Genomic DNA, 115,343 nt, shown 5'->3' with positions numbered 1-115,343 from the left:
TCGTCGCCTCCGACCGCGTGAGCGTCTACGACGTGGTCCTGCCGACTCCGATCCCGGGCAAGGGCGCGCTCCTGACCGCGCTGAGCCTGTGGTGGTTCGAGCAGCTCGAGGACATCGTCCCCAACCATGTGATCTCCGCCGAGGACGTGCCCGCCGAGTTCGCCGGGCGCGCGCTGCGCGTCAAGCGCCTGGAGATCCTCAAGGTCGAGGCGGTCGTGCGCGGCTACCTCACCGGCTCCGGCCTCGCCGAGTACGACAAGAGCGGCACCGTGTGCGGCAACCAACTGCCCGTGGGCCTCGTGGACGGCTCGCGCCTGCCCGAGCCGATCTACACGCCGACGACCAAGGCCGACATCGGCGACCACGACCTGCCCATGACCTACGAGGAGACCGCGGCGAAGCTCGGCCCCGACCTCGCCGCGCGCATCCGCGACCTGACCTTCGCGATCTACCGCCGCGGCGCCGAGATCGCCCTGGCCAAGGGCATCATCATCGCGGACACGAAGTTCGAGTTCGGGCTCGACGCCGACGGCACGCTGCGCCTCGCCGACGAGGTGCTCACCTCCGACTCCTCCCGCTTCTGGGAGGCCGCGGCCTGGAAGCCCGGCCAGACGCAGCCGTCCTTCGACAAGCAGTACGTGCGCGACTGGGCCCGGTCCACCGGCTGGAAGCCCGACGACGCCGAGGCCCCCGAGATCCCGCAGGACGTCGCCGACGCGACCCTCGCCCGCTACGTCGAGGCGTACGAGCTGCTCACCGGGCGCCGCTGGCAGTAGGGGCTCAGCGGCTCGCGGACACCCGCGGCACCCACACGCGCACCGCCCAGCCGCCTTCGGGCGTCGGTCCCGCATCGAGGCGTCCGCCGAGCAGTTCGGCGCGCTGCCGCAGCCCCAGCAGCCCGTGCCGCGATCCCGGCAGCTCCAGCACCGGCCGCGCCCCGGGCGCGTTCACGACGCTCACCTCCGCGCCGTCACCGGAGTTCACCACCGACACCGCCACCGCCGCCCCCGGGGCGTGCTTGCGGGCGTTCGTGAGCGCTTCCTGAACGGTCCGGTAGACCGCGCGCTGCCCGGCCGGGTCGAGGCCGGCGATCCGCTCGACGTGCAGCTCCACCTCGATCCCGGAGCCCGCGACGAGCGCGCCCAGCTCCTCGAGGGTCGGCTGCGGGGTCAGCTCCGTCGCCCGGCTCCCCGAGACCCGCAGCACCTGCACCATGTGCCGCAGCTCCTCCAGGGTCGTGACGCTGAGGCGCCGGATCGTCGAGGCGATCCGGCGCCCCTCCTCGTCCGCGGACAGCACCTGCAACGCCCCGGCCTGCACCGCGATCAGGCTGACCTGGTGGGAGACCACGTCGTGCATCTCCCGGGCCAGCTGGGCCCGCTCGGCCGCCAGCGCCTGCTGGGTGAGCAGCAGCTGCTCGTGCTCGCGCGCCTCCTGGATCTCGGCGAGCCGGTCGGCCATGGACTGCCGGGCCCGCTGGCTGTAGCCGAGGATCGCGGGCACCGCCGCCATCGCCGTGTAGTACAGGGCCGAGCGCAGATACGACTCGTACGGGGTGAGGAACCCGGGCAGCGCCTTCAGGGCCGCCGTGAACGGCGTGGTCCGCGCCGGACCGAAGAGCAGGTCGAAGACCTGGCTGCCCTGGAGGACGAAGCAGCACGCGAGCATCGCCGTCGCGGTGAGCGGCAGCCAGGGGCGGCGGGACTGGCGGGAGATCGTGTACAGCGCGATCATCGACGCGACCTTCTCGAACACGAGGAACGCCGCCGGCAGCGTCACCAGGAACACCGCGAACGGCCACCGCCTGCGCACCACCAGGGCCAGGACCCCGACGCACGCGAGCGTCGCGACCGGCTGGTTGGAGAGGTTGATGACGAACGCCAGGTGGGCGATCGCGACGCCCAAGATGGCCGTGTCCCACGCCCACTGGGGGAGGCGCTCGGGCAGGCCGAGCCTCGTCACCGGTCGGTGTCCTTGAGCAGGCCGGCGTCGTGGGCCGTCAGCGCCGCCTGCACCCGGTTGGCGACCTGCAGTTTCGTGAGGATCGAGCTGACGTGGTCCTTGACGGTGCCCAGGCCCAGGAACAGCTCTGCGGAGATCTCGCCGTTCGACTTCCCCTCGGCGAGGAGCAGCAGGATCTCGCGCTCCCGTTCGGTGAGCCGCTCGATCCGCGGGTTCGGCTTCGACCCGGCCGACCGGTCCAGGTACCCGGCGACGACGGCGCGCGTGACCTTCGCCGAGAGCACCGCGCCCTCGGTCGCCAGTGCCCGCACCTGGTAGGCCAGGTGCTCGGGCTCGGTGTCCTTGAGGAGGAAGCCCGCCGCGCCGAGCCGCAGCGCCTCGTACACGTACTCGTCGGTGTCGAAGGTGGTCAGCGCGGCGGTGACCGGCGGATGCGACAGCTCCCGCAGCCGTTTGAGGATCGTGAGGCCGTCCATGTCCGGCATCCGGATGTCGAGGAGCATGACATCCGGCCGCAGCGCCAGCACCTGGTCCAGGGCGTCGGCCCCTGACACGGCGCCGACGACCTCGATGTCTGCTGCGGCGCTGAGGATGTGGGTGAACCCCGATCGGATCAGCGCTTCGTCGTCGACGATCAGCACTCGGATCACGTGCGCCTCCCGGTGGCCTATTCGTTATGTGAGTCCTCATCATCCACAAGGCCGGCAACCCGTCGAAGGTCGGGTGCGATCCCCTCCACATGGCGGAGAGACGCGCCCGACCTGCGGCGGGTGCATTGCAGACCTTCGGCTGCATCCGGACGAGTCCATCGGACGGTTTCGCGGAGGGACCTTCACCGGGGCGGTTCCGGCACTTCGCCGGAGGCGGACGCCCCCGCGGCGGACGAGGCTGGAAGTCCACCCGACCCCCCGAACTGGAGGCACCATGTGCGGCTTCGCAGTCCGCGCCGGAGTGCGCACCGATCCCGAAGGCGACCGGTTCGCCGCGGCCCTGGCGAGCCTGGGCCACCGCGGCCCCGACGAGACCGCCGTCCTCGCCGCGGGCGACCAGGTCCTCATGGGCTTCAAACGGCTCGCGGTGATCGACGTCGAAGGCTCCCACCAGCCGATGCGCCGCGGAGACGGCGCCGATCCCGACCGCTACGCGATCGTCTTCAACGGCGAGGTCTACAACTTCCTCGAACTGCGCGACGAACTCGTGCGCGTCCACGGCGAGGTGTTCACCACCCGCGGCGACACCGAGGTCCTGCTCGCCGGCTACCGGCACTGGGGACCCGATCTCGTCCACCGCCTCCGCGGCATGTTCGCGTTCGTGATCCACGACCGCGTCGCGGACCTGCTCTTCGCCGCCCGCGACCCCTTCGGGATCAAACCCCTCTACTGGACGCAGTGGGACGGCGCCACCTGGCTCGCCAGCGAGAAGAAGGCCCTCCCCGGTCTCTCCCACCCCGACCTGGTCGACCCCGACCAGGTCGCCCACTACGCGACCTTCCAGTACGCGCCCGAGCCCGCCACCCTCCACCGGCACGTCCACCGCCTCGAAGCCGGGCACTTCGCGATGTTCCGGCCCGGCGCCGCGCCGCGCCCGCAGCGGTACTTCCAGCCGATGTTCCGGCCGAAGCCCGTGGCCGACGCCGACCGCCTCCACACCGAGATCCTTGCGGCCCTGCGTGATTCGGTGCGGATCCACATGCGCTCGGACGTGCCGGTCGGTGCGCTCCTGTCCAGCGGCATCGACTCGACCGCCGTCGTCGCCCTGGCCCGCGAGGTCAACCCCGGGCTCCTGACGTTCACCGCGCAGTTCACCGACCCGGGCCTGTACGACGAGCTGCCGGTCGCCGCCGCCTCCGCCGCGGCCCTCGGGGTGCGCTCGATCCCCGCGCCCGTCTCGGTCGAGGACGTCATCGCCGAACTGCCGAAGATCGTGTGGCACCTGGACGACCCTGTCGCCGACCCGGCCCTGGTCCCGCTCTACTTCGTGGCGAAGCAGGCCGCCGAGCACGTCACCGTCGCGCTCGGCGGCGAAGGCGCCGACGAGCTCTTCGGCGGCTACACGATCTACCGCGAACCGCATTCGCTCAAACGCCTCGAAGCCCTGCCCGACCCCGCGAAGGGCCTGCTGCGCAAGGCCTCTGCGGCCCTCCCCGAAGGCGTCAAAGGCAAGAGCTTCCTCGAGCGCGGCACCGCCGAACTGCGCGAGCGGTTCGTCGGCAACGCGAAGATCTTCACCGGCGACGACAAACGGCGGCTCCTGCGCCGCGAGGGCCCGCCGCACCGCGCCGTCACCGACCCGGTCTGGGACGAGTCGGCGCACCTCGACCCGACCACGCGCATGCAGCACCTGGACCTGCGCACCTGGATGAAGGGCGACATCCTCGTCAAGGCGGACCGGATGTCCATGGCGCACAGCCTGGAGCTGCGGGTGCCGTTCCTCGACCGCGTCGTGTGGGAGGCCGCCTCGCGGATCCCCGTCGAGCACCGGCTGCAGGGCCGCCAGACCAAGACCGCGCTGCGCCGGGCCGTCGGGAGCCTCGTGCCGCCCGCCATCGTCGAGCGGCCGAAGCTCGGCTTCCCGACCCCGCACCGGCAGTGGCTGGCCGGGCCCATGTTCGAGTGGGCCGACCACGTGATGGCCGCGAGCGGCTGCGGGCACCTGCTCAACCTCGACTACGCGCGCGGCCTGCTGCGCGCGCACCGCGCCGGGGAGGCCGACAACGCCCGCAAGGTCTGGGCGGTCATGGTCTTCTGCCTCTGGTACGCCCAGCTCGACCGGCCGCCGCTCGGCTGGGACCGGGTCCGCGCGCCGCGCCGGTCCGCGACCGGCGCCCCGGGCCTCGCGCCGGCCGTGTGATGCCGAAGTGCGGGCCGCCCTCGCGGACGGCCCGCACCGCCACCATCATCTTCAGGACTCGAACAGCCCCTGGCCGACGAAGCCGCCCTCGGGCGCGCCCGGCGGGAGCACGAAGACGCCGCTGCCTTCGGCGGTGATGAACTCGCTCAACCGGTCCGAGGCCGCCATCTTCTCCTGCGCGTCGATGAACGCCTGCGGATCGGCCTGGAACGACACGAACAGCAGCCCCGCGTCGTACGGGTGCTCGGCGTGCATGTGCCCGTCGAGGTGCCCGTCCTCGGCGGCGTCGGAGCTCACGTCCCCCTGCGTCAGGAACCCGTAGTCGTAGTTGTATCCGCGGCGCACCATCGGCGCGTCGTGGACGACCGCGACGTGCGAGTCGGCGGGAACCGCGGGCAGCCCCGAACGGTCGAGCGCCGTGAAGTCCGGGTGGTCGAACTCGCCGCCGCCGCTCAACGGCACCCCTGAGTCGCGGTCGCGCCCGAAGGTGAGGTTCTGGTCCTCCGCGGTGAGCATCGACCAGTCCGGCAGCCGCATCCGGATCTTGCGGAACACCAGGTAAGTGCCGCCCTCGAACCACGACGGCTCCGAGTCGACCGCCCACACGCGCGCGTCGAAGACCTCGGACCCGACCTTCGGGTTCGCGCTGCCGTCCTTGAACCCCATGAGGTTCCGCGGCGTCCCGCCCCCGGCCGGCGGCGACGAGAACCCCTGCTGCACCCAGCCGAGGGTCCCGTAGCCGACCGCCCGCTTGCGCAGCTCCAGGAACGCGTTGCTCACCACCTGCCGGTCGTCGGCGCAGATCTGCAGCAGCAGGTCGCCGCCCGACCAGGCCGGGTTCAGCTTGTCGCCGTCGAACTCGGGCAGCTCGGCCAGCTTCGAGGGCCGCACGGCCTCCAGTCCGGTCTTGGCGAACACGCCCGGGCCGATCCCGAACGTGACCGTGAGCCGCGCGGGGTCCAGGCCCGCCGCGACCGCCTCGGCGTCGAACTGGTCGTCACCGTCGATCCGCGCCTTCGGCGGCGCCTCACCGGCGGCCAGCGCCGCCGCGACCGCCGACCAGTCCTCCAGGAGCGCCCGCAGATTCGCCGCGACCATCGCGGTGTCGAACGCTTCGCCGGTCAACGCCTTGTCGGACAAGGTGAACGATGCGAACAGCGCATGCCGCTGCGCAGGCGTCTCGATGCCGCCCTGCCGGTCGCCGAAGAACGGCTCCACGCCCGGCTCCTCGGCCGCGGCCCCGCCGCCGCCGTCCTGAGAGGAGGCGACCGCCATGGCGACGCCCGCGCCCACCGCCGCCGAAAGCGTCGCCCCCGCCAGCGCCGCACGCCGCGAGACCTGCACCTCGCCGTCCCCGTTCACCTTGGGCGGCTTGCGGAACCGCTGGTACAGCCCGAGCAGGACGTCGACGACGACGAACACCGCCAGCGAGATCCCCAGCAGCGGGAAGAACCAGCCCACCCCGGCCGCGACCGCCGCGATCACGGCGACCGTCCACCACGGCAGCCCGCGCAGACCCCCGCGCGGATACGGGCGCCCGACGAGCCTGTCCTTGGGGCGGCGCTGCCACCACATCCGGTAGCCCCAGACGATCATGAGCACGAGCGCGAGCATCGCAGCGGCGAGGATCAGCTGGTTCGCCAGGCCGAACAGCAGGCCCATGTGCGCGGCGATGAGCACGTTCGTCGCCTGCGCCATGACCGGCCAGTCCGCGAACCGCAGCTCCTCGGTCACCTCGGGGGCGCCGGAGCCGGTGTCGACGATGAACTGGTCCTGCCCCAGCGGGATCGACCGCTGCTGCTCGTTGACCAGGTACTGGCTGCTGGAACCGCTCGGCAGCGTGATCTGCAGCGGGTCGCTCGCACCGGCGTCGAGCGCGGCCCGGTACACCGCGTCGAGCAGGGCCACCGCGAACGGCGAGGCGCCGGCGGCACCCGAGTGGTCGTGCGCCGCATGGTCGCCGCCGCTCGCTCCCGAATCCGCCTCCAGCGCCGGAGTGGTCCAGCTCAACGCCGCCCGCAGCTCGGTGACGTGCTCGCCCGCATACCGCGACCAGGTCACGCCGGTGACCGACAGGAACACGAGGACCGCGACCAGCCACAGCCCGACCGGGCCGTGCCACGCGAGCGTCCGCGACCGGCCCGAGCCGCTCGGCTTCGGCCGCCAGAAGCCGCCCGCCCGGCGCGGCTTGCGACCCGAAGACGGACTCGAGTCGCGCGGCCCGCGGGCCGCGCCCGAACGGCGCTTGCGGGCGATCCAGAGCACCAGCCCGCCGAGCGCGACGACCCACAGCCAGCTGGCCGCGAGTTCACTGTAGAGGCGCCCCGGCTCACCGAGGTGCAGGCTCCGGTGCAGCGTCGAGACCCACTCGCGCATCGGCCCGGCCTGCGAGGACCCGTACGAGGTCGAATCGCCGAGCACCGCACCGGTGTAAGGGTTGACGTAGACCACGGCGGACGCACCGGATTCGCGGACCACCCCGTCATCGACGACGACGACCGTGGCGGCGTCCTCCTCGGCGGCGGGCCGCACCGCCGTCACGGCCCAGTCCGGATGCGCCGCCGTGACGGCGTCGACCTGGTCGACGAGGCTCAGGTGCTCCCCGCCGGGCTCGACGGTCCGCAGATCCCGGTAGAGCACGTCCTCCACGGCGTAGGACAAGGCGTAGGTCAGGCCGGTCACCGCAGCGACCAGCAGGAACGGGGCGATGAGCAGCCCGGCGTAGAAATGGAGCCGCAGCAGCAGCCGCCTCAGGGCAGCCGAAATATCGGGTCGGTCTGGCATGATGTTCGCTTTCTGAGCAGCCCGGGGACACGTGGGGGTTCCGGGCAGGAGTCAGCGCCGAAAGACGCTGGGGGACAAAAGGACTCAGGAGAAAGCGAACCGCGGTGGACCGCGGTGGGAGATCTGCGTGCACACCGCCGGCACCGGGCGCGGCGTCTGCGTCCGCAGCACGAACCGGCGCGGCCGGATGACCACGAGCAGGCCCGCGCCGAACACCCGGATCACCCGCGCCAGGAACAATGTCAGCGCGTCGAGCAGCCTCGCGAACGCGGCCTCGCCGCGCGCCAGCCACGACGCCTGCGCCAGCGCCGCCGCGACGTGCACCAGCCACATGCTCAGGCCCGCGCCGTGCGCGTGGCCCGTGGCGGCGACCGCACCGAGCTCGAAGAACTCGTGCAGGCCGTACTGCGCTGCGAGGCACAGGGGCGCGAGGACGAGAAAGCCGCGCTGGCGTCCGCCGATGCCGTAGGCGGCGGCGAAGAGCAGGGCGACGGCGGCGGCGAACTGGAGCGGTCCGGGCGCGTGCCCGCCGCTCCACAGGTGCAGCAGGAGTGAGGCGGACGCCGAGACGGCGGCGAACACGGCGGCCCGCAGCAGTCGGAACGGAGTCTGTCTCACTTGCACTGGCGTATTGTGGCACGGCGCCGGGTACGCGAGCACCCCCGCGTCAGGCATCCGACACGGGGGTGTCCGGTGGTCTAGGCCCGCTTGGGGCCGTAGGTGAGGCGCCGCAGCAGGACCTCGAAGGGGCCGCGCTTGCCGGCCTTGTCGAGTGCGACCGCGACGGCCACGGTGACCAGCCAGGTGCCGAACGCGACGCCGAACGCCGTCAGGTAGCCGATGTCCTCACCGAGGCCGAAGCCCCACACGAGGAGCAGCGGCGCCATGATGATCGACTGCAGCAGATAGCAGGTGAGCGACCGCTCCCCGACGGCGGCGAGCGCCCCGGGAATGCCCCGGCGGCCGTAGCCGCGCAGCTTGTGGGCGAGGAGCGCGAAACCGCAGATGTAGCCGAGCCCGGCGTACATGCCGCCCAGCAGGGTCACGTAGTACGCGGCGATGAAGAGCCCGCTCGAGGGCTCCCAGGCGCCGAGCGCGGTGAGCGCCACGGGAAGCGAGCTGAGGACGTTCACGATCATGCCGGTGATGAAGACGGTCTTGAGCTGCGGCAGATGCTCCGCGGGGTGGTCGATCCAGCCCGAGCGCTGGAGCACCATGCCGGCGGCGATGAGCGGGATGAACATGGCCAGCAGGACGCTAACGACGTTGAGGGTGAGCGATATGGTCGCGCCCGTGATCATCTGCCCGACGTACGGCGGGACGCCGTCGAAGGCCAGCGGGTTGCCGCCTTCGCCGCTGCTGCTGCCGGCGCCGAAGAGGAAGCCGAGGATCGGGAGTCCGATGACGACGAGGTAGATCGAGGACCCGACGAGCCACTGCTTGAGCGCCCTGTCGGAGAGGTGGACGAAGAACAGGGCGATCAGGCCGGCAGCGCCGTACGGGGCGAGGATGTCGCCGAAGAACAGGAACATGGCGTGCAGGAGCCCGAAGACGATGAGCCACCAGGAGCGGCGGCGCAGGATCTTGCGCACGCCCTTGGCATCCATGCCGCGCGCGAACATGCGCGAGGCCATGATGGCGATGCCGAAGCCGTAGAGGATCGCGAACATCGGCCGGGAGCGCTCGGCGATCACGAGCTGCTCGATGAACAGCGCGAAGTGGTCGGCGCCCGACTGCCCGGTGTAGTGCCCGTACTTGTCGGAGGCCATGCCCCACATGTGGTTCGGGACGTTGGCGAGGGCGATGAACAGCAGCATCCCGCCGCGGGCGATGTCGGGCGCGAGGGAGCGCTCGGCCTTGGTGATCGAGCCGGCCGGTCCCGGTGGACTGGCGGTGGCGAGCGGGGTGGCGGTCACGACGGTCTCCTTTTGCGCAGGTGATGGGTGTTTTCGCGGGTTTCCGCTCTCGGTGCGGGGCATCGCGCGTTCCTCACGCTAACGCCGTTTCCGGGCGCGGGCCGCCGTCCGCGGTACCTGTTCCGTCCTCCCGGGGCACTATCGCCTCCCGGCGGTGTCATACCGGGGGAGGACGGCCGGGACCCGGCCCGTGCCCGGACACGGCACCGCCCCCGCACCGAACGGTGCGGGGGCGGTGCCGATGGTCAGGACTTCTTGGGGCCGTAGGTGAGCCGCCGCAGCAGGACCTCGAACGGGCCGCGCTTGCCGGCCTTGTCGAGCGCGACCGCGACGGCCACGGTGACCAGCCAGGTGCCGAACGCGACGCCGAACGCCCCGAGGTACCCCAGGTCCTCGCCGAGGCCGAAGCCCCACGCGGTGAGCAGCGGGGCCATGATGAACGACTGCAGCAGATAGGAGGTCAGCGACCGCTCGCCGACCGCCGCCAGCGCTCCGGGGACGCCCCGGCGGCCGAACCCGCGCAGCTTGTGGGCGAGGAGCGCGAACCCGCAGATGTAGCCGATGCCTGCGTAGAGGCCGCCCAGGAGCGTCAGGTAGACCGACCCGACCCACAGCGCCTTCGAGGGCTCCCAGGCGCCGAGTCCGATGAGCGCCACGGGAAGCGAGCTGAGGACGTTCACGACCATGCCGGTGATGAAGACCTTCTTCAGCTGCGGCAGGTGCGCTTGGGGCTGCTCGATCCAGCCGGAGCGGTGGAGCATCATGCCCGCGATGATCAGCGGGAAGAACGAGCCGGTGACCATGATGCCGAGGACGCCGGTGGGCGAGGCGATCGCGCCGAACAGCATCTGGTTGACGTACGGCGGCAGGTCGAACGACGGCGGTCTGCCGTTGCTGGTCAGGAAGTACGCCATGATCGCGTTGCCGATGAGGACGACGTATGCGACGGAGCCCCAGAGCCACTGCTTGAGCGCCTTGTCGGAGAGGTGCACGAAGAACAGGGCGATCAGGCCCATCGCGCCGTACGGGGCGAGGATGTCGCCGTAGAACAGGAAGACCGAGTGGAGGAGGCCGAAGGCCAGGAGCCACCAGGAGCGGCGGCGCAGGATCTTGCGGACGCCCTTGGCGTCCATGCCGCGCGCGAACATGCGCGAGGCCATGATGGCGATGCCGAAGCCGTAGAGGACTGCGAACATCGGCCGGGAGCGCTCGGCGATGAGGAGCTGCTCGATGAAGTAGGCGATGTGGTCGGCGGCCGACTGCCCGGTGTTGTGGTTGTACTTGTCGAGGCTCATGCCCCACAGGTGGACCGGGACGTTCGCGAGGGCGATGAACAGGAGCATGAAGCCGCGTGCGATATCGGGTGCGAGTGAGCGCTCGGCCTTGGTGATCGGTGTGGGCGGGCCGGGGGGCCCGGCGGTGGCGAGGGGGGCTGCTGTGGACACGGCGAGCTCCTTTGTGGTCGTGACGGGCTTGCGGTGGTCTCCTGCTCCCAGTCTAGGGAACTCGCGTGCACCCCACGGGTACGCAGACCCTGCTTCCCGCGGTAGTGCTGGCCCCCATGGAAAAGCTACCGCAAGCGGTACCGAGCCGCCTTATGCCGAGGAATCATCGTGTTAGCGGCGATGTCGTACCCCAGGAGTATTTTTGATCCAGGGGTCCCTCTTGTGTCCGTTTTGTACTAGACGCTCCAAGGCGCTCCCGAACACTCCCAAAGCCACGAAGACGCCGAAGGGCCCCGCCGCATCTGCGGCGGGGCCCTTCGATGTTCTTGTGTCGCTTAGGGCTTCGTGAACAAGAGCGCGGCGTTGTGGCCGCCGAATCCGAAGGCCGTGTTGAGCGCGGCGTTCAGCTCCACCTTGCGGGCCTCGTTCGCCGCGACGTCCAGGTCCAGGCCCGGGTCGGGGTTCTCGAGGTTGATCGTCGGGGGGATGACCCCTTCGACGATCGCCAGGATCGCCGCGATCGACTCCACCGCGCCCGCGCCGCCGAGCAGGTGCCCGGTCATCGACTTGGTCGCGGTCAGCACCACGTGGTCGCCCACGACGCGCTTGATGCCCTTGATCTCCGCCATGTCGCCGACCGGAGTGGAGGTCGCGTGGGCGTTGACGTGGCCGATCTCCTTCGGGTCGATGCCGGCCTGCTTGATCGCCGCCGCCATCGCCCGGCCCCCGCCCCGGCACTCCGGGTCGGGCTGGACGATGTCGAACCCGTCGGAGGTCAGGCCGGAGCCCGCCACGACGGCGTAGATCCTCGCCCCGCGCGCCTCGGCGTGGTCGCGGCGCTCCAGGATCAGCGCGCCGGAGCCTTCGCCCATGACGAACCCGTCGCGGTCGCGGTCCCAGGGCCGGGAGGCGTGCTGCGGGTCGTCGTTGCGGGTCGACATGGCCTTCATCGAGGAGAAGCCCGCCATCGGCAGGCCGCCGATGACCGCCTCCGCGCCGCCGGCCACGACCACGTCGGCTCGGCCGAGGCGGATCATGTCGGCGCCCGCGGAGATCGCCTCGGCTGAGGTCGCGCACGCACTGGTGGGGGCGTGCACGCCGGCCTGGGCGCCGAATTCCAGGCCGACCACGGCGGCGGGGCCGTTGGGCATGAGCATGGGCACGGTGAACGGAGAGACCTTGCGGGGGCCGCTCTGCTCCAGGATGTCGTCCTGCGCGAGCAGGGTCAGCGCCCCGCCGATGCCGGAACCGAAGACGACGCCCAGGCGTTCCTTGTCGAGGTCGTCGCTCAGCCCCGCGTCGTCCCACGCCTGCTGAGCCGCGACGAGCGCGATCTGCTCGGAGCGGTCGAGTCGGCGCAGCCGGACCCGAGGCAGGACCTCGGAGGGCTCCACTGCCAGCTCGGCGGCGATACGGCAGGGGAGTTCCTGTGCCCATTCGTGCTCGAGCAGGTGGACACCCGACCGTCCGGCCACGAGTGCTTCCCAGGTCGACGCCACATCGCCCCCGAGGGGGGTGGTCGCGCCGAGCCCGGTGACGACTACCTCAGTCACCTTTAGCCCTTTTCGATGTAGGAAACGGCGTCGCCGACGGTCTTGAGGTTGGCGACCTGGTCGTCGGGGATCTTCACACCGAACTTCTCTTCAGCGGCGACGACGACCTCGACCATGGCGAGCGAGTCGACGTCCAGGTCGTCGGTGAAGGACTTCTCGTCGGCGACGTCATCGGGGTTCACGCCCGCGACCTCTTCGAGAATGTCGGACATGCCTTCGCGGATCTCGTCACGAGACAGAGCCATGAGTTATTTCCTCTCGATAATTACGGGCAGCGGATGACTTGCCCGGCGTAGGTGAGTCCGCCGCCGAATCCGAACAGGAGGATCGGGGCGCCGGAGGCCACCTTGCCACTTTGTACCAACTTCGACAGCGCCAGCGGCACCGATGCCGCGGACGTGTTGCCGGAGTAGACGATGTCCTCGGCCACGACGCAGTCGTCGCTGAAGTCGAGGCGCTTGGCGATGCCCTGGATGATCCGCAGGTTCGCCTGGTGCGGCACGAAGGCCGCGAGCTCGTTGACCTTGAGGCCCGCCCGCTCCGCGACCTGCTCGATGAGCGGCGCGAGCTGGGTGGTGGCCCAGCGGAACACGGTCTGGCCGGCCTGCTTGATGTACGGCACGTCCTCCTCGATGCGGATGACGTCGCTCATCGACGGCTCGGAGCCCCACACCACCGGGCTGATGGCCAGCTCCGGGTCGTCGGTGCCCTCGACCACGACCGCGCCCGCGCCGTCGCCGAAGAGGACGCACGAGGAGCGGTCCTCCCAGTCGGTGACCGCGGTCAGCTTCTCGGCGCCGATCACGATGGCGCGCTTGGCGCTGCCGACGCGGATGGCCATGTCGGCCTGCGCCAGCGCGTACTCGAAGCCCGAGCAGGCGGTGTTGATGTCCATCGCCGCCGGCGTGCTGATGCCGAGCGCGTCGGCGACGCGGCAGGCGGTGTTGGGGCAGGTGTCCTTGGCGGAGACCGTCGCGACGAGGACCATGTCGATGTCGCCCGGCTGGAGCCCGGCGTTCTCGAGGGCCTGCCGGGCGGCGTGGATCGCCATGTCGGCGACCTTCTCGTCCTCGGCGGCGATGCGGCGCTCTTTGATGCCGACACGGGAGACGATCCACTCGTCGTTGGTGTCGACCATTTTGGCGAGGTCGTCGTTGGTGAGGATCTTCTCCGGCTGGTAGTGCCCGACGCTGACGACGCGTGATCCGTTGACGCTCACTCGACTCCTTCGATACTCGCGAGTCCGGCGGCGACCGCCAGGTCCTCGGGGGTGTTCACGTTGACACGCTCGACGCCCTTGAGGGCCCGCTTGGCCAGCCCGGTGAGCGTCCCTGCAGGCGGCAGCTCGATGACCGCCGTGACGCCCAGTTCTCCAAGCGTACTCATGCACGCGTCCCACCTGACCGGTGAGGTGACCTGCGCCACGATCTGCTGCAAAGCGGTCTTGCCCGAGGCCACGGCCTTGCCGTCCCGGTTCGACAGGAGCGTCCGGACGGGGTCGGCGGTCTCGATCTCGGCGGCCACGGCTTCCAGGGCCTCCTGCGCGGGGGCCATGTGCGGGGTGTGGAACGCCCCGGCGACCTTCAGCGCGATGACCCGCGCCTTCTCCGGCGGGCTCTGCGTGAGCTTCTCGATGGCGGCGACGGGGCCGGCGGCGACGATCTGACCGGCGCCGTTGCGGTTCGCGGGCCATGCCCCGGCGGCCTCGATCGCGGCGAGGACCTCGTCCTCGACCCCGCCGAGGACGGCGGCCATGGTGGTCGGCTCGATGTTGCAGGCGGCGGCCATCTCGCGGCCGCGCACGGCGGCGAGGCGCACGGCGGCCTCAGGGGTGAGGACGCCGGCGACGGCGAGTGCGGTGAGCTCCCCGACGGAGTGCCCGGCGACGACGAGGTCGGCGGTGGCGAGGTCCCCGGTGAGGAGCCGTTCGGCGGCCAGCAGCCCGGCGGCCACGAGCAGCGGCTGGGTGTTGGCGGTGTCGGTGATCTCGTCCTGCTCGGCGGTCGTGCCGAGGCGGACGAGGTCGAGGTCGATGATCTCCGACCACTCGCGGAGGCGTGCCTCGGCGGAGGGGTCTTCGATCCACGGCGTCAGGAACCCGGGCTTCTGCGAGCCCTGCCCGGGAGCGAGAATGGCAAGCACACTAAGACTTTCGCATCGACAACAGGGAATACGGGAGCAGTCGGAGGACTGAAAGCCCGTTCGGTTCTTGTAGGGAATCTACAACACTCGTTGTCAACTGCGAGAACGCCGGGTGCCCGAGGCGTTCTCCAGGCGTCCTATGGTCAACCCCACACGAAGGACGAACGCCTCATGCGGTTCGGTGGGGGAGAAACCGGTCACCTCCTGGATGCGGCGGAGGCGGTAGCGGACCGTGTTGGGGTGGACGTACAGCTCGCGCGCGGTGCCCTCGAGGACGCCGCCGGAGGAGATGAACGCGTCCATGGTCTCCAGCAGCTCGCCGCCCGCGCGGCGCAGCGTCAGGTAGACGCTCTCGCGCAGGACCCGGCGGGCCTCCTCGTCGCCCGCGATGGCCCGCTCCGGGAGGAGCTGGGTCGCGGTGACGGGCCGCGGCGCGTCCGGCCAGGCCGGTGCCGCCCGGTGCCCGGCCACGGCCGCCAGCGCGGACGTGGAGGCGTCCGCGAGGCCGGTCACGGTGGGGCCCACCACGATCGGACCGTCGCCGAACTGGCCGGTGAGCTTCTCGACGATCTCGACGGGTTCTTTGACGCCGCCGAGGAGGAGCACGAGGCGGGCGCCGTGGACGCCCGCCAGGATGTCGAGTCCGAGCCGCCTGGCGGCGCGCTGGACGGAGTGGAGCACCAGGGTGGCCTCGCCGCCGGGGGTGGCGCCGCAGACGACGGTGATCGTCTGCGTCTCGGACCAGCCCAGGGCCGCGGCGCGGCTGATGAGCTCGTCGGAGTTGTCGCCGCGCAGCAGCGCGTCGACGAGCATCGCCTGGAGGCGCGCGTCCCAGGCGCCGCGGGTCTCGGCGGCCCGGGCGTACACGCGGGCGGAGGCGAAGGCGATCTCGCGGCTGAAGCGCAGCACCGATTCGCGCAGCTGGTCCGTCTCGCCGTCGGCGGCGAGCGCGGGCACCTGCTCCTCGACCACGTCGATGACGACCTGGATGAGGGCGACGGTGTGCTGCAGGCTGATGGCGCGGGCGAGCTCGACGGGGGCGGCCTCGAAGACCATGTCCGAGGTGCCGAGGTCCTCGCCGCCGTTGCGCAGCCACTCCAGGAACTGCCGTACTCCGGCCTGGGCCACGAGGGTGACCATCGAGCGCTGCTCGGCGGGCAGGTCGCGGAACCAGGGCAGGCGTTCGTCCATCCGGGTGAGGGACTGCGTCGTCAGCGCCGATGAGGAGCGTTCGATGTTCTGAATGGTCGTGGCCAGATCCATGCCCTATAGCCTGCCAGACGTGGTGAGCGCCGCGCATGGCCGTCTGTCGGAATAGCGCAGACGCCACTACTGTTGCGCGGAAGAGGACCACAGAAGCCACGACAGAGAGGCGGCCCAATGGCCACGGTTGCACTGACCAAGGACAACTTCGAGGAGACCGTCACCGGCAACGGGATCGTGCTGGTGGACTGGTGGGCCGACTGGTGCGGCCCGTGCAAGATGTTCGCGCCCACCTTCGAGGCGTCGAGCGAGAAGCACCCTGACGTCGTCTTCGGGAAGATCGACACCGAGGACCAGCCGGAGCTCTCGGGCGAGGCCGGGATCCAGTCGATCCCCACGCTCATGGCGTTCCGCGACGGCATCCTCCTCTACAGCCAGCCGGGCGCTCTCCCGCCGGCCGCGCTCGAGGAGATCATCGAGAAGGTCAAGGAGCTCGACATGGACGCCGTGCGCGCCGAGGTCGAGAAGGAAGAGGCCGAGGGCCACGACCACCACGACCACGAGGGCCACCAGCACTAGGCGGGGCACGCGAAAGGGCGGGGCCGCGAGCATTGCGCTCGCGGCCCCGCCCTTTCGGCGTACTAGGAGTCGCCGCCCGCTTCGCCGGCTTCGGCGGCGGTCGGGTCGGTGATCTGGTACTTGGCGGCGGCCTGGGCCGCCAGCTCCGGCTTGACCTCGCCGCGGGCGGCAAGCTGCTGGAGGGCCGCCACGGTGATCGACTCCGCGTCCACGTTGAAGTGGCGGCGCAGGGCCCCGCGGGTGTCGGAGTGGCCGAAGCCGTCCGTGCCCAGCGAGGTGTAGTCGCCCGGCACCCAGCGGCTGATGAGGTCCGGCACGGCCCGCATGTAGTCGCTGACGGCCACGAACGGGCCCTCGGCGGCGGCGAGCTTCTGCGTCACGTACGGGACGCGCTTCTCGGCCTCCGGGTGGCGGAGGTTGTGGCGGTCGGCCTCGATGCCGTCGCGGCTCAGCTCGGTCCAGGAGGTGACCGACCAGACGTCGGCGGCCACGCCCCAGTCCGCGGCGAGCAGCTCGGCGGCCCTGGTGGCCCAGGACATGCCCGAGCCGGAGGTCAGCAGCTGTACTCGGGGGCCGGGGCCCTCCGCGGTCTGGACCTTGTGGATGCCCCTGAGGATGCCCTCGACGTCCACGTCGGCCGGCTCGGCCGGCTGCACGATCGGCTCGTTGTAGACGGTCATGTAGTAGAAGACGTGCTCGCCCTCGCCGTACATGCGGCGCAGGCCGTCCTGGACGATGTGCCCGATCTCGTACCCGTAGGCCGGGTCGTAGGAGACGACCGCCGGGTTGGTGTGCGCCAGGAGCAGCGAGTGGCCGTCCTCGTGCTGCAGGCCCTCGCCGTTGAGCGTGGTGCGGCCGGCGGTGGCGCCGATGAGGAAGCCGTTCGCGAGCTGGTCCGTGGCGGCCCAGATCGCGTCGGCGGTCCGCTGGAACCCGAACATCGAGTAGAAGATGTAGAACGGGATCATCGGCTCGCCGAGCGTGTCGCCCGAGGTGCCCGCGGCGGTGAACGCGGCCATCGAACCGGCCTCGTTGATGCCCACGTGCATGAGCTGGCCCTGCTCGGACTCCTTGTAGGAGAGGAACAGGTCGCGGTCCACCGACAGGTACTGCTGGCCGTGGGTCGACCAGATCTTCGCCGTCGGGAACATCGCGTCCATGCCGAACGTGCGCGCCTCGTCGGGGATGATCGGAACCCAGCGCTTGCCGGTCTCCTTGTCCCGCATGAGGTCCTTGAGCAGGCGGACGAGCGCCATCGTCGTGGCGGCCTTCTGCTTGCCCGAGCCGCGCTTGGCGGACTTGTACGTCTCCTCGCCCGGCAGGTTCAGCGGGATGACCGTGTTGCGGCGCTTGGGGATCGAGCCGCCCAGGGCGGCGCGGCGGGCCTGCAGGTACTCGTCCTCGGCCGAGCCGGCCTCGGGCTTGACGTACGGCGGCAGGTACGGGCTGGCCTCGAGCTGCGCGTCGGTGACGGGCATGTCGAGGGCGTCGCGGAAGCCCTTGAGGTCGTCGAGCGAGAGCTTCTTCATCTGGTGGGTCGCGTTGCGGCCCTCGAAGGTCGAGCCCAGCTTGTAGCCCTTGACGGTGTGCGCGAGGATCACCGTCGGCTGGCCCTCGTGGTCCATGGCGGCCTTGTACGCGGCGTAGATCTTGCGGTCGTCGTGGCCGCCGCGGCGCAGGTTCCAGATGTCGTCGTCCGAGAGCGGCTGCGCGAGCGCCTTCGTGCGGGTGTCGCGGCCGAAGAAGTGCTCGCGGATGAACGCGCCCGACTCGGCCTTGAACGTCTGGAAGTCGCCGTCGGGGGTGGTGTTCATGAGGTTCACCAGCGCGCCGTCGGCGTCGGCGGCGAGCAGCGGGTCCCACTCGCGGCCCCACATGACCTTGATGACGTTCCAGCCCGCGCCGCGGAAGTACGACTCGAGCTCCTGGACGATCTTGCCGTTGCCGCGCACCGGGCCGTCGAGGCGCTGGAGGTTGCAGTTGACGACGAAGGTGAGGTTGTCGAGCTCGGCGCCGGCCGCGAACTGGAGCGCGCCGCGCGATTCGACCTCGTCCATCTCGCCGTCGCCGAGGAAGGCCCAGATCTGCTGCTTCTTGGTGTCCTTGATGCCGCGGTCGTCCATGTAGCGGTTGAACAGCGCCTGGTAGATCGCGTTGATCGGGCCCAGGCCCATCGACACGGTGGGGAACTGCCAGTAGTCGGGCATCAGGCGGGGGTGGGGGTAGGACGGGAGGCCGCCCTGGGGGCGGGAGACCTCCTGGCGGAAGCCGTCGAGGTCGTCCTCGGTCAGCCGGCCTTCCACAAAGGAGCGGGCGTACATGCCGGGGGAGGCGTGGCCCTGGAAGAAGATCTGGTCGCCGCCGCCCTCGTGGTCGCGGCCGCGGAAGAAGTGGTTGTAGCCGACCTCGTACAGGTTCGCCGCGGAGGCGTACGTCGAGATGTGGCCGCCCACGCCGATGCCGGGTCGCTGCGCGCGGTGGACCGTCATCGCCGCGTTCCAGCGCACGTATGAGCGGATGCGGTGCTCGACGGCCTCGTCGCCGGGGTAGTGCGGCTCGGCCTCCACCGGAATGGTGTTCACATAGTCGGTGCTCGTGGACGCCGGTACGCCGATCTGGCGCTTGCGGGCGTGCTCGAGCAGCCGCTGCATGACGTAGCGGGCACGGGTGCGCCCGCCGCCGTCGAGGAGGCCGTCCAGGGATTCCAGCCACTCGCTGGTCTCCCCAGGGTCAGTGTCCGGTACTTGGGTCGGCAATCCGTCACTGATGGGCGGCCGGTTCTGTTCCGTGGTCACGGGCGATCCCTCGTTCTAAGACTGCGGCTTTGCAGGGTTGCTCTTCAGGCAGCAGATGTCATCGTTTTCTACCATCCTCCCTTGAATCTACCGCGAGCATGAGCCACCCACCCGCCTTGATGCGACCGCGCCCACACTCCCCGCGACTGTGAAACGCGCTCACCTGCTACGCCGCATCAGGCGTCCCGGAAAGCGAGATCACCGCCATGTGAACGTGTCCGCACGAAGCCCCTCGGCCGCTTTGCGAAAGCCGCGGCGGACCGCTTTTCCCGCGCCTGCGCGAGCGCTGGATATGCCACGGCTCATATGGTCTACTTCATATGCTGTGCAGAGCAGAGCGGGACGCTCTGGCAGACCGACCAATGGAGGGGACGAAGTGAACGCTCCGAGCAGCCCGGTGGACTCATCGAGCGTGGTGCAGCGACTCGGGCTCGAAGGCGTCGAGTCCGTCATGGAGATCGGCTTCGACACCGATGTCGACGCCACCTTGCGCAGCGCCGTCGTCGAGGCGGTCGGGGAACTCCTCGACGAGGACTCCGACGAGATCGTGGGCGCGGTCATCCTGTGGTGCCGTGAAGAGGACGGCGACCTGGTCGACCTCCTCCTCGACGCCCGCGATCCGCTCGCCGACGACGGCGTCGTCTGGCTCCTCACCCCCAAGGCGGGGCGGCCCGGCCACATCGAGCCGGCCGACATCGAGGAGTCCACGGCCCTCGCCGGCCTCAAGTCGACGAAGACCCTGAACGCCTCCCCGGACTGGGTCGCGTCCCGCATGGTCGTCGCCCGCCGCTGAGTCCCGGCCCTCGCGCGGGTCCGCTTCGGGCGGGCCCGGCGACCGGCCTGCGCGGGTGGCGCTAACGTTCAACGCGTCACCGACCACCGCCCTCTGCCGAGGGCCGCACCGCCAGGAGCGCGCATGCCGATCGAGACCGGAACCAAGGCCCCCGCCTTCACCCTGAAAGACCAGAACAACCAGGAAGTGAGCCTCGCCGACTTCCTCGGTGAGAAGCACGTCCTGCTCGTGTTCTACCCGTTCGCGTTCACCGGCGTGTGCGAGGGCGAGCTCTGCGGCATCCGCGACAACCTCGACGCCTACCAGAGCGACGAGGTCCAGGTCCTCAGCGTCTCCGTCGACTCCCCGTTCGCCCACAAGGTCTGGGCCCAGCAGCAGGGCTTCGAGTTCCCGCTGCTCAGCGACTTCTGGCCGCACGGCGCGGTCGCCCAGGCCTACGGCGTCTTCAACGACGAGAAGGGCATGGCGAACCGCGGCACCTTCGTCATCGACAAGCAGGGCGTCGTCCGCTTCGCCGAGATGAACATGCCCGGCGAGGCCCGCGACCAGGGCGCCTGGCAGAAGGCCCTGTCCGAACTGGCCGGCTAGTACGAACCGCGAAGGCCGCCGGGGAAGCCCCCGGCGGCCTTTTCGCGTCTCAACCCGCCGGGGTGCCCCCGCGCGGGTCCGCTTCGCCCCACGGGCTCAGGAACACGTACATCACCATCGGGAAGCGCTCGCGCAGCCGCGCCTCCAGCTCCCGGCAGGTCCGCTCGATCTGCTCGCCGCTCGCGCTGTCGCGGAAGTCGATCTTGGCCGCGATGATCACCGAGGTCGGGCCGAGCTGGAGCGTCAGCAGGTTCTGGACGGCCGTGATGTGCTCGCCCCCCTCGAGCTCGGCCCGCACCGCCCCGCGGAAGCGCGGCGGCAGGCTCTTGCCGATGAGCAGCGAGACGTTCGCGCGGCCGAGCGTCACCGCCACGACGAGCAGGAGCACGCCGATGAGGATCGAGGCCAGGCCGTCGTAGACCGGGCTGCCCGTGATCTCGGTGAGCGCCAGGCCCGCCGCCGCCAGGATCAGGCCGATGAGCGCGGCGAGGTCCTCCAGGAACACGGCCTTGAGGCTCGTGTCCGGAGTGTGCTGCAGGAAGGCCCTCGGCCGCACCGACCAGCGCTCCGATTCGTGGCGCAGCTGCACGATAGTCCGTCCGAATGAGACCGACTCGAGGACGAACGAGATCGCCAGAACGATGTAGGAGAGCAGGAAGTCGCCTTCGGCGCCGTCATGGAGCGAATGGAAGCCGTGCGTGATCGAGAACAGGCCGCCGGCCACGAAGGTGAGCGCCGCCGCGAGCGCGGCCCAGAGGTACGCGGTGCTGCCGTAGCCGAAGGGGTGCCGGTCGTCGGCGGGCTTGGCGCTGTTGCGCAGCGCGATGTAGAGCATGACCTGCGTGACGGTGTCGGCCGCCGAGTGCGCGGCCTCCGAGACCATCGCGGCCGAGCCGCCGAGGATGCCCGCGATGAGCTTCGCGAGGGCGATGCCGAGGTTCATGAGCGCGGCGACGAACACCGTCAGCACGCTCTCGGAGTTGACGGTCGCCGCTTGATCGCTCACGGCACCGAGCCTATGCGAGCGCGGCGCCCCGCGGCACCGGTTCGCCCGTGCGAAAACGGCGGGGCCGGACGCGGATCGCTCCACGTCCGGCCCCGCCGTTCCGGTCGGTCCTGGGCGCAGTGCCGGCCATTCGCTGCGGCACGGTGCCCTCGATTCGCCTTCAGCGCAGTGCCGGCTTTTCGCCTCCGGCACTGGGCCTCCTATTCGCTTTCAGCGAAGCCCCACTCGCCCACGTTGTAGAAGACCCGCATGGTGGTGGCCCAGTTGTCGCGCACGTTCACGACGTCCTTGTCCACCATGACCAGTTGCGGGGTCCACGCCAGCGGCAGCTGCACCGACTGGTCGAGCGAGATCTGCGCGGCCTCGTTGTTGAGCTCGGCGGCGCGGTCGCGGTCGAGCGTCGTCGCGAGCTCCGCCACGATCTCGTCCACCCGGTCGTCCTGGAACCCGGTGTGGTTGCCCTCGCCCCAGTAGTCGGCCGCAGAGGACGCGAACAGCGGGGTCTCGATCCAGGAGAACAGGATGAGGTCCCAGTCGCGGGCCTCCAGCACCGAGTTCAGCTCGCCGCCGGGGATCGGGTCGGTGGTGAGGTCGATGCCGAGGTCGCCCAGGTAGGTGATGACCAGGTCCTGGATGATCGGCGTGAAGGCCTCGCCCTCGATGCCGGTGCGGAAGCGCAGCGAGCACGGCTCGCCCTCGGGGGTGAGGAGCGCGTCGCCGTCCCAGGTGTACCCGGCCTCCTCGAGGATCGCGCGGGCCGCCTCCTGGTCGCCCGAGCCGAGACCGGAGTCCCCGATCTGGTCGGTGTGGTACTCCGAGCCGGGGCGGAAGAGCACGCTCGTCATCGTCTCGGTGCCCTCGAACGCGGTGCCGTAGGCGCGGGCGTTGATCTCGTCGGCGTTGATCGCCGTGAAGATCGCCCGGCGCAGCGGCTCGGCGGCGAGGAACGGGTTGTCGAAGTTCGCGTCGATGTGGGACCAGCCCGACTGCGGCGCGACGCTGTACTTGAGGTTGTCGTCGGCCGCGAGCTGGTCGAGGATCTCGGGGTCGAAGCTGGCCGGCGCGGCCCCGTGGATCGTGCCCTGCCGCAGCTCGGTCGCCATGGCGTCGGCGCCCTCGATGTACTTGAGCGTCAAGGAGTCGAGTGTGGACTGCTGCGAGCCCGTCCACTCGGGGTTCGGCACGTACTTCGCGTAGTCGCCCAGCACGCCCTCGGTCATCCGGAACGGCCCGGCGCTGTAGTCGAGGGGCGGGTTCTCCGAGAAGTCGGCGACGGAAGCGGCCATCACGGCCGGGTCGGTGCGCCAGTCGGCGTGCCCGCGGGCCTCGGCGATGTGCGCGGGGTGGGTGATGACCTGCGCCGCGTACCACTCGGCGTCGAGGTAGCCGTCCTCGTAGGTGACGACGACGGTGTCGGCCTCGCCCGCCTCGATGGAGGCCACATGGGACCCGTACTCGGTGGCGGGGGTGCACCCGGCGCACTGGGCCTCGTCGGTCGACGTGGCCTTCCAGTGCCACAGGAAGTCGTCGATGCCGATCGGGGTGCCCTCGCCCCAGGTCGCCTCCGGCTTGAGGTGGTAGGCCACCGTCAGCGGCTCCTCCGCGAGCAGTTCGGGCGCTTCGGAGTAGATCCCGTCGTTGTAGTGGATCTCGCCCGCCTGGTCGTACGTGAAGACCGTGGGGCGCAGCGGCTGGTTGATGATCGAGGTGGAGAGGCTGGAGCCGTAGATGTCGGCCTGGCCCCAGGCCTCCCACTTGCCGCCCACGGCCCAGACCAGGTCGCCGCCGTCGGCGCGCGGCCCGGAGTTGCAGGTGGTGGGTTCGGTCAGGCAGTCCTCGAAGCCGACGCCGGTCTGGGCGGTCTCGTCATCGCCGCCGCAGGCGCTGAGGCCCAGGGCCAGGACGGCGGTCGCGGCGGCGAGGCTGGTGGCCCGCAGGCCGCGGCGGGGTTCGTTCTCGGGCATAGCAGGCTCTTTCACGTCATTCCGGGGGAAGTGCTCACTGGCACGCATCACACCATAATGTCACCCGAAAAGAAAGTCAACTAAAACGATAGGAATACTAGTGTAAGTCACAGCGGACGGTCCCCCCGGGTTACGCCGCCCTGCCATAGGTCAAGCGCCGCAACAGGATCTCGGCCGGCCCCTGGTACGAGCGGCGCCGCATCGCCTCCGCGCACAGCAGCGACAGCACCCAGGTCCCGAACGCGACGAGCGCCGCCCCGGTGAATCCGGTGCGGCCCCCGAGACCGAGCGCGACCGGCGAGAGCACCGCGAGGAACACCACCGACTGGAACATGTAGAACGTCAGCGAGCGCTGGCCGACCGCGGCGATCGCGGTGGTGAGCGGGCCCCGCCGCTCGGCGGACCGGATCGAGGCGAGTCCGATCGCGGCGATGGCGCCCACGCCGCCGGCCAGGCCCGTCACCGCGTGCAGCGCACCGGCGAAGCCGCCGAGGAGTACGGAGGGCGCGGTCCAGTGGCCGGCCGTGATGAGCGCCCACGGCAGCCCGCCGGCCAGTGCCAGGCCGATGCCCCAGGCGGCGGTGCGGCGCAGGAGCGGCCGGTGGTCGCGCGGCGCTTCGAGGACGCGGCGACGGGCGGCCCAGATGCCGAGCGCCATGCCCGGCAGGACCTGCCAGCCGTAGGCGATCACGACGAAGAGCCAGCTGCCGAGGCGCGAGGCGGCCATCGCGCCGAACCCGGTGTCGTCGGCGGCGGGGTCGAACGCCATGAATGAGCCGGAGTTCGTCTCTCCCATGGCGATCAGGAGGAAGAACGCGCCCACGGCGAGCAGCGTCCAGGACGCGACGTGCAGGAGCGCGCGGTCGGAGCGGTAGAGGAGCCCGGCGAACAGGACCAGGGCGAACCCGTACACCGAGACGATGTCGACGCCGATGACCGCGGCGTGCGCGAATCCGATGAGGACGAGCCACCGGCCGCGGCGGCGCAGCAGCGGGCGGACCGTGCCCCGGTCCCCGCCGCGCGACTCCTGGCGCGAGGCCAGCTGCACGAGCCCGTAGCCGAAGAGGAAGAAGAACATGGGGCGGGCCCGGTCGTCGATGAGGAGCTCGCGCAGGAGCACCGTCGCCCGGTCGAGGTCCGAGGGCTCGTACGCGGGGGTGTAGAGCAGCAGGTGCGCGTGGGCGAGGGCGATCGCCAGGAGCATGAATCCGCGGCCGAGGTCGGGCGCGAGCGAGCGTTCTGACAGCGCGGCGGCCGGGGCCGGAGCGGCCCGCCCGGGGGCGTGGGTCTGCGACATCCCCCAACGCTATGAACGGTGCGGCGCAGGCGAATCGGTCCGCGGTACCTGATGCGCCGACCAAAGTATCGGGCCCGGAAACCGTGGTCACCGATCCCTTCATCCCATGTTCACCGCATCGAAATCGTTATCCTCGGCCTCTATCCAACCCTTTATCTATGGGTTAGATTTTGCCTTGTCTTAACTCGCGCCGGCGGCCCGCCGGCGTCCGAACCCCCGACCGCAAGGAGGCGGAAGACATGGTGGAAATGGCTCGATGGCGCAGAGGTGCCGGGCTCGCGGCGACGGCACTGCTCGCAGCGGCGGCCCTGGCGGCGTGCGGCGGCGGCGAAGCCGAGGACGACGGCACCCTCAAGATGGTCGTCTGGGGCGGCGACCTCGACAAGGAGACCTACCAGGCCCGCATCGACCTCTACGAGGCCGCGAACCCCGACACCAAGATCGAACTCCAGCTGATCCCCGCGGACAAGTACGCGCAGAAGGTGCAGACGATGATCGCGGGCGGCGACGGCCCCGACATCATGCAGGTGGCCGAGAACGTCAACTCCTACTCGTCCAAGAGCCAGCTCCTGCCGCTCGACGAGTACGCCGAGTCCGCGGGCCTGGACCTGGAGCAGCGCTTCGGTCCGGTCGGCGACCTCTACACCTACGAGGACCAGACGTACGCGATCCCGGACCGCTCCGGCGCGATGATCCTCTACTACAACAAGGACCTGTTCGACGCCGCCGGCGTCGAGTACCCCACCGCCGCCTGGACCCAGGAAGACGCCCAGGCCGCCATGGAGAAGCTGACCATCCCCGGTGAGCAGTGGGGCTTCTCCGGCGCGGGCTGGTGGGCCCAGTGGTGGAGCTTCGCCTACCAGAACGGCGGGCAGATCATCGACGACAGCGGCCAGCCCACGGTCAACTCCCCTGAGGTCGTCGAAGCGCTCCAGTGGGCCAACGACCTGCAGTACAAGTACCACTACGCGCCGACCGCCACCGAGTACGCTGACATGGGCCCGGACATGGGCGGCGACCCCGCCTTCGCCGCGGGCACCGTCGCGATGAACGCCACCGGCTTCTGGGGCATCGGCGGGCTCATCGAGTCCGACATCAACTGGGGCATCGCCCCGATGTGGGGCGGCAAGGAGCAGGCGGTCTCCGCCTTCGGCTCCGGCCTCTCCATCACCCGCGACTCGGACAACCCCGAGAAGGCCTTCGAGGCCATCGACTTCCTCACCGACGTCGAAGCGCAGACCGTCATCATCGACAAGGCCCAGGACGTCCCGGCCAACCTCGAAGTGCAGCAGTCCGACGCCTTCCTCAGCCCCGCCTGGGCCCCCGAGGGCCTGAACATGGGCGCCTTCGGCGAGTCCTCCGAGTTCATCTTCCGCGCCCCGTTCATCCCGGAGTGGAACGAGATGCAGGCGGCCTTCGACGACAACCTCGGCACCTTCTGGAACGAGGGCGGCGACGCCAAGACCGAACTGGACAAGGTCCAGACGCAGCTCGAATCGATCATCGAGTAGCGGACCCCGATGTCGAACCTCGTCGTCGACGAAGCCCCCGGCGCCGCGCGCGAGCCGCGCGGCGCCGGGAGGCGTCGCCCCAAGATGTCCAAGCGGCGCAAGAAGGAAGCCTTCTACTTCTGGCTCTTCATCTCGCCGTGGCTGATCGGATTCGTCGGGTTCCTGCTCGGCCCCATGATCGCCTCCGTCTACATCTCGCTGACGGAATGGGACTCCTTCACGCCGCCCGAATGGGTCGGCCTGAACAACTACACCAAGGCGCTCACCGAGGACCCCATCTTCTGGAAGGCCCTCTGGAACACCTTCTTCTACGCGGCGATCTCCGTCCCGCTCGGCCTCATCATCGGCGTGTGGCTGGCGAACCTGCTCAACAAGCGCGTTCGCGGCCGCAAGCTCTTCCGCACCTTCATCTACCTGCCCACGCTCGTCCCGCTCGTCGCGACCGCGATGGTCTTCAAGATGGTGCTCGCCCCGTCGGGCCCGCTCAACGACCTGCTCGGCTGGTTCGGCGTCGACGGCCCCGACTGGCTGCTCAGCACCACCTGGATCAAACCGGCGCTGATCATCCTGTCCGTGTGGGGCGCGGGCGGCGCCACGGTGCTCCTGCTCTCGGCCATGAACGGCATCCCGCGCGAGCTGTACGAGGCCGCCGAGATCGACGGCGCCAGCTCCTGGCGCCAGTTCTGGTCGGTCACGTTCCCGCAGATCACCCCGGTGATCTTCTTCAACCTCATCATGGGGCTGATCGGGGCGTTCCAGATCTTCTCGCAGGTCTACATCCTCGCCCCCGGCGGCAACGTCGGCGGCCCGGACAACGCCAGCCAGATGGTCGTCACGCTCCTGTTCCAGGAGGCGTTCTCCTTCTACCACTTCGGTTACGCCTCAGCCGTCGCCTGGCTGCTCTTCATCGTGATCCTGCTGCTCACGCTGATCGCGTTCCGGACCGCCGGCAAGTGGGTCTTCTACGAGACGGAGGTGAAGTGATGGCCGCCGTCACGCCGACCACCACACCCGAGCACACGGCCGCGAACGGCCGCAAGAGGAAAGACCAGGGCGACAACGCCCAGAAGCGGCTCTCGGTCTTCAAGGCCTCACCCGCCACCTACGCGGTGCTGCTCGTCGTCTCCGCGATCTTCTTCGTGCCGTTCGTCCTCATGGTCTCGATCTCGCTGGCGAGTGACCTGACCAGTTCGCAGAACGCGTTCACGGTCATCCCGAGCGAGTTCGAGTGGCGGAACTTCACCGGCGTCTTCACCGCGACCGGACTGCCCGTGGGGCGGTTCATCACCAACTCGGTCGTCATCGCGACCCTGTCCGCGGTGGGCCAGGTCGTCTCGTCCTCGCTCGTCGGCTACGCCTTCGCGCGCCTGCGCGCCCCCGGCAAGAACTTCATGTTCATCCTCGTGCTCGCCACCATGATGATCCCCGCGCAGATCACGATGATCCCGCAGTTCCTGCTGTTCAAGGAGCTCGGCTGGGTCAACACGTACCTGCCGCTCATCATCCCGAACTTCTTCACCAACGCGTTCAACGTGTTCCTGGTGCGGCAGTTCGTCTCCCGCATCTCCAACCAGCTCGACGAGGCGGCGCAGGTCGACGGCCTCGGCTACTTCGGCGTCTACCGCCGGATCATCCTGCCGATGATGTGGCCGATCCTCACCGCGATCGCGATCTTCACGCTCACGCACGCGTGGGGCGACTTCATGGGCCCGCTCATCTACCTCAACTCCGAGGAGTCCATGCCGCTCGCGCTCGGACTGCAGTACATGACGAGCACGAGCAACGCGATGCAGCTGCCGCCGTGGAACCTCATCATGGTCGGGTCGATCATCCTGACCCTGCCGATGATCGTCATCTACTACCTCGGCCAGAAGTACCTGTACGAAATGAACCTCCAAGGTGGAAGTGCTGGTGTGAAGTGACTGACCCGTCCACCGCGACCGTCCGGCTCGGACGCTCTGGGCTCGTCCTCGACGACCGCGAGGAAACCCTGCTCTGCGCCTCCCTGTTCTACTTCCGGCTCCCCCGCGAAGTCTGGGAGGCCCGGCTCGCGCAGGTGCGCGCCACCGGCTACCGCGCCGTCGACGTCTACCTGCCGTGGAACTTCCACGAGACCGCCCCGGGCGTGTGGGACTTCGAGGGCCGCCGCGACGTCGGCGCGTTCCTCGACCTCGCGCACGAGGCCGGCCTCGCGGTCATCGCCCGGCCCGGACCGTACATCTGCTCCGAATGGGACGGCGGCGCGCTGCCCGCATGGCTCGCGCTCGAAGACGGACTCAGGCTGCGCCAGGCCGAACCGAGGTTCCTCGCGCAGGTGCAGGGCTGGTTCGACCGGGCACTGCCGCTCCTCGCCGAGCGCCAGTGGGGCCGCGGCGGCAGCGTCGTGGCCGTGCAGCTGGAGAACGAGCTCGACTTCTTCGACACGCACGACCGCCACGCCTACCTGACCGCCCTGCGGGACATGGCGACCGGCCACGGCATCGACGTGCCGCTCATCGCCTGCGCCGGCCAGGGCGAGCTCATCGGCGCCACGGGCGGCGTCGAGGGCGTCGCCCCGGCGTTCAACTTCTACCCCGACGACCGCTCGCCGTTCGTCGAGGCCGAAGTGCGCCGCTACGCCGACCTGGTGGGCGCCAAGGGGCTCCCGCTGCTCGTCACCGAGACCAACCGGGCCCACACCACCCTGCGGCGGCTCATGGCGAGCGGCGCGACACTGCTCGCCCCGTACCTCCAGGCCTCCGGCTACGACTTCGGGTACACGCCCTCGGTCGGCAACTGGGGCGACCCCGGCGGGTTCATGACCCACGACTACGACTTCGGCGGGTTCCTCTCCCCGGTCGGCGAAGCGCGGCCCGAGACCGCCGACGCCCGATCGCTCGCGGCCCTCGCCCGCACCCTCGGCCCGGCGCTCGCCCGCGCGACCACCACTGCGGCGCAGGGCATCCGCGTCGACGTCGCCACCAGCGACTCCCCGTCCCAGCTGATCCTCGACGGCGGCGGCACCCTCACCGGGGTCCCGAACCTCTCCGAGGAAGCCGGGCTCGCGCGGGTCCCGACCGGGCTCGGTGAACTCCCGATCGCGCTCGCACCGCTCTCCTGCGCGCTCGTCCTGCAGGACCTGCCGCTCGCGGGCTTCGGCCTGCCCGGCGTGCTGCGGTTCGCGAACGCCGACCTCGTCGGCGCGGACGAGCACGGACTCCGATTCGCCTCGCGACTGCCGAGCACCGTCGCCTTCTCCGCTGAAGGCGAGACGCCCACCGTCGTCGACCTGGAGGCCCCGACAGCGGGCGAGCCGAAGCGGTACACGATTCGGACCGGTGCCACCGCATGGGAAGTCGAAGTCCTCCACCCCGAGGACGTGGCGACCCCGGACGGCACCGCGGGAGTCCTCTCGGCGCCGCCGCCCGAACCGGAGCCCCTCACCGAGGCGACCCGCATCGACCTCGAGACCCGCACCGGCGAGACCGAGGCCCACGAGCTCGCACCGAGCTCCGAGGCCGTCGGCGTCTACCGCGGCCGCACGCACTACACCGCCGCGGTCGCAGGCCTCGGCGAACTGCTCGTCGAAGGCGCTGGCGACATCGTCGACCTCGCCCTGGACGGCACCGCGCTGCCGAGCTTCGCGACGTTCGGCGCCACCGTCCGCGTCCCGCTCGCGGAGGCCTCGCGGCTCGACGCCACCGTGGAGACCTGGGGCCACGCGAACTTCGACGACTCGCGCCTGCCCGGCCTCGCGATCGGGTCGCTGCGCGGCCTCGGCCGCGTCTGGGCGATCGGGTCGAGCGAGGACGTCACCGCCCTGTGGACCGTCGACGGCGGCGAGCAGTGGGCGGGCGACCCCGCCCCCGTGCGGACCCTCGCGGGCTGGAGCAGCACCCGGATCGGACGCCCCGTCACCTACCGGCGCGCCCTGCCAGTGGACGGCACCGGTCACTACGCGCTGCACCTGGACGGCCTCCAGACCCCATGCGAGATCACTGTGGACGGCGCCTCCCGCATCGTGAGCCCGAACGACCCGTGGGTGCACCTCGCCCCCGGCGAGGGCCGCGAGGTCGCGATCACCATGGCGCACTGGCCGGTCGACAGCGGCGGTGCGACCCTGCTCCGCCTGGAGCCTGTGCGAGACTGGCAGGTCGAGGCGCAGCCCGACCACGCGCTGCTCGCGCTGTCCCAGAAGGACGGTGCCGGCACGGCGATCGCGCTCCCGCTCGAACTCGCTCCGGGAGAGGAAGCCTGGCTCGACCTGCCCGTCCCGTCCGGCGGGTGCTCCCTGCGGTTCGAGGGCGAGCAGGTGCGCGTCAGCGCGTTCGCGCGCGGCGAGCTGCTCGGGCGCGTGTGGCTCGACGACGCGGCCCGGCCGAAGTTCACCGGCGGGGACCCTGGTCGACTGTGGATTCCGGGATCATGGAACACCGGCGCAGTGCGCCTGCTGGTCCACGGCACCGCCGGCGGCGACCGGCCGCGCCTCGTGCGCGTCACCGCCGCCGCCTCGCCGGAATGACCTCAGGGGGCGCCCGGTGATCCCGACACCGCTCGGGATCACCGGACACCCCAGTAGCGAACCAGGAGCCCACATGGCCGTCACCAGGCGCACCTCGCGCGACATCCGCAGCGAGTCGCGGCTCGACGTGCTGCACGCGCTGCTGGCGGCGGGCGAGGCGAGCCGGGGCGACCTGGCCGCCTCCACCGGACTGAGCAACGCGACGGTGGCGACGGTGGTCAGCGACCTCCTCGAAGGCGGCATCGCCACCGAGGCCCGCCGCACCGGCGGGCGCATCGGGCGGCCCACGACCAGGCTGCGGCTCAACGGGAGCCGCGGACGCATCGTGGGCGTCGACGTCGCCGAGACGTACGTGCGCGCGACCGTGTTCGACTCCGCGCTCGACGAGCTCGCCTCCGCCGAGGTCGCCACCGACGAGCACCTGGACGAGCACGACTACGTCGCCGACTCCATCGTGCAGGCCATCGACCGGGCACTGGAGCAGAGCGCGGCCGAGGGCGCGCCCGCCACGCGCGACGACGTCCTCGGGGTGGGCATCTCGCTCCCCGGCGGCATGCAGCGCCGGGCCGAGGTCGCCGTCGTCGTGCCGAACGCGCCCTGGCTCCACGTGGACCTCCTGCGCGAGCGCATCGGGCTGCCGATGGTGGTCGACAACCCGCTCAAGGCGATCGCCACCGCCGAGCTCTGGTTCGGCGAGGGCCGGCGCCACAAGAGCATGATCACCGTCAACCTCGGCACCGGCGTGGGCGCCGGGATCGTCCTGGAGGGCACGATCCTGCGCGGCGCGCAGAACGGCGCGGGGGAGTGGGGCCACAGCCTCCTCGCCCTCGACGGCCGCCGGTGCCGCTGCGGCCGTTCGGGTTGCGTCGAGGCCTATGTGGGCGCGGCGGGCATCCAGCAGACGCTCGCCGCGATCGCGCCGGACCACCCGCTCGCCGCCGTCCCCCTGCAGCGGGACTTCATCGCGGCCTTCGCCGCCGCGCTCGAGTCCCCGGCGCACCCGGCGCTGACCGAGACCCTGGAGCTCACCGCCCGCTACCTCGGTTCGGCGATCGCGGACCTGTGCGCGATCGTCAACCCCGAGATGATCACCCTGACCGGGTGGACCGCCTGGGCCCTCGGCGACCACCTCGTGCCGGCCGTGCGCCGCCGGGTGCTCGAGGAGGCGCCCGGCGACTCGGCCGCCGACCTCGCGATCGAGGTCTCCACCGTGCGCGGCAACTCGGTCGCCACGGGCATAGCGACCATCGCGTTGGAGCGCTTCCTCGGCGACGTCGGGCTCGTGACCACCCGCGTGCCGACCGCCATCTGACCCCGCTCCCGTGTCGGTGGGGGATGGGAGACTGCGGGCATGGAGAAGTACGACGTCAAGAAGGCCCACAAGCAGCTGTACTCGCCGCCGAAGGGCGCCTTCGCCGTCGTCGAGGTGCCCGAGTTCCGGTACCTGGCGGTGGACGGCAAGGGCGACCCGAACACCGCGGACGCGTACGCGGAGGCCGTCGCGGCCCTGTACGGCACGGCCTACACGCTGAAGTTCGCCAGCAAGCGGACCCTCGGCCGCGACTTCGTGGTCGCCCCCATGGAAGGGCTGTGGCGGGCCGACGACCCGGCCGTGTTCCTCACCCGCGAGAAGAGCGCGTGGGAGTGGACCATGATGATCGGCCAGCCGGAGTGGATCACCGAGGAGATGGTCGTGGCCGCCGCGGGCGAGGCCGCCGCGAAGCACCCGAACCCCGCGTTCGAGCACCTGCGGCTGGTCGCCTTCACCGAGGGCCTCTGCGTCCAGACCCTGCACATCGGCTCCTACGACGCCGAGACGCCCGTCCTGCAGCGCCTGCACGAGCACTACCTGCCGTACAACAAGCTCACGTTCAACGGCGACCACCACGAGATCTACCTCAGCGACGCCCGCCGCACCGCGCCCGCCAAGCTCAGGACGATCCTGCGCCAGCCCGTCAAACCCGTGGAATGAGCCGCCGCCCCCGGGGTACCCCGGGGGCATGAAACCTCCGCTGGTCCTCCCCGAGTCCTACTGGATCGCCTCCACCGAGGCCACGACCTACCCGGCCGCCGAAGGCCCGGTGACCACCGAGGTCGCCGTCATCGGCGGCGGCATCGCGGGGCTGTGCACCGCCTGGGAGCTGGCCCGCGCGGGCCGCTCGGTGGCGGTGCTCGAGGCCGGCCGGATCGCCGCCGCCGTCACCGGCAACACCACGGCCAAGCTCAGCGCGCAGCACGCCTCCGTGTACGCGCACCTGCGCGACGCCTTCGGCAGCGCGGCGGCCCGCGACTACGCCGAGGCGCAGACCGCCGCGATCGCGCACGTGGCCGAGATCGCCGATGCGCTCGGGATCGAATGCGACCTCGAGCGGGCGCCCTCGTTCGTGTACACCGAGTCGGAGGACGGCGTCGCGGCGCTGCGCGACGAGGCCGAGGCCGCGCGCGAAGCGGGCCTCGACGCCTCGTTCACCACCGAGACCGGGCTGCCGTTCCCCGTCGCGGGCGCCGTGCGCGTGGAGGACCAGGCGCAGTTCCACCCGCGCCGCTTCCTGCTCGCGCTCGCGGCGGACTTCATCGCGCAGGGCGGCAGGATCTTCGAGGAGTCGCGCGTGACCGGCCTCGACTCCACCGGCTCCAAGACCGAGGGCGGCGCGCACGTGCTCGCCCTCGAAGGCGGCGGCGAGGTCCGCTGCGACCAGGTCGTGATCGCCACGCAGTTCCCGGTGATCGACCGGATCAAGCTGTTCGCGCGGCTCACGCCCCGCCGCGAGCTGGTGGTCGCCGGCCCGATCCCCGAGTCGGCGGACCCCGGCGGCATGTACCTCACGAGCGAGGGCGGCACCCGCTCGGTCCGCACCGCCCCCTACGGCGAAGGGCGGCGCCTGCTCATCGTCACCGGCGAGGCGTTCACGCCCGGCGACGACGGCACCACTGAGCGGCTCGACCGCCTGACCGCGTGGGCGACCGAGCGGTTCGGGGTCGAGTCGATCGAGTACCGGTGGGCCGCACAGGACTACACGACCACCGACCGGGTCCCGTTCGTCGGCGAGCTGTCCGGAGAGGACGGCGTGTACGTCGCCTGCGGCTTCGGCGGCTGGGGGATGAGCAACGGCGTGGCGGCCGCGCGGACCATCGCCGAGACCATGGCGGGCAAGCCGCCGCAGTGGGCCGAGCTGTTCGGCCCCGGCCGGTTCCACCTGCTGCGCGAAGGCGGCAGACTGGCCGCGGCCCAGTCGAAGGTCGTGCAGCACTTCATCGGCGACCGCCTGCCGCACGCCGCCCCGTCCAAACCCGAGGACCTCGCGCCCGGCGCGGGCGCGGTGATGCGCGTCGAAGGGGCGCTCCGGGCCGTCTACCGCGACGAGGACGGCGGCCTGCACACCTTGTCCGCCAAGTGCACCCACCTCGGCTGCGTCGTCGGATTCAACGACGCCGAGCGCAACTGGGAGTGCCCGTGCCACGGCTCGCGCTTCTCCACCAGGGGCGCCGTCCTCCAGGGGCCCGCGACCTCCCCGCTGGAGGCGCACCCGCACGAGTGACCCGTGACCGGCCTCATGGTGCCGGCGGCGCTCCGCCGAGCTATGTTTCGATAATTAGCGAAATAGCGAAGGAGGCGAGCGTGATCGACGAGTGCAAGGCCCTCTCCAACGAGACGCGCCTGCGCATCCTCAACTGGCTCAAGGACCCCGAAGCCCACTTCCCGTGCGGGGACACGGCGGAGCTGGGCGTCTGCGCGGGCCTGATCCAGCAGAAGTCGGGCGCCTCCGCCTCCACGGTCTCCGCGCACCTCGCGGTCCTCCAGCGGGCCGGGTTCCTCCAGGCCACCAGGCGCGGGCAGTGGATCTACTACCGCCGCGACGAGGCGCGCATCCGCGCGTTCACCGAAGACCTCCACCACACGCTCTGAGAAAGGCCCCCGACCATGCCCGCACTGTCGATCCTCGATCTGGCGCCGATCGCGCCGGGGCGCTCCGCGCGCGAAAGCCTCGCGGCGAGCGTCGAACTGGCCCGCGCCGCCGAACGCAGCGGCTACCGGCGGGTCTGGTACGCCGAGCACCACAACATGCCGACCATCGCCTCCAGCGCCACGAGCGTCGTCATCGGCCACGTCGCCGAGCACACCGACTCCATCCGCATCGGCGCCGGCGGCATCATGCTGCCCAACCACTCCCCGCTGGTCATCGCCGAGCAGTTCGGCACCCTCGAGACGCTCTTCCCCGGCCGCATCGACCTCGGCCTGGGCCGCGCGCCCGGCACCGACCGCCAGACCATGCGCGCCATCCGCCGCGACGCGACCTCATCGGACACGTTCCCGCAGGACGTGCTCGAACTCCAGGGCTACCTCAGCGGGCAGTCGCGGGTGCCGGGCGTCCAGTCCGTGCCCGTCCCCGCCACCGAGGTGCCGCTGTACCTCCTCGGCTCCTCGCTCTTCGGCGCGAAGCTGGCCGCGCAGCTCGGCCTGCCGTACGCGTTCGCCTCGCACTTCTCGCCGGACGCGCTGTTCGAGGCGGTCGCCGCCTACCGCGAGGAGTTCCAGCCCTCCGAGCAGCTCGACCGGCCCTACGTGATCGCCGGCGTGAACGTCTTCGCCGCCGAGGACCGCGCCGAGGCCGAGGCCCAGCGCGAGATCTCCTACCGCAACCGGGCCCGCGCCTTCATCAAGCGCGGCCAGGGCGGCCAGGAGTTCAGCGACGCCGAGGTGGACGCGTTCCTCGCCTCCGCAGGCGGGCAGCAGCTCGCGTCGATGACCAAGTACACCGCCACCGGCTCCCCTGAGGACGTGCGCACCTACCTCGAGGCGTTCGCCCAGTCCGTGCGCGCCGACGAGCTCATCACCGCCCACCACGCCCAAGAGGTCCCCGACCGCGTCCGCTCGGTCGAGCTCACCGCGAAGGCCATGGGCCGCAACTAGGAAGCCCGTCGCCGCCGTCCGTCCCACCCGCTGCGAACGGCCTCGGACATCGCAAGCGAACCTTGCGCCGAAAGCGCCGGGCCTCAGCCGCAATGCGGCCGGGGCCCGGCGCTTTCGGCGCTCAGGCGTACTGCTCCGCGGCGACGTGCAGCGCCGCGATGAACGCCGTGGTCGCCGGCGGGTCGGGCGGTTCGCCGTAGGTGACGAGGTGGATCCTGCGGTGCCGGTCGATCGGAGTCGCCTCGACGTCCTCCCTGCGGTGGGTCCGCAGGGCCAGGCCCGGCGCGGTCGTCACGCCCAGCCCGGTCGCGACCAGCGCCTGCTGGACGATGATCTCGTCACTGGTGTAAGCGATCTCGGGGGTGAACCCGGCCGCCTCGCACAGTTCGAGGAGCTCCTGACGGCAGCGCGCGCACCCGCCGATCCACGCGGAGCCGCGGTGGTCGAGCAGCGTCTCGCCCGCCCGCGAGCTGAGCAGGTACATCGGGTCGTCGAAGAGGTGCACGCCGCGGATGTCGCCGGGCAGGTCCTCCTCGTACCGGAACACGACGGCGGCGTCGACCGCTCCCGTGCGCAGCATCTCGATCGCCGCCACGGGGTGGGCGTCCACCAACTGCAATTGGACGCCCGGGTGGTCGCGGCGCAGCGCGGCCGCCGCCTCCGGCACGAGCGTGCTCAGCGCCGACTGGAACCCGGCGACCCGCACCCGCCCGGTCCGCAGGCCCACCATGGCCTCGAGCTCGGCTTCGGCCGCGTCGACGCGGCCGATGATCTCGGTGGCGCGCCGCGCCAGCATCTCGCCCTCGGGGGTGAGCCGGATGCCGCGGCCGACGCGCTGGACCAGGCGGGCGCCGGTCTCGGCCTCGAGCCGGGCCAGGTGGTGGCTGACCGACGGCTGCGCATAGTGGAGGTGCTTGGCGGCCTTGGTGACCGACCCGTGCGCGGCGACCGCCGCGAGGACCCGGAGCCGCACGATATCGAGCATGTATCAATGGTATCTATAGGTTTCCACAGGACCTGGCATTGGACTGATGGATCGATCCGGGGCAGGCTGAACCCATGACAGCCACCATCACCGCGACACCCGCACTGACCGGTGTCACCGCCGCGGTCCGCACCGCGCTCCGCACGGCCGCCGACTGGAACGAGGCCGCGCACGTCGTCGCCGACGCGCTCCGACCGATCCTCCCCGGCCCCGAAATCCTCACCCCCGAACAGCGCCTCGGCGACCCGAGCGGGCCGACCGGCCACCTCCTGCACGCCGAACCCGACGGGAGCTTCTCCGTGACCGCAGTGATCTGGCGGCCGGGCCAGGCCACCGGGATCCACGACCACATCACCTGGTGCGTCGTCGGCGTGCTCCAAGGCGTCGAACACGAGGAGCTCTTCGACGAGCACCTCAACCGGACCGGCGTGAGCGACAACCGCCCCGGCGAGGTCAGCGGCTTCGCCCCGCCCGGCGACATCCACCGAATCGTCAACACCGGCACCGAGACCGCGATATCCATGCACGTCTACGGCACCGACCTCTCCAGGGTGGGCAGCAGCGCCCGCCGCTACTACGAGTCCGCGAACGCGGAGAAGTGAGACCTCCCATGGCACTGAAGCGAATGGACCACGTCGGCATCGTCGTCGAGGACCTGCCGGCCGCGATCGAGTTCTTCGTCGCGCTCGGCATGGAGCTGGTCGGCCAGGCGCCCGTGAGCGGCGAGTGGGCGGACAGACTCACCGCCCTGGAGGGCCTGAGCGCCGACATCGCCATGCTCCGGACCCCGGACGGCCACGGCCAGGTCGAGCTCTCGACGATCCACCACCCGAAGGCCGTGAACCCCGCGCCCTGGGAACCGGTGAGCACCCCGGGCATCCCGCGCCTCACGTTCGTCGTCGACGACCTCGACGACACCGTCGCCCGGCTGCGCCCCCACGGCGCCGAACTCGTCGGCGAGGTGGCGCAGTACGAGGAGATCCTGCGGTACGCCTACGTCCGCGGCCCCGCCGGCGTCATCGTCGGCCTGGTCGAAGAACTCGGCTGAGCCGACCCCCGCGATCCGGCGGCGCCCTGCAACGCCGCCGGATTGCCCTCGTGCGGGACGCCGACACCGCACCGTCCCACCCCAGTAGACGATCGCCGCTTCGATTGCATGCCAATGCCATCGCGGCACGGCCGATCGGGCATGAAAGGGACACGCACGCGCCCTCCCTGTCCAGTCCCCAAATTGCATGTGCAGAAAGGGCGCCCGGGGACGACGATGGTCGGTGCCGTGAGCGAGAATGCTCTTCATGACAGAGCGGAAGCACGCCGAGTGGCGGCGCTGGCGGCGTTGGATCGCATGCGCCGCAGCGATCGTGGCCGGCGGCGGCCTGATCGCGTTCGTGGTGATCGTCCCCCAGGCCGGGGATGACCCGGCCGCACGCGTGGCCGCGATCTGGACCGCGTCGAGGGTCACCTCGGAACTCGCCGGACTGGTGATCATCGCTCTCCTCATTCGGAACGCGTGGAGCCAGAAGCAGACGCTGCTGCTCCAGCGCGACCTGTACCGACTGCAGTCCGAGACGCTCGAGCTCAGTCGCAAGGAGCACGAACTCCAGGTCAGAAAGGACGACCTCGACCGCGCCGAAGCCCGCAGCCAGTACCTCGACGAGCAGTTCGACCAGGCCGTGGCGAAACTCGGGTCCGACACCGTCGCCGCCAAGATCGCCGGAGTCAAGGCGCTGAACCGGCTCGGCCACGAACACCCCGAACTGCGCGACGAGATCGCCGAAGTCTGGTGCGCGCTCCTGCGCACCCGCGTAGCGGACCCGACCGAGCAGGACGACGTCCGCGCACTCGTGCAGCGCCTGCTCCTGGAGCACCTGCGAGCCCCTTACGAAGGCACGCCCACCTCCACGGCCGACGAAGCGCACACGGACTACTGGACGCTGCGGCGCATCGACCTCGGCGGCGCCGACCTGATCGACGCCGACTTCAGCGACTGCCTGCTGCCGAACTGGTTCGCCCGCCAAGCGCGCTTCCACGGCACCACCCGCTTCGCGAGGGCGCGCTTCATCGGTCCCGCGACCTTCACCAACGCGCAGTGCACGGGGCCGGTCGACTTCACGTCGGCCTGCTTCACCGACGAGTGCACCATGGACTCGATGCGGTTCGCCGACAGCGCCGACTTCACCGACGCGGTCTTCCGCGGCCTGCTGGAATGCTCCTCGACGACCTTCGCCGGACCCGCCGTCTTCACGAGAGCCCAGTTCCCGCACACCGCCCGCTTCGTCAAGAGCAGGTTCCTCCGCGCGGCCCACTTCGGAAGCTCGGCCTGGGTGTTCCGGGCGGAGTTCACGCTGGCCGAGTTCGAGGACTACGCGGGATTCGACAACGCGAGGTTCGTCGACCGGGCGGTGTTCGGACGCGCGGTGTTCGGCGCCGCAGTCTCCTTCGAGCGCGCCAAGTTCGGCCGCAACGCCACCTTCACCGGCATCGAATGCCGCGACACCGCCTCGTTCAACAACGCCCACTTCGACGAGGACGTGGCCTTCGACGACGCGCAGTTCGCCGACACCGCCGGCTTCCGCCGCACCAGGTTCCGCGGCCAGGTGTCCTACTGCGGCGTGCGGTTCGACGCGCTGGCGGCGTTCGGCAGTGCGAGATTCGACGGCCGGGTCGACTTCTCCTCGACCCGGTTCGGCGAGGGCGCTGGCGTCGACTGCACCAGTGCGTCCGCCGCCCCCGGCGACTTCCTGCCCTCGGACCGGATCTGGCCTCCAGGATGGACCACCATCGACAAGGTGACCGTCCTGCTGCTCATCCCGATCCCGGACCCGAGGACCGACCTTGCCCCTGTCTTTCAGACCCCGACGACCCGCACCAGGTGAGGGCGCCCGGTCAGGACATCCAGAACTCGGCGGCGAGACGCGCGAGGGCATCGCGCCGGGCCCAGCTCATACGCCGCTCGTACTTGAAGTTCAGGTAGAGCCCGGGCGGTTCGGCGTCGACGCGGAAGCCGGTGCCCATCCACTGGACCGGATGGCCGTCCTCCAGCTCCCACAGAGCCACGGTGTCCTCCCCGGGGGTGATCGTCATCCTGACGGGGAGGGCGTCGAACTCGATGTCCTTGCAGCGGAACCGGCCGACCTCCTCGAGGTCGGGGTACCGGTCGGGCAACGGGCGCGTGGTGCCGGTCATCGCGCGGGCCAGCCGTTCTGTTCGGTCGCCTACTGGTACACCGAGGACTCGGCGGCGGGACCCACCGCGGCCCGCTCCCGTTCGATGAACTGCGCCATTTCAGCCGCGAAGACCTCGGCGTCGCCGGCGATGAACCCGCTGGTGCCGCCGGTCGCCCCGACCGCCGCCGAGACCTCGCCGGTTTCGGTGGAGGTCATCTCGGCGACCACGTCGCAGCTCGCGATGCAGAAGAGCGAAAGGGTGTACCCCTGTCCGCGGAACGCGTCCCGCAGGAGCCGCGCGCGCGAAGGCACGATGTCGCCGAGGCCGGGCCAGACGATGACGTTCGGAGTCAACATGGATTCCTATCTATTCAGTCGGGCAATGCAAGGTGACATTGCGTGCGCACTTGCTCGAACATGCATACCCAACAGTCCGTTACCGCAGCTCAAACGCAGTGTTCCTACTCATCATCCTATCTCGTGAACCCGACCTCCCGGGCGCTGAAGTCGATGCCGCTCCCTACCAGGCGGTTCAATGCGCCCCGGTCGCCCCCGTCACAGCCTGCAACCGACCGCGAACCGCGGCAAGACCCCACCCGAAACCCGAGGTGGAACGCCGCACGGCGGGCACATGGTGCTTACCCGAGCGGCAGATACGGCTCGACGGTCGCCAATCCCACGGAGCCCTCTCTCGCCGCGCGTCATCTGCGACCGTCTTGATCTCGACGACTACCAGCGGCTGTTGACTGCTGAGGGCTGGAGCCCGCAAGGAGGCGCTGGCCGTCGAGTACGGATCAGCCGCCGGATCCTGACAGGCTGACTAGCGACACGGCACGATCGTTTCCCTAACCGGTCAAATTATCTGTTCACCTCAGTTCTTGCCGGTACATTCCGGACGGGGCGGGTGCCGCGTACCGGCAGGGCGCCTATGGAACGGGGGACCCGATGGGCGAGGTCGACAAGGCGCTGCACGCACGTATCGATGAGCTGAGCGCACAGGTGAATGAGCAGGTGATCGCGTGGCGGCACGATCTTCACCGGCATCCTGAGCTGTCCAACCGGGAGGTGATGACCGCGGAGAAGATCACGAAGCACCTCCAGTCGCTCGGGCTGGACGAGGTCAGAACCAGGATCGCCGGGCATGGCGTCGTCGGCGTACTCAAAGGCGGCAAGGCGGGTGACAAGGTCATGGGCTTGCGGGCCGACTTCGACGCCCTTCCGGTCAAGGAGACCAGCGTGGTCGACTTCGCCTCCACCGTCGTCGACGCGGACTATCCGGGCGGGCCGTTCCCCGTTTCCCACGTCTGCGGGCACGACACCCACACCGCGATGCTCATGGGCGCCGCGACCGTCCTGTCCCAGCTGCGCGCGGACCTGCCGGGCACCGTGGTGTTCATCTTCCAGCCCGCCGAGGAGGGCCCGCCTTTGGGTGAGAAGGGCGGTGCCGCGCAAATGGAGGCCGAGGGCGCGCTCCAGAACATTGAGCCGACGATGGTCTACGGCCACCACATCGGGCCGCTGCCCATCGGGTACGTCGGCTACCGCAAGGGCAATCAGTACGCGGCCTCGTGCACCGTCAAGATCGACATCACCGGCAAGCAGGTCCATGGCTCCACGCCCTGGCAGGGCATCGACCCGCTCCCGGTTGCCGCGTCGATCGTCACCGAGACTGGGCAGCTCTATCGCAAGTTTCCTGCGTTCAACCCGTTCACGATCTCGATCGGGCATGTCGAGGACATGGGCCGGTTCAACATCATCGGCGAGTCCGTGACTCTCCTGGGCACCGTCCGCTGCTCGGTCGAAGCGGACATGACCGGCATCCAGGAGGCCTTGAAGCGCCTGGTCGAGCACACCGCCCTCGCCCACGGGTGCACTGCCGAGACCGCCTATATCGACGATGTCCCGGCCGTCCGCAACGAACCGGGCTGGGTCGACGCCGCGATGCCGACGCTGCAGCGCGTCGTCGGACAGGACAAGACGTTCACCATGCCGCCGACCCTCGGCTACGACGACGTCTCGGTGTTCGTCAACAAATACGGAGGCCTCTACATCATGCTCGGCGGCCAGGACGGCGAACTCGTCGACGGACACGTCAAGCCCATTCCGGGCGGACGGGGTCTGGTCATGAACCACAATCCCGCCTTCTACGCCGATGACACCGCGCTCGCTGTCGGCGTGCGGCTCCACGCGGCCATCGCGGTGGACCACCTGAACGGACTCATCGAGCCCAAAGTGCAGTGGGCGAAGAGCGAAGCGATAAGCGAACGTTTTCGCTGCTAGGAGCCATTCAGAACGGTGGTTGTTGGCTGTTATTGGCTGCTGTTGTCCGCTGCGAACGGCTCTGGATTCGGCTCTGCGGACCCAACGGGCAAGCCCTGAACCTGCATGCAAGCCGGCCGGGTGGCACCATGGTCTCCATGTCTGACCTTCGAAAGGCCAATGCCGCGTAGACGGCCAAGCGCCTTGCGCGCTGAACAGGTGATCACCCGCCGCTGCGAGTGTGGCCCACCAGACCAGATTCACGGAATCTCGACTCGGACCGCCTACGCCATTCATCTGGTGGAGGTCTCAAGCCGGGACTACTACCTCTACCCTGGCGCGACCAAGAGCGCACTGCGACGCTACCGCGCTTTCGTCTCGCCGCCGGGCAAGCGTTCCCGCTACCCGAAACCTGCCGAATGCTCTTGCCGCGGTTGCTCACTCGACGACGTGCGACATGCCCGTGACGTCCTCGACTCGGTTCTCGAACAGCTCCAGGGGCGTGCTCGTTCAGAGCTGGGCCACCAGGTCGCACGGCTCGATGCCTGGTACCTCGCTCGCACGTTGCCCGATCCGTCCGCATCGCACTACGACAGCAACGGGCCACGTCCGTGGTGGTGGCGCCGCCTCTCGCTAGGGCTTGAGGGAGGCCAACCTTGGTGAGTCATCTTCGGTCTTCAGGGCTGTACTCGAGCGGGCGATCGGCTCTTGATCTGGCTCTTTTCGGCCCCTGGCGGATGCTCCGTCGGGGGCCTTCGTGCTGGTGGGTGCTACAGGGATCGAACCTGTGACCACCTCCTTGTAAGGGAGGTGCTCTACCGCTGAGCTAAGCACCCGGAGGGCGCGCGGAAGCGCGCCGAGCCTGAGACAGGGTACCTGAACGGGGACTTGGGCGCGAGTGGCGGGTGTCGTGGGCGTTCCGCATCGTGGGCGGGCGGGGAGGCCTGGGGCACAGGCCGGAATTTCGTGGAAGCTTCAAGTGTTGGGGGAGTCGTGGAAAAGCTACGCGTGGACATCTGGTCCGACATCGCCTGCCCCTGGTGCTACGTCGGGAAGGCCCGGTTCGACAAGGCCGTGCAGCAGCTCGACGGGAAGGTCGACGTCGAGATCCGGCACCGCTCCTTCGAACTCGACCCGCACCGCGAACCGGGCGACACCGCCCCGGTCGTCGACATGCTCGTCAAGAAGTACGGCATGAGCCAGGCCCAGGCGCAGGCCGGGGAGTACCGGCTCGGCGACCTCGCCAAGGCCGAGGGCCTCGACTACCGCACCGAAGGCCGGGATCACGGCAACACCTTCGACCTGCACCGCCTCCTGCACCTCGCCTCTGAGCGGGGCCTCGAGGCCGAGGTCTGGCAGGCGTTCTACGTCGCGAACTTCGCCGACGAGGCCTCGATCTTCGAGCGCGAGCGCGTGATCGAGGTGTCCGTCGCCGCCGGCCTCGACAAGGACGAGGTCGTCGCCGTGCTCGACGACCCCGCCGCCTACCGCGAGGCGGTCCGCGCCGACGAGGCCGAGGCCGCCGCGCTCGGCGCCACCGGCGTGCCCTTCTTCGTCGTCGACGAGAAGTACGGCGTCTCCGGCGCCCAGCCCACCGAGCTGTTCGCCGAGGTCCTCGAGAAGGCTTGGGGTGAAAAGCGACCGGCGATCACCACGATCTCCGGCGCCGAGAACGCGGAGGCGTGCGGCCCCGACGGGTGCCCCGTCTGACGGCACTTCAGGCGTAACTGGCGAAACCTTCACGAACGGGCACCTCCGGGAATATCCTGAGGCGAATTCCGCTCGATCGAGGAGGCGATTAGCCATGCCGATGGACCGCGAGACGCAACTCAGGCTGGTGAAACTGCGCGACGACACCGGCGTGCTCTCGCTCTACGTCAACGCCGACCCCCGGCAGGAAGGTTCCACTCCGCCCTGGAAGACCCGGCTCGACCAGGGCTTGAAGCAACTGCTCGAAGCCGTCGACAACGGCACGCGCTCCGCGCTCGGCCGCCGCATCGAGGAGATGAAGCTCGACATCGAGCAGCTCGTCCGACCCGGCGCGCCCGGGATCGGCCGCGCGCTGTTCATCGGCCTCGCCAGCGGCCAGACCTACAGCGTCGAGATGCAGACGCCCCTGACCGACAGGATCGCCCTCGCCCCCCGCTCCCACATCGCCCCGATGCTCGGGGCCTGGGCCGAGGGCTCGCCGACCGGCATCGCCGTGGTCGACGGGAAGGGCATGCGCATCCTCGACACCCGGTTCGGCAGGTGCGAGGAGGTCTCCGGGCTGCACTTCGAGCTCGACACCGCCGAGTGGCGGGTCATGAAGGGCCCCAGCGCCACCCGCAGCTCCTGGGGCGGGCGCGACGGCATCAGCGCGAACAACCAGCACGACCTGTTCGACTACCGCATCGCCGAGCACCTCCAGAAGTTCCTCGCCGCCGCCCACTCCACACTGGAGGAGCACGTGGTGACGTTCGGCTGGGAGCTGCTCGTCGTCACCGGCGAACCGGAACTCGTCGAAGCGGCCACCAAGTCGCTGAGCAACGGGTTCAAGGCCGATGTCGTGCCCTCGCAGCTCGTCCTCAGCCAGTCCACGGCCGCGCAGGTCCAGCAGGCTCTCGCGCCCGAGATCGCGGCGGCCAGGGCGGCCCGGGACGCGCGCCTCATGGCGGACTTCGCCGAGTCGCCGCGCAAGACCGTCGCGGGCTCCGAAGCCGTGCTCGACGCGCTCCAGGGTGGCCGGGTCGACCGGCTCGTCATCGAGCGCGACTCGGTGTGGAGCGGCCGCCGCATCCCGGACGGCTCGGTCCTGGCCGATGCGATCGCGCCCGGGCAGCCCGAGCTGGCCTCGGCGATCGCGGACGCGCAGCTCGGCGAGGCGATGATCGAGATGGCGCTGGCCTCCGACGCGAGGGTCTCGATCCTCTGCGACGGTGTGGGGCTCGACGAGAAGGCGGGCGGCGTCGGCGCGTTCCTGCGCTGGTGAACGCCGCTTGAGCCGACTAGTTAGGTTATGCTAACCTATCTTCGGCAGTACGATCCAGGGCCGCGGGTCTCTCACCTCCCGCGGCCCTGAGCCGTCTCCGGCTACGCGAACGTGGTCGCCAGGAACGCGTCCACCAGCAGGTCGTACTCGTCATCGGCCGACTGCGGCAGGTACGCCCCGGCCACGAGCGCGTTCACCCCGTCCACGTCGACCAGCAGGATCACGACCCGCTCGTACTCGTCATCGGTGAACGCCGAGGCGTCCCACGAGGCGGTGGACTCGGCGAGCACGCCGGCCCGGCCGTCCACGGTGACCTCGGTGAGCACCGGCTCGGAGGCGCTGCCGTTCTCCCCGCCCGACGCGGCGCTCTCGGCCCAGACCCGGGCGACGGTGGAGGCGGTCTCGTTCATGGTCTCCGGGCTGAACGGCAGCTCCGGAATCGCATAGCGCCCTGCGGAGAAGGCCGCGTACCAGTTCTCGGCGAGCTCGACGTTGTAGAGCGACGCGTCGCGGGCGTAGTCGAAGTCGGCCGGCCCCTCGTCGAGCTGCCACCGGTCGTTCGGGATCGGCACGCTGGCGCCCAGCGACTCCACCACCAGGAACTCGCCGGAGAACGCCGGGGCCTCGGGGGACGGCGACTCGCTCGGTGCCGCCGCGCTGGACTCCTCGGCGGACACCGAGGCGGACTCCTCTGCGGCGGAACCGGAGTCGTCGCCCGAGACGAGGTAGCCGACCGCGCCGCCCGCGAGCATCAAGACGACCACGAGTGCGATCACGAGCGCGCGTCCACCCTTGCGCTTCGGTTGCGGCGGCAGCGGGGCGGCGCTGTACACCGGCTGCTGCGCGAGGAGGTGCGCCGGCGGGGGCGTCGGTTCGGGGCGGGCCTCCAGGCTGGGGCGCGTCGGTTCGGGCTCCGGCGGTTCATCGGAGAGGTAGCCGGGCTGGGGCTCGTGTTCGGGGCTGGGCATGCGAAGCATCCTAAATGAACTGGATCCGCCGGGCGTCCCGCAGTTCCGCGCGTGCCGGTGCGGGGTTCGCCGCGGCTTGTGGCTCAGCTCATGGGAAAGGCGCTCTCCCAACGCTTCCCGGCGCGAGATCCGGAGTGCTACCGTTAATTCATCAAGCGATGAATTAAGTTGTCGCGAGACACCCCAAGGAGCGCGCCATGTCAACCCAAGCGGACGTCATCGTCGTCGGAGCCGGCCCCACCGGCCTGCTGCTCGCGGGCGACCTCGCCGAAGCCGGCGTCAGCGTCCTCGTCCTCGAGAGCCGCGGCGCGGACCTCTCGAACCTCTCCCGGGCCTTCGGCGTCCACGCCCGCACCCTCGAGGAGTTCGACGCCCGCGGCCTCGCCGAGGAGCTCATCGCCTACGGCGGCGCCCAGCTGCCGGGCATCCGCCTGTTCAACCGCGTCACCCTCCACCTCGCCGAACTCGAGACCCGCTTCCCCTACCTCCTCATGACCCCGCAGTACAACGTCGAGGAGGTCCTGCGCCGCCGGGCCCTCGCGGCGGGCGCCGCGATCCTCTACGACCACAAGGTGACCGGAGTCGACCAGGCCGACGGCCGGGTCACCCTCCGCACCGTCAAGGGCGACTACACCGCCACCTACGCGGTCGGCGCCGACGGCGTCAAATCCGCCGTCCGCAAGGCCATCGGCATGCCCTACCCCGGCGAGGCCGTTCTGAAGTCGATCATGCTCGCGGACGTCAAACTCACCGATCCGCCCGCCGAGAGCCCCGCCATCCAGGGCATCAACGGCGCCTTCTGCTTCGTCGCCACCTTCGGCGACGAGTACTGGCGGGTCTTCGCCTGGAACGCGGCCGACCAGAAGGCCGACGACGAGCCGATCGAACTCGACGAGGTCAAGGAGGCCGCGCGCCTGGCCTTCGGCACCGACTTCGGCATGCACTCCCCGCGCTGGATCTCCCGCTTCCACTCCGACGAGCGCCAGGTCCCGAACTACCGCGACGGCGGCGTCTTCCTCGCCGGCGACGCCGCGCACTGCCACTCCCCGGCGGGCGGCCAGGGCATGAACACCGGCCTCCAGGACGCCGCGAACCTCTCGTGGAAGCTCGCCGCCGTCCTCAGAGGAGCGGACCCGGCCCTGCTCGACACCTACAACGCCGAGCGCCACCCCGTCGGCAAGGCCGTCCTGCGCTCCAGCGGCGCCATCATCCGCCTCGCCGCCGAGCGCTCGAAGGTCAAGGCGGCCATCGGCGGCCTCGCCGCCGCCACGGCGCTCCACATCAAGCCGATCGAGGCCAAGGCCATGGGCATGATCTCCGGCGTCGGCATCCACTACGGACACGAGAAGGGCGAGGACCAGCTGGTGGGCCACCGCGCCAACGACATCGCGCTCGCGGACGGCACCCGCCTCTACGAGGCGCTGCGCGGCGGCAGGTTCGTGGTCCTCGACAGCGCCGAGTCGTACGCGGCGGGCTTCGTCGCCGACGCCGCCTCGGCCGCCCCCGACGACACCGTCAAGATCGTCCGCCCCGACGCCTACATCGGCTGGGCGGGAGGGGACGACCCCGCCGCGATCCGGGCCTATCTGGAGGCCCACGCGGGCAGGAGCTGAACACCGAGCACCGAGCGGCGGTGGGCCCGGCCCGCCGCCGTCGGCGTGCCGGGTTAGGGCGTTTCGCATGGGGCCGAGGTGCATTCATGCCGTGTTCACCGGTTGCAGGTAGTTCGGTACGCGGCATTTGTCGTTCACTGACCCTCCACCCGGTTTCATCCTGAGATTCAGAGGTTCCATGACCACCATCCTCAGTAGACGGCATGTCCTCGGCGCGGGCCTCGCGGTCGGCGCCACCGCGGCCTCCTCCGGCGCCCTCGCCGGCGCCGCCCAGGCCGAAGAGAGCTTCGGCGGCTCCCTCATCGGCGCACCCCGGGGCGACCAGCTCCACCTCATCACCTTCAACCTCCGCTACGAGGGCGGCGACCCCTCGCCGCGCACCTGGGACGAGCGCCGCCCGCTCGTCAGGACCGTCCTCAAGCGCGAGAAGCCCACCGTCCTGTTCACACAGGAGGGGCTGTACGGCCAGAACCAGGACGTCCTCGAAGACCTCAAGGACCACGACTGGATCCACCTCGGCCGCCTCGGCGGCTCCAAGAGCGAGGCCACCGCGGTCTTCTGGGACCGGAAGCGCCTCAAGGTCCTCGAGTACGACCACCTGTGGCTCTCGGACACGCCGCTGCTCATCGGCTCCAAGAACTGGGGCAACAACGTCGTCCGGATGCTCACCTGGGTCCGCTTCCAGGACCTGCGCACCGGCGGCGACTTCTACGTGATCAACAACCACTTCGACCACCAATCCGAGGACTCGCGCCAGAAGGGCGCGCAGATGAACCTCGACGTCCTCAGCGCGTGGACCTCCCCGGTGATCGTCGCCGGGGACTTCAACAACACCCCCGACACCCCGATCCACCAGATCCTCACCGACGGCGGCCTCGTCGACACCATGCTCGCCGCCGAGGAGCCGGTCACGCCCGTCTACGGCACCTGGAACGGCTGGAACCCGGTCCCCACCGAGGAGGAGCGGCGCATCGACTGGATCCTCACCACCCCCGAGGTGCGCATTCTCAAAGCCGGCGTGAACACCTACGCCAAGGACGGGCGCACACCCTCCGACCACTGGGCCGTGCAGGCACTCGTCGAGCTCCCGTAAAGGACTCCGGGGCGGCGGCGGCGCGAATACCCTTGAAAAGGTGAACGACGCGCTGATCGCCGCCCCGGAGGGCTCGCGGAAAGACTGGGGACGCCCGCTGCTGGGCCCTGTCGATCCACCGTTCCTGCACGTCATGACTTACAACCTCAAGTCGGCCTCCGGCCGCGCCCCGCACTCGTGGTGGAAGCGCCGCCCGCTCGTCAAGGCCGTGCTCGAGAACGAGCTGCCCTCGATCATCTGCACCCAGGAGGGCCGCTTCCGCCAGCTCCTCGAACTCCGCGAGGACCTGGACGGCTACGACTGGGTCCACCTCGGCCGCGGCGGCGGCTCCCGCAGCGAGGCCACCGCGATCTTCTGGGACTCCTCCCGGCTCTTCCCGCTCGAATACGACCACCTCTGGCTCTCCAGGCGCCCCAACGTGATCGGCTCGCGCAACTGGGGGAGCGGCACCGTCCGGATGCTCACCTGGGTGCACTTGGAGGACCGCGCGACCGGACGCCGGCTCTACGTGGTCGACAACCACTTCGACCACCGCTCCGAGAAGGCCCGCCGCAAGGGCGCGCGCATACTCCTGGACACCATCGAGCGCTTCCTCGACCCGGTGGTCGTGGCCGGGGACTTCAACTGCGGCCCCGACTCCGCGACCTACCGGGCCCTGACCGGCGGCGGCCTCGAGGACGCCTGGGAGACCGCGGCCGAGCGCCTGACCCCGGACTGGGCCACGTTCAACCGCTGGCGCGCCCAGCCCACCGAGGGCCCCACCCGCATGGACTGGATCCTCGCCCGACCGAGCGCGGACTGCGCCGTCGAGGTCCACCAGGTCGGCGTCAACGCCTACACCGAAGGCGACGTGGCCCCCTCCGACCACTGGCCGGTGCAGGCGCTGCTCAGACTCGAGCCGCGGCGGGAGCGGACCTCGCACCGAGGAGCGCTCGGATCTCGCTGACCGCTGCTCTTCCGGCCCGGTTCGCGCCGACGGTGCTGGCCGACGGGCCGTAACCCACCAGGTGAACGCGCGGATCGGCCGCCACCCGCGTGCCTTCCATGACGATCCCGCCGCCGGAGCCGCGCAGCTTCAGCGGCGCGAGGTGGTCGAGCGCCGCCCGGAACCCGGTCGCCCACAGGATCGTGTCGACCGCGATGAAGCGGCCGCCGTTCCAGCGCAGACCGTCAGGCGTGATCTGGTCGAACATCGGGAGCCGGGCCAGGACGCCCGCCTCGCGCGCGGCCCGGATCGCGGGCGTCAGCGGCACCCCGGTGACGCTGATGACCGACTGCGGACGCAGGCCGCGCCGCACCCGCTCCTCGACCATCGCGACGGCCTCGCGACCCCGGTCCGGGTTGAAATCCCCTGAGCGCCAGTGCGGTTCGCGCCGCGTGATCCAGTGCGTGGACGCGGCGAGCGGGTCGATCTCGAGCAGGTGCTGAATCCCGGAGATCCCGCCGCCGACCACGGCGACGCGCTTCCCCGCGAACTCCTCGGGGCCGCGGTACTGCGCGGTGTGCAGCTGCCTGCCGCCGAACCGGTCCTGCCCGGCGTAGCGGGGCCAGAACGGGCGCTCCCAGGTGCCGGTGGCGTTGATGAGCGCGCGGGCGATCCAGGTGCCCCGGTCGGTGACGACCTCGAGCCGCTCGTCGGGGAGCGGCCGCACCGCGCTCACCGACACCGGGCGCTGCACGCGCAGGTCGAACTCGCGCTCGTAGTCGGTGAAGTACCGGGAGATCACGCCGGAGACGGGCGTGGCCGGATCGGGCTCGGGCACGTCCATGCCCGGCAGCCGGTACACGCCGTTGACGGTCGCGAACGTGAGGGTCGGCCAGCGGAACTGCCACGCGCCGCCCGCGTGCGGGGCGTGGTCGAGGACCGCGAACCCGGTCCCGGGCTCGAGGTGGCGGCGCAGGAAGTAGGCGGCCGAGAGCCCGGCCTGCCCGGCCCCGATGACGACGACCTCGACCTCGCGAATCACCTCTAGTGGAACGACCGCGCCGAGTGGGCGATTCCGCGAGGTGAGCCCCTTCACTCGCCGGGGGCCGGGAACCGCTGCTTCATCGTGAAGGCCTCGGCGGTCGGGCCCTTCTCGCGCAGGATCGTCAGCCGCTTCTCGGCCTCGGGCAGGGTCGGCCGGTGCCCGGCCGGGACCCACCACATCGCCGAGTACGCCTCGGCGAGGTGGGCGAACCACTCGCGCCGCCCCTTGAGCATCGCGCGGTGCGCGGGCCCGAAGACGTAGGCGTGCAAGGCCTCCGGCGAGGTCCACACCGAGAGGTTCACCGCGAGCCACTCGTCGCCGAACACCCGGAAGTCGGTCGCGTCGGCCCCGCCCTCGTCGACCAGGCGCCACACGAACCCCTCGGCCGCATCGGCGACGGCGTTCACCTCCTCCAGTCTGGAGGTGAACCCGTGCATCACCTCGCTGTCGAAGGGCGCCAGAATCCGCCCGATGTTCACCTGCGCCAGTTCGAATCCCGCACTCATGCCGAAAAGCCTGCCAGCGCCCCGACACCGCCGTCAACGGCCGGGACCGAAACCCAGTCGCACCCCAGTCGACCGGGTTCTGCGGCCCGGCCTCAATCGGCGAGCGGCGTCAGGAACTCGAGCCGGTTGCCGAACGGGTCGCGGGCGTAGCAGCGCCGGTAGCCGATGAAGTCCGCGTCCCATGCGACCGGGCACCCGGCGGCTTCGAGGCGGGCGGCGAGCGCGTCGAGGTCGGCGACGAGGATGCCGGGGTGGGCCTTCGCGGAGGGCACGTGGCCCGCTTCGACGCCGAGGTGGAGTTCGAGGGCGTCGGTGCGCAGCCACAGGCCGCCGCGTTTGGCGAGCTCCGGCGGCTTCCCGACCTCGGTCATGCCGAGGACCCCGATGTAGAACGCACGGGCGGCGTCCTCGCCCGCGGGGCGTATGGCCAGTTGCACGTGGTGGACGCCGTAGCCGAACGGCGAGGTGCCGCGCTGGTCGTTCATGGTGCGCTCCTTTGCGAACGGTGCGGGCACGCCGGGGAGGGCGGGCGCCGGGCCCCGGCCGAGTTCCGGTGGGGGACGAGTGAGGGGCGGACCGTCGCCGGTCCGCCCCTCACCCGTTCACAGCGCTAGCTCGCCAGCAGTCCGCGGAGGACGTACTGGAGGATGCCGCCGTTGCGGTAGTACTCGGCCTCGCCCGGGGTGTCCAGGCGGACCACGGCCTCGAAGGTGGTCTCGGTGCCTTCGGGGCTCACGGCGGTCACGGTGACCGTGGCGGGGATGCCGTCGTTGATCGCGGTGACGCCCGCGATCGAGACGGTCTCCTCGCCGGTGAGGCCGAGGCTCTGGTGCGACTCGCCTTCGGGGAACTGGAGCGGGAGGACGCCCATGCCGATGAGGTTCGAGCGGTGGATGCGCTCGTACGACTCGGCGATGACGGCCTTGACGCCCAGCAGGCGGGTGCCCTTCGCGGCCCAGTCGCGGCTGGAGCCGGTGCCGTACTCCTTGCCGGCGAAGACGACCAGCGGGGTCCCTTCGGCGGCGTAGTTCTGGCAGGCGTCGTAGATGGTCGAGACGGGGCCGCCGGCCTGGGTGAAGTCGCGGGTCCAGCCGCCTTCGGTGCCCGGCGCGAGCTGGTTGCGCAGGCGGATGTTCGCGAAGGTGCCGCGGACCATGACCTCGTGGTTGCCGCGCCGCGAGCCGTACGAGTTGAAGTCGGCCGGGGAGACGCCCTGGTCCTTCAGGTACGAGCCGGCGGGCGAGTCGGCCTTGATGGAGCCGGCGGGGGAGATGTGGTCGGTCGTGACCGAGTCCCCGAGCTTCGCCATGACGCGGGCGCCCGTGATGTCCTCGACGGCGGCCGGGGTGGCCGGCATGCCCTCGAAGTAGGGGGCCTTGCGCACGTAGGTCGAGTCGTCGTCCCACTCGAAGGTGTTGCCGGTCGGGATCGGCAGGGACTGCCAGGTCTCGTCGCCGTCGAAGACGGAGGCGTACTCCTTGAGGAACATGTCGCGGCCGATGTTGCCGTCGACGACCTCGCGGATGTCCTCGGCGGTGGGCCAGATGTCGCGCAGGAACACGTCCTGGCCGTCCTTGCCCTTGCCGATCGGGTCGGTCGTGAGGTTCACGTCCATGGTGCCGGCGAGCGCGTAGGCGACGACCAGCGGCGGGGACGCGAGGTAGTTCATCTTGATGTCGGGGTTGATGCGGCCCTCGAAGTTGCGGTTGCCCGAGAGGACCGCCGCGACGGCGAGGTCGCCGGCCTGGACCGCGGCCGAGGTCTCCTCGGGGAGCGGGCCGGAGTTGCCGATGCAGGTGGTGCAGCCGTAGCCGACGAGGTTGAACCCGAGCTTGTCGAGGTACGGGGAGAGACCGGCGCGGTTCAGGTAGCCGGTGACGACCTGCGAGCCCGGCGCGAGGGAGGTCTTGACCCACGGCTTGGAGAGCAGGCCGGCCTCGACGGCGTTCTTGGCGAGCAGGCCCGCGCCGACCATGACGTACGGGTTCGAGGTGTTGGTGCACGAGGTGATCGCGGCGATCACGACGGCGCCGTGGTCGAGCTCGAACTCGCCGGTCTCGGACTTGACGGTCTGCGGGTTGTGCGGGCGGGAGCCGTTCGCCTTCTCGGCCGGGGCGTCCGAGCCCGGGAAGGACTCTTCGCCGGCTTCGTCGTGGACGTAGTTGGCGACGTCGCGGCGCCACTGGTGCCCGGCGTGGTCGAGCTGGATGCGGTCCTGCGGGCGCTTCGGGCCGGCGATGGAGGGCACGACGGTGGAGAGGTCGAGTTCGAGGTACTCGGAGTACGCGGCCTCCTTCGACGGGTCGTGCCACATGCCCTGGGCCTTGGCGTAGGCCTCGACGAGGGCGATCTGCTCGTCGCTGCGGCCGGTGAGGCGCAGGTAGTCGACGGTGCGCTCGTCGATGGGGAAGATGCCGCAGGTGGAGCCGAACTCGGGGGCCATGTTGCCGAGGGTGGAGCGGTCGGCGACGGGCACCGCGGTGACGCCTTCGCCGTAGAACTCGACGAACTTGCCGACGACGCCGTGGTCGCGGAGGATCTCGGTGATGGTGAGCACGAGGTCGGTGGCGGTGGTGCCGGCCGGGAGGTCGCCGGAGAGCTTGAAGCCGACGACGCGCGGGATGAGCATGGAGATCGGCTGGCCGAGCATCGCGGCTTCGGCCTCGATGCCGCCGACGCCCCAGCCGAGGACGCCGATGCCGTTCTCCATGGTGGTGTGGGAGTCGGTGCCGACGCAGGTGTCGGGGTAGGCGACGCCGTCGCGGGTCATGACGACGCGCGCGAGGTGCTCGATGTTGACCTGGTGGACGATGCCGGTGCCGGGCGGGACGACCTTGAACTCGTCGAAGGCGGTCTGGCCCCAGCGCAGGAACTGGTAGCGCTCGCGGTTGCGCTCGTACTCGCGCTCGACGTTGCGCTTGAAGGAGTCGGGGTGCCCGAAGAAGTCGACGATCACGGAGTGGTCGATGACCATCTCGGCGGGCGCGAGGGGGTTGACCTTGGCCGGGTCGCCGCCGAGGTCGCGGACGGCCTCGCGCATGGTGGCGAGGTCGACGACGCAGGGGACGCCGGTGAAGTCCTGCATGATCACGCGGGCGGGCGTGAACTGGATCTCGGTGCTGGGCTTGGCGGCGGGGTCCCAGGAGCCGAGCGCCCGGATGTGGTCGGCGGTGATGTCGGCGCCGTCCTCGTTGCGCAGCAGGTTCTCGAGGAGGACCTTGAGGCTGTACGGCAGCCGGTCGTGTCCCTCGACCTTCGCGATGTTGAAGATGTCGTATTCGTGTTCGCCGACCCGCAGCGTCTCGCGGGCGCCGAAGGAGTCCGTACTCACCATGAGAGCTCCTCGATTCAGGATTTGAAGGTCGGCTTCAGTCTGCCCCAACCTGAAGGGCCGGGAACCGGGGTCGGGCAGAGCCGCCGACTCTAAAACAGTACGTCCGTCTTATTTAACGGACCCAACTGTAGCACCCGGCGTTTCAAAGGGGTTGCTTAGCCGAGCCTAACGAGGGGCTGCGAGGCGGTGCCCCGCTGCGGGGCAACGCGTCCGGGTCGCCGGGAACGTTGAAGGCCGACGGCGGCAGGCGATTTGGTGTGCGGTGCGCCTGCCACCGTCGGCCCGGTGCGGTGGATATAAGTCTTAATTCGGACTATACGCTTCGGACTCACGGGCCTGACACGGGCCCTGTGACGTCCGTCGCCACCAGCGGTTACACGGTCGGGCTCTGCGAGGTCTACGCCTTCGGAAGCGTCGGCAGGCGGGGTCCCGCCTGGCGCTGCTCGCCGAGCCAGGACTCCACCTCGTCCGAGGTGCGGGGCAGCCCTGCCGAGAGGTTCTCGCAGCCCTCGGCGGTGACCCGCACGTCGTCCTCGATGCGGATGCCGACGCCGCGCAGCTCCTCGGGCACCAGCTCGTCGTTGGCCTGGAAGTACAGTCCCGGCTCCACGGTGAGCACGAAGTCCTCCTGCACGGCGCCCTTGTAGTAGTGCTCGGGGCGCGAGTTCGCACAGTCGTGCACGTCGAGGCCGAGCATGTGGCCGAAGCCGTGCAGGGTCCAGCGGCGGTAGATCAGCGAGTCCTTGTCCAGCGCCTCGTCGACCGAGCCGGGCAGGACCCCGAGGCCCTTGAGGCCCTCGGCCAGCACCCGCATGCAGGTCTGGTGGATCTCCTGGAACTCGGTGCCGGGCTTGATGACGTCCATGCCCGCCTGCTGCGAGGCGTGCACGATGTCGTACACCTCCCGCTGCAGCGGAGTGAACCGGCCGCTCACCGGCAGGGTCCGCGTGACGTCCGCGGTGTACAGGTGGTTGTTCTCCACGCCCATGTCCATGAGGATCAGCTCGCCCGGCGTGGTGCGGCCGTCGTTGGTGATCCAGTGCAGGGTCGTCGCGTGCGATCCGGCGCCCACGATCGAGTCGTACCCGAGGCCGTTGCCCTCCAGGCGCGACCGCAGCCCGAACACGCCTTCCAGGGCGCGCTCGGGGATCGAGCCGCTCGAGGGCAGCACGCGCGCCACGTCCTCGAAGCCGCGCACGGTGATGTCGATCGCGTCCTGCAGCTGCTCCAGCTCCCACGCGTCCTTGACCAGGCGCAGCTCCGAGAGCACCGCGGCGAGTTCGCCGTCGCGGGTCATCAGCGGGTGGCCTTCGGCGCCCAGGGCCGGCTCCTCGGCCGCGAAGTGCGCGTCCACGCCGGCGTCGAAGCCGCGCAGCACGCGCACCTTGCCGCGCTCCAGGCCGTGCAGCTCGCTCTCCAGGCGCTCCACGTCGCGGACCTCGATGCCCAGCTCGACACTGGTCTCCTGCAGGGAGCGCTTGCGGCCGATCCACAGCTCGCCGTATTTCGCGGAGCGGAAGAACTCGTCCGAGTCGTAGCCCTTGCGCGGGCGCCGGTACAGCACCGCGTCGTGGCCGGACCCGTTCGAGTGCAGCACCAGCACGCCCTCGGGGTCGAGGTCGCCGGTGAGCCACGCGAAGTCCGAGCCCGCGCGGAAGCGGAAGAAGGTGTCGTTCGAGCGGGTCTTCTCGGCCCCCGTGGGGACGATGACCGTCTCGCCCGGGAAGGCCGCCGAGACCGCCTCGCGGCGGCGGGCCGTGTAGGGCGCCTGGGCCGACTCGGCCACGTCGAGCTCCGTCGCGCCCCAGCCCGTGCGCATGAAGTTCAGGAACTTCTCGGGGAACTTGGGGTCGTGGGGCCGCTCGCCGGACTTCTTCTCAGCCATGACAGGTCCTTCCCAACCGTGTGCACTGCGCCAATGTTCGGCTCGCAAGCTTCGCCGAAGTGAGGTGGATGTGCCTCAACACGACCGTACTACTGACGTGAGACCGCGATGGCGGCTAGTGCGAACGGCCGAGCCACCGCTACCCTGGAAATCGTGACCGATCGCGCCAATTCGTCGCTCAATCCTCCCGCCGGCGCGGGTGCCGGGCCCACGAGGCCGAGCGTCACGCTCTCCGGCTCCCAGCTCGAGCAGATCCGCCGCCTCGTCGCGGTCGGGCGGGCCTCCTCGGTCGACGAGTACGTCGCCGCCGCCGTCGCCGAGCGCCTCGAGCGCGACCGCTCGCTCAGCGAGCTCCAGGACCTCTTCGAGCGCAAGGGCAGCGCCCCCAGCGCCGAGCACCTGGCGTGGGCCCGCGAGAAGCTCGGCGTCGACGACAAAGAAGGAGAGGCCGATACGTGATCGGCGGCCGCATCCTGGACGTGTCCGCCATCGTCGGTTTCGCCACCTCCATGCCGTACCCGCAGGCCGTCGTCTTCACCGCGCTCGAGCAGAACGTGGTCCTCGCGATCCCCTCCGGGGCCCTCGCCGAGGCCTGGTCGCAGGCCCGCCGCCGCGACCGCGACGCCCTGCTCGTGCTCCTCGGCCTCCCCGTCACCGTCGTGATGGACCTCGACCAGAAGTCCGCCCGCGACGTCGGCCTCATGCTCTCGCGCTCGCGCCAGCACGGCAACATCGCCGCCGGACACGTCGCGTGGTGTGGCCTGAACCGCCCCGGCTGGCCCATCGTGACGGGCGAGCCGAAGACGCTGCTTGCATTCGACTCGAGCCTCGAGATCGACCAATTGCCTTGAGCCGTGAACCGAAGGACAATGGAGGAGCGCGCGTGACCGCCGTACAGGAGCAGACCATGAGCGATCTCGGTCGACTTGACTACCGACCCCGCAAGTCCCGCATCGGCGCCTGGATCGGGGCGGCCGTCGCGTTCGGCGGCTTCACCGCCCTCTCCTTCACCCTCGGCGAGCAGACCTACGAGGGCGGCGCGATCACCTGGGTCGACCAGATCGCCATGATCGGCCTCGGCGTCATCGGGGCCGGCATCGCCCTCAGCTTCCTGCGCCTGCGCGTGCGCGCCGACGAGAAGGGCATCGAGGTGACCAACGTCGCCTCCAAGCGCTACTTCCCGTGGCAGGTCGTCACCGCGATCAACTTCACGGACAAGATGACTTGGGCCACCGTGGAACTCGCGGACGACGACGAGATGTCGATCATGGCCGTACAGGTCAGCGACAAGGAACGGGCTGTGGCGGCGATCAAACACCTGCGAGCGCTCTTGGAGCAGTCCCGCAGCTAGGTGCTAGTATTGCGTGTCGATCGCACCGTGCCATCCAGTATGGCGAGCGGTGCCGCAAGCGGAGTCCAGCTCCCACCCGCAGCCGGGACCCCCTCACGGGGGATCCGACAGGTGAACGGGTCACGTACGGCGACATGATCGCCGTGCCCTTGGAGTGGACCCTGGCTGACGCCGGGGTCTTTTCTTTTGGGGACCTCACTCGCGTGAGGCCTGTGCTGGGTCACGCTTGCACCGACAAGCCGCCGGGGCTCCCGCCCCGACGACCGGAACAGCCACAGGGGCGCCGATGTTGACATCGGCGAGAATCGCGAACCAAGGAGGCCCCATCAGCGATCTGCGTATTAACGACCAGATTCGGACCAAGGAAGTGCGCCTGGTCGGCCCGGCAGGAGAGCAGGTCGGCATCGTGTCGATCGACAAGGCTCTGCAGCTGGCCGCCGACGTCGACCTGGACCTGGTCGAAGTCGCACCCACCGCCCGCCCGCCGGTCTGCAAGCTCATGGACTACGGCAAGTACAAGTACGAGTCCGCCCAGAAGGCCCGCGCCTCGCGCCGGAACCAGCAGCAGACCGTCATCAAAGAGATGAAGCTCCGGCCGAAGATCGACAAGCACGACTACGAGACCAAAAAGGGTCACATCGTGCGGTTCCTCACGGCCGGGGACAAGGTCAAGATCACCATCATGTTCCGCGGTCGCGAGCAGTCGCGCCCTGAGCTCGGCCGGCGCCTGCTGGACAAGCTCGCGGAAGAGCTGTCCGACCTCGCGATCATCGAATCGGCCGCGAAGCAGGACGGCCGCAACATGATCATGGTCGTGGCTCCGATCCGCCCCAAGGGCGAGATCATCAAGGCCAGCGGCGGCAGCGGTGGCGGCGGACGCAAGAGCCGCGGCGGCGACGCCGAGGCGGCCCCGGCCGCGGCCCCTGAGGAGACTCCGGCGGAGGCTCCCGAGGAGGTCGCCGCGGAGGCTCCTGCGGAAGCCCCGGACGAGGCGCCTGCAGAGGCACCCGCCACGGAGCCCGCCGAGAAGCAGCCCGAGGCCTGACCCCGAGCACCTGACTCACCGGCCGGACGCGGGCGCCGTAGCGCGCCCGCCCCGACCGGCATTGAACACAGAGGAGAAGCACGATGCCGAAGATGAAGACCCACAGCGGTGCCAAGAAGCGGTTCAAGGTGACCGGCTCCGGCAAGCTGATGCGCCGCAAGGCCGGCAAGAACCACCTCATGGAGCACAAGAGCGGTCGGTTCAAGCGCGAGCAGCAGGGCCGCGGCGAAGTCGCCCCCGCCGACCAGAAGCAGGTCCGGAAGCTGCTGGGCCTCTAGCCCGCTCCGTTTGACCACCCATCCGCTTTAAACGCAAGGAGACTGAACTGTGGCACGCGTCAAGCGTTCGGTGAACGCCAAGAAGAAGCGCCGCGTCGTACTCGAAGAGGCCAAGGGTTACCGCGGGCAGCGCTCGCGCCTGTACCGCAAGGCCAAGGAGCAGCTGCTCCACTCGTACACGTACTCGTACCGCGACCGCAAGAACCGCAAGCGCGAGTTCCGCAAGCTGTGGATCACCCGCATCAACGCGGCCGCCCGCGCGAACGGCATCACCTACAACCGCTTCATGCAGGGCCTGTCCCTCGCCGAGGTCGAGGTGGACCGCAAGATCCTCGCCGAGCTGGCCGTCAACGACGCGGCGGCGTTCACCGCCCTCGTCGAGGTCGCCCGCAAGGCCCTCCCCGCGGACGTCAACGCTCCCGCCGAGCAGTAGATGCAACTTGACCCACCCGGGACGGACGCGCTCACCGCGCGGTCGTCCCGGGTCGTCAATGCCCGCAAGCTCCAGCGCCGCCGCGCCCGCGACAAGGCCGAGCGCTTCCTCGCCGAAGGGCCCCAGGCCGTCCGCGAGGCCATCGGCGCCGGAGTGGTGGAAGACCTCTTCTACGACCTCGACGCCGACACGCGCCACTCGGACCTGATCGATGCCGCCGTCACCGCGGGCGCCCACGTGCACGCGTGCACCGACGACGGCCTGGCCGCGCTGGCCGAGACCGTGACCCCGCAGGGGCTCGTCGCGGTCTGCAGGTTCCTCGATCAGTCGCTTCCCGAGGAGCCGGCCCTGGTCGCGGTCCTCCACGGCATCACCGACCCGGGCAACGCCGGCACGGTGCTGCGCGCCGCCGATGCGGCCGGCGCCGACTGCGTGGTCTTCGCCACCGACTCGGTCGACCCGTACAACGGCAAGTGCGTGCGCTCCTCCGCCGGGAGCCTGTTCCACCTGCCGGTGGTCCGGGCGGCGGACACGGCCGACGCGCTCGACCTCTTCCCGCACGCCCAGATCCTCGCCGCTGCGGCCGACGGGGACGACCTGTACGCCCTGGACAGTGCCGGAGACCTGGCCGCGCCCACGGTGTGGCTGTTCGGCTCCGAGGCCCACGGCCTCGACGAGGCCACCGCTGCTTTGGCGCACCGCAAGGTGGGCGTCCCGATCTGGGGCAAGGCCGAGAGCCTGAACCTGGCCGTCGCGGCCGGGGTTTGCCTTTACGCGAGTGCGGCCGCCCAGCGCCGGAAGTTAGACTCGTGGCATGTCGATCGGCTCTCGCGAATTTATCCAGCCCGCCGGGTGCGGGCTGTGGCGTTAGTCGTCCACGTCTCCCTAGCGGGCTGCGGCCGAGCCGCCTGCCTTTTCTAGACTCCTTTAGGTCCCGCCAGGAGAAAGACGTTATGAGCACAGACATTGAGGCTGGCCTGCTCCAGCCCGAGGCCCTCGCCGGGGCCGTCAAGGACGCCGCCGCGATCATCGCGGCCGCCTCCAACCTTGAGGAACTCGCCGCCGCCAAGTCCGCCACGCTTGGCGACAAGGCACCGGTTTCCTTGGCCCGCAGGGCGATCGGTTCGATCCCGGGCAAGGAGCGCGGTGAGGCCGGCCGCAACGTGAACGCCGCCCGCACCGAGATCACCGGCCTGTACGAGGCCCGCGAGGAGATCCTCAAGGCCGCCGAGGCCGCGCGCATCCTCCGCGAGGAGACCGTCGACGTCACGGCCCGCACGGCCCGCCGCCGCGAAGGCGCGCGCCACCCGATCAACGTCCAGATGGACCGCATCGCCGACCTGTTCGTCGCCATGGGCTACGAGATCGGCGAAGGCCCCGAGGTCGAGCTCGAGTGGTTCAACTTCGACGCGCTCAACATCCACCCCGACCACCCGGCCCGGACCATGATGGACACGTTCCACATCGCCGACGGCAAGGGCGAGTACGGCTCGAACATGGTGCTGCGCACGCACACCTCCACCGTGCAGATCCACACGATGCTCACGCAGGAGCCGCCGATCTACACGGTCGCGCCCGGCCGCGTGTACCGCACCGACGAGGTCGACGCGACGCACTCGCCGGTGTTCCACCAGACCGAGGGCCTCGTGGTCGACAAGGGCATCACCATGGCCGACCTCAAGGGCACGCTCGACCACTTCGCGAAGTCGGTCTTCGGGGACGAGGCCGTCACGCGCCTGCGCCCCTCGTACTTCCCGTTCACCGAGCCGAGCGCCGAGGTCGACGTCTGGTTCGCCGCGCACAAGGACGGGCCGCGCTGGATCGAGTGGGGCGGCTGCGGCATGGTCAACCCGCGCGTGCTGCGCGCCTGCGGGATCGACCCCGACGTGTACTCGGGCTTCGCGTTCGGGATGGGCGTGGAGCGCGCGCTCATGCTGCGCCACGGCATCACCGACCTGCGCGACATCATCGACGGCGACGTCCGGTTCCCCGCCGGGCTGAAGGTGGAGGAGTAGACGATGAGGATTCCCGTTTCCTGGCTCGCCGAGTACGCCGCCCTGCCCGCGGACCTGAGCACTGAGGCGCTCGACGCCGCCCTGGTGGAGGCCGGGCTCGAGGTCGAAGAGGTCGACGACCTGCGCGGCCGCGTGACCGGCCCGCTCGTGGTCGGCCGCGTCGCCTCCATCGAGGAGCTGACCGAGTTCAAGAAGCCGATCCGCCACTGCTGGGTCGAGGTCGGCGAGGCCGAGCCGCGCTCGGTCATCTGCGGCGCGCGGAACTTCAACGAGGGCGACCTCGTCGTCGTGGCGCTGCCCGGCGCCGAACTGCCGGGCGGCTTCAAGATCGGTTCGCGCAAGACCTACGGCCGCCTCTCGGACGGCATGATCTGCTCGGCCCGCGAACTCGGCGTCTCCGACGACCACGAGGGCATCATCGTCCTCGAGAGCGGCACCGTCGGCGAGGACGCGCGCCCGGTCGTCGGCCTCGACGACGTCGTGTTCGAGCTGGCGATCACCCCGGACATGGGCTACTGCTTCTCCGTGCGCGGCATCGCCCGCGAGGTCGCGCACCGCCTCGGCGTCGCGTTCACCGACCCGGCCGCGAAAGCCGTGGAGCCCGCCGCGACCGAGCACCCGCCCTACCCGGTGCGGGTCGAGACCGACGGCTGCACGCGCTTCACGCTGCGCGAGGTGCGCGACGTGGACGCCAACGCCGAGTCGCCGGAGTGGATGGCCAAGCGGCTCACCCAGGCCGGGATGCGCCCGCTGGGCCTGGCCGTGGACGTCACGAACTACCTCATGCTCGAACTGGGGCACCCGCTGCACGCCTTCGACCGCGACGCGCTCGAGGACGTCATGGTCGTGCGCCGGGCGAAGCCGGGGGAGACCCTGAAGACGCTCGACGACGTGGTGCGCAAGCTCGACCCCGAGGACATGGTCATCACCGACGGGACCGGCCCGCTCTCGCTCGCCGGCGTCATGGGCGGCCAGACCTCCGAGGTCGGGCCGACCACGCGCAACGTGCTCATCGAAGCGGCGCACTGGAACCCGACCTCGATCGCCCGCACCTCGCGGCGGCACAGGCTCACCTCCGAGGCGTCCAAGCGCTACGAGCGCGGCGCGGACGCGGCGATCTCGCTGCTCGCCGCCCAGCGCGCGGCCGACCTCCTGGTCGAGTACGGCGGCGGGACCCTCGTGGACGCCGTGGCCGACATCGACAACCGGGAGCCGATCACGCCGATCGTCATGCCCGTCGACCTGCCCTCCCGCACCGTGGGCGTGGACTACGGCCGCGACCTGATCGTGGCGATGCTCGAAGCGGCCGGATGCGAGGTCGTCGGCGGGATCGTCAAGGAAGGCACTGTGGAGGGCGGCGACGTCCTCACGGTGGTGCCCGCCTCGTGGCGCCCCGACCTGACCGACCCGGTCGACCTCGTGGAGGAGGTGGCCCGCCTCCACGGCTACGGCCACATCCCGTCGAGCATCCCGCGCGCGATCGCCGGGACCGGCCTGACCTCCTCGCAGCGGCGCCGCCGCCGCGTGGCGCGGGCCTTGGCGGACAACGGGTTCACGGAGACCTACACGTTCCCGTTCGTCTCGCGCGACCGCGCCGACGAGCTGGGCCTGGACGAGAAGGACCCGCAGCGCGAGGCCGTCGCGGTGCTCAACCCGCTCGACGACGCGGCGCCGCTGCTGCGCACCACCGTGCTCGCCAGCCTGGTGAACGCGGTGCGCATCAACCTGGCGCGCGGCGCGAAGGACCTCGCGGTCTTCGAGGAGGGCCTGGTCTTCCAGCCCGCCGAGGGCTGGAGCGACCTCGCGGTGGTCGAGCTGCCCGTCTCCAAGCGGCCCGAGGACGAGGCCATCGCGGCCGCGATCCGGCGGCTGCCGGTGCAGCCGCGGCATGTCGCGGCCGTGCTGTGCGGCCAGGCCGTGCCCGCCGGCGTCGACGCGCCCGGACGCGCGGTCGACTGGGCCGACGCGGTCGAGGCCGCCGAGGTCGTGGCCGCGGCATCGGGCGTGCGTCTCGAAGTGACCCAAGGGGAGGCCGCGCCGTGGCACCCGGGCCGGTGCGCGGAGCTGCGGGTGGGCGGCATTCCCGTCGGCCACGCCGGCGAACTGCACCCGGAGGTCTGCGAGCGCCTGGGCCTGCCCCGGCGCACCGCCGCGATGGAGCTGGACCTGACGGCCCTGCCGCTGCCCGACCTGGCGCCCGCGCCGGTGATCTCGCACTTCCCGGCCACGCTCATCGACGTGGCGATCGTCGTCGCCGAGCCGGTCCCGGCCGGCGACGTCGAGGCGGCGCTTCGCGAAGGCGCGGGCGAACTGCTCGACTCGCTGCGGCTCTTCGACGTCTACCGCGACGCGAAGCTCGGTGAGGGCAAGAAGTCCCTCGCGTTCAAACTGGAGCTGCGCGCCGCCGACCGGACCCTCACGAACGAGGAGGGCGTGGCCGTGCGCGACGCCGCAGTAGCGGTCGCGGCCGAGCGGTTCGGTGCGGCCATTCGGGATTGACCTCCGAAAAAGCCTTGGGGCGCGTCATCGCAGGTGCGATGGGGCGCCCCATTTGCATGTCCAAATCGGATGGTTACGCGCAGTTAACGCTGAGCCGGGGGTTAGCGCATGGTCCGCGCCTTTTAAGGTACGTGGTGTGAATAACGGGAACCCCTCTCGCGTCGGCGGGCGGCGGAGGCGGACCGGCTCGGAGCAGGGCGGTTCGTCCGGGCACCGCCGAGCCGCGCCCCGCGGCGCCGGCTACAGCGGCAAACGCCGCGCCGCCGGCGCATCGGCCGTCGCGATCCCCTTGCCCGGCGACCGCGACGACCTCGAACTCAACCGGCTGCACCTGGCCGTCGCGGGCGCCGTCGGCCTCGTGATCGCCATCGGCGTGACCATCGTGCTCGGCAACCTCCCCGACGGCGGCCAGGGCGGCGCCGACCAGGAGGACGCCGCCTACCTCTACGCGGGCGGCCAGGCCCTCCCCGACGACTTCGCCGACCGGCACCCCTCACTGGTCGAGCAGATCAACGCCGAACTCGAAGCGCGCTACGGCCTCACCCCCGAGCAGCTCTACGACGAGGCCGTCCGGCCCGACGGCCTCCGCGTCGTCCTCACCCTCGACCAGGCCCTCCAAGAGGCCGCCGAGCAGACCTCCGGCGAGGCCGGCGTCGTCGCCGTCGAACCCGGCACGGGCGCGGTGCGCTGCTACTACGGCGCGGAGCGCAGCACCGGCACCGACCAGGTCGGCGCCGCCGCACCCCACCCCCCGTCCTCGGTGTTCGACATGATCACCGCCGCCACCGCACTCGAAGGCGGCGCCTCCATCGACTCCTGGTGGAGCGACGAGGACAACGACGTGAGGCTCGCCGAGGCCGTCCAGGAGTCGCGGACCGGGGCGATGGACGCCGTCGCCGAGAAGTACGGCGTCCAAGCCGTGCTCGACACCGCGCACCGCATGGGGCTCAACACCATCGCCGACGGGAAAGGCACGGTCTACGACTTGGGCACGGGCGAGTACGGCGGGCTCAGCGCCGCCGACTTCGGCACCTACCCCGTGAGCGTCGTCGACATGGCGGGCGTCTACGCCACCATCGCCGCAGGCGGCCTCCAGGCCGACACCCACTTCATCGAGCGCGTCATCGACACGGGCGACGAGGAGGTCCCGCCCGGGCAGGAGGTCGCCACGAACCAGGCGATCGCCGAGACCACCGCCCAAGACCTGCAGTTCCTGGGCCTCGGCGAAGCCGAGGCCATCGAGGACCGCGACTTCTTCGGCGTGGGCGCCGACTACTACGGCGAGACCACCCAGTCCTGGTTCGTCGGCGCGATACCGCAGCTGAGCGTCGCCGCCTGGGCCAACGGCGAAGCCGCCGCCGCCGGCGGGGTGTCGCTGTGGCGCACCGTGATCGACACCGCCATCGAGACGAACGACTACGAGGCCGAGCAGCTGCCCGGAGCCTCCGGCGAAGGCGAGGACCTCACCGAGGACATCGTCGGCGACGACGGCCAGATCGACCCCGACAGCGCGTACTGCGAGGCCAACCCCGACGCCGAAGGCTGCGGCGGGGAGACCTCCGCCTCGCCGAGCGCCTCCGACTCGCCCTCGCCCGACGACACCAGCGAAGCGCCCGACCCCGACCCCGACCCCACTTCCTCCGAACCCGAGCCCGAACCCTCGACCTCGGACGAGCCCGAACCGGAGCCCTCGACCTCCGAGTCGTGCGACTGGCCCTGGTGCTGAGCTCCTCGGATACGATGCCGCGCATGACTCCCAACGGCTTCCCGCGATCGCGGCTGCTCCTGGTCCTCTCGATCGCCGTGCCGCTGGCCGTGCTCGGCGACGCGATCTGGGTGCGCACCGACCCGACCGGGCCGCCGTGGCAGGGCCTCGACGACTGGTGGAACGGCCTCGTCGGCAGCCCTGCCGACAGCCCGCTCTGGCAAGTCGCGGAGTGCTTCAACCACCTCGGCGGCGGGCTCGGCCTGGTCCTCGGCGCGGTCGGCATCGTCGCGCTGCTCCTGGTGCGGCGCTGGCGCTCGGCCGTCTACGCCTGCGCGACGCTCGCGGCGACCAAACTCGTCACCGACGTGGGCAAGGCCGTGGGGGAGCGGCCCCGCCCGGCCGACATCACTGTGGACACCGACTCGTGGGCGTTCCCCTCGGGACACAGCTCCCGGATGGCCGCGATCGTCGTCGTCATCGCCGTGCTGGTGGTCCCGGCCCGGCACCTGCGGCGCTGGTGGCCGGTCGCGGTCGTGCTGACCTGCGCCATGATGCTCGCCCGGAACTGGCAGCACGCCCACTGGCTCACCGACACGGTCGCGGGCTCGGCCACCGGCGCGGCCGTGGCCGTCTTCACCTGGTGGGCGCTCGCGCCCCTGCTCGACCGCGAACGCGAGCTGCGCGAGGGCACCGCGCTCGAGACGGCGGACGCGGGGGCCCGAGGGCCTGGCTCGGAGCGCTTAAGCTGATGGCAGTTCATTCTGAGAGGTGCCCCCGATGACCATGCCCGACCCGTACTCCCAGCCCCAGGACCCGCAGCAGCCGTACCAGCAGCCCGCCCAGCCGCCGTACGTCCCCTACGCGCCGTATGCGCCGCCGCCCTACGGGTACCCGCCGTACGTGCCGCCGCGCCCCACGAACGGCATGGCGATCGCGGCGATGATCTGCGGCATCGTCGGCGTGTGCAGCCCGATCGGCATCCTCGCGCTCATCTTCGGCAACATTGCGAAGCGCCAGATCCGCGAGACGGGGGAGCAGGGCGACGGCATGGCCACCGCGGGCGTCGTGCTCGGCTGGATCGGCGTCGCCGCGACCATCGTCTGGATCGCGTACTACATCATCTGGATCGCGATCATCGGCTCCGCAGTGAACGAGCTGGAGAACGGCGACTGGTACAGCGACTTCCCTACTGACGACCCGACCTGGGCCTTCAGGCTGCTGGTCGGTGCCGTTTAAGAGCGCCGCCTGACGTACGTGATCACCGCCGTGTTCGCGGCCGCGAGGACCGCGAACGCGGCGGCCGCGGCCGGATGGCCCACGCCCCACAGGGCCAGCGCGCTGGCGCCGTACGCGGCCAGTTTGAACACGACGGTCCCCGCCGTCGGCAAAGGGTAGCGGGCCTTGGGCGAGACCAGCAGCCCCCAGAGGGCCGCGAACACGCCGAAGACCACGATCGCGAGGGGAAGGCGCGCCGGCATCGGCAGGTCGAGTGCGAGGACCCACCACACGACGAAGCCGAACATGGCCAGTTCCAGGGCGAGGGCCAGGAGCGAGTTGAGGAGCACGAGGGTGCGGACGGGGCCGGTGTAGCGGGCCCATTCGACGTCGGCCGGGGCCGCGCCGTTCATTGAGGGGCTTTCCTGTTCGGACACGGGTTCATCATCGCCGCACGAACGTGGTGCCCCCGAGGCGGGTGCGACCAAAGTCGGAGGCGCGGTTAGGCATCCAGACTGAGGCCGCGACTTCCCGGACATGATGGGATGGATCCATGACCAGTCCGCCGCGCCGCTCCCTCGCCGACCGCTTCCGCGGCGTGCAGCGCCCCTCCGTGATCGCCGCCGTCCTGCTGTTCACCGTGGGCTCGGCCCTCCTCGCCCTCGGCAGCTACGAGCGGTTCGGCTTCGAAGTGCCGCAGGCGGTGCGGTTCGTCCCGCTGGCCCTGGTCTGCGCGGGCGTCGTGCTGCGCCGCACCTGGCCCGGGATGACCCTCGCCCTCGGCCTGATCGGCTTCGGCGCCGAGATCGTGATCGGGTTCTCCCTCGCGGTCGTGTTCGTGTTCAGCGAGAACCTGTACGCGTACGCCCGGTACGGCTCGCGGCGCGGGGTGCGGATCATGGTGCCGATCGCGGTCGCCGCGGTGCTGGCCACCGGGGTGTACATCGCGGCGACGGACGGCCGGGCCGCCGCGACGATCAGCATGCTGGCGATCGCCGCGCTGGTCCTCATCTCGCCGATCTCCTCGGCGATCATCGTGCGCCAGGCCCATGAGCGGGCGGCGCTGGAGTCCGAGCGGGCCGAGCAGACCGCGCGGCTCGCGGACGTGCGCCGCCGCGAGGCGGTGCTGCGCGAGCGCACCCTCATGGCGCGGGAGCTGCACGACACCGTCGCCAACTACCTCTCGGCGATCGCCTTGCAGTCAACGGCGCTCCAGGCCCGCAAGGACCTGGACGCCGAGACGGTGCGGACCTCGGTGGCCGCGATCCGCTCCTCGAGTGTGGAGGGCCTGGCGGAACTGCGGCGCATCATCGGCCTGCTGCGGGCCGCCGACGGCGCCGCGGGCGAGGAGCTGGCGTCGTTCCGGCTCGACCAGGTGCCCGAGCTGGTCGAGCGGATGCGCAAGGCCGGCCTCGACGTGGACTTCGCCGTGGAGGGGACCGCGCGGCCGCTGCCGGGCGAGGTGGAGCTCACCGCCTACCGGGTGGTGCAGGAGGCGCTGACGAACGTGCTGAAGTACGGCTCGGACGCCTCGGTCGCGATCCGCTACGAGGAGGCGTGGATCGAGGTCGAGGTCGAGAACGCGGTGCGCCCCGGGTCCGGCGACCTGCTCAGCGGGGGTTCGGGCCTGGTCGGTATGACCGAGCGGGTGCGCCTCCTCGGCGGCGAGGTCCGGGCCGGGCCCGAGGGCCGCCGCTGGCGGGTGCGCGCCGAGATCCCCACCGGGGGACTCGAGGAGCCCGTGTCACAACCTGCTGGAGCAAGCCGATTCCCGAAACGGAGCCAACACCGATGATCAAGGTCCTGCTCGCCGACGACCACGCGGCGGTCCGCGCCGGGCTGCGGATGCTCCTGGACAGCGCCGAGGAGATCGAGGTGGTCGGCGAGGCCGCCGACGGCGTCGAGGCCGTGGCGCTCGCGAGGGAACTCCACCCCGATGTGGTCGTCATGGACATCCGGATGCCACGCAAGGACGGGATCGCCGCCGCGGCCGAACTGCGCGGCGTCGCGGACGTGCTCGTGCTGACCAGTTACGGCGAGGACGAGAACGTGTTCGACGCGCTCCGGGCCGGGGCCAGCGGGTACCTGCTCAAAGACGCGGACGCCGAGACCCTGGTCGAGGCGGTGCGCACGATCGCGCGCGGTGACGGGCTCATCTCCCCGGCGGTCACGCGCGGCCTCATCACCGAGTTCGCGCGCTCGCGCCCGGCTTACGCGCCGATCGCGGTCGACGGCGCGGGCCTGGCGAACCTCACGCCGCGCGAGACCGAGGTGCTCGCGCTCATCGGCGAGGGCATGTCGAACGCGGAGATCGCGGGGGAGCTCGGCATGGCCGAGGCGACGGTGAAGTCGCACGTCACGCGCGTGCTCGCGAAGCTCGGCCTGGCCAGTCGCGTGCAGGCGGCCATCTTTGCCCGCGAGCAGGCGCGCTGAAAGCAGGGCGGGGCCTTGGCGGCCGACGGTCGGATGTCGCCCGCGAGCAGGCGCGCTGAAGGCAGGGCGGGGCCTTGGCGGCCGACGGTCGGATGTCGCCCGCGAGCAGGCGCGCTGAAGGCAGGGCGGGGCCTTGGCGGCCGACGGTCGGATGTCGCCCGCGAGCAGGGACGCTGAGGGCGGGGCCGACGCGGCCACCGGGCGGTTGTCGCTCGCGAGCAGACTCGCTGAGAGAATGAGTGGGGGTCCTGGCAGCCGGAAATCGCCCGTGAGCAGGGGCGCTGAGGCCGGGGCGGAGCCTTGGCGGCGGGTCGGCGGTCGTCGCGTGGGGACAGGGCGATGATCACGTCCCAGTGTCCGGAATATGACCGTGCCGTCACGCCTGAATGCTGATACAGTACTCTGCATAGTCATTCAGCATGGAGGTTTCCAGTGACTTTTCAGGTCGCCGTGGCGGGTGCCAGCGGTTACGCCGGGGGCGAGGTGCTCCGGCTGCTCGCCGACCACCCGCAGCTCGACGTCGTCGCAGCAGGCGCGCACAGCAACGCCGGTGAGTACATCACCGCAGTCCACCCCCACCTCACCGCGTACGGCGACCGACGCTTCACCCCGACCACCCCGGAGGCCTTCGCCGAGGCCGACCTGGTCGTCATGACCCTCCCGCACGGGCAGTCGGCCGCGCTCGCCGCCCAGCTCCCGGCCGACCAGAAGATCGTGGACCTCGGGGCCGACCACCGGCTCGAGGACGCCGCGGCCTGGGAAGCCTACTACCCGGGCCCGCACGCCGGGACCTGGACGTACGGCCTCCCCGAGCTGCCCGGCCAGCGTGAGGCCATCGCCGCTTCGACACGGGTCGCCGCGACCGGCTGCTACGCCGTCGCCACCATCCTCGCCCTGCGGCCGCTCCTCGACGCGGGGATCGCCTCACCCGAGGACGTCGTGGTCGTCGCCGCCTCCGGCACCTCCGGCGCGGGCAACGCCCCCAAGAAGAACCTCCTCGCCAGCGAGGTCATGGGCGCGATGAGCCCGTACAAAGTGGGCGCGCACCAGCACGTGCCCGAGATCAAGCAGGCCTCCGGGGCCGCCTCGATCTCGATGACGCCGCTGCTGGCGCCGATGCCGCGCGGCATCATCTCCACGGTGACCGCCAAGGCCGCGGGCGACGTGCTCGCCGCCGACGTGCACGCGGCACTGGTGAAGGCCTACGACGGCGAGCACTTCGTGCGCGTCCTGCGCGAAGGCCAGTGGCCCTCGACGGCCTCCACATTCGGCACGAACGCCGTGCAGCTCCAGGGCACTGTGGACAAGGACTCGGGCCGGATCATCGTGACCGCGGCGATCGACAACCTCGGCAAGGGCGCGGCCGGCCAGGTCGTGCAGTGCGTCAACCTCATGCTCGGCCTCCCCGAGGCCGCGGGCCTCACCGTGAACGGAGTGGCACCGTGACCATCACGACCCCCAAGGGCTTCAAGGCCTCCGGCGTCACCGCCGGGCTCAAGGCCTCCGGCAGGCCGGACATGGCGCTCGTCGTGAACGAGGGCCCGCTGCAGGTCGCCGCGGGCCGCTTCACCGGCAACCGCGTGAAGGCCGCCCCGGTCAAGTGGACCCAGCAGGTGCTCACCACCGGTCAACTCAAGGCCGTCGTCCTCAACTCGGGCGGCGCGAACGCCTGCACCGGCGCGCAGGGCTTCCAGAACACGCACACCACGGCCGAGAAGACCGCCGAGCTCCTCGGCTGCGGCGCCGTCGAGATCGCCGTCTGCTCCACCGGCCTCATCGGCGAGCAGCTGCCGATGGACAAGCTCCTGCCCGGCGTCGAGGCCGCGGCCGCCGCGCTCACCGCCGACGGCGGCGAGCAGGCCGCGACCGCGATCATGACCACGGACACCGTCGCGAAGAACGCCGTCGTCCACAGCCCTGCGGGCTGGTCGGTCGGCGGCATCGCCAAGGGCGCGGGCATGCTCGCGCCCGGGCTCGCCACGATGCTCGTCGTCCTCACCACGGACGCGGTGGTCGACCAGCCGCTCGCCGACGCCGCGCTGGGCACCGCCTGCCGCTACTCGTTCGACCGGCTCGACTCGGACGGCTCGATGTCGACCAACGACACCGTGCTCCTCCTCGCCTCGGGCGCCTCCGGCGTCGAGGCCGAAGCGGACGCGTTCATCACCGCGCTCACCGAGCTGTGCCAAGACCTCGCGCACCAGCTCCTCTCGGACGCCGAGGGCTCCACCAAGGACGTCACGATCACCGTCTCGGGCGCCGCGACCGAGGACGACGCCGTCGAGGTGGCCCGCTGCGTCGCCCGCGACAACCTCGTCAAGACCGCCCTGTTCGGCTCCGACCCGAACTGGGGCCGCATCCTCGCCGCCGTCGGCGTCTCGAAGGCGCCCTTCGACGCCGACGCGGTCGACGTCGCCGTGAACGGCGTGTGGATCTGCAAGGCCGGCGCCGCCGGGGAGCCGCGCGACCTCGTCGACCTCAAGGGCCGCGAGGTGGCGATCGACATCGAGCTCCACAACGGCCCCGCCTCGGCCACGATCTGGACCAACGACCTGTCCCACGACTACGTTCACGAGAATTCGGCGTACAGCACATGAGCGCGATCGACGATCTGGCCCCGCACCTCCAGAAGGCCCTCGGCAAGGCCGAGACCCTCATCGAGGCCCTGCCGTGGCTCCAGCGATTCACCGGCTCCATCGTGGTGGTCAAGTACGGCGGCAACGCCATGATCAACCCCGAGCTGCAGGCCGCGTTCGCCGCCGACATGGTGTTCCTGCACTACGTGGGCATCAAGCCCGTCGTCGTGCACGGCGGCGGCCCGCAGATCTCCTCGATGCTCGCGAGGCTCGACATCGCCTCCGAGTTCAAGGGCGGCCTGCGCGTCACCACCCCCGAGGCCGCAGACGTGGTCCGGATGGTCCTGGTCGGCCAGGTCGGTCGGGAGCTGGTGGGGCTCATCAACAACCACGGGCCGTTCGCCGTCGGCATGTCCGGCGAGGACGCCCAGCTCTTCACCGCGAAGCGCCGCTGGGCGGACGTGGACGGCGAGCAGGTCGACGTCGGCCGCGTCGGCGACGTGGCCTCGGTCAACACCGCGGCCGTGGACGACCTCATCGACGCCGGGCGCATCCCCGTGGTCTCCACGGTGGCCCTCGACCACGACGGCGTCCTCTACAACCTCAACGCCGACACCGCCGCCGCCGCGCTCGCCGAGGCCCTCGGCGCGCAGAAGCTCATCGTCCTCACCGACGTCGAAGGCCTCTACGAGAACTGGCCGGATCGGACCAGCCTTCTCCGGCAGGTCACCACCGACCGGCTCGCGGCGATGCTGCCCTCCCTCCAGGCGGGCATGGTCCCCAAGATGGAGGCCTGCCTGCGCGCCGTCAAGGGCGGCGTCCCCCAGGCGCACGTCATCGACGGGCGCGTCCCCCACTCCACCCTGCTGGAGATCTTCACGACCGACGGCGTCGGCACCATGGTCCAGGAGTCGAAATGACCTATTCGGAGCAGATCAAGGCCCGGTACACCGCGGCCCTCATGGGCAACTACGGCCTCCCGCCCGTCGCCCTCCGCGAGGGCGAGGGCCGCTACGTGACCGATGTGGACGGCAACGCCTACCTGGACATGATCGGCGGCATCGCCGTCTCCAGCCTCGGCCACAACCACCCCGCGCTGGTCGAGGCGATCAGCCAGCAGGCCGCCCGCCTCGCCCACACCTCGAACCTCTTCCTGCACGAGAAGGAGGTCGAGCTCGCCGAGAAGCTGCTCGAACTGTGGGGCAACCCCGGCAAGGCCTTCCTCTGCAACTCGGGCACCGAGGCGAACGAGGCCGCGCTCAAGCTCGCGATCCTCCACGGCGCCGCCACCGGCAAGACCCGGATCGTGGCCACCGAGAACGGCTTCCACGGCCGGTCCCTCGGCGCGCTGTCGATCACCGGCAAGGCCGCCATCCGCGAACCCTTCGCGCCCTTCGGCCGCGACGTCGTGTTCGTGCCCTACGGCGACGCCGACGCGCTCAAGGCCGCCGTGGACGACACGGTGTCCGCGGTGTTCCTCGAACCCACCCAGGGCGAGACCGGCGTCATCCCCGCACCGGCCGGATACCTCAAGGCCGCAAGGGAACTGACCACCGAGCACAACGCGCTCCTGGTCCTGGACGAGATCCAGTCCGGCTTCGGGCGCACCGGCGCCTGGTTCGCCCACCACGCCGAAGGGATCGTCCCCGACGTCGTGACCCTCGCGAAGGGCCTCGGCGGCGGCGTCCCGATCGGCGCGGTCCTCGCCACCGACGAGGCGGCCGCGCTCTTCACCAAGGGCGTGCACGGCTCCACCTTCGGCGGCAACCCGATCGCGTGCGCCGCCTCCCTCGCGGTGATCGACACGATCGAGCGGGACCACCTGTTCGAGAACGTGCTTGCACTCGGGCGGCGCCTCGGCGACCGGCTCCTCGCCGACCCCCGGGTCTCCGAGGTCCGCGGCCAGGCGCTGTGGCGCGGCGTCAACCTCACCGAGCCCGTCGCGGCCGCAGTGGTCGAGCACCTCGTCGGCCTCGGCGTGCTCGCCAACGCCCCCCGCCCCGACACGGTCCGGATCGCGCCCCCGCTCACCATCACCGCCGCGGAGCTGGACGCGTTCTGCGACAAGCTCATCGAAGCCCTCGACACCGTGCACCCGCACCCGTCGCCCCACCCGCCGGCGCCGCTTCACGACGCCGCTCCCCAAACCGGAGGGGCTTCGCCCCGCGAGCCTCATGCCCCTGGAGGCCGACCGTGACCGCCAAGCACTCGGCGCCGCCGAAACCGAAGCACTTCCTGAAAGACGACGACCTCACCGTCGCGCAGCAGGCCGAGATCCTCGACCTCGCCGCGAAGATGAAGGCCGACCGCTACGGCTTCCGCGCGCTGGCGGGCCCCAAGTCCGTCGCGGTCGTCTTCGAGAAGCCCTCGACCCGCACCCGGCTCTCCTTCGACATCGGCATCGGTGAACTCGGCGGGCACTCGGTCGTGATCGACGCCCAGTCCACGCAGCTCGGCCGCGGCGAGACCGTCGCCGACACCGCCCGGGTCCTCTCGCGGTACACGAGCGCGATCGTGATCCGCACCTTCGGCGACGACCGCATCGAGGAGCTCGCCGCGAACGCGAGCGTCCCGGTCGTCAACGCGCTCACCGACGGCTGGCACCCCTGCCAGCTCCTCGCCGACCTCCAGACCATCGCCGAGCACAGGCCGCTCAAGGGCACGAGCATCGCCTACCTCGGCGACGCCGCGTTCAACATGGGCAACTCCACGGTGATCGCCTGCTCGATGGCCGGCATGCACGTCCGCATCGGCGCGCCCGAGGGCTTCCAGCCCGCGGACGAGGTCCTGGCCCGCGCGGCCGAGATCAACGCCGAGACCGGCGGCTCCGTGGTCGTCACCACGGACCCGGTCGAAGCCGTCACCGGCGCGGACGTCGTCTCCACCGACGCCTGGGTCTCCATGGGCATGGGCGACAGTGAGAACCGCATCCAGACCCTCACCGCGTACCAGCTCAACGGCGAACTCCTCGCGCACGCCGCCGACGACGCGATCGTCCTCCACTGCCTCCCCGCCCACCGCGGCGAGGAGATCACCGACGAGGTGATGGACGGCCCGCACTCGCGCGTGTTCGACCAGGCCGAGAACCGGCTCCACGCCCAGAAGGCCCTCCTCGCCTGGCTCCTGAAGGAGCAGCGATGAACCGGAGCGAGCGACGATGAACCAGCCGACCACGAAGGCCGCCCGCCAGGCCCGCATCGTCGAGCTCATCTCGGGCAGCCCGATCCGCTCGCAGACCGAGCTCGCGAGCCTCCTCGCCGCCGACGGCATCGAGGCCACCCAGGCCACGCTCTCGCGCGACCTCGAAGAGCTCGGCGCGGTCAAGGTGCGCGGCACCGACGGCGGCTCGGCCGTCTACTCGATCTTCGCGGAAGGCGAACGGCCCCTTCGGGACACCGAGGTCGCCTCGGACCGCCTCCAGCGGCTCCTGCGCGAACTCCTCGTCGGTGCCGACCACTCCGGCAACATGGCCGTCCTGCGCTGCCCGCCCGGCGCCGCCCAGTACCTCGCCAGCGCCATCGACCGCTCGGGCCTGCACGACGTCATCGGCACGATCGCCGGCGACGACACGATCGCCGTGATCGCCCGCGACGGCGTCACGGGCGCCCACGTGGCCGACCAGATGCTGCACTGGGCCGGCAAGGGCCCCGACCCCTACGCCACCGAGACCGAGCCGGCGACCAACGCCAAGGAGCACCAGCAATGACCGTCAAGCACACCAAGGGAGACGCGGCGTAATGGCGAAACTGTGGGGAGGCCGCTTCTCCGGCGGCCCAGCCGCCGCCCTCGAGGCCCTGAACGCCTCGATCGGCTTCGACTGGCGCCTCGCGCCGTACGACCTCAAGGCCTCCAAAGCCCATGCGCGCGTGCTCAACCGGGCCGGGCTGCTCACCGCGGACGAGCTCACGACGATGCTCACCGCCCTCGACGAACTCGGCGAGGACGTCGCCTCCGGCGCCTTCACCGGCACCGTGGCGGACGAGGACGTGCACACCGCGCTCGAACGCGGCCTCGTCGAGCGCCTCGGCGACCTCGGCGGCAAGCTCCGCGCCGGCCGCTCGCGCAACGACCAGATCGCCACGGACCTGCGCCTGTACTGCCGCGACCACGCCAAGGGCCTCGCCGCCGACCTCACCGACCTCGTCAGCGCCCTGACCGAGCAGGCCGCCGGCCTCGTGGACGCGCCCGCGCCGGGCATGACCCACCTCCAGCACGCCCAGCCGATCACCCTCGGCCACCAGCTCCTGGCGCACGCGCAGGGCCTCCTGCGCGACCTGGACCGCCTGCGGGACTGGGACAAGCGCGCCGCGCTGTCCCCGCTCGGCTCGGGCGCCCTGTCGGGCTCGTCGCTGCCGCTCGACCCGGTCGCCGTGGCCGAGGAGCTCGGCTTCGACGGCCCCGTCGCGAACTCGCTCGACGGCGTCTCCGACCGCGACTTCGCGGCCGAGCTCTTGTTCGTGTGCTCGATGGTCGGCATCCACCTCTCCCGCCTGGGGGAGGAGGTCATCCTCTGGTCGAGCCAGGAGTTCGGCTGGGTCAAGCTCGACGACGCGTTCTCCACGGGCTCCTCGATCATGCCGCAGAAGAAGAACCCCGACGTGGCCGAGCTCGCGCGCGGCAAGTCGGGCCGCCTCGTCGGCAACCTCACGGGCCTCCTGGTCACCCTCAAGGGCCTGCCGTTCACGTACAACAAGGACCTCCAAGAGGACAAGGAGCCGGTCTTCGACTCGCTCGACAACCTGGCGCTCCTGCTCCCGGCCGTCACGGGCATGGTCGCGACCATGACGTTCAACGTCGAAGTCCCGCGCGCCTCGGCCCCGACCGGGTTCAGCCTCGCCACGGAGATCGCGGACTGGCTGGTGCGCAAGGGCGTCCCGTTCCGCAGCGCCCACGAGATCGCCGGCTCCTGCGTGGCCCACTGCGAGGCGCGCGGCATCGAGCTGCACGAGATCGCCGACGCCGACCTGGCGGGCATCTCCGAGCACCTCGACCCCACCGTGAAGGCGGTGCTCGATGTGGACGGCGCGCTGGCCGGCCGCACGACGCCCGGTTCGACGGGCCCGAAGCCGGTGGCCGACCAGCTGGCGCAGGTGCGCGAGCAGATCGACGCGTGGCGGGCCTGGGCCCAGTAGCGGCCCACTGCCTTCCAGCGAAAGCGGCCCGTGCGAGGCGCGGGCCGCTTTCGCTTGCGTCCGTTACGCGGGCGGCGTGATGACGAACTTCCCGGTGCAGTGCTGGGAGGGGTTCCCGATGACCGGTGCAGTGCGGCAGAGGGCCACGGTCAGGTAGTCGATCGAGGCGGTCTCGTCCACGGTGAGCGCGAACGAGTAGTCGAACGCCTTGCCGCGGTCGGGCATCTCGATGCGCTCGACGTCCACGGGGGCGTCCTTGTCGTAGGCGATGAATTCGAGGTGTCGGTCGAACGGCTCGACGCCCAGGCAGACGCGGCCGTCCCGGTAGAACGTGGTCCAGGCCTTGCCGGTGACGTTCACCGTCGGCTCGACGGCGATGTCGGCCCATTCGGCTTCACCGGCGGTCGCGAAGAGGGTGCAGTAGTCCTCCCCGAGTGCTTCGGTCGCGAACCCGACCGGTGCGCCGGCCGATGCCGGGTTGGCGGCGGCGAGGACGGCGAACAGCGACGTGAGGGCCACCAAGGCGGCCCTCACGGCATTGCGGACGGGGTGTTGCGGCGGGTGCATGGCGGCTCCGTGTCGTCTGAGGAGTGCGCGCCCAACCTCGCGCTCCGTGCTCTTATATGTACATTCCTAAATATCCGTGAAGTCCTGGCGGGCGTCAAGCTCCACGGCCAGGCGCCGCAGCCGCACGGCCGTGAACACCGTGAAGAAGCCCCAGATGATCGCGAAGAACCCGATGGTCACGACCAGCGCGACCGCGCCCTCCTCCGGGTTGATCAGCAGCAGGATGCCCAGGACGACCCCGGCGAGGCCGGAGATGACGAACAGCCAGCGCCCGCCCGCGTCGCGCGAGAGGCCGAAGCCGCTCACGATCGAGCCGATGCCTGAGATGATCGCCCAGAACGCGATCACATAGAGCAGCGCGAGAGCGCTGAGCCCGGGCCACAGCAGGGCGATCAGCCCGGCGATGATGCCCACGATGCCCAAGGTGATGAGGAAGCCGCGGCCGTAGGAACGCTTGGCGCCCATGGCGATCGAGGTGACGCCGTCCACGATGGCGTAGGCGCCGAAGAGGATGACCAGCACGTACAGCGTGATCCCGGGCCAGAACACCGCCATGGCCCCGAAGATGATCGTGAAGATACCGCGAACCAGCACCCACGCCCAGTTCCTGGCGAGCAATTCGATCATCGCATCCACCCCGTTCCACCTGCGATAACGCTTCCCACCCCGAGGCTAGACCCAACCGGGGCGGACAGTGCGTCTTCCCCCGAAAACGCGACACGGCGGACCCCTCCGACCGCAGACCGTGCGATCGCCGGAATCTCGTCACAGGTTCATCCGCTTCCGCTCCAATGCCGACGACGAGCGCCTCATCCGGACCCTCGCGCAGGAGGGCGAGAGCGACGCCGACGTGCTCCGCCGCGCACTGCACCGTCTCGAGCGGTGCTCCCGCGAGGGGCAAGCGCGGGCGGACACAGTGAAAGCCGCGTTGCCGCACCGGTGCGAAAAGACGTTTCGTCTCCCCGGGGGCGCTGCGTAGGCTGCGGGCGTGAGTGATGCGCTGCGAGGCTTTCTGTCCGATCCGGCCGCTCTGGCGGAGTTGAACCACCGGGAGGTGGCCGCATGGCTGCTGGCCGACGGGTGGAACGTGTGCGGGGTCGGGGACTGGGCGACGGTGTGGCGCTCGCCGGACGGCGAGCTGGCCGCGAGGGTGTGCCCGTTCGAGCCGGCCTATGCGGTGTTCGTGCGGCTGTGCCGCATGCTGGCCGGCAATCCGCTGCTGCCCCGGATCGAGCTCGACGCCCCGCTCGAGGGCGGCGGGCGGCTCACGGTGATGGAGTGCCTGGTCCCGGCCGACAAGGACCAGGCCGCCGCAGTGTGGCGGCGCTGGGACGCCGAGGGCGATGATCCGATCGCGGCGGTCAGGGCCGAGGCCGAGCGGCTGAGCGCCGAAGCGGCGGCGGCGATCCCCTACTGGGGCGGCCTCGACCGCAACCCGGGCAACGTGATGGCGACACCCGCGGGCGAGCCCCGCCTGGTCGACCTCTTCTACGCGGATGGACTCGTGATCTACACGGAACTCCTGGCGGACCCGGCCACGGTGCTCGCGCGCTTCCCCGCCGAGCAGCGCCGGTACATGGCCGAGATCGGCGCGGTCATGCGGCTCTCGAAGCCGCATGAGATCGCGAAGATCCGGACCGCCGCCGCCCAGCCCGGGTGAACCCGAGCGCACCGCGGCCCCGGCGAAGCGCCGGGACCGCGGTGTTCCTGTTCCCTTGCGGTACTAGCGGATCGCGGCCGTCTCGCGTTCGATCGGCCGCGGCTCGGTCTCGGGCTCGACCGTGACGTGCGGCATCGCCTTGTCGAGCCACTTCGGCATCCACCAGGCGCCCCTGCCCATGACCTTCATGATCGCCGGGACCAGGAGGCAGCGGATCACGAAGGCGTCGATGAAGATCGCGACCGCCATGCTGATGCCGAACTGCTGGAGCAGGCGGGCGTCGTCGAGGACGAACGATCCGAAGACCGCCATCATGATCGCCGCCGCGGCGGTCACCACGCCGCCCGTCGACGCCAGGCCCCTGCGGACCGCCTCGACCGGGTCCCCGGTGCGCTGCCACTCCTCGCGCATCCGCGACATGAGGAACACCTCGTAGTCCATCGAGAGCCCGAAGATGATCGCGAACGACATCACGGGCACGAACGCCTCGACCGGTCCGGCCGGGATGCCGAACACGCCCTCCTGGAAGATCCACGCGACCACGCCGAGGCTCGCGCCGATCGTCATCAGGTTGAGGATCGCGGCCTTGATCGGGATGAGGATGGACCGGAACACGACCATCAGCAGCAGGAGCGAGAGTCCGACCACGAACAGCAGGAACAGCGGGGCCTTCTCGATCATGATGTCGCTGAAGTCGATCGCGGCGGCGGTGGAGCCGCCCACGAGCTGCGTGCCCTCGACTTTGTTCAGCACCTCGTCGCGCAGTTCGTGCACGAGGTCCACCGTGGCCTGGTCGGCCGGTCCGGCGGTGCCGACCACCGTGGACATCCACAGGTCGTCCCCGATCGCGAACGGCGGCGAGGCCATCTCGACCGTGTCGAGCCCGTTCATGGTCTCGAAGGCGGCGTTCGCCTCGGCCTCGGTGCCGTCGGTGACGACCATGAGCGGGCCGTTGAAGCCCTCCCCGAACCCCTCGGAGAGCAGGTCGTACGCCTCGCGGCTGGTCGTGCCCTCCGTGTCGGTCCCGGCGTCGGCGAAGCCGAGCCGCAGGTCCAGCAGCGGGGTGGCGAGGAAGGCGAGCCCGGCGGTGACCAGGACGATCGCGAGCCACGCCCGCTGCTCCACGAACCGCGACCAGCCCACCCAGCGCGAGCCCGGGGCGCGCTTGGCCTTCGCGGCCTTCTTGCGCACCGACTGCTCGATCCGCTTGCCGAACAGCGCCAGCAGCGCGGGCAGCAGCGTCACCGAGGCGAGCATCGTCACGAGTACGGTGAGCGCCACCGCGATCGCGACCGCCTGCAGTGAGCCGAGGCCGAGCGCGAACAGGCCCATGAGCGCCACGATCACCACGGAGCCGGCGAACAGCACCGAGCGTCCGGCCGTGTCGAGCGCCGTTGCGGCGGCGGCCTTGCGGCTCGCGCCGTGCTGGATCTCGGCGCGGAAGCGGGCGAAAATCAGGAGCGCGTAGTCCACGCCCACACCGAAGCCGACGAGGAACATGATGGGCGTCAGGAACGTCGGCAGCGTGACCGCATGGGACACGAGCATCGACAGGCAGAACGCGGTGCCCACCGCGAACAGCGCGGTGATGAGCGGGAGGCTCGCGGCCAGCAGGGACCCGAACATGAACACGAGGATCACGAGCGCCGCGAGCATGCCGATGCCTTCAGCCGCACCGCCGCCGCCTTCGCTCGCTTCACGGATGACGTCGCCGCCCAGCGCGAACCGGAGGCCGTCACCTGAGGCCTCCTCGGCCTCGGGGATCAGTTCCGCCGCCTCAGCGGTGGTGCCGTCCCAGGTCAGCGTGGCGTAGCCGACCGTGCCGTCCTCGCTGACGGCGCCGTACTCCGTGAACGGGTCGCTCACGCCGGTCACGCCCGGTTCATCGGCCAGGTCGGCGAGGAAGGCCGCGACGCGGTCCTGCTCGGCGGCCACGTCGTCGGCGCCGAAGACCACCTGCACGGTGAGCTCGTTCGCCTCCGGGGCGCGCTCGTCGAGCAGGTCGGAGAGCTCCTGCGACTCGGTGCCGGGCATCGAGTTGTCGTCTTCGAAGGCCGAGCCGACCGCACCGGAGACGCCGATCGCCGCGGCGAACACGAGGACCCAGAGGAGGAGTGCGATCAGCGGGCGGCGCTGCGTCCATTCGGACAGCCGCGCGAGCGCCGACGGCTTCGAGGCAAGGTGTGGTTCCATGCCGACAACCCTCGCCGTCAGTCCAGCTCCACCGCATCGCCTCAGCAGCGGTGATCGCCATACCACTCCTGGGTCAGGCCCGTCCCGGGAAGTACATCCCCGGTCGTATCGGAAACCCGACAGACCTTCGCCGGGCCAAAAGTATGAATTTGTCACTCCATAGTGTGATTGGGTGGTCACTGCGTGCTGTTGCACGTTTCGCCCAAGTCAAACGCCCTTCTGACGCCGAATTCGGTGCGAGGCGGCAGACAAGGAGATTCCAATGACTACAAGGCAGCGGAAATTGCGTAGGCGGGGACTCGCTTCTCTACTCGCCGTAACTACGGCCGTAGGCCTTTTCGCTGCGTGGATGATGTGGAATCCGCAGGACGCCCAAGCCCAAGCCACCCCGGTAGTCTGGGGACGGCCGGGAACTTCTCGGTGCTTGCGGGCTCGACCGCCACCAACACCGGCGCGAGCACGCTGGAGCAGAAGCTCGGAGTCCACCCGGGCAGTACCGCTCCGGGTTTCACGGCGGCCATGGTCCCGGCAGGGATCCACCTGGCGGACGACGTCGCCCTCCAAGCGAAGAGCGATCTCACCACCGCCTACAACGACGCGGCCGGACGGACCCCGTTCACCATCGAGGACAACGAGTTGGGCGGTGAAGTGCTGACCGCCGGCATCTACCGGGTCGCCGCGGCGGAGGTCACCGGCACGTTGACGCTCGATCTCCAAGCGAATCCGGACGCGGTCTTCATTTTCCAGATCGAATCCACACTCATCACCGCTCCGAACAGCAGCGTCATCTTCGTCAACGGCGCCTCCCCGTGCAATGTCTACTGGCAGGTCGGCAGTTCGGCGACCCTGGGGACCGGCAGCGACTTCGTCGGAAACATCATGGCCTCCGCATCGATCTCCATGAACACCGGTGCAGATCTGGAAGGGCGCGCCCTCGCGCAGACCGGTGCGGTCACCATGGACACCAACGACATCACTGCGCCGGAATGCGCACCGGACGTGCCTCCGACCACGACCGGTGGTCCGACCACGGATCAGCCGACGACGGATCAGCCGACGACGGATCAGCCGACGACGGATCAGCCGACGACGGACCAGCCCACCACGGACCAACCCACCACGGACCAACCGACGACGGATCAGCCCACGACGGACCAGCCGACGACTGACCAGCCCACCACGGACCAGCCCACCACGGACCAGCCCACCACGGACCAACCGACCACTGGCGGCCCGTCCACAGGTGATGCGACGAGCGCTCGTCCGAGTGCGGGAGCGACGACGTTGGATGACGACAACGGGACCGGCACTGGCCTGATCCAAACTGGCAACGGAGCCTTGATGTTCATCATTGCCGCAGGCCTGACGCTCGCCATCGGAGGCGCCATGCTCGCGGTCTTCGCCTGGCGACGCTCACAAGAGGAGCGATCGCACCGGCCGGTCCGCCTTCGGGCGGACCGGCCGAGCCGTGTGCTGCCTGGACGGTGCCGCATAGACTGACTCCTGCCCCCGCCGCCCCATGACAGGAACCCCTCGTGAACGTGCCCTACGTCGAAGGCATCGCCTGGATCGTGCGCGGCGTGCGCACCAAGAAGGCGATCATCACCGCCCCCGACCGCTCCGCGGGCCTGGACGAGGCCGCCACGCGGCTGGACCGGGCCCTCGACGGGTTCGCCGGCCCCGTACCGCCCTGGTACGACTTCATGCGCCGGTCCGAGAGCATGCTGGTGTACGCGCTCGTCTCGGCGATCGGTGCGACGGCCGCGGTCCTGCTGACCCCGCTCGAGGTCGGTTCCGCGATCTTCCTCGGGCTCATCGCCGCAGCGATCGTGTTGGCGGGTGCGGTCAAGGTCGCCGACGTCCTCGCGCACCGCCGCTCCGGCGGCAAGGCCGCCCCCGAGGACGTGATCCGCGAGGTCGCACCGCTGGCCCGCCCGGCGAACTACGTCGTGGACCTCGCCGAGACCCTGGTCGACTTCGACCCCGGCAGCGAAAGCGAGATCCACCGCCTCTCCTGGCAGGCCGCCTCGCCCGATGCGGCCGAGAGCCGCTCGGCCGAGGCCGAGCTCCTCAGGCGGCTCGCCGGATTCGATCCCGACGAAGCCGCCGACTACGAGGACTTCCTCAAGAAGCCCCGCGACCGCTAAGCCTCGCCGTCCGTCCAGGTAGGACGTACGAGCCCCGATTCGTACGCGGTGACGACCAGTTGCGCCCGGTCTCGCGCGGAGAGCTTCGACATGATGCGGCTGACGTGCGTCTTCGCCGTCGCGGGGGAGAGGAACAGGGACCTGGCGATCTCGTCGTTGCTCATGCCCGTGGCCACCAGCTTGAGCACCTCGGTCTCGCGCTCGGTGAGCGCGTTCAGCTTCGAGCTCGGCTCCGGCCGGGCCACGCGCCCGGCGAACTCCGCGATGAGCCGCCGCGTCACCCTCGGCGCGATGAGCGCCTCGCCCGCCGCCACCACCCGGATCGCGTGGATCAGCTCGTCGGGGTCGGTGTCCTTCACGAGGAACCCGCTCGCGCCCGCGCGCAGCGCCCGGTACACGTAGTCGTCCTCGTCGAAGGTCGTCAGGATCACCACTTTGACGCCGTCGAGCTTGGGGTCCCGGCCGATCCGCTCGGTCGCCTCCAGGCCATCCACATTGGGCATGCGGATGTCCATGAGGACCACGTCCGGGCGGTGCCGCCGCGCCAGCTCCAGGGCCTCCGCCCCATCGCCCGCCTCGCCGACCAGCTCGATGTCCTCCTCGTCGCCGAGGATCGAGGCGAACCCCGCCCGCACCAGCCGCTGGTCGTCCACCAGCATCACCCGGATCACCTGTCAACCTCCAGCGGCCACGTGGCCTCGACCGAGAAGCCGCCGTCATCGCGCGGCCCCGCGTCGAAGGTACCGCCGAGGCTCTCGGCCCGCTCGCGCATACCCGTCAACCCGTTTCCCGCGCCCTTGGCGCCCTTGGCATCGCCCGCGCCGTCGTCGATCACCGCGACGGCCAGCGTCGACGTCCCCGTGACCACCTTGATCTGCACCCGCTGCGCCTTCGCGTGCCGCAGCACGTTCGTCAGCGACTCCTGCACCACCCGGTACGCCGCCGCGTCCACCGCCACCGGCAGCGCCGCCCGGCCGTCCACGCGCAGGTCCACCTCGAGTCCCGACGCCCGCGCCGCGTCGACCAGCAGCGGCAGCTGCTCCAGGCTCGGCCCCGGCCCGGTCGGCGAATCCTCCCCGGGCTCGCGCAGCACCCCCACCATCGCCCGCAGCTCCCGCAGCGACGAGTGGCTCGTCTCCGCGATCACCTGGAGCGTCTCCTCGGTCCGGTACAGCGGGTCCTTGCGCAGCTTCCGCAGTGCCGCCGAGGTCTGCACGTTGATGAGCGACAAGTGGTGCCCGACCGCGTCGTGCAGCTCCCGCGCGATCCGCAGCCGCTCCTCGGCGACACTGCGCTTCTGCGTCTCCGCAAGGGCCACTTCGGTCTCCGCACGGTACCGCCGGTAGTGCGCCACGACCGCGCCGATCGCCGGGACCGCGATGATCCACCCGCTGAGCATGAGCGTCTCGGACGCGGTCATGTGCGCGAAGTCCGCCAGGTACTCCGAGACCACCACGATTAGGAACACCAGCCCGGCGATCACCCCCGCGGCGCAGATCCGACCCAGCGCCGCCAGCGTGTACAGGGCGATCACGAACGCCATGAGCATCGGCCCGTCCGTCGACGACGCCGGGTAGTACACGATCGTGCACACCATCGTCACCAGCGCCACCGTGAACGGGAAGGCACTGCGGAAGAACAGGGCCACGACGGAGACGAACATCATCACCCACGCCAGTTCCTCGTTGAGGCCGGGCGTGTCGCGCACGTGGAGCACCCACTGCGCGAGCGTCCAGGTCAGCACGATCACAGCGTTGACGGCCCCGACGAGCAGGTCCATCCGGGAGATCGAGAAGCGGTGCAGCACGCCTCCAAGCGTAAGAGGAGCGCCCGGCCGCGGCCGGGCGCTCCTGGAACCGATCGGTCAGCGGCTACTTCGTCAGCCCGGCGCGTCGCAGCGCCTCGGCCATCGCGCTCTCCGGCGCGGCCTGACGCCCCTGCTGGCGCGGCTGCTGCCGTCCGCCTCCCTTGCCGCCCTTGCCTCCGCCGCCTTGGCGCTGTCCGCCCTGGCGCTGGCCGCCGCGCGGCTCGCCGCCGCCGGCCTCCACCTCGTCGTCCAGGCGCATGGTGAGCGCGATGCGCTGGCGCTGGAGGTCGACCGAGACCACCTTCACCTTGACCACGTCGCCGGGCTTGACGATCTCGCGCGGGTCCGACACGAACCGGTTGGCGAGCGCCGAGATGTGCACCAGGCCGTCCTGGTGGACGCCGATGTCGACGAACGCCCCGAAGGCCGCGACGTTCGTCACGGCCCCTTCGAGGAGCATCCCGGGCTTGAGGTCCGAGACCTTCTCCACGCCCTCCTTGAACGTGGCCGCCTTGAACTCGGGGCGCGGGTCGCGGCCGGGCTTCTCGAGCTCGGCGAGGATGTCCGAGACCGTGGGCACGCCGAAGCGGTCGTCGGCGAAGTCGCCGGGCTTGAGCTTGCGGAGGGTCTTCGCGTCGCCCAGGAGCCCGCCGATCGGGGCGCCGGTGGCGGCGAGGATGCGCTCGACCACCGGGTAGGCCTCGGGGTGCACGGCCGAGGCGTCGAGCGGGTTGGTCCCGCCGGCGACCCGGAGGAACCCGGCGGCCTGCTCGAAGGCCTTGGGGCCCAAGCGCGGCACGCTCAGGAGCGCCTTGCGGTCGGCGAAGCGGCCGTGCTCGTCGCGGTACGACACGATGTTCGCGGCCACGCTCTCCGAGAGCCCCGACACCTGCGAGAGCAGCGGGACGGAGGCGGTGTTCAGGTCCACGCCGACCGCGTTCACCGCGTCCTCCACAACGGCCTCAAGGGATCTGGTGAGTTTGGACTCAGTCAGGTCGTGCTGGTACTGGCCGACGCCGATGTGCTTCGGCTCGATCTTCACCAGCTCCGCGAGCGGGTCCTGGAGCCGCCGCGCGATCGAGACGGCCCCGCGCAGGGACACGTCCATGCCCGGGAGCTCCTTCGTCGCGTACGCCGACGCCGAGTAGATCGAGGCCCCGGCCTCGGAGACGACGATCTTGGCCAGCTCACGGGTGCCGTTCACGGCCTTGATGAGGTCGGCCGCGAGGCGGTCGGTCTCGCGCGAAGCGGTGCCGTTGCCGATCGCGATGAGCTGCACCCCGTGCTTCTCCACCAGCGCGCCCAGCGTCGCCAGCGAAGCGTCCCAGCGGTTCTGGGGCTGGTGCGGCATGATCGCGGTCGCGTCGAGCACCTTGCCCGTGGGGTCGACCACGGCGACCTTGACGCCGGTGCGGAAGCCCGGGTCCAGGCCCATCACGGTCTTCGGCCCGGCCGGGGCCGCGAGCAGCAGGTCCTTCAGATTGGCGGCGAAGACCTTCACGGCCTCGTCCTCGGCGAGCTGCCACAGCCGCATCCGCAGGTCCACGCCCAGCTTGACGAGGATGCGCGTGCGCCACGCCCACGAGACGGTCTTGGCGAGCCACGCGTCGGCGGGCCGCCCGTCGTTCCGGATCCCGAACTTCGCGGCGATCACGGCCTCGCAGTCGGCCCCGTCCACCTCGGACTCACCGGGCTCCAGGGCGAGCGAGAGCGCCTCCTCCTTCTCGCCGCGCATGAGCGCGAGCACCCGGTGGGAGGGCAGCGTGGTGAACGTCTCCGAGAAGTCGAAGTAGTCGGAGAACTTCGCGCCCTTCTCCTCGGCCCCGTCGCGGACCCGCGAGACCAGCCGGCCCCGCTGCCACATGCGTTCGCGCAGGGAGCCGATGAGGTCGGCGTCCTCGCTGAACCGCTCGGTGAGGATCGCGCGGGCCCCGGCGAGCGCGGCGGCCGCGTCCGGGACCTCTTTCGCGGCGTCGACGTACGCGGCGGCCGCGGTTTCGGGGTCCTGTGAGGGATCACTCAAAAGCAGTTCCGCGAGCGGTTCGAGGCCCGCTTCGCGAGCGATCTGCGCTTTCGTGCGGCGCTTCACCTTGAAAGGCGCGTAGAGGTCCTCGAGCCGGGCCTTGGTGTCGGCGGCGTCGATCTGCGCGGCGAGCGCATCGGTGAGTTTTCCCTGCTCATTGATCGATTCGAGCACCCCTTTGCGGCGGGTCTCCAGCTCGCGCAGGTAGCCGAGGCGCTCTTCGAGGGCGCGCAGCTGCTCGTCGGAGAGGCCCCCGGTGGCCTCTTTTCGGTACCGGGCGATGAACGGGACGGTGGAGCCGTCGTCGAGAAGCGCGACGGCCGAGCGGACTTGATGGGCGCCGACCGAGAGTTCCTCGGCGATGCGTTGATCGATAGCTTGAGCCACGGGAGGATTCTGCCAGAGCGCTGCGACAACATGGCTCGAAGCCGGAAGCCCCGACCCCCCGGTGGACGCTCGGTCGGGCATTGGGTAAAGTTCTATCCCGTCGCCGGGGGAACGAAAAAGCCCCTGGAAATGACATGCGGACGTAGCGCAGTTGGTAGCGCGACACCTTGCCAAGGTGTAGGTCGCCGGTTCGATCCCGGTCGTCCGCTCGGAGCTCGAAAGAGCGCTATCCCGGACGATTAGCTCAGCGGGAGAGCACTCCCCTGACACGGGAGAGGTCACTGGTTCAATCCCAGTATCGTCCACCGAAGCGAGAGGCCCAGGTTCACAAGGCTTGGGCCTTTCGCGTCAGGGTGGGTTGTCCGAGTGGTTAGGTAACGGCCTGCAAAGCCGTGCACACGGGTTCGAATCCCGTACCCACCTCCATTCAACGTTCATGTCGGTCGGGGCCCGGATTTCGGGCCCGCGCCGACACCATTCCATTCGCATTCGATCCGTTGCCGGTCACTGCGACTCGGAGTCCACGGATTCGCGGCGGCGCTGAGCCCCGCAGCCCGATGCATCGCGTTTTCCCCGTTCCCGTCAGTCCCGTTGCCATAGGCCTTGGGAACGTCCTCATTGTCACTGCGGCGACGGCACCGACCGGTGCGCTGCGCGGCCCTGTGCGAGCCGCAGGGTGCGGTCGGCCAGGCGGTCGGCGACCGCCGGCTCGTGGGTGATCAGGAGCAGGCTCACGCCGGTGCGGGCCATGAGCTCGTCCAAGAGGTCGAGGATGCCGCGCTGGGTGATCGCGTCGAGTCCCGAGGTGATCTCGTCGCAGATGAGGACGTCCGGTCGGGCCGCAAGCGCGCGGGCGAGGGCGGCCCGCTGGAGCTGGCCGCCGGAGAGCCGGTCGCGGCGGCGGGAGGCGGTCGCGGTGGTGAGTCCCACCTCGTCCAAGAGCCGTTCGGCCTCTGCGCGGGCTTCGCGTGTCGTCAAGGCGCGCAGTCTGATCGCCGTTCGGGCGACCTGGGAGACGATGTCGCGGTGCTCGTCGAAGGCGCCGCGCGCGTCCTGGAAGACGTACTGCACCTTCGCGCGTTCGGCGCGGGTGCGGCGGCGGTCGCCCAGTGACAGCGGTACGCCGTCGAGTGCCAGGCTGCCGGCGTCGGCCCGCTGGAGTCCGGCGATGCAGCGGGCGAGCGTGGTCTTGCCGCTGCCGGAGGCCCCCACGATCGCCAGGCACTCGCCCGCTCGCACATGGAAGTCGACCTCGTCCAGGATGCGGGTCCGGGCGCGCCCGGCGGTGACGGTCAGGCCGGTTCCCTCGATGCGGATCGGGGCCGGTGCGCCCGTCGTGGCGACCCGGGGGCCGGAACCCGTTCGCGCGGCGAGGAGGCGGCGCGTGTACTCGTGCGCGGGCCGCTCGAAGACCGCTCCGGTCGTCCCGTGCTCGACGATCGAGCCGCGTTCGAGGACGGCGGTCTCGTCGCTGATCGCGGCCACGAGGTCGAGGTCGTGGCTGAGGAGGACGACGGCCAGGCCGTTCGCGACCGCCAGGCGCAGCTCGGCCGCGACCTGGTCGCGGTGGGCGAGGTCCTGGCCGGTGGTGGGCTCGTCGACCACGAGCAGCCGCGCTTCGCACAGGAACGCCTGGGCCAGAACGAGACGCTGCTGCTGCCCGCCGGAGAGCTGGTGGTGGAAGCGCCGCAGCAGGGCCGGATCGTCCAGGCCCGCGCGGTGCATCGCGTCGGCCACCCGCGCCCGCACCTCGCCGCCGCCGGAGGCCCGGGCGATGTCGGTGAGCACGCCGCCGATGCGCCGCACGGGGTTCAGGACGGCCGCCGGGTGCTGCGGCAGGTACGCCGCGGGCAGTGCGCCCGGCGCGCACCGCAGTGCGTCGACGCCGCCGACTTCGACGGTGCCGGTCGCGTCCGCGCCCGGCCGCAGTGCGCCCAGGAGTGCGGAGGCGGTGGTGGTCTTGCCGCTGCCGGAGGCGCCGACGACGGCCAGCATCCGTCCGGCGGCCACGTCGAACCCCACGCCGTCGAGCAGGGTGTTCCCGCCGGCTCGGACGTGCAGGTCGCTCACGTGCACGATGCGTTCGCCCATCGGCTCCTCCTTCATGTGCGTGCCGTTCGCGTTCGCGACAGGAGCCGGTCGAACAGCAGGTTCAGGCCTACCGAGAGCGAGACGAGCAGGACCGCGGGCAGGACGACCCCCCAGGGGGACAGGAAGATGCCGCCGCGGTTGACGTCGACCATGACCGCCCAGTCGCCGGACTCGGGGCCGGCGCCGACGCCCAGGAAGCTCGCGGCGGCGACCAGGTAGAACGCGCCGACCAGGCGCACCCCGGCGTCGGCGGCGAGGGTCGGCAGGATCGAGCGGACCGTGTACCCCGCGGCGATCCGCCACCACCCCTCGCCTTGCAGCCACATCGCCTCCACCGCGGGGCGGTGCGCCGCCTCGAGCGCCGCCGCCCGGACGATGCGGGCGACGTCGGGGAGGTTGACGACGGCGACGATGGCGACGAGCATCCACGCCGTCGGCGGGGCGATCGAGGCCAGCAGCAGCATCAGCAGCAGCGAGGGGATGGCCAGCAGCAGGTCGAAGGGGCGCATGAGCAGTTCGTCGAGCCAGCGGCGCCGGGTGGACGCGGCCAGGACCCCGAGCGGGACGCCTGCCGCGTACGCGGCCAGGGTGGCGGCGAGCGCGGTGAGGATGATGCTCCATCCGCCCTCGAAGAGCCCCGCCAGGACGGGGGCGCCCAGGTAGTCGGTGCCCGGCCAGGGCGCCGCGGCGTCGAACGGCTGCCGCCGCTCCGCGTCCGCGAGGTGGACCAGGACCGGGCCGAGCAGCGCGAGGCCGACCGGCACCGCGATCAGCGCGGCGATCGCCACCCGTTCCAGGCGCCGCTTCACCGGGCCACCTCGAGCCGCGGCGCGAGCCGGAACGCGACCAGGTCGGCGAGGAGGTTGACGGTGACCGTGGTGATCCCGAAGACCACGGCGACCCCTTGCACCACAGGGAGGTCGCGGGCGTTCACGGCGTTGACCAGGGCCGTGCCCAGGCCGGGGATCACGAAGACGGCCTCGACGACGATGACGCCGCCCAGCAGCCAGTCGACGGTGCGGGCGATCTGGGCGACGGCCGGTGTGACCGCGTTGGGCAGTGCGTGGGCGAGGACGATGCGCCGCTCGGGCACGCCGCACCGTCTGATGTGGGCGATGTAATCGGAGTCGAGCGCCTCGATCATGCCCGCCCGCACGAGGCGGCAGATCGAGCAGATCGGCCGGGCCAGGAGCACCGCCAGCGGCAGCACCAGGACCGCGGGCTCGGCCAGGAGCGACGGCACGCCCACGGCGGTGGGCGGCAGCCACGGCAGGCCGATCGCGAAGGCGCTCACGAGCAGGATCGCCAGCGCGAACTCCGGCACTGAGTAAAAGGCGACGCTGGCGGTGGTGATGAGCCGGTCCGCCCACTGGTCGCGTCGGCGGGCGGCGAGCACGCCGAGGCCGATCGCCAAGGGCAGCAGCAGTACCAGGGTGCATGCGGCGAGGACCAGTGTCGGTTCCAGGGCGGCGGCGATGATGCCGCCGACCGGCCGCCCGGAGACCAGCGAGTCGCCGAGGTCGCCGGTGAGGAGTCCGCCGAGCCAGTGCAGCAGGCGTTCGTGGGCGGGCTCGTCGAGGCGCATCTGCTCGCGGATGCGTTCGATGTTCGCGGGATCGGGGGCGTCCCCGGCGAGCGCGACGGCGGCGTCGCCGGGGAGCAGTTCCACGAGCGCGAAGGCCAGCACGGCCACCGCGAGGACCTGGGCGGCTCCGAGGGCGAGGCGGCGTCCGGCGTAGGCGAGCATGCGGCTATGCGATCCAGACCTTGTCGAACCGGGCCCAGTCCAGGGTGTTGGCGGGCGCGAGGCCGACACCGTGGACGCCCTTCGCGGTGGCGACGATCCAGTCGGCGAAGCCCCAGACCAGGTAGCCGCCCTCGTCGTGGAGGCGCTGCTGGATCTGGTCGTACAGGGCCTGGCGGGCGGTCTCGTCGGCGGTGGACTGGAGTTCGAGGTAGAGCCGGTCGAAGTCCTCGTGACGCCACTGGGTGACGTTGGTGGGGGAGTCGGTCAGCAGGCGCTGGGAGATGTGCGAGGCGATGGGCATGCCGCCGGAGCGGTAGGACGAGATGGTGCCTTCGGTGAGGGTCTCGGACCAGTAGGTGTCCGTGTTGCGCTCGTTGATCTCGACTTCGAGGCCGGCTTCGCGCAGCTGCTCGGCGAAGATCTGCGCGGCCTCGACGAAGCCCGCGCCGACGTCGGCGGTCTCCAGGACGATCGTCGTGCCCGTGGCGCCGGCCTCCTCGAGCAGGCGCACGGCCTCCTCGAGGTCGCGTTCGCGCTGCGGGATGCCCGCGGCGTAGTGGGCGAACCCGAGTCCGAACAGGTCGTTGCCGATCTGCCCGCGTCCTGAGAGGACCGATTCCAGCAGTTCGTCGCGGTCGCACAGGAGGAACAGGGCCTGGCGCACGCGCGGGTCGTCGAACGGGGCGCGGTCGGTCTTCATGGCGAAGCCGAGCATGTTGCTGCCGGGGGAGGCGACCAGGGTGATCGCCGCGTTCTCCTCGTTGGCGCGCGCGGTGGTGGCGCTGAGGTCGTGGGCGTACTCGACCTGGCCGCCCAGGAGGGCGTTGATGCGGGCCGACTCCTCGTCGGCGATGACGATCTGCAGCTCGTCGAGCAGCGCGGGCCCGTCCCAGTACCCGTCGTAGCGGGCGGCGGTGAACTCGCGGCCGGGCTCGAAGGAGGTGAACGTGAACGGCCCCGATCCCACCGGAGCGTCGAAGTTCTCGGCCCCTTCGGGGACGATGTAGGCGCCGAAGGCCGCGAGCGCGTTGGGGAACTCGGCGAGCGGGTGGTGGAGGACGAACTCGATCTCGCGGTCGCCGACCGCCCGGCTGGCGTCCAGGTCGATCGGGGAGAGGTCCTGCTTGGCGCGGAAGGTCTCCGCGGGGTCGGCGATGCGCCGGTAGCTGTAGAGGACGTCGGCGGCGCGCACCGGCGAGCCGTCGTGGAACGAGGCCTCGCGCAGCCGCACCTTCCAGACGGTGAGTTCGGCGTCGGCCTCCCAGGACTCCGCGAGGCGGGGGACGGGGGCCATGTCGGCGCCCGGCTCGGCGAGCTTGTCGAACAGCGCTTTGGCACGGGCGGCGTCGGCGAACAGGTTGGCGCGGTGGGGGTCGAGGGTCTCGGCCGCGCCGCCGCCGGCGAAGGCGGCGCGCAGGCGCCCGCCCTGCTGGGGTTCGGCGGTGTCGGCTTCGGCGCTGCAGCCCGCGGCGACGAGGGTGATGCCGGTGGCGCCGAGGATGCCGCGCCGGGTCATGCGAAGGTGGTTCATGCGATTCCTTGTCAGTGTTCGGTATTCATTTGGCGGCGGCGACCGCGAGTGACCGCGAGCCGCGCAGTGCGGCCACGGCTGCCGCCGAGGCGAGGCCGAGGAGCGCGCAGCACAGCCACGAGGCCCACTCCGCGCTCGTTCCGGCCAGGTCGGCGATGAGTCCGACGCCGCTGGTGCCGACCGCGGCGACGATGCCGGACAGCAGGTAGTAGACGCCGAAGTAGGTGCCGGTCAATCCCGTCGGGGCGTAGCCGGGGATGAGCTCCATGACGAAGGGCTGCGCGATCATGACGCCCATCGAGAGCAGGAACGCCGAGGCGAGGACCGCCCCGAACCGCGGTGCGGCGGCGTCGGGCGGGACCAGGGCCGGGAGCAGGAACGCCGCGCCGAGCAGCGCCATGCCGAGCGCGATCGCCCCCGCTCGGCTCAAGCGCTGCTGGCACCAGGCCGTGGCGCGCATCTGCAGGCCGAGCGTGGCGACGGTCGAGGCGGCGAAGACCGCGGCGGTCGCCCACGTGGTGCCGGTCGCGTCAACGGCCGCTTTCGGCAGCAGCAGGTACAGCTGGTTCTGGAGGGCGAAGAGCGCTGCGGTGGCGAGGGTGAAGGCGAGGAAGCCGCGGTCGGCGAAGGCGCCCTTCCATCCGCCCCAGATCGTCGTCGACGCCGCGGCGCCTCGGTGCGAGGGCAGGACCATGGCCTGCGCGACGCCGAGCAGCGCGAACAGCAGTGCCGAGACGGCAGCGCCGATGCGGAAGTCGAAGGCGACCAGTGCGCTGCCGACCAGCGGCCCCAGGCACATGCCGAGGTTGGCGAACAGATTGAACAGGGCGAACGCCTCGACGCGGCGCTCGCCCGCGGCCTCGGCCACGTAGGCGCGCACCGCGGGGTTGAACAGGGCCCCGGCGACGCCGCTGATGATCGAGCCGGCGATGAGCACCGCCATGGACGGCGTGAGCGCGAACAGGCCGAACCCGACGGCGCGCAGGAGGCATCCGGTGATGATCACCCCGCGCGGGCCGAGCCGGTCGGAGGCGGTGCCGCCGATGAGGAACAGGCCCTGCTGGCTGAGGTTCCGCACACCGAGCACGACGCCGATGGCGGCCAAGGACATGCCGGCGGAGTCGTAGAGGTGGACGGCGAGGTAGGGGATCACCATGTAGAAGCCGAGATTGACTCCCAACTGGTTGACCAGGAGGAGTCGGACCGCCGAAGGCTGGGCGGACAGGGCTTGGAGCGTGCGCACGAGGCTCTCTCTGAGACGGCGCGGGGCGGGCGCGTGAATCGGATTCGGGCTCGTTGAGGATAACGGTAGTCGTTTTCATCAACGAGCGCGGCTCCGGCACGGGACCTTCGCGCACGTGAGCGCCGCCCGAGTCCGCTACGGGGCCTTGAAACCCCGCTGCGGGCCGGGGCCGTCGTCGGCGTGGCGGTCCTCCCGGTTGTAGATCGCGCACTTGTCGAGCGAGAGGCACCCGCAGCCCACGCAGCCGTCGATGTCCTCCTGCAGCTCCCGCAGGCGCCGGATCTGGTCCTCGATGCGGTCCCGCCAGCCCGCCGACAACCGCTGCCAGTCGGCGCGGTCGGGGATGCGCCGGTCCGGCAGCCGGTCCAGGGCCTCCTTGACCTCCTCGAGCGACAGTCCGATCGACTGCGCGGCCCGGATGAACGCCACCCGGCGCAGCTCGGCGCGGCGGTAGCGGCGCTGGTTGCCGCCGGTCCGCACCGAGCGGACCAGGTCCAGCGACTCGTAGTAGCGCAGCGTCGAGGTCGCCACCCCGGCGCGCGCCGCGAAGTCGCCGATCGACAGCATCGTCCCCGCATCATGGGTCGTCATATGGCCCTGCTCACTCCGGTCTTTACTTCAAGTCGACTTGAAGTTACATGATTCCCGGCGTGAACGTCACCTTCGAAGCAACCCGGGAACTGGCCCGCCGCACCGTGTCCGACGTGCGCCATCCCGACCTCGACCCGTACACGCTGGACGCGATCTGGGTCCTCTACGACCGCGTCCTCCGCGTCGACCCGCAGCGCCTCCGCGACCCGGCCCGCGACCGCTTCCTCCTGTCGAAGGGCCACGGACCCAGCGCCTACTACGCGGTCCTCGCCGCCAAGGGCTTCATCCCGGCCGCATGGCTCGACACGATCGCCCACCTGGAGTCGCCCCTCGGCTCCCACCCCGACGCCACCCTCGTCCCCGGCGTCGAGATCTCCTCCGGGTCACTCGGCCACGGCCTGCCCCTCGGCGTGGGCGTCGCCCTCGGCCTGCGCGCCACCGGCTTCCACGACGCGCGCGTGTTCGTCCTCGTCGGCGACGCCGAGCTCGACGAGGGCTCGAACCACGAGGCGATGGCCTTCGCGGGGACCGCCGGCCTGTCGAACCTGAACGTGGTCGTCGCCGACAACGGCTCGGCCTCGCTCGGCTGGCCCGGCGGCATCGCCTCCCGCTTCGACGTGCACGGCTGGAGCAGCGCCACCGCCGACATGACCGACCACGACGCCCTCCACCGGGCCTTCACCACCGCCCACCCCGACCGCCCGCACGTCACCGTCGCCACCACCCGCCCCTGATCCCGGAAGCCGAGGACCGACCGTGTTCCGTTCAGACCCACTGGAAGACGACCTGCAGGACACCACCATGCGCGACGCGTTCGCCGCCCGCGCCTCCGCGCTGCTGGACACCGACCCGCGACTGGCCGTCGTCCTGGCCGACATCTCGACCGACAAGTTCCGCGACGCGGCCGCGGCACATCCCCACCGGGTCGTCAACGTGGGGATTCGCGAGCAGCTGCTCGTCGGCGCGGCCGGCGGCCTCGCGCTGGCCGGGCTGCGGCCCATCGCCCACACCTACGCCCCGTTCCTGGTCGAGCGGGCCTTCGAGCAGATCAAGCTCGACTTCGAGCACCAGGGCACGAGCGGGATCCTGGTGAGCGTCGGCGCTTCGTACGACTGGGCCGAAGGCAGCTTCACCCATTTCAGCCCGCGCGACGTGGCGCTGTTCGACACGCTGCCGGGCTGGCGCGTGGTCGTGCCCGGCCACGCCGCCGAAGTCCCGCGGCTGCTGGACGAGGCGGTCCGCTCCGACGAGGGCGTCTACATGCGACTTTCCCTGCGGTGCAACCCGGCTCCGCACCACACCTCCGGCGGCGGGCTCACGGTGCTCCGCGAAGGCCGGAACGCCACGGTGGTCGCGGTCGGGCCGGTCCTGGACAACGTGCTCGCCGCGACCTCCGGCTTCGACGTGACCGTGGCGTACACGAACACGCCGCGCCCGTTCGACGAGCACGGCCTGCGGCAGCTGGCGGCCGGCACCGGCGACACGGTGGTCGTCGTCGAGCCGTACCTGGAGGGGACCTCGGCCTGGCTCGTGTCGCGGGCCCTGGCCGACCGGCCCCACCGGCTGCTGTCGATCGGCGTCGGCCGGGAGGAGCTGCGCCGCTACGGCACCGCGGACGAGCACGAGCGCCTGCACGGCCTCGACCCGAATGGCATCCGGCACCGGGTGCGGGACTTCCTCGACCCGATCACGGCATCTCGATGACGATCTTTCCCCGGTTGTCCCCGGCGGCGAGCCTCGCGAACGCCTCCCGCGCCTCCTCCAGCGGATAGACCCGGTCGACGGCGGGGGCGGCCTTCTCGGCGACCACCAAAGCGGTGACCGCCTCCAGGTCGGCACGCGACTGCGGCACCGCCAGCACCTTGACCCGCTTGCCTTCCCGCCGGATCGACCAGCCGGCGGCGAACGTCGCGAGCAGCACGCGCGCGTGCCCGCCGACCATGAGGTACACCCCGCCGGGGCGCAGCGCCCGGTGCACGCGGAACGGCGAGCGGTGCCCCACCAGGTCGACGACCCGGTCGTATCGGCCGCGCCGGGCGGCCCAGTCCTCGTCCTCGAACGCGATCGTGTCCGAGGCCCCCACCCGCCGCAGGTAGTCGGCCTTGTCCGCGCGGTCCACGGCCGTCACCTCGGCGCCGAGGTGCACGGCGAGCCCGATGACGAGCGCGCCGCCCGCTCCTCCCGCGCCGTTGACCAGCACCCGGTCTCCCGGTGCGATCCCGCGCGTCGACTTGAACGCGATGCAGCCCGCCTGCGGTATCGCCGCCGCGTCAAGGAAGGACAGCCCGGGCGGCTTGCGGGCCAGCAGCCGCGGTGGCGTCGCCACGTACTCGGCGAGGCCGCCGCGGTACCCGGCCAACTCCCCGAAGACCTCGTCGCCCACCGCGTACTCGGTGACGGCGCTGCCGGCCGCGGCCACGACTCCGGCGACGTCAGACCCCGGCACCGGATTGCGCGGGCGACGGAGCCCGCCCAAGCGCGCGTAGAAGGGACTGCCGACGAGGTTCTCCCGATCCGAACCGTTGAGGGAGGCCGCCCGCACCCGGATCAGCACCTCGCCGTCAGCGGGGACCGGCTCGGGAACGTCACCGACGCGAACGGCCTCGGCGGGCCCGTACCGATCCTGGATGAGGGCTCTCATGCGGACTCCTGTCAGGCAGACGCGAATCCCTCCACTGTAGTCGGCATCGGCCCGCGTGCCCCGCCCCGCGTTCCCGGCGACCCCGCCGAAGCCGCCGAGACCGCCAGTCCGCGCGCCGCCGAACCGGGGGACGCCAACGGCCCCAGGGGAATCCCCCTGGGGCCGCATTACAGCGTGCTTACTCGGCGTCCTCGGACGTCGCCTCGCCCTCGACTGCCGCAGCAGTGCTTCCCTCGACCGCGCTTCCGTCGACCACGGACGCGACGCCCTTGATCGGAATGCGCTGCGCCTGCGGCGCCGGCTTCACGGCCCCCGAGACGCGAATCGTCAGGAGGCCGTCGGCGACCTCCGCACTGAGCTGGTCGGCGGTGATGCCCTCGCGAAGCTGGAACTCGCGGCGGAACGTCCCGCCGGCGAGGCCCCGCACGAGGTAGCGGTCGCCCTCGGCCGCCTCGCGCTCGCGGCGCTCGGCGGTGATCGAGAGGCGGCGGCCCTCGAGCTCGACGGTGACGTCCTCAGGGCTCACGCCCGGAACCGCGGCGGTGACCACGAGGTCCTCGCCTTCGGTGTAGACGTCGGAGCGGAGCGTGTACTGCACCGAGCGCTGGCCGAAGCCGGCCCGGGCCAGACGCTCGAACTCGCGGTCGAGCTGCCGGAAAGCCGCGTAAGGGTGCTGGTAGCGAACGATCATGATGGCTGTCTCCTTCCTCAGGATTAGCACTCGGTGGTGGAGAGTGCTAACGACCTATACGACGCCCGGCCCGATCCGAATATTTCTGCCGTGGCCCGGATCACGCGGAGGAGTCGCGCAGCGGCAGGTCCCACACCTGGCTCACCAGGTCGTCCTTGCCGAACATCCGCACCGGCCGCTCGCTCACGAGCGTGAACCCGGCCTCTTCGTAGAGCCGCCGGGCCGCGTCGAGGTTGCTCATGGTCCACAGCGTCATCGACAGGTACCCGGCTTCGCGGGCGAAGCCGATGCACTCGCGCACCAGCATCCCGCCGACGCCGTGCCCGCGCGCGAACGGCTCGACCCACAGCAGCCGCAGTTTCGCGACCTGCTCGCCCGCGTCCACGCACAGGATCGACCCGGCCGGCTCGCCGTTCAGCTCGGCGATCCAGCCCGCCTCGCGCGAGGGATCGCGGCCCTCGGCGTAGTCGGCGACGATGCGCGCGATGAGCGCCTCGTACTCCTCGTTCCAGCCGAGCTCCTCCCAGTAGCCCTTGCCCTGGCTGTAGACGATCCAGCCGAGGTCGCCCGGCCGCAGTCCGCGCAGTCGAGGTGTGTCCATGCGGCGCCTCCCATGTCCGTTCCCGGTCGGTCTTCCACGCTATGCGTGTGCGTCCCACCAGGCAAGAGCCGCACCGATACCCGATTGCGCCGGCGGCTCCCGGCATTCAGAATGGCGCGATGGAGATCGCCATCCGCCCCAAGCTCGACCGCGCCGCCGTCGAGGCCATCGTCCGCAAGCACCTTCCCGGACCGGTCGAGGTCGTCGGCCATGAGGAGTTCAAGGACGGCTTCTTCAACGCCGCGCACGCCCTCGAGCTGGCCGACGGCCGCCACGTGGTCGTCAAGGTCGCCCCGGACAAGGAGCACAAGCTGCTGCGGTACGAGGTCGACCTCATGGCCACCGAGATCGAGTGCTTCGAGCGGGGCCTGGCCGCGGGCGTGCCGATGCCCGCGCTGCACTACGGCGACCCCGAGGGCGGCGTGATGATCATCGACCGGCTCAAGGGCGTGACGCTGCCGAAGGCGCACGCCGACATGTCCACAGCGGAGCTGCTGGCCGTGCGCCGCGAGATCGGGGCCCTCAGCGCCCGCTTCCCGACGGTCACGGGGGAGCGGTTCGGGTATCCGCGCAAGAGCGGGCGCACCGTCGCCGACACCTGGTCCGCATCGTTTTTTGCGATGATCGACGACGTCCTCGCCGACATCGCGGAGAACGACTCGCCGCTGCCGCGTCCGGCCGAGGAGATCAAGGCGATCGTCGCCGCCGAGAAGGACCTGCTCGACGAGGTGACCCGCCCCGCGCTCGTCCACTTCGACCTGTGGGACGGCAACGTCTTCGTCGTGAAGGGCGAATCCGGTTGGCGGGTCGAGGCGTTCATCGACGGCGAGCGGGCCTTCTACGGCGACCCGATCGCCGAGATCGTCTCCCTCACCTTCGGCCCGGCCGAGGAGTCGGACGCGGCGATCGACGGCTTCCTGGGCCGGGAGATGACCGAGGGGGAGGAGCGGCGGCTCGCCCTCTACCGGGTCTACCTGATGCTCATCCTCATCGCCGAGTGCGCCGTGCGCGGCTTCGACGAGGAGCAGACCGCCCACCAGCTGGGGTGGTCGACCGAGAGCCTCGTCAAGAACCTCGCGCTGCTGGAGGGCTCCGCGTCTTAGCGGGCGGCGCCAGCCGGGTGCTCGTGGCCGTGGTCGTCCGGGTCCGTGCGGGTCGCGTCCCGCTCCTTCGTGGCGCGGGCGAGCCCGTACGGCGGCATGTTGATGTACGAGGTGTCGTACGCCCCGGCGGGCACCTTGTAGAGCTCGTGCCAGAGGCCGACCTCGCCGTTGCTCTTCACGTTGCGGTTGAACCACTTCCAGAAGCCGCGGTGGGCGTGCACCTGCGAGTGCGCGTACCGCTCCAGGTGCTCCTCGCTGCGCCAGTACTGGACGACCATGATCACGCGGCCGCCGATCATGGTCCGCGAGTCGAGCAGGCCGAGGTCGGGGTCGGCGTGGAGTTCGCGGAGCATCTTCGGCATCGACACGAACACCGGCCACCATTTGCGGAACTTCCAGAACTTGTTGATCCGCATGCCGACCGTGAAGACCACGAGGTCCTCGTCGTAGTCGACCACGACGCGACCGGGTCTGACCTTCGCCACGTGGAGTCCTCCCAGGGGGTTGCGAGCATGCCTCCCCTTAGAGACTAACGAAGCGTGTTCACCCGGTGTCAAGGCGCTGGACGGCTCCGGCTGGGCCGCTTCGGTTCTGCGGCTAGTGCGGCCACTCCCATCCGGCGACGTCCGGCAGGTCCTCGCCGTGGGTGCGGGTGTGCTCGCGGGCGGCGTGCCTCGCGTCCTCCATCTGCTGCCGCAGCCCCGCGGCGTTCTCGCCGAGGCCGGGCACGCGGTCGATGACGTCGATGACGAGGCGGAACCGGTCGAGGTCGTTGCGCATGACCATGTCGAACGGCGTGGTCGTGGTGCCCTCCTCCTTGTAGCCGCGCACATGGAGGTTCTCGTGGTTGGTGCGGCGGTAGGTGAGCCGGTGGATGAGGGTCGGGTAGCCGTGGAAGGCGAACAGGACCGGCTTGTCTGCGGTGAAGACCGTGTCGAACTGCCGGTCGGGCAGGCCGTGCGGGTGCTCGGTGTCGGGCTGGAGCCGCATGAGGTCGACGACGTTGACCACGCGCACCCGCAGCCGCGGCAGGGTCTGGCGCAGGATGTCGGCGGCGGCCAGGACCTCCAGCGTGGGCGAGTCCCCGGCGCAGGCGAGCACGACGTCGGGCGACCGGCCCTCGTCGGTGGACGCCCACTCCCAGATGCCCAGGCCCCGTTCGCAGTGGCGCACGGCCTCGTCCATGCTCGTGTACTGGAGCGCGGGCTGCTTGCCTGCGACCACGACGTTGACGTACTGGCGGCTGCGCAGGCAGTGGTCCATCGTGGACAGGAGCGTGTTGGCGTCCGGCGGCAGGTACACCCGGACGACCTCGGCCTTCTTGTTGATCACGTGGTCGATGAACCCGGGGTCCTGGTGGGAGAAGCCGTTGTGGTCCTGGCGCCACACGTGGCTCGACAGGAGGTAGTTGAGCGAGGCGATCGGGCGGCGCCACGGGATGGCGTTGGTCGTCTTGAGCCACTTGGCGTGCTGGTTGAACATCGAGTCGACCAGGTGGATGAACGCCTCGTAGCTGGTGAACAGCCCGTGCCGGCCGGTGAGCAGGTAGCCCTCGAGCCAGCCCTCGCACAGGTGCTCCGAGAGCACCTCCATGACGCGCCCTTGCGGCGCCTGGTGCTCGTCCGTGGGATAGACGTCGGCCTGCCATTGCCGATCGGTGGTCTCGAAGGCCGCGCCGAGCCGGTTCGACTCGACCTCGTCGGGCCCGAAGAGCCGGAACCGGTCCGGGTTGGCGCTGATGACGTCGCGCAGCCACTTGCCGAGGACCTTCGTGGCCTCGCCGGTGGTGCGGCCGTGGCCCTCGGTCTCCTGGCCGTACTCGCGGTAGTCGGGCAGCACGAGGTCGCGCAGGAGCAGGCCGCCGTTCGCGTGCGGGTTGGCGCTCATGCGCTGCGCGCCTCGGGGATGCAGGTCGAGGAGTTCGGGCGCGGGCTTGCCGGTGGCGTCGAACAGCTCCTCGGGCCGGTACGAGCGCATCCACGCCTCGAGCATCGCCAGGTGGTCGGGGTTCGTGCGCACGCCCGAGAGCGGCACCTGGTGGGCGCGCCACGTGCCCGCCACCGGCACGCCGTCCACTTCGGCCGGTCCCGTCCAGCCCTTCGGGGTCCGCAGGATGATCATCGGCCAGCGCGGGCGGACCGCTTGTCCATTGGCGCGGCGGCGCGCGTCGGCGCGGATCTCGGCGATCCGGTCGAAGCACGCGTCCAGCGTGGCGGCCATCGACTGGTGGACGGCCGCGGGGTCGTCGCCTTCGACTAGGAACGGCTCGTAGCCGACGCCGCGGAAGTACGACATGCGGTCCTCGTCGGAGATGCGCGCGAAGATCGTGGGGTTGGCGATCTTGTAGCCGTTGAGGTGCAGGATCGGCAGGACCGTGCCGTCCGAGACGGGGTTGAGGAACACGTTGGAGAACCACGAGCCGGCCAGGGGGCCGGTCTCGGCCTCGCCGTCGCCCACGACGCAGGCCACGGTGAGGTCCGGGTTGTCGAACGCGGCGCCGAACGCGTGCGAGAGCGCGTAGCCGAGCTCGCCGCCCTCGTGGATCGAGCCGGGCACCTCGGCGGCGACGTGCGAGGGGATGCCGCCGGGGAAGGAGAACTGCCGGAACAGCTGCTTCATGCCCTCCTCGGAGTGGTTCACCGAGGGGTGCAGCTCCGGGTAGGTGCCCTCGAGCCAGGTGTTGGCGACGATCGCGGGGCCGCCGTGGCCGGGGCCGGTCACGTAGATCATGTCGAGGCCGCGGGCGGTGATGCAGCGGTTCAGGTGCGCGTAGATCAGGCTCAGGCCGGGGCTGGTGCCCCAGTGGCCGAGCAGGCGCGGCTTGATGTGCTCGGGGCGCAGCGGCTCCCGGAGGAGGGGGTTGTCGAGCAGGTAGATCTGGCCGACGGTGAGGTAGTTCGCGGCCCGCCAGTAGGCGTCGATGCGGGCCAGTTCCTCATCGTCGAGCGGCGCGGTGTCGAGACCGGGTTGCGTCGTGTCCATGCGTCCGAGGGTGCCGTATCAGGCGCGCCTTAACCGTCATTCGCGGGAATTCCTCGCATGCGCGGGCTTTCGCGGTCAGTCGACCTCTTTGAGCATCCGCTCCACGGACGCCAAGCGGCCCTTGAGCTCCGCGAGGGAGGCCTTGATCTCCGCCGAGTCCTCGCCGGCCTTCGCCGCCAGCTCCCGGTAGTTCGCCTCGCGGGCGGCCGACGCCTGCGCCTTCTTGGTCGACGCCCACACGAGCATCGAGACGATCACGATCGCCGCGATCAGGAAGGCGAATCCGAATACGAACAGCATCCCGGCTTGTCCCATGGACATTAATCTGTTTCCTTTCCGTGGCCGCCCGGTGCGGGCAGGGTCGGCAGCGCCGCCTTGATGATCTGCGGGGAGACCTGCAGGGCGAACGGGACCGCTTCGAAGTACTTGACGGCCCTGCCGTCCTCCGAGAGCTCCAGCGACCCCGTCACCAGGCCCGCGGACTGGAGCTTCTGCAGGTGCATGTGGAGCAGCGGGCGGCTCATCCCCAGCTGGCGGGCCAAGTGGCTCACATACTGCCGCCCGTCGGCGAGCGCCCCGAGGATGCGCAGCCGGTGCGGGTTCGCCAGCGCCGAGAAGGCCGCGAGCAGGGCCGCGCCGTTCAGCTCCTCGGGCTCCATGACAACCATCCTTGTCGTATGTCAGAAAATTCTGACACATGACGGCGGCGCCCGCAGGACCGGGGCCCGCAGGTAAACCGATTGCCCTCTGCGGCACCGGCCTGAAGAATCTGGTCATGCTCGCCGAACACCTCCCGATCTACCGCCTGAGACTCCGCACCGAACGCCTCGAACTGCGCCTGCCCGCGAACTTCGACGAGATCGCCAAGCTCGCCGAAGTCGCCGTGGCCGGTGTCCACGACCCGGATTTCATGCCGTTCGGCATCCCGTGGACCGCGGCCGCGCCCGATAAGGTCGCCCGCGGCGTCGCCCTCTGGTACCACCGCGCCATCGGCCGCTGGGAGGAGCAGGCCTGGACCCTCCCCTTCTACGTCTTCCAAGACGGCGAACCGATCGGCGTCCAGGACATCAAGGGAACCGAGTTCGCCGACACCCGCGAGGTCAGCACCGGCTCCTGGATCGGCCGCGTCCACCAGGGCAAGGGGATCGGCAAGGAGATGCGCGCCGCCGTCCTCCACTTCGCGTTCGCGGGGATCGGCGCGGACTACGCGACCAGCGGCTCCTACGACGGCAACGCCGCCTCGGCCGGCGTCTCGCGCAGCCTCGGCTACCGCGAAGACGGCATCAAACTCCCTGTCGTCCAAGGCGTCCGACGCACCGAGCAGCGCTGGCGGCTCACCCGCGAGGACTGGGAGGCCCACCGCAGGCACGAGGTCGCGATCGAAGGCCTCGACGACGACGTACTGGACATGCTCGGCCTCACCGAGAAGGAGCCATCGTGAAACTCACCGACTACATGCCGGTCTACCGGCTCCGCCTGCGGACCGAGCGGCTTGAACTGCGCCTGCCCGACCTCGACGACCTGGTCGCGCTCGCCGACCAGGCCGCGGCCGGCGTCCACGACCCGGACTTCATGCCGTTCCTGACGCCGTGGACCGAATGCGAGCCGATCGAGCGCGGCCGCCGGACCCTGCAGCACCAGATGAGCGTCATCGCGGGCATCAGCCCCGAGCGGTGGATGCTGCCGCTCGTCACGGTCCTGGACGGCGAGATCGTCGGCATGCAGGAGGTCGGCGCCGCCGACGTCAAGGCGACGCGCGAGGCCCACACCGGGTCGTGGCTCGGGCGCGCCCACCACGGCAAGGGCATCGGGACGGAGATGCGCGCAGCCGTGCTCGACTTCGTCTTCAACGGGCTCGGCGCCGACTACGCGCTGAGCGCCTCGTTCGAGGGCAACGGGCCTTCCGAGGGCGTCTCACGCAAGCTCGGCTACAAAGCCGACGGCATCGACCACAAGGTCCTGAACGGCGTGCGCCGCCAGGACAACCGCTGGCGGCTCTCCCGCGAGGACTGGGAGGCCCACCGCAAGCACGAGGTCGCGATCGAAGGGCTGGACGCCGAAGTCCTCGCGGCGCTCGGCCTGGGCGAGTCCGAGGAGTGACCGGGCGGGCGCGGCTCAGGCGTGAGCCGCGCCCCAATCGGTCCCAAGGCCCTATCAAGCCCCGGTGAACGATGCGCTAAAGTAATCATCGTTCCCCGGTCAACACCGGAGAAATGCGGACGTAGCGCAGTTGGTAGCGCGACACCTTGCCAAGGTGTAGGTCGCCGGTTCGATCCCGGTCGTCCGCTCCAGATTGAGAAGCCCGGCGGTGATGCCGGGCTTTTTTCGTTGCCCGGGGACGGGGGCGGGATTGGGGCGGACGTAGCGCAGTTGGCGGTGCTGGTTGCAGCGCTTCGCGCTGGTGCGACACCTTGCCAAGGTGTAGGTCGCCGGTTCGATCCCGGTCGTCCGCTCCAGATTGAGAGGCCCGGTAGTGATGCCGGGCTTTTTTCGTTGCCCGGGGACCGGGGCGGGATTGGGGCGGACGTAGCGCAGTTGGCGGTGCTGGTTGCAGCGCTTCGCGCTGGTGCGACACCTTGCCAAGGTGTAGGTCGCCGGTTCGATCCCGGTCGTCCGCTCCAGTTCGAGAGGCCCGGCGGTGATGCCGGGCTTTTTTCATTGCCCGGGGACCGGGACCGTTCGGAACATGCATGCAGAAAGGGCCGCCCGATCCGGGCGGCCCTTCTCGCTATGCCTTCGCTTGCTTCGGGATCCAGCGGACTCCCATTTCCTCCTCGGACGGGGCGGTGCCCGGCAGCGGCGCCTGCCCCGGGGCTCGCAGCGCCTCGAGGCAGAGCTCCAGGATCCGCAGCCGCACCTCGCGGGTCCGCTCCGCGTCGCCGATGTCGATCGAGGCCAGGGACTCGGTGATCATGATGAGGTCGCCGATCGCCGCGTCCTCGCGGAGCACGCCGGCGTCACGCAGCTTCCGCATGAGCGCGTCGTTCAGCTCGGCCCCCGCCACGCCCGCCGCGAACATGTCCGGCGTCGGCGTGAAGGTCCCCGCCAGCTTGACCGTGATCGACGCCGTGTCCGCGGCGACGACCCCTCTCATGAAGCGGCAGAACGCCTCCCATGCGTCCCCCTCGGCGTCGACCGCCTCCTGCACCAGCTCCATGTGCCGGGCCAGGCCGTCCCCGCACAGCTTGCGCAGCAGGTCCTCCTTGCTCGGGTAGCGGCGGTACAGCGCGCTGATGCCCACCCCGGCGCGCTTGGCGACCTCCGCGATCGGGGCCTCCGGGTTCGCGACGAACACCTCGTGGGCGGCTTCGAGGATGAGCGTGTCGTTGCGGGCGGCCTGCGCCTTTCGCCCGCTGAGCGGCTTGTCGGTCATGACTGGCATCCTATCCGGAACAGAGCGGTTCATTCTGTTGCACCTTTCTTCTGAACGCCTTCGACCGGCCGTGCCCGGAGGGCCCGACCGGTCCGAAGACTCAACGGCTCAGTGCTCGGCCTTGGCCTGCTTCGGCAGCCCGAAGGCCACCAGGAACGCCACCACCGTCAGGCCCACGGTCAGACCCGTGACCCACTGGGCCGCGCCCATCGCCTCGGCGATGCCGCCGCCGATCGCGAACTGGCTGAAGAAGACCGTCCCCAGCACCGCGACACCGAGCGCGGCCGCGCCCTGCTGGAAGGACTCCAGGAGCCCCGAAGCCGAACCGACCTCGTGGTCCTCCAGCTCGCCGGTGATGATCCCGAAGAGCGGCACGAAGATCATGCCCATCCCGATCCCGTAGAACAGGAACGCCGGCGACAGGGCCCAGGCGCCCGGCGCCGAGTCCGCACCGAACTGGAGCCACAGCACCACCAGGCTGGCGGTCATCATCGCGAGGCCCAGGTGCAGCACGCCGCGTCCGAGCTTGGGGGCGAGGCCGGCGCTGGCACCGGAGCCGATGAACGCGCCGACCGCCCAGGCGGCCATCGCGAGGCTGGCCTTGAGCGGGCCGAAGCCCAGGCCGAGCTGGAGGAACAGGCCGACCGCGAGGGAGAAGCCGGTGACCGAGCCGAAGAAGACGACCACGAACGCGATGCCGGAGGTGTAGGAGCGCTTGGCGAACACGCTCAGCTCGATCAGCGCGGTCTTGCCGGAGCGGGCGCGCTTGATCTGGCCGCGCACGAAGTAGGCGAGCACCGGCACCGAGGCGATGAGCATCGCGACCGACCAGGCGGGCCAGCCGAGCTCGCGGCCTTCGACGAGCGGGACGAGCAGGAGGCTCATGCCGACCGCGGCGACGACCGCCCCGCCGAGGTCCAGCTTGAGGCCGCGGGTCCGCGGAGCGCCGGCAGGGAGGACCTTGGCGCCCAGGACGAGTGCGGCGATGCCCAGCGGCAGGTTGATGAGGAAGATCGAGCGCCAGCCGGAGCCGAAGAGGTCGGCGTCGACGAGGAGTCCGGCGACGATCGGGCCGGCGATCGAGGCGAGACCGATGAGCGGGCCGAAGACCGCGTAGGCCTTGCCCATGTCGCGGCCGAACAGGTCGCGGATGAGGCCGAAGCCCTGCGGCACCATCACCGCCGCGAAGGCGCCCTGCACGAGGCGGGCGGCGAGCAGCAGTTCGATGGAGCCGGCCGCGCCGCACGCGAGCGAGGCGAGGAGGAAGCCCACCAGGCCGATCATCAGGACCCGCTTGCGACCGAACATGTCGCCGAGGCGCCCGCCGGTGAGCAGGCCGATCGCGAGGGCGAGGGTGTATCCGGCGGCGAGCCACTGGATGTGGGAGGCGGTGCCGCCGAGTTCGGTGCGGATCGCGGGGGCGGCGACGTTGACGATCGAGGCGTCGAGGAGGTTGAGGAGGGTCGTGGCGAGGATCGCGATGAGTCCGAGCCAGCGGCGCGGGTGCGTGGCGGGCGCTTCGGTTGCGGCCGAAGCGGTCTCGGCGATCGCGGAGGAGGCGGCGCGGGCGGGCGCGGCCTCGGTGGTCGGGGTCTCGGCGGTGATGGTCACGGATGCCTCCGGGGCTCTCGGTGTTCAGTGGAACGGAACGCTTGATTCCACTATAACAGACCGGAACGATCTGTTCCACTAGGAGGGCGGATTTTTCCCGCGGTATTCGGAGACTGGCCCGGAGCAGCGAAAACGCCCGGCCGACGAGCAACCGGGCGTCGAGTAACAGAGCGGCTCAGGTCTGCTGGGTGCCCTTGAGCAGCTCGAAGATGATGATCATCGCGACCGCCGCGATCACGAGCCACAGCGTGGCCTTGCGGAACTTGTGGCGGGCGCCCGGGGAGAACCACATGACCGCCGCGATGATGAGCAGCACACCGACCACCACGCCTGGCGCGGAGCTGATTCCTTCGTCCACCTTGATCCCAATCCCGTCCGAGCGACCGTGTCCCGACTGTTCTACCGGTCGCTCACTCAATCATTCAGGCCGGGGCCCGGCCGGTCAACCCGTTCGCCGACCCGGCGCGGTGATTCGCCGAACCGATGCCCTGTCACAGCAGGCAGCTCGTGCCCTCGGCGGTGCGCTCATGGAAGTACACAGTGATCTGACCGGAGTAGTCGGCGGTCTCGCCGGCGGCCGGGCTCTGGTCGATCACCGTGCAGTGCTCGGGCTCGGGCACGATGTAGTAGTAGCCGACCTGGGCGACCACGTTCGCGAACCCTTCGCCGTTGAGCTGGTCGCGGGCGTCGAACGTGGTCCCGCCCCGCACGTCGGGCACCGGGCCGCCGCCCTCCTTCAAGGGCTCGTCCTCGTCCTCGTTCCCACCGCCCGTGTTGCCCTCGGGCTCCGAACCGCCGCCGTCGTCCTCGGGCTCCTCCTCGGTGGGCGCCTCCGACTCCGCGGGCGAGGCGCTCGCGGACGACGAGGGCTCCTGCGCGGCGGCCGAGCCCGATGCCGAAGTGGAGGCCGACAGCGTGGGCGAGGTGTCGTCCTCGCCGTCGGCGACCTTCCCGTCGCCGGAGAACGGGTTGAGTGCCACGACCGCGATCACGGTCAGCGCCAGTACGGCCGCGAGGCCGATGAGCACCAGGCGGCGGCGTCGGCGCGGGTCCTCCGCGGGCGGCTCGACCGCCGCAGGCTGGGAAGGCGGCGTCACCGGCGGCATGAACGGCGGCTGCGCGGCCTGCAGCGGCACGTCAGGGGTCCTCGCCTCCGCAGCGTTCGCGTCCGCCGGCGCAGACGCGAACGCAGGGGGCGTCACGGCGGGATGCCGCCCGGTCGTCGCCGCCCGGGCCGCCGCGGCGAGGACGTCGCCGGATTCCCAGCGCTCCTCAGGGGATTTCGACAGCGACCGGGAGACGACCACCGCCACCTCGACCGGCACGTCGGCGGGCAGCGCCGGCGGCTCGGAGTACAGGTGCCCGTGGATCACCGCGGCCGGGTCCGCGGCGTCGAACGGCGGCGTCCCCGTCAGGCACTCGTAGGCGACCGCCCCGAGCGAGTACAGGTCCGACGCGCCCGTGACGCCCTTGTCCCGCAACTGCTCCGGCGAGACGTACGGCGCCGTCCCCAGCACCTGGTCGCTGGGCGTGAGCCGGGAGCGGTTCGCGAACAGCGAGATCCCGAAGTCCACCACCTTCACGCGGTCGTCGGCGTCGATGAGGAGGTTGCCGGGCTTGATGTCCCGGTGCACGATCCCGCGCCGGTGCGCGGCCGCGAGCGCTTCGGCCGCCTCGGCCACGATCCGCATCGTCCGGGCCGGGTCCAGCCGCTCCTCCCGGTGCAGCAGCTCCGCGAGCGATACGCCGTCGACGAGCTCCATCACCAGGTACACGACCGTGCGGTCGCCGTCCGGCTCCTCGCCGAAGTCGTAGACCTCCACGCACCCCGGGCCCTTCAGGCTCGCCAGGGTCTTCGCCTCGCGCTCGAAGCGGTCCCGCGGACGCTGCGAGCCGTCGAGGCCCGCGTGCAGCACCTTGACGGCGACCGTGCGGTCCAGCCGCTCGTCCTCGGCCCGCCACACCGCGCCCATGCCGCCGGAGGCGATGACGCGGTCGAGCCGGTAGCGGCCGGCGATGAGCGTTCCGGAGTCCACGGGCAATCCTCGTTCGGGGTGTCCTGTCGCGCGATCGCCTGCGGGCCATGGGGGGACGGAATCCGGCGGCTCGCGGTGTCGGCGCTGCTGTCGGGCAGGAGGTCTACTGTAAGGCGCGCCCGCGACGGGCCCGCCGCGGCCCGCGCGGTGATGCGCGATACCACGCGGCCGTTCGGGTCCCCACCGCGCGAAATCCCGTAGGCTGACAAGCGAACCGGAGCGGCGATAGCGACAGCAAGCGTCACCAGGCGGCCCACAGGCGTGCCGGACGAGGAGTAGCCAATGACCGAATTCATCGAAGTCCCCAAAGGCCTGGACCGTGTCATCGTCGCCGACACCGAGATCGGCGACGTGCGCGGCGAAGAGGGCTTCTACCACTACCGCCAGTACAACGCCGTGGAACTCGCGCAGCGCTGCTCCTTCGAGCAGGTCTGGTACCTCATGACCCACGCCGCGCTGCCCTCCCGCGCCCAGCTCGACGAGTTCAAGGCGCAGGTCGCGCCCTACCGCACGCTCACCCCCGAACTCCGCGAGCTGCTGCCCCACCTCAAGGGCTCAACGCCGCTCGACGGCCTGCGCACCGCGCTCTCCGCCGCGTGCGCGTCCCGGCCCATGAAGCCGGTGCTCGACATCGACGAGGCCGCCCGCGCCGACGACGCCCTCTTCGCGTGCGCCGTCACCCCGGCCATCCTCACCGCGATGTACCGCCTGGGCCAGGGCCTCGAACCCCTCGACCCGCGCGAAGACCTCGGCTACGCCGCGAACTACCTGTACATGATCACCGGCGAGGTGCCCTCCGAAGCCGCCGCGCGCGCCGTCGAGCACTACCTCATCCTCACCATCGACCACGGCTTCAACGCCTCCACGTTCACCGCCCGCGTCATCGCCTCCACCGGCGCCGACCTCGGGGCGGCCCTGGTCGGCGCGATCGGCGCGCTCTCGGGCCCGCTGCACGGCGGCGCGCCCGCCCGCGCGCTCGACGCCCTCGACGCCATCGGCGGCCCGGACAACATCGACGACTGGATCCGCGGCGAACTCGAGGCCGGGCGGCGCATCATGGGCTTCGGCCACGCCGTCTACAAGACCGACGACCCGCGCTCGCTGCACCTGCGCGACGTCGCCGACGAACTCGACGGCGACATCGTCGACTTCGCCAAGACCGTCGAACGACGGGTCGTCGAGATCCTCGCCGAGGTCAAACCGGGACGCAAGCTCTACACGAACGTCGAGTTCTACGCCGGCGTCGTGATGGAGCTCGCGGGCGTGCCGCGCACGATGTTCACGCCCACGTTCACGACCAGCCGCGTGGTCGGCTGGAGCGCCAACATCCTCGAGCAGGCCCGCGACTCCAAGATCATCCGCCCGCGGGCCCGCTATGTCGGCACCCCGCCGCCCCAGCCGGTCCCCGAAGACGGCTTCGCCGACTGAACGACCGAAGCGGCCGCGAGCGATGCTCGCGGCCGCTCACGCTTTCGGGCGACATCAGCGCTGTTCGGCGGCATTGCCGTCACACTCCCGCGGCAATGTGGGAACCACCTTTCCCCGGGCGGGTGGGGGCTGGGGACGGCAGACACGGGCCCAAGCTCACAGGTGAGCCGCCGCGCAGATCCGCTGCGCGGGTCGCACGGGGTGGATAGCGTTGGAGCCGTGGCTCAAAGTCTCTACCTCGCCAGTCTCGACCCCGGCAGCGGCAAGTCCGCCGTAGCGGTCGGCGTCATGGACCTGCTCACCCGGCGGGCCGGCTCCGTAGCCGTCTTCCGCCCCATCGTCCGCGACGAGCACGCCCGCCTGTCGCTCACCGCCGGAACCGGACTCAACCCCGATCCAGCGCTCCAGGGCGACCCGATCATCACCCTCCTCCGCGACCAGTACCGCCTTCCGAGCCCTTACGAGGCCTCGGTCGGCGTCACCTACGCCGACGTCCGCGCCGACGCGGACGCCGCCCTCACCCAGATCGTCGAGCGCTACCACGCGCTGGCCGACGCGAACGACGTCGTCCTCGTCGTCGGCTCCGACTACTCCGATGTGGGCGCACCCGTCGAGTTCAGCTACAACACCCGCATCGCGGTGAACCTCGCCGCGCCGATGCTCCTGGTCGTCACCGGCCACCGCAAGCACCCCGCCGACATCGCCGCCGCCCTCCGCTTCGGAACCGCCCAGGCGGAAGCCGACCACGCGACGGTCCTCGGCACCGTCGCCAACCGCGTCGACCCCGCCGACATCGAACTCGTCAAAGCCGCGCACCCCGGCACCGGCGTCATCGCCGAAGACCCGGTCGTCGTCGCCCCCACCGTCGGCGAACTCATCGAGGCCGCCGACGCGACCCTCATCTCCGGCGACCCCGACGTCTTCACCCGCACCGTCGGGGACGTCGTCGTCGCCGCCATGACCCTCCCCAACCTCCTCACCCGCCTCGCCGACGACAAAGCCGTCATCCTCCCCGGCGACCGCTCCGAAGTCCTCCTCGGACTCCTCGCCGCCCACCAGGCCGAAGGCACGCCGAGCCTCTCGGCCGTGTTCCTCACCGGCGGCATCCGGCCCGAACCGCAGATCCTCGACATCGTCGCCGGCCTCGACTCGCGCCTGCCGATCGCCCTGGTCCAGCACGACACCTTCGACATGGCCAACCTCGTCGGCGACGTCTCCGGCTCGCTCGCCGCCGGCGGCCAGCGCAAGATCACCCGCGCCCTCGAGGACTTCGCGGCCGGCGTGGACGGCGACGACCTGCTCGACCGGCTCGCGCTGGCGAAGCCGACGGTGGTCACGCCGGTCATGTTCGAGCACGCGATGATCGGGCGGGCGAAGGCCCTCGACAAGCACATCGTGCTGCCCGAGGGCGCGGAGCCGCGCATCCTCAAGGCCGCCGAGATCCTCATGCGGCGCGACGTCGCCCGCCTGACGCTCCTCGGCGAGGAGTCCGAGATCCGTTCGCAGGCGGCGCAACTGGGCGTCGACCTGGGCGGGGCCTCGATCATGAACCCCGGGGACCACGAGATCCGCGAGCGGTTCGCGAAGGAGTACGCGCAGCTGCGCGCCCACAAGGGCGTCACCTTCGAGCAGGCGTACGACACGGTCGCGGACGTCTCCTACTTCGGCACGATGATGGTCCACACGGGCATGGCCGACGGCATGGTCTCGGGCGCGGTGCACACCACGGCCCACACGATCCGGCCCTCGTTCGAGATCATCAAGACGAAACCCGAAGTGGCCGTGGTCTCCTCGGTGTTCTTCATGTGCCTGGAAGACCGGGTCCTCGTCTACGGGGACTGCGCGGTCAACCCGAACCCCAATGCGGAGCAACTGGCCGACATCGCGCTATCCTCTGCAGACACCGCCATCGAGTTCGGCGTGGAACCGCGCGTGGCGATGCTCTCCTACTCCACCGGCACCTCGGGCCACGGCGAAGCCGTGGACAAGGTCCGGGCGGCCACCGAGATCGTCCGGTCCCGCAGGCCGGGCCTCCCGGTGGAGGGTCCGATCCAGTACGACGCCGCCGCCGACGCCGGCGTCGCCGGCACGAAGCTCCCTGATTCGCAGGTGGCGGGGAAGGCCACGGTCTTCATCGTCCCCGACCTGAACACCGGCAACAACCTGTACAAGGCCGTGCAGCGCTCCGCCGGGGCGATCGCGGTGGGTCCGGTGCTCCAGGGCCTGCGCAAGCCCGTGAACGACCTGTCGCGGGGCGCGACCGTGCCCGACATCGTCAACACCGTCGCGCTGACCGCCATCCAGGCGAGCCAGCCCGTCTGAGCCCTGGCAGGCCTGCGTTCGCGAAGGCCGCGCGCGAGAAAGGAATGCCATGAGCGCACCGGTCCTGGTGATCAACTCCGGGTCCTCGTCGATCAAGTACCAGCTGGTCGACGGCGAGACCATGGAGGCCTCGACCTCGGGTCTGATCGAGCGCATCGGGCAGTCGGAGTCGGCCCTCACCCACAGGCACGCGGGCGAGAAGCACGAGTCGACGAGGCACCTGGCCGACCACGCCGCCGGTCTCGAGGCGATGGTCGCGGCGTTCGAGGAGCACGGCACCCCGCTCTCGGAGGCCGGGCTCATCGCGGTCGCGCACCGGGTCGTGCACGGCGGCGAGCGGTTCGTGCAGCCGGTGATCGTGGACGACGAGGTCGAGCAGGCCATCGAGGCGCTCTCGGCGCTCGCGCCGCTGCACAACCCGGCGAACCTGGAGGGCATCCAGGTGGCGCGCAAGCTCTTCCCGAAGCTGCCGCAGGTGGCGGTGTTCGACACGGCGTTCCACGCGACGGTGCCCGAGCGCGCGCACCTGTACGCGGTGCCGAGCTCCTGGCGCGAGGAGCACGGGGTGCGCCGGTACGGCTTCCACGGCACTTCGCACGCGTACGTCTCCCGCAAGGCCGCCGAGCTGCTCGGCAAGAGCCCCAAGGAGGTCAACGTGATCGTGGCCCACCTGGGCAACGGCGCGTCGGTGTCCGCTGTGGAGCGCGGGCGCTCGATCGACACGTCGATGGGGCTGACCCCGCTCGAGGGCCTGGTCATGGGAACGCGCTCGGGCGACATCGACCCGGCGATCGTCTTCCACATGCACCGGCAGACCGGCGCCTCGTTCGAGGACCTCGACGCGGCGCTGAACAAGGAGTCGGGGATGCTCGCCCTGACCGGGCAGATCGACATGCGCGCGGTCGAGTCGGCCGCGGAGGCGGGCGACCGGTCGGCGCAGATCGCCCTGGAGATCTACTGCTACCGCATCCGCAAGTACATCGGCTCGTACATCGCCGCGCTCGGCGGGGCGGACGCGATCGCGTTCACCGCCGGCGTGGGGGAGAACAGCGCGGAGGTGCGCGCGGGCGCGCTCGGCTCGCTCGTGGCGCTGGGCGTGCACCTGGACGAGGCCGCGAACGCGGCGGGCGGGCCGGTCATCTCGACGCGGCATTCGCCGATCACGGTGATGGTCATTCCGACCAACGAAGAGGGCGAGATCGCCTCGCAGACGGCGGCGCTCCTGCGCTCCTGACGCCTGCACACCCGCATATCGCGGCGCCGCGCCCGGGAAACCGGGCGCCGGGCCGTGGGGTATCCCCCAAAAAAAAAAACACCGGGGGTTTTTGTGA

The 115,343-nt window shown here is 70.7% G+C and carries 102 protein-coding genes, 7 tRNA genes and 1 pseudogene (1 of these 110 cut by a window edge); 61 read left to right on the top strand and 49 right to left on the bottom strand.

The genetic code is table 11. The features are described 5' to 3' along the window. A protein-coding gene (locus QWI33_RS01645; protein WP_289954205.1) for a phosphoribosylaminoimidazolesuccinocarboxamide synthase crosses the window boundary here: on the top strand, positions 1–776 show its 3' portion. 61 nt of this gene lie to the left of the window's left edge; only the last 776 of its 837 coding nucleotides appear in the window; its start codon lies off the left edge, out of view; it ends in the stop codon at positions 774–776. Positions 777–780: 4 nt separating this feature from the next. Here QWI33_RS01645 and QWI33_RS01640 read toward each other — a convergent pair whose 3' ends face one another. Together QWI33_RS01640 and QWI33_RS01635 are read right to left on the bottom strand one after the other, a co-directional pair. Continuing rightward, positions 781–1,962 carry a sensor histidine kinase gene (locus QWI33_RS01640; protein ID WP_289954203.1) on the bottom strand — a complete coding sequence of 394 codons (1,182 nt, stop codon included), beginning with the start codon at positions 1,960–1,962 and terminating at the stop codon, positions 781–783. Beyond that, positions 1,959–2,612, bottom strand: a complete 654-nt coding sequence (locus QWI33_RS01635; RefSeq protein ID WP_289954202.1) for a response regulator — start codon at positions 2,610–2,612, stop codon at positions 1,959–1,961. The genes QWI33_RS01640 and QWI33_RS01635 overlap by 4 nt, the downstream gene beginning before the upstream one ends. Before the next feature lie 274 nt (positions 2,613–2,886). Between QWI33_RS01635 and asnB the strand changes: the two genes are divergently transcribed. Next, the gene (gene asnB, locus QWI33_RS01630) at positions 2,887–4,812 is read left to right on the top strand and encodes an asparagine synthase (glutamine-hydrolyzing) (RefSeq protein WP_289954200.1); all 1,926 of its coding nucleotides are present in this window, start codon (positions 2,887–2,889) and stop codon (positions 4,810–4,812) included. A 51-nt stretch (positions 4,813–4,863) separates the two neighbouring features. On the opposite strand, the gene QWI33_RS01625 is transcribed toward asnB, so the two are convergent. From QWI33_RS01625 to QWI33_RS01585, 9 genes and pseudogenes are all read right to left on the bottom strand, one after another. Next, on the bottom strand, positions 4,864–7,596 hold the full coding sequence (locus QWI33_RS01625; protein ID WP_289954198.1) for a Dyp-type peroxidase: 2,733 nt from the start codon (positions 7,594–7,596) through the stop codon (positions 4,864–4,866). An 84-nt stretch (positions 7,597–7,680) separates the two neighbouring features. After that, complete coding sequence (locus QWI33_RS01620) at positions 7,681–8,214, bottom strand: hypothetical protein (protein WP_289954196.1); 534 nt, start codon at positions 8,212–8,214, stop codon at positions 7,681–7,683. Between the two features lie 80 nt (positions 8,215–8,294). Continuing rightward, entirely contained in the window at positions 8,295–9,512 is a 1,218-nt protein-coding gene (locus QWI33_RS01615; RefSeq protein WP_289954195.1) for a DUF418 domain-containing protein, read from the bottom strand. A gap of 245 nt (positions 9,513–9,757) precedes the next feature. Next, positions 9,758–10,957 (bottom strand): DUF418 domain-containing protein, encoded by a 1,200-nt coding sequence (locus QWI33_RS01610; RefSeq protein WP_289954192.1) that lies wholly within the window; start codon positions 10,955–10,957, stop codon positions 9,758–9,760. Between the two features lie 335 nt (positions 10,958–11,292). Next, on the bottom strand, positions 11,293–12,510 hold the full coding sequence (gene fabF, locus QWI33_RS01605; RefSeq protein WP_289954190.1) for a beta-ketoacyl-ACP synthase II: 1,218 nt from the start codon (positions 12,508–12,510) through the stop codon (positions 11,293–11,295). Positions 12,511–12,512: 2 nt separating this feature from the next. Next, positions 12,513–12,749, bottom strand: a complete 237-nt coding sequence (locus QWI33_RS01600) for an acyl carrier protein (protein WP_344472581.1) — start codon at positions 12,747–12,749, stop codon at positions 12,513–12,515. A 26-nt stretch (positions 12,750–12,775) separates the two neighbouring features. Next, on the bottom strand, positions 12,776–13,729 hold the full coding sequence (locus QWI33_RS01595) for a beta-ketoacyl-ACP synthase III (RefSeq protein WP_289954189.1): 954 nt from the start codon (positions 13,727–13,729) through the stop codon (positions 12,776–12,778). A 20-nt stretch (positions 13,730–13,749) separates the two neighbouring features. Then, positions 13,750–14,652 (bottom strand): annotated as a pseudogene (locus QWI33_RS01590) (ACP S-malonyltransferase); the annotation flags it as partial. Positions 14,653–14,745: 93 nt separating this feature from the next. Further along, the gene (locus QWI33_RS01585) at positions 14,746–15,915 is read right to left on the bottom strand and encodes a PucR family transcriptional regulator (RefSeq protein WP_289954186.1); all 1,170 of its coding nucleotides are present in this window, start codon (positions 15,913–15,915) and stop codon (positions 14,746–14,748) included. A gap of 117 nt (positions 15,916–16,032) precedes the next feature. Between QWI33_RS01585 and trxA the strand changes: the two genes are divergently transcribed. Beyond that, the gene (trxA, locus tag QWI33_RS01580; RefSeq protein ID WP_289954185.1) at positions 16,033–16,434 is read left to right on the top strand and encodes a thioredoxin; all 402 of its coding nucleotides are present in this window, start codon (positions 16,033–16,035) and stop codon (positions 16,432–16,434) included. A 62-nt stretch (positions 16,435–16,496) separates the two neighbouring features. Here trxA and aceE read toward each other — a convergent pair whose 3' ends face one another. Next, entirely contained in the window at positions 16,497–19,229 is a 2,733-nt protein-coding gene (gene aceE / locus QWI33_RS01575; protein WP_289954182.1) for a pyruvate dehydrogenase (acetyl-transferring), homodimeric type, read from the bottom strand. Between the two features lie 376 nt (positions 19,230–19,605). On the opposite strand from aceE, the gene QWI33_RS01570 reads away from it, so the two are divergent. After that, a complete protein-coding gene (locus tag QWI33_RS01570) occupies positions 19,606–20,022 on the top strand; it encodes a DUF3052 domain-containing protein (protein WP_289954180.1) in 417 nt (138 codons plus the stop codon). 123 nt (positions 20,023–20,145) lie between these two features. Beyond that, complete coding sequence (locus QWI33_RS01565) at positions 20,146–20,610, top strand: peroxiredoxin (RefSeq protein WP_289954178.1); 465 nt, start codon at positions 20,146–20,148, stop codon at positions 20,608–20,610. Positions 20,611–20,659: 49 nt separating this feature from the next. On the opposite strand, the gene QWI33_RS01560 is transcribed toward QWI33_RS01565, so the two are convergent. The 3 genes from QWI33_RS01560 to QWI33_RS01550 form a co-directional block, all read right to left on the bottom strand. Further along, positions 20,660–21,616 (bottom strand): cation diffusion facilitator family transporter, encoded by a 957-nt coding sequence (locus QWI33_RS01560; protein WP_289954175.1) that lies wholly within the window; start codon positions 21,614–21,616, stop codon positions 20,660–20,662. A 200-nt stretch (positions 21,617–21,816) separates the two neighbouring features. Next, positions 21,817–23,580 carry an ABC transporter substrate-binding protein gene (locus tag QWI33_RS01555; RefSeq protein WP_289954174.1) on the bottom strand — a complete coding sequence of 588 codons (1,764 nt, stop codon included), beginning with the start codon at positions 23,578–23,580 and terminating at the stop codon, positions 21,817–21,819. Positions 23,581–23,710: 130 nt separating this feature from the next. Continuing rightward, complete coding sequence (locus QWI33_RS01550) at positions 23,711–24,877, bottom strand: DUF418 domain-containing protein (RefSeq protein ID WP_289954173.1); 1,167 nt, start codon at positions 24,875–24,877, stop codon at positions 23,711–23,713. A 239-nt stretch (positions 24,878–25,116) separates the two neighbouring features. Between QWI33_RS01550 and QWI33_RS01545 the strand changes: the two genes are divergently transcribed. The 9 genes from QWI33_RS01545 to QWI33_RS01505 all read left to right on the top strand — a co-directional run bounded on the left by QWI33_RS01545 (position 25,117) and on the right by QWI33_RS01505 (position 35,801). After that, on the top strand, positions 25,117–26,388 hold the full coding sequence (locus tag QWI33_RS01545; RefSeq protein ID WP_289954172.1) for an ABC transporter substrate-binding protein: 1,272 nt from the start codon (positions 25,117–25,119) through the stop codon (positions 26,386–26,388). Between the two features lie 84 nt (positions 26,389–26,472). After that, positions 26,473–27,372 carry a carbohydrate ABC transporter permease gene (locus tag QWI33_RS01540; RefSeq protein ID WP_353895368.1) on the top strand — a complete coding sequence of 300 codons (900 nt, stop codon included), beginning with the start codon at positions 26,473–26,475 and terminating at the stop codon, positions 27,370–27,372. Then, a complete protein-coding gene (locus tag QWI33_RS01535) occupies positions 27,372–28,310 on the top strand; it encodes a carbohydrate ABC transporter permease (RefSeq protein WP_289954170.1) in 939 nt (312 codons plus the stop codon). The genes QWI33_RS01540 and QWI33_RS01535 overlap by 1 nt, the downstream gene beginning before the upstream one ends. Then, positions 28,307–30,889 carry a beta-galactosidase gene (locus QWI33_RS01530; RefSeq protein WP_289954169.1) on the top strand — a complete coding sequence of 861 codons (2,583 nt, stop codon included), beginning with the start codon at positions 28,307–28,309 and terminating at the stop codon, positions 30,887–30,889. The genes QWI33_RS01535 and QWI33_RS01530 overlap by 4 nt, the downstream gene beginning before the upstream one ends. Positions 30,890–30,962: 73 nt before the next feature. Beyond that, on the top strand, positions 30,963–32,201 hold the full coding sequence (locus QWI33_RS01525; protein ID WP_289954168.1) for an ROK family transcriptional regulator: 1,239 nt from the start codon (positions 30,963–30,965) through the stop codon (positions 32,199–32,201). Positions 32,202–32,240: 39 nt separating this feature from the next. Continuing rightward, positions 32,241–32,861: a GyrI-like domain-containing protein gene (locus QWI33_RS01520; RefSeq protein WP_289954167.1), complete on the top strand. Its 621-nt coding sequence runs from the start codon at positions 32,241–32,243 to the stop codon at positions 32,859–32,861. Positions 32,862–32,889: 28 nt separating this feature from the next. Next, positions 32,890–34,428 carry an FAD-dependent oxidoreductase gene (locus tag QWI33_RS01515; RefSeq protein WP_289954166.1) on the top strand — a complete coding sequence of 513 codons (1,539 nt, stop codon included), beginning with the start codon at positions 32,890–32,892 and terminating at the stop codon, positions 34,426–34,428. A gap of 80 nt (positions 34,429–34,508) precedes the next feature. Further along, positions 34,509–34,796 carry an ArsR/SmtB family transcription factor gene (locus QWI33_RS01510; RefSeq protein WP_289954165.1) on the top strand — a complete coding sequence of 96 codons (288 nt, stop codon included), beginning with the start codon at positions 34,509–34,511 and terminating at the stop codon, positions 34,794–34,796. Positions 34,797–34,811: 15 nt separating this feature from the next. Next, positions 34,812–35,801, top strand: coding sequence for an LLM class flavin-dependent oxidoreductase (locus QWI33_RS01505; protein WP_289954164.1), 990 nt, complete (start codon positions 34,812–34,814; stop codon positions 35,799–35,801). Positions 35,802–35,922: 121 nt separating this feature from the next. Here the strand turns inward: QWI33_RS01505 and QWI33_RS01500 are convergent, their stop codons facing one another. After that, the gene (locus QWI33_RS01500; RefSeq protein ID WP_289954163.1) at positions 35,923–36,786 is read right to left on the bottom strand and encodes a LysR family transcriptional regulator; all 864 of its coding nucleotides are present in this window, start codon (positions 36,784–36,786) and stop codon (positions 35,923–35,925) included. A gap of 74 nt (positions 36,787–36,860) precedes the next feature. Here QWI33_RS01500 and QWI33_RS01495 point away from each other — a divergent pair, with 74 nt between their 5' ends. From QWI33_RS01495 to QWI33_RS01485, 3 genes are all read left to right on the top strand, one after another. Continuing rightward, complete coding sequence (locus QWI33_RS01495; protein WP_289954162.1) at positions 36,861–37,388, top strand: cysteine dioxygenase family protein; 528 nt, start codon at positions 36,861–36,863, stop codon at positions 37,386–37,388. Positions 37,389–37,396: 8 nt separating this feature from the next. After that, entirely contained in the window at positions 37,397–37,834 is a 438-nt protein-coding gene (locus tag QWI33_RS01490; protein WP_289954161.1) for a VOC family protein, read from the top strand. A gap of 247 nt (positions 37,835–38,081) precedes the next feature. Next, on the top strand, positions 38,082–39,662 hold the full coding sequence (locus QWI33_RS01485; protein WP_289954160.1) for a pentapeptide repeat-containing protein: 1,581 nt from the start codon (positions 38,082–38,084) through the stop codon (positions 39,660–39,662). 10 nt (positions 39,663–39,672) lie between these two features. Here the strand turns inward: QWI33_RS01485 and QWI33_RS01480 are convergent, their stop codons facing one another. After that, positions 39,673–39,972 (bottom strand): hypothetical protein, encoded by a 300-nt coding sequence (locus QWI33_RS01480; protein ID WP_289954159.1) that lies wholly within the window; start codon positions 39,970–39,972, stop codon positions 39,673–39,675. A gap of 29 nt (positions 39,973–40,001) precedes the next feature. After that, positions 40,002–40,310, bottom strand: coding sequence for a hypothetical protein (locus tag QWI33_RS01475; RefSeq protein ID WP_289954158.1), 309 nt, complete (start codon positions 40,308–40,310; stop codon positions 40,002–40,004). Positions 40,311–40,898: 588 nt separating this feature from the next. Between QWI33_RS01475 and QWI33_RS01470 the strand changes: the two genes are divergently transcribed. Beyond that, positions 40,899–42,233, top strand: a complete 1,335-nt coding sequence (locus QWI33_RS01470; RefSeq protein ID WP_289954157.1) for a M20 metallopeptidase family protein — start codon at positions 40,899–40,901, stop codon at positions 42,231–42,233. Between the two features lie 740 nt (positions 42,234–42,973). On the opposite strand, the gene QWI33_RS01465 is transcribed toward QWI33_RS01470, so the two are convergent. After that, positions 42,974–43,048: transfer RNA gene (locus QWI33_RS01465), tRNA-Val, on the bottom strand. A 157-nt stretch (positions 43,049–43,205) separates the two neighbouring features. Between QWI33_RS01465 and QWI33_RS01460 the strand changes: the two genes are divergently transcribed. Both QWI33_RS01460 and QWI33_RS01455 read left to right on the top strand, forming a co-directional pair. After that, positions 43,206–43,922, top strand: a complete 717-nt coding sequence (locus QWI33_RS01460) for a DsbA family oxidoreductase (protein ID WP_289954156.1) — start codon at positions 43,206–43,208, stop codon at positions 43,920–43,922. Positions 43,923–44,016: 94 nt separating this feature from the next. After that, on the top strand, positions 44,017–45,183 hold the full coding sequence (locus QWI33_RS01455) for a VLRF1 family aeRF1-type release factor (RefSeq protein WP_289954155.1): 1,167 nt from the start codon (positions 44,017–44,019) through the stop codon (positions 45,181–45,183). A gap of 101 nt (positions 45,184–45,284) precedes the next feature. Here the strand turns inward: QWI33_RS01455 and QWI33_RS01450 are convergent, their stop codons facing one another. Then, positions 45,285–46,151, bottom strand: a complete 867-nt coding sequence (locus QWI33_RS01450) for a hypothetical protein (RefSeq protein ID WP_289954154.1) — start codon at positions 46,149–46,151, stop codon at positions 45,285–45,287. Between the two features lie 197 nt (positions 46,152–46,348). On the opposite strand from QWI33_RS01450, the gene QWI33_RS01445 reads away from it, so the two are divergent. From QWI33_RS01445 to QWI33_RS01435, 3 genes are all read left to right on the top strand, one after another. After that, complete coding sequence (locus QWI33_RS01445; RefSeq protein ID WP_289954153.1) at positions 46,349–47,764, top strand: FAD-dependent monooxygenase; 1,416 nt, start codon at positions 46,349–46,351, stop codon at positions 47,762–47,764. 178 nt (positions 47,765–47,942) lie between these two features. Then, on the top strand, positions 47,943–48,857 hold the full coding sequence (locus QWI33_RS01440; protein ID WP_289954152.1) for an endonuclease/exonuclease/phosphatase family protein: 915 nt from the start codon (positions 47,943–47,945) through the stop codon (positions 48,855–48,857). Positions 48,858–48,897: 40 nt separating this feature from the next. Continuing rightward, positions 48,898–49,803 carry an endonuclease/exonuclease/phosphatase family protein gene (locus QWI33_RS01435; protein ID WP_289954151.1) on the top strand — a complete coding sequence of 302 codons (906 nt, stop codon included), beginning with the start codon at positions 48,898–48,900 and terminating at the stop codon, positions 49,801–49,803. Here the strand turns inward: QWI33_RS01435 and QWI33_RS01430 are convergent. From QWI33_RS01430 to QWI33_RS01410, 5 genes are all read right to left on the bottom strand, one after another. After that, entirely contained in the window at positions 49,745–50,821 is a 1,077-nt protein-coding gene (locus QWI33_RS01430) for an NAD(P)-binding domain-containing protein (RefSeq protein ID WP_353895367.1), read from the bottom strand. The genes QWI33_RS01435 and QWI33_RS01430 overlap by 59 nt on opposite strands. Positions 50,822–50,874: 53 nt before the next feature. After that, the gene (locus tag QWI33_RS01425; RefSeq protein ID WP_289954149.1) at positions 50,875–51,333 is read right to left on the bottom strand and encodes a DUF3291 domain-containing protein; all 459 of its coding nucleotides are present in this window, start codon (positions 51,331–51,333) and stop codon (positions 50,875–50,877) included. Between the two features lie 92 nt (positions 51,334–51,425). Beyond that, complete coding sequence (locus tag QWI33_RS01420) at positions 51,426–51,818, bottom strand: VOC family protein (protein ID WP_289954148.1); 393 nt, start codon at positions 51,816–51,818, stop codon at positions 51,426–51,428. 125 nt (positions 51,819–51,943) lie between these two features. Continuing rightward, the gene (acnA, locus tag QWI33_RS01415) at positions 51,944–54,664 is read right to left on the bottom strand and encodes an aconitate hydratase AcnA (protein ID WP_353895366.1); all 2,721 of its coding nucleotides are present in this window, start codon (positions 54,662–54,664) and stop codon (positions 51,944–51,946) included. A gap of 400 nt (positions 54,665–55,064) precedes the next feature. Then, positions 55,065–56,552, bottom strand: a complete 1,488-nt coding sequence (locus tag QWI33_RS01410; RefSeq protein ID WP_289954145.1) for an aminopeptidase P family protein — start codon at positions 56,550–56,552, stop codon at positions 55,065–55,067. A gap of 153 nt (positions 56,553–56,705) precedes the next feature. Between QWI33_RS01410 and QWI33_RS01405 the strand changes: the two genes are divergently transcribed. The 12 genes from QWI33_RS01405 to QWI33_RS01350 all read left to right on the top strand — a co-directional run bounded on the left by QWI33_RS01405 (position 56,706) and on the right by QWI33_RS01350 (position 67,117). Beyond that, positions 56,706–57,011: a ribbon-helix-helix domain-containing protein gene (locus tag QWI33_RS01405; protein ID WP_289954144.1), complete on the top strand. Its 306-nt coding sequence runs from the start codon at positions 56,706–56,708 to the stop codon at positions 57,009–57,011. Then, positions 57,008–57,403 carry a hypothetical protein gene (locus QWI33_RS01400; protein ID WP_112140276.1) on the top strand — a complete coding sequence of 132 codons (396 nt, stop codon included), beginning with the start codon at positions 57,008–57,010 and terminating at the stop codon, positions 57,401–57,403. Before QWI33_RS01405 ends, QWI33_RS01400 begins: the two co-directional genes overlap by 4 nt. Positions 57,404–57,435: 32 nt before the next feature. Next, positions 57,436–57,903, top strand: coding sequence for a PH domain-containing protein (locus tag QWI33_RS01395; RefSeq protein ID WP_289954135.1), 468 nt, complete (start codon positions 57,436–57,438; stop codon positions 57,901–57,903). A gap of 340 nt (positions 57,904–58,243) precedes the next feature. Then, entirely contained in the window at positions 58,244–58,948 is a 705-nt protein-coding gene (gene infC / locus QWI33_RS01390; RefSeq protein ID WP_353895365.1) for a translation initiation factor IF-3, read from the top strand. An 83-nt stretch (positions 58,949–59,031) separates the two neighbouring features. Continuing rightward, on the top strand, positions 59,032–59,226 hold the full coding sequence (rpmI, locus tag QWI33_RS01385) for a 50S ribosomal protein L35 (protein ID WP_270114111.1): 195 nt from the start codon (positions 59,032–59,034) through the stop codon (positions 59,224–59,226). A gap of 49 nt (positions 59,227–59,275) precedes the next feature. Then, on the top strand, positions 59,276–59,659 hold the full coding sequence (gene rplT / locus QWI33_RS01380; RefSeq protein WP_289954131.1) for a 50S ribosomal protein L20: 384 nt from the start codon (positions 59,276–59,278) through the stop codon (positions 59,657–59,659). After that, positions 59,660–60,580 carry a TrmH family RNA methyltransferase gene (locus QWI33_RS01375; protein WP_289954129.1) on the top strand — a complete coding sequence of 307 codons (921 nt, stop codon included), beginning with the start codon at positions 59,660–59,662 and terminating at the stop codon, positions 60,578–60,580. A gap of 32 nt (positions 60,581–60,612) precedes the next feature. Then, a complete protein-coding gene (gene pheS / locus QWI33_RS01370) occupies positions 60,613–61,674 on the top strand; it encodes a phenylalanine--tRNA ligase subunit alpha (protein WP_289954127.1) in 1,062 nt (353 codons plus the stop codon). 3 nt (positions 61,675–61,677) lie between these two features. Then, a complete protein-coding gene (gene pheT, locus QWI33_RS01365; RefSeq protein WP_289954125.1) occupies positions 61,678–64,173 on the top strand; it encodes a phenylalanine--tRNA ligase subunit beta in 2,496 nt (831 codons plus the stop codon). 136 nt (positions 64,174–64,309) lie between these two features. Next, a complete protein-coding gene (locus tag QWI33_RS01360) occupies positions 64,310–65,899 on the top strand; it encodes a penicillin-binding transpeptidase domain-containing protein (RefSeq protein WP_289954124.1) in 1,590 nt (529 codons plus the stop codon). A gap of 23 nt (positions 65,900–65,922) precedes the next feature. Beyond that, the gene (locus QWI33_RS01355) at positions 65,923–66,630 is read left to right on the top strand and encodes a phosphatase PAP2 family protein (protein ID WP_289954122.1); all 708 of its coding nucleotides are present in this window, start codon (positions 65,923–65,925) and stop codon (positions 66,628–66,630) included. A gap of 28 nt (positions 66,631–66,658) precedes the next feature. Then, complete coding sequence (locus QWI33_RS01350; protein ID WP_289954120.1) at positions 66,659–67,117, top strand: DUF4190 domain-containing protein; 459 nt, start codon at positions 66,659–66,661, stop codon at positions 67,115–67,117. On the opposite strand, the gene QWI33_RS01345 is transcribed toward QWI33_RS01350, so the two are convergent. Continuing rightward, positions 67,114–67,533 carry a YrdB family protein gene (locus QWI33_RS01345; protein ID WP_289954118.1) on the bottom strand — a complete coding sequence of 140 codons (420 nt, stop codon included), beginning with the start codon at positions 67,531–67,533 and terminating at the stop codon, positions 67,114–67,116. The two genes, QWI33_RS01350 and QWI33_RS01345, sit on opposite strands and share 4 nt — an antisense overlap. 116 nt (positions 67,534–67,649) lie before the next feature. Between QWI33_RS01345 and QWI33_RS01340 the strand changes: the two genes are divergently transcribed. The 9 genes from QWI33_RS01340 (at position 67,650) to argH (ending at position 77,237) form a co-directional block, all read left to right on the top strand. Continuing rightward, complete coding sequence (locus QWI33_RS01340) at positions 67,650–68,891, top strand: sensor histidine kinase (RefSeq protein ID WP_289954116.1); 1,242 nt, start codon at positions 67,650–67,652, stop codon at positions 68,889–68,891. Continuing rightward, positions 68,888–69,529 carry a response regulator gene (locus QWI33_RS01335; protein ID WP_289954115.1) on the top strand — a complete coding sequence of 214 codons (642 nt, stop codon included), beginning with the start codon at positions 68,888–68,890 and terminating at the stop codon, positions 69,527–69,529. Before QWI33_RS01340 ends, QWI33_RS01335 begins: the two co-directional genes overlap by 4 nt. A 432-nt stretch (positions 69,530–69,961) precedes the next feature. Beyond that, complete coding sequence (gene argC, locus QWI33_RS01330; RefSeq protein ID WP_289954113.1) at positions 69,962–70,975, top strand: N-acetyl-gamma-glutamyl-phosphate reductase; 1,014 nt, start codon at positions 69,962–69,964, stop codon at positions 70,973–70,975. Then, the gene (gene argJ / locus QWI33_RS01325) at positions 70,972–72,126 is read left to right on the top strand and encodes a bifunctional glutamate N-acetyltransferase/amino-acid acetyltransferase ArgJ (RefSeq protein ID WP_289954112.1); all 1,155 of its coding nucleotides are present in this window, start codon (positions 70,972–70,974) and stop codon (positions 72,124–72,126) included. Before argC ends, argJ begins: the two co-directional genes overlap by 4 nt. Continuing rightward, complete coding sequence (gene argB / locus QWI33_RS01320) at positions 72,123–73,025, top strand: acetylglutamate kinase (RefSeq protein WP_289954110.1); 903 nt, start codon at positions 72,123–72,125, stop codon at positions 73,023–73,025. Before argJ ends, argB begins: the two co-directional genes overlap by 4 nt. Next, positions 73,022–74,302, top strand: coding sequence for an acetylornithine transaminase (locus QWI33_RS01315; RefSeq protein ID WP_289954108.1), 1,281 nt, complete (start codon positions 73,022–73,024; stop codon positions 74,300–74,302). Before argB ends, QWI33_RS01315 begins: the two co-directional genes overlap by 4 nt. After that, complete coding sequence (gene argF, locus QWI33_RS01310; RefSeq protein WP_289954106.1) at positions 74,299–75,246, top strand: ornithine carbamoyltransferase; 948 nt, start codon at positions 74,299–74,301, stop codon at positions 75,244–75,246. The genes QWI33_RS01315 and argF overlap by 4 nt, the downstream gene beginning before the upstream one ends. 16 nt (positions 75,247–75,262) lie before the next feature. Next, positions 75,263–75,811, top strand: a complete 549-nt coding sequence (locus tag QWI33_RS01305) for an arginine repressor (protein WP_289954104.1) — start codon at positions 75,263–75,265, stop codon at positions 75,809–75,811. A gap of 31 nt (positions 75,812–75,842) precedes the next feature. After that, a complete protein-coding gene (argH, locus tag QWI33_RS01300; RefSeq protein WP_289954102.1) occupies positions 75,843–77,237 on the top strand; it encodes an argininosuccinate lyase in 1,395 nt (464 codons plus the stop codon). Between the two features lie 63 nt (positions 77,238–77,300). On the opposite strand, the gene QWI33_RS01295 is transcribed toward argH, so the two are convergent. Together QWI33_RS01295 and QWI33_RS01290 are read right to left on the bottom strand one after the other, a co-directional pair. Then, positions 77,301–77,804 (bottom strand): hypothetical protein, encoded by a 504-nt coding sequence (locus QWI33_RS01295; RefSeq protein ID WP_289954101.1) that lies wholly within the window; start codon positions 77,802–77,804, stop codon positions 77,301–77,303. A 66-nt stretch (positions 77,805–77,870) separates the two neighbouring features. Next, positions 77,871–78,431, bottom strand: a complete 561-nt coding sequence (locus QWI33_RS01290) for an HdeD family acid-resistance protein (RefSeq protein WP_289954099.1) — start codon at positions 78,429–78,431, stop codon at positions 77,871–77,873. Between the two features lie 361 nt (positions 78,432–78,792). Here QWI33_RS01290 and QWI33_RS01285 point away from each other — a divergent pair, with 361 nt between their 5' ends. Beyond that, on the top strand, positions 78,793–79,464 hold the full coding sequence (locus QWI33_RS01285; protein ID WP_289954097.1) for a hypothetical protein: 672 nt from the start codon (positions 78,793–78,795) through the stop codon (positions 79,462–79,464). Positions 79,465–79,527: 63 nt separating this feature from the next. Here QWI33_RS01285 and QWI33_RS01280 read toward each other — a convergent pair whose 3' ends face one another. Then, the gene (locus tag QWI33_RS01280; RefSeq protein ID WP_289954096.1) at positions 79,528–81,657 is read right to left on the bottom strand and encodes an MMPL family transporter; all 2,130 of its coding nucleotides are present in this window, start codon (positions 81,655–81,657) and stop codon (positions 79,528–79,530) included. Between the two features lie 345 nt (positions 81,658–82,002). Here QWI33_RS01280 and QWI33_RS01275 point away from each other — a divergent pair, with 345 nt between their 5' ends. After that, the gene (locus QWI33_RS01275; protein WP_289954094.1) at positions 82,003–83,157 is read left to right on the top strand and encodes an ice-binding family protein; all 1,155 of its coding nucleotides are present in this window, start codon (positions 82,003–82,005) and stop codon (positions 83,155–83,157) included. A gap of 35 nt (positions 83,158–83,192) precedes the next feature. Next, positions 83,193–83,804 carry a hypothetical protein gene (locus tag QWI33_RS01270; protein WP_289954093.1) on the top strand — a complete coding sequence of 204 codons (612 nt, stop codon included), beginning with the start codon at positions 83,193–83,195 and terminating at the stop codon, positions 83,802–83,804. Here QWI33_RS01270 and QWI33_RS01265 read toward each other — a convergent pair. The 3 genes from QWI33_RS01265 to QWI33_RS01255 form a co-directional block, all read right to left on the bottom strand. After that, entirely contained in the window at positions 83,801–84,475 is a 675-nt protein-coding gene (locus tag QWI33_RS01265; protein ID WP_289954091.1) for a response regulator, read from the bottom strand. The two genes, QWI33_RS01270 and QWI33_RS01265, sit on opposite strands and share 4 nt — an antisense overlap. Further along, positions 84,472–85,611 (bottom strand): sensor histidine kinase, encoded by a 1,140-nt coding sequence (locus QWI33_RS01260; protein WP_289954089.1) that lies wholly within the window; start codon positions 85,609–85,611, stop codon positions 84,472–84,474. The genes QWI33_RS01265 and QWI33_RS01260 overlap by 4 nt, the downstream gene beginning before the upstream one ends. 64 nt (positions 85,612–85,675) lie before the next feature. Next, positions 85,676–88,021 (bottom strand): Tex family protein, encoded by a 2,346-nt coding sequence (locus QWI33_RS01255; RefSeq protein ID WP_289954087.1) that lies wholly within the window; start codon positions 88,019–88,021, stop codon positions 85,676–85,678. Between the two features lie 136 nt (positions 88,022–88,157). Here QWI33_RS01255 and QWI33_RS01250 point away from each other — a divergent pair. The 3 genes from QWI33_RS01250 to QWI33_RS01240 all read left to right on the top strand — a co-directional run bounded on the left by QWI33_RS01250 (position 88,158) and on the right by QWI33_RS01240 (position 88,447). Beyond that, positions 88,158–88,230, top strand: a tRNA-Gly gene (locus QWI33_RS01250). Positions 88,231–88,254: 24 nt separating this feature from the next. Beyond that, positions 88,255–88,326 (top strand) — tRNA-Val (locus tag QWI33_RS01245). A 47-nt stretch (positions 88,327–88,373) separates the two neighbouring features. Then, a tRNA-Cys gene (locus QWI33_RS01240) sits at positions 88,374–88,447 on the top strand. 195 nt (positions 88,448–88,642) lie between these two features. Here QWI33_RS01240 and QWI33_RS01235 read toward each other — a convergent pair. From QWI33_RS01235 to soxR, 6 genes are all read right to left on the bottom strand, one after another. Continuing rightward, a complete protein-coding gene (locus QWI33_RS01235; RefSeq protein WP_289954085.1) occupies positions 88,643–90,112 on the bottom strand; it encodes an ABC transporter ATP-binding protein in 1,470 nt (489 codons plus the stop codon). Positions 90,113–90,123: 11 nt separating this feature from the next. Continuing rightward, positions 90,124–90,921 carry an ABC transporter permease gene (locus QWI33_RS01230; protein ID WP_289954084.1) on the bottom strand — a complete coding sequence of 266 codons (798 nt, stop codon included), beginning with the start codon at positions 90,919–90,921 and terminating at the stop codon, positions 90,124–90,126. Continuing rightward, the gene (locus QWI33_RS01225) at positions 90,918–91,859 is read right to left on the bottom strand and encodes an ABC transporter permease (RefSeq protein ID WP_289954081.1); all 942 of its coding nucleotides are present in this window, start codon (positions 91,857–91,859) and stop codon (positions 90,918–90,920) included. The genes QWI33_RS01230 and QWI33_RS01225 overlap by 4 nt, the downstream gene beginning before the upstream one ends. 4 nt (positions 91,860–91,863) lie before the next feature. Beyond that, positions 91,864–93,390: an ABC transporter substrate-binding protein gene (locus QWI33_RS01220; RefSeq protein WP_289954077.1), complete on the bottom strand. Its 1,527-nt coding sequence runs from the start codon at positions 93,388–93,390 to the stop codon at positions 91,864–91,866. Positions 93,391–93,415: 25 nt separating this feature from the next. Beyond that, positions 93,416–94,633 carry an MFS transporter gene (locus tag QWI33_RS01215; protein ID WP_289954075.1) on the bottom strand — a complete coding sequence of 406 codons (1,218 nt, stop codon included), beginning with the start codon at positions 94,631–94,633 and terminating at the stop codon, positions 93,416–93,418. A gap of 135 nt (positions 94,634–94,768) precedes the next feature. Beyond that, positions 94,769–95,224, bottom strand: coding sequence for a redox-sensitive transcriptional activator SoxR (soxR, locus tag QWI33_RS01210; protein ID WP_289954073.1), 456 nt, complete (start codon positions 95,222–95,224; stop codon positions 94,769–94,771). Between the two features lie 59 nt (positions 95,225–95,283). On the opposite strand from soxR, the gene QWI33_RS01205 reads away from it, so the two are divergent. Together QWI33_RS01205 and QWI33_RS01200 are read left to right on the top strand one after the other, a co-directional pair. Then, on the top strand, positions 95,284–95,958 hold the full coding sequence (locus QWI33_RS01205) for a thiamine pyrophosphate-binding protein (protein WP_289954072.1): 675 nt from the start codon (positions 95,284–95,286) through the stop codon (positions 95,956–95,958). Positions 95,959–96,025: 67 nt separating this feature from the next. After that, the gene (locus tag QWI33_RS01200) at positions 96,026–96,928 is read left to right on the top strand and encodes a transketolase family protein (RefSeq protein WP_353895363.1); all 903 of its coding nucleotides are present in this window, start codon (positions 96,026–96,028) and stop codon (positions 96,926–96,928) included. On the opposite strand, the gene QWI33_RS01195 is transcribed toward QWI33_RS01200, so the two are convergent. From QWI33_RS01195 to QWI33_RS01185, 3 genes are all read right to left on the bottom strand, one after another. After that, entirely contained in the window at positions 96,912–97,865 is a 954-nt protein-coding gene (locus QWI33_RS01195) for an NAD(P)-dependent alcohol dehydrogenase (RefSeq protein ID WP_289954068.1), read from the bottom strand. The genes QWI33_RS01200 and QWI33_RS01195 overlap by 17 nt on opposite strands. A 178-nt stretch (positions 97,866–98,043) precedes the next feature. Further along, the gene (locus tag QWI33_RS01190) at positions 98,044–98,556 is read right to left on the bottom strand and encodes an Hsp20/alpha crystallin family protein (protein ID WP_289954066.1); all 513 of its coding nucleotides are present in this window, start codon (positions 98,554–98,556) and stop codon (positions 98,044–98,046) included. A 100-nt stretch (positions 98,557–98,656) separates the two neighbouring features. Next, the gene (locus QWI33_RS01185; protein WP_289954064.1) at positions 98,657–99,157 is read right to left on the bottom strand and encodes a GNAT family N-acetyltransferase; all 501 of its coding nucleotides are present in this window, start codon (positions 99,155–99,157) and stop codon (positions 98,657–98,659) included. A 119-nt stretch (positions 99,158–99,276) separates the two neighbouring features. On the opposite strand from QWI33_RS01185, the gene QWI33_RS01180 reads away from it, so the two are divergent. Further along, positions 99,277–100,260, top strand: a complete 984-nt coding sequence (locus tag QWI33_RS01180) for a phosphotransferase family protein (protein WP_289954063.1) — start codon at positions 99,277–99,279, stop codon at positions 100,258–100,260. On the opposite strand, the gene QWI33_RS01175 is transcribed toward QWI33_RS01180, so the two are convergent. The 4 genes from QWI33_RS01175 to QWI33_RS01160 form a co-directional block, all read right to left on the bottom strand. Then, positions 100,257–100,745 carry a DUF4188 domain-containing protein gene (locus QWI33_RS01175; protein ID WP_289954061.1) on the bottom strand — a complete coding sequence of 163 codons (489 nt, stop codon included), beginning with the start codon at positions 100,743–100,745 and terminating at the stop codon, positions 100,257–100,259. The two genes, QWI33_RS01180 and QWI33_RS01175, sit on opposite strands and share 4 nt — an antisense overlap. 112 nt (positions 100,746–100,857) lie before the next feature. Continuing rightward, positions 100,858–103,242, bottom strand: a complete 2,385-nt coding sequence (locus tag QWI33_RS01170) for a phosphoketolase family protein (protein ID WP_289954059.1) — start codon at positions 103,240–103,242, stop codon at positions 100,858–100,860. Positions 103,243–103,317: 75 nt separating this feature from the next. Continuing rightward, on the bottom strand, positions 103,318–103,563 hold the full coding sequence (locus QWI33_RS01165; protein WP_289954057.1) for a hypothetical protein: 246 nt from the start codon (positions 103,561–103,563) through the stop codon (positions 103,318–103,320). After that, positions 103,563–103,901, bottom strand: coding sequence for an ArsR/SmtB family transcription factor (locus QWI33_RS01160; protein WP_289954055.1), 339 nt, complete (start codon positions 103,899–103,901; stop codon positions 103,563–103,565). The genes QWI33_RS01165 and QWI33_RS01160 overlap by 1 nt, the downstream gene beginning before the upstream one ends. Before the next feature lie 116 nt (positions 103,902–104,017). On the opposite strand from QWI33_RS01160, the gene QWI33_RS01155 reads away from it, so the two are divergent. The 5 genes from QWI33_RS01155 (at position 104,018) to QWI33_RS01135 (ending at position 105,863) form a co-directional block, all read left to right on the top strand. Continuing rightward, positions 104,018–104,683, top strand: coding sequence for a GNAT family N-acetyltransferase (locus tag QWI33_RS01155; protein ID WP_289954053.1), 666 nt, complete (start codon positions 104,018–104,020; stop codon positions 104,681–104,683). Beyond that, positions 104,680–105,342 carry a GNAT family N-acetyltransferase gene (locus QWI33_RS01150; RefSeq protein ID WP_289954052.1) on the top strand — a complete coding sequence of 221 codons (663 nt, stop codon included), beginning with the start codon at positions 104,680–104,682 and terminating at the stop codon, positions 105,340–105,342. Before QWI33_RS01155 ends, QWI33_RS01150 begins: the two co-directional genes overlap by 4 nt. A 115-nt stretch (positions 105,343–105,457) precedes the next feature. Further along, positions 105,458–105,533: transfer RNA gene (locus QWI33_RS01145), tRNA-Gly, on the top strand. 64 nt (positions 105,534–105,597) lie between these two features. Beyond that, a tRNA-Gly gene (locus QWI33_RS01140) sits at positions 105,598–105,698 on the top strand. Between the two features lie 64 nt (positions 105,699–105,762). Beyond that, positions 105,763–105,863: transfer RNA gene (locus QWI33_RS01135), tRNA-Gly, on the top strand. A 107-nt stretch (positions 105,864–105,970) separates the two neighbouring features. Here the strand turns inward: QWI33_RS01135 and QWI33_RS01130 are convergent. The 4 genes from QWI33_RS01130 to QWI33_RS01115 all read right to left on the bottom strand — a co-directional run bounded on the left by QWI33_RS01130 (position 105,971) and on the right by QWI33_RS01115 (position 110,262). Further along, on the bottom strand, positions 105,971–106,615 hold the full coding sequence (locus tag QWI33_RS01130; protein ID WP_289954050.1) for a TetR/AcrR family transcriptional regulator: 645 nt from the start codon (positions 106,613–106,615) through the stop codon (positions 105,971–105,973). Positions 106,616–106,723: 108 nt separating this feature from the next. Continuing rightward, complete coding sequence (locus QWI33_RS01125; protein WP_289954048.1) at positions 106,724–108,226, bottom strand: MFS transporter; 1,503 nt, start codon at positions 108,224–108,226, stop codon at positions 106,724–106,726. A gap of 175 nt (positions 108,227–108,401) precedes the next feature. Next, positions 108,402–108,584, bottom strand: a complete 183-nt coding sequence (locus tag QWI33_RS01120) for a hypothetical protein (RefSeq protein ID WP_270108086.1) — start codon at positions 108,582–108,584, stop codon at positions 108,402–108,404. A gap of 133 nt (positions 108,585–108,717) precedes the next feature. Then, the gene (locus QWI33_RS01115; protein WP_289954044.1) at positions 108,718–110,262 is read right to left on the bottom strand and encodes a serine/threonine protein kinase; all 1,545 of its coding nucleotides are present in this window, start codon (positions 110,260–110,262) and stop codon (positions 108,718–108,720) included. A 282-nt stretch (positions 110,263–110,544) separates the two neighbouring features. Between QWI33_RS01115 and QWI33_RS01110 the strand changes: the two genes are divergently transcribed. The 3 genes from QWI33_RS01110 to QWI33_RS01100 all read left to right on the top strand — a co-directional run bounded on the left by QWI33_RS01110 (position 110,545) and on the right by QWI33_RS01100 (position 115,246). Continuing rightward, complete coding sequence (locus tag QWI33_RS01110; protein ID WP_289954043.1) at positions 110,545–111,690, top strand: citrate synthase/methylcitrate synthase; 1,146 nt, start codon at positions 110,545–110,547, stop codon at positions 111,688–111,690. 219 nt (positions 111,691–111,909) lie between these two features. Continuing rightward, positions 111,910–114,012 (top strand): phosphate acetyltransferase, encoded by a 2,103-nt coding sequence (pta, locus tag QWI33_RS01105; RefSeq protein WP_289954041.1) that lies wholly within the window; start codon positions 111,910–111,912, stop codon positions 114,010–114,012. 49 nt (positions 114,013–114,061) lie between these two features. Further along, positions 114,062–115,246 (top strand): acetate/propionate family kinase, encoded by a 1,185-nt coding sequence (locus QWI33_RS01100; protein ID WP_289954039.1) that lies wholly within the window; start codon positions 114,062–114,064, stop codon positions 115,244–115,246. The last annotated feature ends 97 nt before the right edge of the window (positions 115,247–115,343 follow it).

Source organism: Glycomyces tritici (assembly GCF_030403505.1).
Note: the sequence above shows the minus strand (reverse complement) of the source record. Positions and strands in the feature narration are given on the sequence as shown.

Coding starts and splice junctions, on each gene's coding strand:
- asnB (WP_289954200.1), top strand. CDS start 2,887: ATGTGCGGCTTCGCAGTCCGCGCCGGAGTGCGCACCGATCCCGAAGGC.
- QWI33_RS01625 (WP_289954198.1), bottom strand. CDS start 7,596: ATGCCAGACCGACCCGATATTTCGGCTGCCCTGAGGCGGCTGCTGCTG.
- QWI33_RS01585 (WP_289954186.1), bottom strand. CDS start 15,915: ATGGATCTGGCCACGACCATTCAGAACATCGAACGCTCCTCATCGGCG.
- trxA (WP_289954185.1), top strand. CDS start 16,033: ATGGCCACGGTTGCACTGACCAAGGACAACTTCGAGGAGACCGTCACC.
- QWI33_RS01565 (WP_289954178.1), top strand. CDS start 20,146: ATGCCGATCGAGACCGGAACCAAGGCCCCCGCCTTCACCCTGAAAGAC.
- QWI33_RS01555 (WP_289954174.1), bottom strand. CDS start 23,580: ATGCCCGAGAACGAACCCCGCCGCGGCCTGCGGGCCACCAGCCTCGCC.
- QWI33_RS01550 (WP_289954173.1), bottom strand. CDS start 24,877: ATGTCGCAGACCCACGCCCCCGGGCGGGCCGCTCCGGCCCCGGCCGCC.
- QWI33_RS01545 (WP_289954172.1), top strand. CDS start 25,117: ATGGTGGAAATGGCTCGATGGCGCAGAGGTGCCGGGCTCGCGGCGACG.
- QWI33_RS01540 (WP_353895368.1), top strand. CDS start 26,473: ATGTCCAAGCGGCGCAAGAAGGAAGCCTTCTACTTCTGGCTCTTCATC.
- QWI33_RS01535 (WP_289954170.1), top strand. CDS start 27,372: ATGGCCGCCGTCACGCCGACCACCACACCCGAGCACACGGCCGCGAAC.
- QWI33_RS01525 (WP_289954168.1), top strand. CDS start 30,963: ATGGCCGTCACCAGGCGCACCTCGCGCGACATCCGCAGCGAGTCGCGG.
- QWI33_RS01520 (WP_289954167.1), top strand. CDS start 32,241: ATGGAGAAGTACGACGTCAAGAAGGCCCACAAGCAGCTGTACTCGCCG.
- QWI33_RS01515 (WP_289954166.1), top strand. CDS start 32,890: ATGAAACCTCCGCTGGTCCTCCCCGAGTCCTACTGGATCGCCTCCACC.
- QWI33_RS01505 (WP_289954164.1), top strand. CDS start 34,812: ATGCCCGCACTGTCGATCCTCGATCTGGCGCCGATCGCGCCGGGGCGC.
- QWI33_RS01500 (WP_289954163.1), bottom strand. CDS start 36,786: ATGCTCGATATCGTGCGGCTCCGGGTCCTCGCGGCGGTCGCCGCGCAC.
- QWI33_RS01495 (WP_289954162.1), top strand. CDS start 36,861: ATGACAGCCACCATCACCGCGACACCCGCACTGACCGGTGTCACCGCC.
- QWI33_RS01490 (WP_289954161.1), top strand. CDS start 37,397: ATGGCACTGAAGCGAATGGACCACGTCGGCATCGTCGTCGAGGACCTG.
- QWI33_RS01485 (WP_289954160.1), top strand. CDS start 38,082: ATGACAGAGCGGAAGCACGCCGAGTGGCGGCGCTGGCGGCGTTGGATC.
- QWI33_RS01480 (WP_289954159.1), bottom strand. CDS start 39,972: ATGACCGGCACCACGCGCCCGTTGCCCGACCGGTACCCCGACCTCGAG.
- QWI33_RS01475 (WP_289954158.1), bottom strand. CDS start 40,310: ATGTTGACTCCGAACGTCATCGTCTGGCCCGGCCTCGGCGACATCGTG.
- QWI33_RS01470 (WP_289954157.1), top strand. CDS start 40,899: ATGGGCGAGGTCGACAAGGCGCTGCACGCACGTATCGATGAGCTGAGC.
- QWI33_RS01455 (WP_289954155.1), top strand. CDS start 44,017: ATGCCGATGGACCGCGAGACGCAACTCAGGCTGGTGAAACTGCGCGAC.
- QWI33_RS01450 (WP_289954154.1), bottom strand. CDS start 46,151: ATGCCCAGCCCCGAACACGAGCCCCAGCCCGGCTACCTCTCCGATGAA.
- QWI33_RS01445 (WP_289954153.1), top strand. CDS start 46,349: ATGTCAACCCAAGCGGACGTCATCGTCGTCGGAGCCGGCCCCACCGGC.
- QWI33_RS01440 (WP_289954152.1), top strand. CDS start 47,943: ATGACCACCATCCTCAGTAGACGGCATGTCCTCGGCGCGGGCCTCGCG.
- QWI33_RS01425 (WP_289954149.1), bottom strand. CDS start 51,333: ATGAGTGCGGGATTCGAACTGGCGCAGGTGAACATCGGGCGGATTCTG.
- QWI33_RS01420 (WP_289954148.1), bottom strand. CDS start 51,818: ATGAACGACCAGCGCGGCACCTCGCCGTTCGGCTACGGCGTCCACCAC.
- QWI33_RS01410 (WP_289954145.1), bottom strand. CDS start 56,552: ATGGCTGAGAAGAAGTCCGGCGAGCGGCCCCACGACCCCAAGTTCCCC.
- rpmI (WP_270114111.1), top strand. CDS start 59,032: ATGCCGAAGATGAAGACCCACAGCGGTGCCAAGAAGCGGTTCAAGGTG.
- QWI33_RS01375 (WP_289954129.1), top strand. CDS start 59,660: ATGCAACTTGACCCACCCGGGACGGACGCGCTCACCGCGCGGTCGTCC.
- pheS (WP_289954127.1), top strand. CDS start 60,613: ATGAGCACAGACATTGAGGCTGGCCTGCTCCAGCCCGAGGCCCTCGCC.
- pheT (WP_289954125.1), top strand. CDS start 61,678: ATGAGGATTCCCGTTTCCTGGCTCGCCGAGTACGCCGCCCTGCCCGCG.
- QWI33_RS01355 (WP_289954122.1), top strand. CDS start 65,923: ATGACTCCCAACGGCTTCCCGCGATCGCGGCTGCTCCTGGTCCTCTCG.
- QWI33_RS01350 (WP_289954120.1), top strand. CDS start 66,659: ATGACCATGCCCGACCCGTACTCCCAGCCCCAGGACCCGCAGCAGCCG.
- QWI33_RS01340 (WP_289954116.1), top strand. CDS start 67,650: ATGACCAGTCCGCCGCGCCGCTCCCTCGCCGACCGCTTCCGCGGCGTG.
- QWI33_RS01335 (WP_289954115.1), top strand. CDS start 68,888: ATGATCAAGGTCCTGCTCGCCGACGACCACGCGGCGGTCCGCGCCGGG.
- argB (WP_289954110.1), top strand. CDS start 72,123: ATGAGCGCGATCGACGATCTGGCCCCGCACCTCCAGAAGGCCCTCGGC.
- QWI33_RS01315 (WP_289954108.1), top strand. CDS start 73,022: ATGACCTATTCGGAGCAGATCAAGGCCCGGTACACCGCGGCCCTCATG.
- QWI33_RS01305 (WP_289954104.1), top strand. CDS start 75,263: ATGAACCAGCCGACCACGAAGGCCGCCCGCCAGGCCCGCATCGTCGAG.
- argH (WP_289954102.1), top strand. CDS start 75,843: ATGGCGAAACTGTGGGGAGGCCGCTTCTCCGGCGGCCCAGCCGCCGCC.
- QWI33_RS01295 (WP_289954101.1), bottom strand. CDS start 77,804: ATGCACCCGCCGCAACACCCCGTCCGCAATGCCGTGAGGGCCGCCTTG.
- QWI33_RS01290 (WP_289954099.1), bottom strand. CDS start 78,431: ATGATCGAATTGCTCGCCAGGAACTGGGCGTGGGTGCTGGTTCGCGGT.
- QWI33_RS01280 (WP_289954096.1), bottom strand. CDS start 81,657: ATGGAACCACACCTTGCCTCGAAGCCGTCGGCGCTCGCGCGGCTGTCC.
- QWI33_RS01235 (WP_289954085.1), bottom strand. CDS start 90,112: ATGGGCGAACGCATCGTGCACGTGAGCGACCTGCACGTCCGAGCCGGC.
- QWI33_RS01225 (WP_289954081.1), bottom strand. CDS start 91,859: ATGCTCGCCTACGCCGGACGCCGCCTCGCCCTCGGAGCCGCCCAGGTC.
- QWI33_RS01220 (WP_289954077.1), bottom strand. CDS start 93,390: ATGAACCACCTTCGCATGACCCGGCGCGGCATCCTCGGCGCCACCGGC.
- soxR (WP_289954073.1), bottom strand. CDS start 95,224: ATGACGACCCATGATGCGGGGACGATGCTGTCGATCGGCGACTTCGCG.
- QWI33_RS01200 (WP_353895363.1), top strand. CDS start 96,026: ATGCGCGACGCGTTCGCCGCCCGCGCCTCCGCGCTGCTGGACACCGAC.
- QWI33_RS01195 (WP_289954068.1), bottom strand. CDS start 97,865: ATGAGAGCCCTCATCCAGGATCGGTACGGGCCCGCCGAGGCCGTTCGC.
- QWI33_RS01190 (WP_289954066.1), bottom strand. CDS start 98,556: ATGATCGTTCGCTACCAGCACCCTTACGCGGCTTTCCGGCAGCTCGAC.
- QWI33_RS01185 (WP_289954064.1), bottom strand. CDS start 99,157: ATGGACACACCTCGACTGCGCGGACTGCGGCCGGGCGACCTCGGCTGG.
- QWI33_RS01180 (WP_289954063.1), top strand. CDS start 99,277: ATGGAGATCGCCATCCGCCCCAAGCTCGACCGCGCCGCCGTCGAGGCC.
- QWI33_RS01170 (WP_289954059.1), bottom strand. CDS start 103,242: ATGGACACGACGCAACCCGGTCTCGACACCGCGCCGCTCGACGATGAG.
- QWI33_RS01165 (WP_289954057.1), bottom strand. CDS start 103,563: ATGTCCATGGGACAAGCCGGGATGCTGTTCGTATTCGGATTCGCCTTC.
- QWI33_RS01160 (WP_289954055.1), bottom strand. CDS start 103,901: ATGGAGCCCGAGGAGCTGAACGGCGCGGCCCTGCTCGCGGCCTTCTCG.
- QWI33_RS01155 (WP_289954053.1), top strand. CDS start 104,018: ATGCTCGCCGAACACCTCCCGATCTACCGCCTGAGACTCCGCACCGAA.
- QWI33_RS01130 (WP_289954050.1), bottom strand. CDS start 106,615: ATGACCGACAAGCCGCTCAGCGGGCGAAAGGCGCAGGCCGCCCGCAAC.
- QWI33_RS01110 (WP_289954043.1), top strand. CDS start 110,545: ATGACCGAATTCATCGAAGTCCCCAAAGGCCTGGACCGTGTCATCGTC.
- QWI33_RS01100 (WP_289954039.1), top strand. CDS start 114,062: ATGAGCGCACCGGTCCTGGTGATCAACTCCGGGTCCTCGTCGATCAAG.